The 112271-nt window shown below is 63.4% G+C and carries 107 protein-coding genes, 5 tRNA genes and 2 pseudogenes (2 of these 114 running past the window's edge); 62 read left to right on the top strand and 52 right to left on the bottom strand.

All coding sequences use genetic code 11. The annotated features are described in order from the left end of the window. The 6 genes from alaS to P5703_RS14275 form a co-directional block, all read left to right on the top strand. On the top strand, positions 1-529 hold the end of the coding sequence (alaS, locus tag P5703_RS14300) for an alanine--tRNA ligase (RefSeq protein WP_049326326.1). The gene continues 2096 nt to the left of window position 1, outside the view; 529 of the gene's 2625 nt are visible here — the last part of the coding sequence; its start codon lies off the left edge, out of view; the stop codon is at positions 527-529. Between the two features lie 79 nt (positions 530-608). Beyond that, positions 609-1847: an aspartate kinase gene (locus P5703_RS14295; RefSeq protein WP_013982211.1), complete on the top strand. Its 1239-nt coding sequence runs from the start codon at positions 609-611 to the stop codon at positions 1845-1847. Between the two features lie 180 nt (positions 1848-2027). Continuing rightward, positions 2028-2213 carry a carbon storage regulator CsrA gene (gene csrA / locus P5703_RS14290; protein ID WP_003283978.1) on the top strand — a complete coding sequence of 62 codons (186 nt, stop codon included), beginning with the start codon at positions 2028-2030 and terminating at the stop codon, positions 2211-2213. A gap of 62 nt (positions 2214-2275) precedes the next feature. Then, positions 2276-2366, top strand: a tRNA-Ser gene (locus P5703_RS14285). Between the two features lie 110 nt (positions 2367-2476). Beyond that, a tRNA-Arg gene (locus P5703_RS14280) sits at positions 2477-2553 on the top strand. Between the two features lie 69 nt (positions 2554-2622). Further along, positions 2623-2699, top strand: a tRNA-Arg gene (locus P5703_RS14275). Between the two features lie 49 nt (positions 2700-2748). Here the strand turns inward: P5703_RS14275 and P5703_RS14270 are convergent. Then, positions 2749-3231 (bottom strand): DUF4124 domain-containing protein, encoded by a 483-nt coding sequence (locus P5703_RS14270; protein WP_013982212.1) that lies wholly within the window; start codon positions 3229-3231, stop codon positions 2749-2751. Positions 3232-3560: 329 nt separating this feature from the next. On the opposite strand from P5703_RS14270, the gene mgtE reads away from it, so the two are divergent. From mgtE to P5703_RS14250, 4 genes are all read left to right on the top strand, one after another. Continuing rightward, positions 3561-5003, top strand: a complete 1443-nt coding sequence (mgtE, locus tag P5703_RS14265; RefSeq protein ID WP_013982213.1) for a magnesium transporter — start codon at positions 3561-3563, stop codon at positions 5001-5003. A gap of 140 nt (positions 5004-5143) precedes the next feature. Further along, positions 5144-5386 carry an OadG family protein gene (locus P5703_RS14260; protein WP_013982214.1) on the top strand — a complete coding sequence of 81 codons (243 nt, stop codon included), beginning with the start codon at positions 5144-5146 and terminating at the stop codon, positions 5384-5386. 22 nt (positions 5387-5408) lie between these two features. After that, positions 5409-7199: a sodium-extruding oxaloacetate decarboxylase subunit alpha gene (gene oadA, locus P5703_RS14255; protein WP_125849810.1), complete on the top strand. Its 1791-nt coding sequence runs from the start codon at positions 5409-5411 to the stop codon at positions 7197-7199. A gap of 10 nt (positions 7200-7209) precedes the next feature. After that, positions 7210-8346: a sodium ion-translocating decarboxylase subunit beta gene (locus P5703_RS14250; protein WP_014596192.1), complete on the top strand. Its 1137-nt coding sequence runs from the start codon at positions 7210-7212 to the stop codon at positions 8344-8346. 315 nt (positions 8347-8661) lie between these two features. Here the strand turns inward: P5703_RS14250 and P5703_RS14245 are convergent, their stop codons facing one another. From P5703_RS14245 to P5703_RS14230, 4 genes are all read right to left on the bottom strand, one after another. Beyond that, positions 8662-8985: an Arc family DNA-binding protein gene (locus tag P5703_RS14245; protein ID WP_013982217.1), complete on the bottom strand. Its 324-nt coding sequence runs from the start codon at positions 8983-8985 to the stop codon at positions 8662-8664. A gap of 212 nt (positions 8986-9197) precedes the next feature. Then, complete coding sequence (locus P5703_RS14240) at positions 9198-9383, bottom strand: PA3371 family protein (RefSeq protein WP_013982219.1); 186 nt, start codon at positions 9381-9383, stop codon at positions 9198-9200. 42 nt (positions 9384-9425) lie between these two features. Next, positions 9426-9638 (bottom strand): hypothetical protein, encoded by a 213-nt coding sequence (locus P5703_RS14235; protein ID WP_014596195.1) that lies wholly within the window; start codon positions 9636-9638, stop codon positions 9426-9428. Between the two features lie 17 nt (positions 9639-9655). After that, on the bottom strand, positions 9656-9802 hold the full coding sequence (locus tag P5703_RS14230) for a hypothetical protein (RefSeq protein ID WP_161566248.1): 147 nt from the start codon (positions 9800-9802) through the stop codon (positions 9656-9658). Positions 9803-9915: 113 nt separating this feature from the next. Here P5703_RS14230 and P5703_RS14225 point away from each other — a divergent pair. Continuing rightward, positions 9916-9992 (top strand) — tRNA-Arg (locus tag P5703_RS14225). Between the two features lie 98 nt (positions 9993-10090). On the opposite strand, the gene P5703_RS14220 is transcribed toward P5703_RS14225, so the two are convergent. The 4 genes from P5703_RS14220 to flgA form a co-directional block, all read right to left on the bottom strand. After that, positions 10091-10834: a flagellar brake protein gene (locus tag P5703_RS14220; RefSeq protein ID WP_111481710.1), complete on the bottom strand. Its 744-nt coding sequence runs from the start codon at positions 10832-10834 to the stop codon at positions 10091-10093. 62 nt (positions 10835-10896) lie between these two features. Then, positions 10897-11367 carry a flagella synthesis protein FlgN gene (locus P5703_RS14215; RefSeq protein ID WP_041771675.1) on the bottom strand — a complete coding sequence of 157 codons (471 nt, stop codon included), beginning with the start codon at positions 11365-11367 and terminating at the stop codon, positions 10897-10899. Between the two features lie 39 nt (positions 11368-11406). After that, entirely contained in the window at positions 11407-11736 is a 330-nt protein-coding gene (flgM, locus tag P5703_RS14210) for a flagellar biosynthesis anti-sigma factor FlgM (protein WP_014596198.1), read from the bottom strand. A 107-nt stretch (positions 11737-11843) separates the two neighbouring features. Next, on the bottom strand, positions 11844-12584 hold the full coding sequence (flgA, locus tag P5703_RS14205; protein WP_111481711.1) for a flagellar basal body P-ring formation chaperone FlgA: 741 nt from the start codon (positions 12582-12584) through the stop codon (positions 11844-11846). An 86-nt stretch (positions 12585-12670) separates the two neighbouring features. On the opposite strand from flgA, the gene P5703_RS14200 reads away from it, so the two are divergent. From P5703_RS14200 to P5703_RS14115, 18 genes are all read left to right on the top strand, one after another. Next, entirely contained in the window at positions 12671-13603 is a 933-nt protein-coding gene (locus P5703_RS14200) for a chemotaxis protein CheV (RefSeq protein WP_014596200.1), read from the top strand. Then, a complete protein-coding gene (gene cheR, locus P5703_RS14195; RefSeq protein WP_386416351.1) occupies positions 13593-14462 on the top strand; it encodes a protein-glutamate O-methyltransferase CheR in 870 nt (289 codons plus the stop codon). Before P5703_RS14200 ends, cheR begins: the two co-directional genes overlap by 11 nt. 193 nt (positions 14463-14655) lie before the next feature. After that, positions 14656-15060: a flagellar basal body rod protein FlgB gene (gene flgB / locus P5703_RS14190; RefSeq protein WP_013982228.1), complete on the top strand. Its 405-nt coding sequence runs from the start codon at positions 14656-14658 to the stop codon at positions 15058-15060. 11 nt (positions 15061-15071) lie between these two features. Beyond that, positions 15072-15515, top strand: a complete 444-nt coding sequence (gene flgC, locus P5703_RS14185; RefSeq protein WP_013982229.1) for a flagellar basal body rod protein FlgC — start codon at positions 15072-15074, stop codon at positions 15513-15515. Positions 15516-15534: 19 nt separating this feature from the next. Then, the gene (gene flgD, locus P5703_RS14180) at positions 15535-16218 is read left to right on the top strand and encodes a flagellar hook assembly protein FlgD (protein WP_017244651.1); all 684 of its coding nucleotides are present in this window, start codon (positions 15535-15537) and stop codon (positions 16216-16218) included. A gap of 30 nt (positions 16219-16248) precedes the next feature. Further along, positions 16249-17844, top strand: coding sequence for a flagellar hook protein FlgE (locus P5703_RS14175; protein ID WP_279641690.1), 1596 nt, complete (start codon positions 16249-16251; stop codon positions 17842-17844). 197 nt (positions 17845-18041) lie between these two features. After that, a complete protein-coding gene (gene flgF, locus P5703_RS14170; RefSeq protein ID WP_279641689.1) occupies positions 18042-18782 on the top strand; it encodes a flagellar basal-body rod protein FlgF in 741 nt (246 codons plus the stop codon). Between the two features lie 35 nt (positions 18783-18817). Beyond that, entirely contained in the window at positions 18818-19603 is a 786-nt protein-coding gene (flgG, locus tag P5703_RS14165; RefSeq protein ID WP_014596204.1) for a flagellar basal-body rod protein FlgG, read from the top strand. Between the two features lie 81 nt (positions 19604-19684). Further along, positions 19685-20380: a flagellar basal body L-ring protein FlgH gene (gene flgH, locus P5703_RS14160; RefSeq protein WP_013982234.1), complete on the top strand. Its 696-nt coding sequence runs from the start codon at positions 19685-19687 to the stop codon at positions 20378-20380. Positions 20381-20394: 14 nt separating this feature from the next. Continuing rightward, a complete protein-coding gene (locus tag P5703_RS14155; protein ID WP_256518920.1) occupies positions 20395-21495 on the top strand; it encodes a flagellar basal body P-ring protein FlgI in 1101 nt (366 codons plus the stop codon). Between the two features lie 11 nt (positions 21496-21506). Beyond that, positions 21507-22682 carry a flagellar assembly peptidoglycan hydrolase FlgJ gene (flgJ, locus tag P5703_RS14150; RefSeq protein WP_256518921.1) on the top strand — a complete coding sequence of 392 codons (1176 nt, stop codon included), beginning with the start codon at positions 21507-21509 and terminating at the stop codon, positions 22680-22682. Between the two features lie 3 nt (positions 22683-22685). After that, complete coding sequence (gene flgK, locus P5703_RS14145; RefSeq protein ID WP_285587575.1) at positions 22686-24722, top strand: flagellar hook-associated protein FlgK; 2037 nt, start codon at positions 22686-22688, stop codon at positions 24720-24722. A 12-nt stretch (positions 24723-24734) separates the two neighbouring features. Continuing rightward, a complete protein-coding gene (flgL, locus tag P5703_RS14140; protein ID WP_285587573.1) occupies positions 24735-26048 on the top strand; it encodes a flagellar hook-associated protein FlgL in 1314 nt (437 codons plus the stop codon). A gap of 121 nt (positions 26049-26169) precedes the next feature. After that, a complete protein-coding gene (locus tag P5703_RS14135; RefSeq protein ID WP_014596208.1) occupies positions 26170-26487 on the top strand; it encodes a ComEA family DNA-binding protein in 318 nt (105 codons plus the stop codon). Between the two features lie 376 nt (positions 26488-26863). Further along, positions 26864-27304, top strand: coding sequence for a YkvA family protein (locus P5703_RS14130; RefSeq protein WP_279639612.1), 441 nt, complete (start codon positions 26864-26866; stop codon positions 27302-27304). Positions 27305-27471: 167 nt separating this feature from the next. Continuing rightward, complete coding sequence (locus P5703_RS14125) at positions 27472-27798, top strand: helix-turn-helix transcriptional regulator (protein ID WP_013982241.1); 327 nt, start codon at positions 27472-27474, stop codon at positions 27796-27798. Further along, positions 27795-28163 carry a hypothetical protein gene (locus P5703_RS14120; protein ID WP_013982242.1) on the top strand — a complete coding sequence of 123 codons (369 nt, stop codon included), beginning with the start codon at positions 27795-27797 and terminating at the stop codon, positions 28161-28163. Before P5703_RS14125 ends, P5703_RS14120 begins: the two co-directional genes overlap by 4 nt. After that, positions 28163-28630, top strand: a complete 468-nt coding sequence (locus P5703_RS14115) for a tetratricopeptide repeat protein (protein ID WP_014596209.1) — start codon at positions 28163-28165, stop codon at positions 28628-28630. Before P5703_RS14120 ends, P5703_RS14115 begins: the two co-directional genes overlap by 1 nt. Here the strand turns inward: P5703_RS14115 and P5703_RS14110 are convergent. After that, entirely contained in the window at positions 28597-30390 is a 1794-nt protein-coding gene (locus P5703_RS14110; protein ID WP_017244645.1) for a bifunctional diguanylate cyclase/phosphodiesterase, read from the bottom strand. The genes P5703_RS14115 and P5703_RS14110 overlap by 34 nt on opposite strands. 98 nt (positions 30391-30488) lie before the next feature. After that, complete coding sequence (locus P5703_RS14105; protein WP_285587558.1) at positions 30489-32573, bottom strand: carboxy terminal-processing peptidase; 2085 nt, start codon at positions 32571-32573, stop codon at positions 30489-30491. 176 nt (positions 32574-32749) lie between these two features. Here P5703_RS14105 and P5703_RS14100 point away from each other — a divergent pair, with 176 nt between their 5' ends. After that, a complete protein-coding gene (locus P5703_RS14100) occupies positions 32750-33712 on the top strand; it encodes an NAD(P)H-quinone oxidoreductase (protein WP_014596212.1) in 963 nt (320 codons plus the stop codon). Between the two features lie 46 nt (positions 33713-33758). On the opposite strand, the gene P5703_RS14095 is transcribed toward P5703_RS14100, so the two are convergent. The 6 genes from P5703_RS14095 to minC form a co-directional block, all read right to left on the bottom strand. After that, positions 33759-35048, bottom strand: coding sequence for a M18 family aminopeptidase (locus tag P5703_RS14095; RefSeq protein WP_014596213.1), 1290 nt, complete (start codon positions 35046-35048; stop codon positions 33759-33761). A gap of 67 nt (positions 35049-35115) precedes the next feature. After that, entirely contained in the window at positions 35116-35685 is a 570-nt protein-coding gene (locus P5703_RS14090) for a class I SAM-dependent methyltransferase (RefSeq protein WP_285587553.1), read from the bottom strand. Further along, positions 35685-36320, bottom strand: a complete 636-nt coding sequence (locus tag P5703_RS14085; RefSeq protein WP_014596215.1) for an RluA family pseudouridine synthase — start codon at positions 36318-36320, stop codon at positions 35685-35687. Before P5703_RS14085 ends, P5703_RS14090 begins: the two co-directional genes overlap by 1 nt. 60 nt (positions 36321-36380) lie before the next feature. Next, positions 36381-36638, bottom strand: a complete 258-nt coding sequence (gene minE, locus P5703_RS14080) for a cell division topological specificity factor MinE (protein WP_003301267.1) — start codon at positions 36636-36638, stop codon at positions 36381-36383. Next, on the bottom strand, positions 36635-37450 hold the full coding sequence (gene minD / locus P5703_RS14075) for a septum site-determining protein MinD (RefSeq protein ID WP_013982251.1): 816 nt from the start codon (positions 37448-37450) through the stop codon (positions 36635-36637). Before minD ends, minE begins: the two co-directional genes overlap by 4 nt. 97 nt (positions 37451-37547) lie before the next feature. Further along, positions 37548-38273 (bottom strand): septum site-determining protein MinC, encoded by a 726-nt coding sequence (gene minC, locus P5703_RS14070; protein WP_020307340.1) that lies wholly within the window; start codon positions 38271-38273, stop codon positions 37548-37550. Between the two features lie 158 nt (positions 38274-38431). Here minC and P5703_RS14065 point away from each other — a divergent pair, with 158 nt between their 5' ends. Then, entirely contained in the window at positions 38432-39379 is a 948-nt protein-coding gene (locus P5703_RS14065) for a lipid A biosynthesis lauroyl acyltransferase (protein WP_020307341.1), read from the top strand. A 122-nt stretch (positions 39380-39501) separates the two neighbouring features. Here the strand turns inward: P5703_RS14065 and P5703_RS14060 are convergent, their stop codons facing one another. The 4 genes from P5703_RS14060 to P5703_RS14045 form a co-directional block, all read right to left on the bottom strand. Further along, the gene (locus P5703_RS14060; protein WP_172883151.1) at positions 39502-40344 is read right to left on the bottom strand and encodes a pirin family protein; all 843 of its coding nucleotides are present in this window, start codon (positions 40342-40344) and stop codon (positions 39502-39504) included. Between the two features lie 93 nt (positions 40345-40437). After that, complete coding sequence (locus tag P5703_RS14055; RefSeq protein ID WP_014596219.1) at positions 40438-41193, bottom strand: MlaA family lipoprotein; 756 nt, start codon at positions 41191-41193, stop codon at positions 40438-40440. A 4-nt stretch (positions 41194-41197) separates the two neighbouring features. Next, complete coding sequence (gene mlaY, locus P5703_RS14050; protein ID WP_014596220.1) at positions 41198-42490, bottom strand: lipid asymmetry maintenance lipase MlaY; 1293 nt, start codon at positions 42488-42490, stop codon at positions 41198-41200. A gap of 219 nt (positions 42491-42709) precedes the next feature. Next, positions 42710-42931: a DUF2061 domain-containing protein gene (locus P5703_RS14045; RefSeq protein ID WP_013982257.1), complete on the bottom strand. Its 222-nt coding sequence runs from the start codon at positions 42929-42931 to the stop codon at positions 42710-42712. Between the two features lie 279 nt (positions 42932-43210). Between P5703_RS14045 and P5703_RS14040 the strand changes: the two genes are divergently transcribed. From P5703_RS14040 to P5703_RS14020, 5 genes are all read left to right on the top strand, one after another. Beyond that, positions 43211-43525: a DUF485 domain-containing protein gene (locus P5703_RS14040; protein ID WP_014596222.1), complete on the top strand. Its 315-nt coding sequence runs from the start codon at positions 43211-43213 to the stop codon at positions 43523-43525. After that, positions 43525-45180 (top strand): cation acetate symporter, encoded by a 1656-nt coding sequence (locus P5703_RS14035; RefSeq protein WP_014596223.1) that lies wholly within the window; start codon positions 43525-43527, stop codon positions 45178-45180. The genes P5703_RS14040 and P5703_RS14035 overlap by 1 nt, the downstream gene beginning before the upstream one ends. 237 nt (positions 45181-45417) lie before the next feature. After that, positions 45418-46227 (top strand): SDR family oxidoreductase, encoded by an 810-nt coding sequence (locus P5703_RS14030; protein WP_014596225.1) that lies wholly within the window; start codon positions 45418-45420, stop codon positions 46225-46227. 131 nt (positions 46228-46358) lie between these two features. Beyond that, entirely contained in the window at positions 46359-47489 is a 1131-nt protein-coding gene (locus P5703_RS14025; protein ID WP_020307348.1) for an MFS transporter, read from the top strand. 112 nt (positions 47490-47601) lie between these two features. Then, complete coding sequence (locus tag P5703_RS14020; RefSeq protein ID WP_013982262.1) at positions 47602-48030, top strand: hypothetical protein; 429 nt, start codon at positions 47602-47604, stop codon at positions 48028-48030. A 12-nt stretch (positions 48031-48042) separates the two neighbouring features. On the opposite strand, the gene P5703_RS14015 is transcribed toward P5703_RS14020, so the two are convergent. From P5703_RS14015 to P5703_RS13995, 5 genes are all read right to left on the bottom strand, one after another. Then, the gene (locus P5703_RS14015) at positions 48043-48270 is read right to left on the bottom strand and encodes a YheU family protein (RefSeq protein WP_014596227.1); all 228 of its coding nucleotides are present in this window, start codon (positions 48268-48270) and stop codon (positions 48043-48045) included. A gap of 31 nt (positions 48271-48301) precedes the next feature. Continuing rightward, a complete protein-coding gene (locus tag P5703_RS14010) occupies positions 48302-51046 on the bottom strand; it encodes a hybrid sensor histidine kinase/response regulator (RefSeq protein ID WP_234492624.1) in 2745 nt (914 codons plus the stop codon). A 196-nt stretch (positions 51047-51242) separates the two neighbouring features. Then, entirely contained in the window at positions 51243-52448 is a 1206-nt protein-coding gene (locus tag P5703_RS14005) for an osmoprotectant NAGGN system M42 family peptidase (protein ID WP_011912610.1), read from the bottom strand. Between the two features lie 125 nt (positions 52449-52573). Next, positions 52574-54313 carry an N-acetylglutaminylglutamine synthetase gene (gene ngg, locus P5703_RS14000; RefSeq protein ID WP_279641681.1) on the bottom strand — a complete coding sequence of 580 codons (1740 nt, stop codon included), beginning with the start codon at positions 54311-54313 and terminating at the stop codon, positions 52574-52576. A gap of 137 nt (positions 54314-54450) precedes the next feature. Further along, positions 54451-56223, bottom strand: coding sequence for an N-acetylglutaminylglutamine amidotransferase (locus P5703_RS13995; protein WP_011912612.1), 1773 nt, complete (start codon positions 56221-56223; stop codon positions 54451-54453). Between the two features lie 176 nt (positions 56224-56399). Here P5703_RS13995 and P5703_RS13990 point away from each other — a divergent pair, with 176 nt between their 5' ends. Beyond that, positions 56400-56873 (top strand): MarR family winged helix-turn-helix transcriptional regulator, encoded by a 474-nt coding sequence (locus P5703_RS13990; RefSeq protein ID WP_014596231.1) that lies wholly within the window; start codon positions 56400-56402, stop codon positions 56871-56873. Positions 56874-56879: 6 nt separating this feature from the next. Here P5703_RS13990 and P5703_RS13985 read toward each other — a convergent pair whose 3' ends face one another. Genes P5703_RS13985 through egtB form a run of 3 tightly spaced genes read right to left on the bottom strand, consistent with a single transcriptional unit; the run spans position 56880 to position 60907 of the window. Next, the gene (locus tag P5703_RS13985) at positions 56880-58649 is read right to left on the bottom strand and encodes a S8/S53 family peptidase (protein WP_125866483.1); all 1770 of its coding nucleotides are present in this window, start codon (positions 58647-58649) and stop codon (positions 56880-56882) included. Between the two features lie 3 nt (positions 58650-58652). After that, on the bottom strand, positions 58653-59615 hold the full coding sequence (gene egtD / locus P5703_RS13980; protein WP_279641680.1) for an L-histidine N(alpha)-methyltransferase: 963 nt from the start codon (positions 59613-59615) through the stop codon (positions 58653-58655). Between the two features lie 2 nt (positions 59616-59617). After that, the gene (gene egtB, locus P5703_RS13975; RefSeq protein ID WP_279641679.1) at positions 59618-60907 is read right to left on the bottom strand and encodes an ergothioneine biosynthesis protein EgtB; all 1290 of its coding nucleotides are present in this window, start codon (positions 60905-60907) and stop codon (positions 59618-59620) included. A 153-nt stretch (positions 60908-61060) separates the two neighbouring features. On the opposite strand from egtB, the gene P5703_RS13970 reads away from it, so the two are divergent. After that, a complete protein-coding gene (locus P5703_RS13970) occupies positions 61061-61876 on the top strand; it encodes an OBAP family protein (RefSeq protein ID WP_279641678.1) in 816 nt (271 codons plus the stop codon). Between the two features lie 9 nt (positions 61877-61885). Here the strand turns inward: P5703_RS13970 and P5703_RS13965 are convergent, their stop codons facing one another. Together P5703_RS13965 and P5703_RS13960 are read right to left on the bottom strand one after the other, a co-directional pair. Next, the gene (locus P5703_RS13965) at positions 61886-62581 is read right to left on the bottom strand and encodes an SDR family oxidoreductase (RefSeq protein WP_014596235.1); all 696 of its coding nucleotides are present in this window, start codon (positions 62579-62581) and stop codon (positions 61886-61888) included. Positions 62582-62590: 9 nt separating this feature from the next. Continuing rightward, positions 62591-62896: a hypothetical protein gene (locus tag P5703_RS13960; RefSeq protein ID WP_125875587.1), complete on the bottom strand. Its 306-nt coding sequence runs from the start codon at positions 62894-62896 to the stop codon at positions 62591-62593. 117 nt (positions 62897-63013) lie between these two features. On the opposite strand from P5703_RS13960, the gene P5703_RS13955 reads away from it, so the two are divergent. Continuing rightward, positions 63014-67333 (top strand): DEAD/DEAH box helicase, encoded by a 4320-nt coding sequence (locus P5703_RS13955; protein ID WP_285587528.1) that lies wholly within the window; start codon positions 63014-63016, stop codon positions 67331-67333. Positions 67334-67343: 10 nt separating this feature from the next. Here P5703_RS13955 and P5703_RS13950 read toward each other — a convergent pair whose 3' ends face one another. Continuing rightward, complete coding sequence (locus tag P5703_RS13950; protein ID WP_011912621.1) at positions 67344-68207, bottom strand: DUF6279 family lipoprotein; 864 nt, start codon at positions 68205-68207, stop codon at positions 67344-67346. A 178-nt stretch (positions 68208-68385) separates the two neighbouring features. Here P5703_RS13950 and P5703_RS13945 point away from each other — a divergent pair, with 178 nt between their 5' ends. Then, positions 68386-68574, top strand: coding sequence for a hypothetical protein (locus tag P5703_RS13945; protein WP_013982273.1), 189 nt, complete (start codon positions 68386-68388; stop codon positions 68572-68574). A gap of 23 nt (positions 68575-68597) precedes the next feature. Here the strand turns inward: P5703_RS13945 and P5703_RS13940 are convergent, their stop codons facing one another. The 5 genes from P5703_RS13940 to P5703_RS13920 form a co-directional block, all read right to left on the bottom strand. After that, positions 68598-69149: a hypothetical protein gene (locus tag P5703_RS13940; protein WP_125459693.1), complete on the bottom strand. Its 552-nt coding sequence runs from the start codon at positions 69147-69149 to the stop codon at positions 68598-68600. A gap of 78 nt (positions 69150-69227) precedes the next feature. Next, positions 69228-69998 carry a PAAT family amino acid ABC transporter substrate-binding protein gene (locus tag P5703_RS13935; RefSeq protein WP_200631120.1) on the bottom strand — a complete coding sequence of 257 codons (771 nt, stop codon included), beginning with the start codon at positions 69996-69998 and terminating at the stop codon, positions 69228-69230. Positions 69999-70116: 118 nt separating this feature from the next. Further along, entirely contained in the window at positions 70117-70842 is a 726-nt protein-coding gene (locus tag P5703_RS13930; RefSeq protein WP_011912624.1) for an RNA pseudouridine synthase, read from the bottom strand. An 84-nt stretch (positions 70843-70926) separates the two neighbouring features. Beyond that, positions 70927-71106, bottom strand: coding sequence for a PFL_1563 family small protein (locus P5703_RS13925; protein ID WP_013982276.1), 180 nt, complete (start codon positions 71104-71106; stop codon positions 70927-70929). A 48-nt stretch (positions 71107-71154) separates the two neighbouring features. Continuing rightward, the gene (locus P5703_RS13920) at positions 71155-71295 is read right to left on the bottom strand and encodes a hypothetical protein (RefSeq protein ID WP_155416511.1); all 141 of its coding nucleotides are present in this window, start codon (positions 71293-71295) and stop codon (positions 71155-71157) included. Between P5703_RS13920 and P5703_RS13915 the strand changes: the two genes are divergently transcribed. The 3 genes from P5703_RS13915 to P5703_RS13905 all read left to right on the top strand — a co-directional run bounded on the left by P5703_RS13915 (position 71284) and on the right by P5703_RS13905 (position 75789). Further along, the gene (locus P5703_RS13915; protein WP_285587510.1) at positions 71284-72432 is read left to right on the top strand and encodes a PQQ-dependent sugar dehydrogenase; all 1149 of its coding nucleotides are present in this window, start codon (positions 71284-71286) and stop codon (positions 72430-72432) included. The genes P5703_RS13920 and P5703_RS13915 overlap by 12 nt on opposite strands. 155 nt (positions 72433-72587) lie before the next feature. Then, complete coding sequence (locus P5703_RS13910) at positions 72588-74921, top strand: glucose/quinate/shikimate family membrane-bound PQQ-dependent dehydrogenase (protein WP_213918774.1); 2334 nt, start codon at positions 72588-72590, stop codon at positions 74919-74921. 31 nt (positions 74922-74952) lie between these two features. Then, entirely contained in the window at positions 74953-75789 is an 837-nt protein-coding gene (locus P5703_RS13905; RefSeq protein WP_013982281.1) for a CvfB family protein, read from the top strand. 13 nt (positions 75790-75802) lie between these two features. Here the strand turns inward: P5703_RS13905 and P5703_RS13900 are convergent, their stop codons facing one another. Both P5703_RS13900 and P5703_RS13895 read right to left on the bottom strand, forming a co-directional pair. Beyond that, positions 75803-76381, bottom strand: a complete 579-nt coding sequence (locus P5703_RS13900) for a DUF488 domain-containing protein (RefSeq protein ID WP_013982282.1) — start codon at positions 76379-76381, stop codon at positions 75803-75805. A gap of 4 nt (positions 76382-76385) precedes the next feature. Beyond that, positions 76386-76598, bottom strand: coding sequence for a hypervirulence associated TUDOR domain-containing protein (locus tag P5703_RS13895; RefSeq protein ID WP_013982283.1), 213 nt, complete (start codon positions 76596-76598; stop codon positions 76386-76388). A gap of 533 nt (positions 76599-77131) precedes the next feature. Between P5703_RS13895 and P5703_RS13890 the strand changes: the two genes are divergently transcribed. The 5 genes from P5703_RS13890 (at position 77132) to P5703_RS13870 (ending at position 81766) form a co-directional block, all read left to right on the top strand. Further along, entirely contained in the window at positions 77132-79210 is a 2079-nt protein-coding gene (locus P5703_RS13890) for a glycoside hydrolase family 5 protein (protein ID WP_125912221.1), read from the top strand. A gap of 446 nt (positions 79211-79656) precedes the next feature. Then, positions 79657-80427: a hypothetical protein gene (locus P5703_RS13885; RefSeq protein WP_048328769.1), complete on the top strand. Its 771-nt coding sequence runs from the start codon at positions 79657-79659 to the stop codon at positions 80425-80427. Then, complete coding sequence (locus P5703_RS13880) at positions 80424-80852, top strand: phage holin family protein (protein WP_011912633.1); 429 nt, start codon at positions 80424-80426, stop codon at positions 80850-80852. The genes P5703_RS13885 and P5703_RS13880 overlap by 4 nt, the downstream gene beginning before the upstream one ends. Further along, complete coding sequence (locus P5703_RS13875) at positions 80849-81607, top strand: DUF3618 domain-containing protein (protein ID WP_011912634.1); 759 nt, start codon at positions 80849-80851, stop codon at positions 81605-81607. The genes P5703_RS13880 and P5703_RS13875 overlap by 4 nt, the downstream gene beginning before the upstream one ends. A gap of 83 nt (positions 81608-81690) precedes the next feature. Next, positions 81691-81766: transfer RNA gene (locus tag P5703_RS13870), tRNA-Thr, on the top strand. A 67-nt stretch (positions 81767-81833) separates the two neighbouring features. Here P5703_RS13870 and P5703_RS13865 read toward each other — a convergent pair. Then, positions 81834-83327, bottom strand: coding sequence for an MFS transporter (locus P5703_RS13865; RefSeq protein WP_352230427.1), 1494 nt, complete (start codon positions 83325-83327; stop codon positions 81834-81836). A gap of 84 nt (positions 83328-83411) precedes the next feature. Here P5703_RS13865 and P5703_RS13860 point away from each other — a divergent pair, with 84 nt between their 5' ends. Continuing rightward, positions 83412-83957, top strand: a complete 546-nt coding sequence (locus tag P5703_RS13860) for a TetR/AcrR family transcriptional regulator (protein WP_197861316.1) — start codon at positions 83412-83414, stop codon at positions 83955-83957. A 3-nt stretch (positions 83958-83960) separates the two neighbouring features. Here the strand turns inward: P5703_RS13860 and P5703_RS13855 are convergent, their stop codons facing one another. Continuing rightward, a complete protein-coding gene (locus tag P5703_RS13855) occupies positions 83961-84839 on the bottom strand; it encodes a helix-turn-helix domain-containing protein (RefSeq protein ID WP_125883691.1) in 879 nt (292 codons plus the stop codon). A gap of 162 nt (positions 84840-85001) precedes the next feature. On the opposite strand from P5703_RS13855, the gene pobA reads away from it, so the two are divergent. Next, positions 85002-86186: a 4-hydroxybenzoate 3-monooxygenase gene (pobA, locus tag P5703_RS13850; protein ID WP_125853795.1), complete on the top strand. Its 1185-nt coding sequence runs from the start codon at positions 85002-85004 to the stop codon at positions 86184-86186. A 41-nt stretch (positions 86187-86227) separates the two neighbouring features. Here the strand turns inward: pobA and P5703_RS13845 are convergent. From P5703_RS13845 to P5703_RS24055, 4 genes and pseudogenes are all read right to left on the bottom strand, one after another. Further along, a pseudogene (locus tag P5703_RS13845) lies at positions 86228-88366 on the bottom strand (TonB-dependent siderophore receptor). A gap of 188 nt (positions 88367-88554) precedes the next feature. Continuing rightward, positions 88555-90105 carry a sensor domain-containing diguanylate cyclase gene (locus tag P5703_RS13840; protein WP_285587479.1) on the bottom strand — a complete coding sequence of 517 codons (1551 nt, stop codon included), beginning with the start codon at positions 90103-90105 and terminating at the stop codon, positions 88555-88557. Between the two features lie 382 nt (positions 90106-90487). Next, positions 90488-91462: a lipid A deacylase LpxR family protein gene (locus P5703_RS13835; RefSeq protein WP_014596263.1), complete on the bottom strand. Its 975-nt coding sequence runs from the start codon at positions 91460-91462 to the stop codon at positions 90488-90490. A 47-nt stretch (positions 91463-91509) separates the two neighbouring features. Beyond that, positions 91510-92067 (bottom strand): hypothetical protein, encoded by a 558-nt coding sequence (locus tag P5703_RS24055; RefSeq protein WP_413787553.1) that lies wholly within the window; start codon positions 92065-92067, stop codon positions 91510-91512. A 212-nt stretch (positions 92068-92279) separates the two neighbouring features. Here P5703_RS24055 and P5703_RS13820 point away from each other — a divergent pair, with 212 nt between their 5' ends. From P5703_RS13820 to P5703_RS13800, 5 genes and pseudogenes are all read left to right on the top strand, one after another. Further along, positions 92280-93155 (top strand): YihY/virulence factor BrkB family protein, encoded by an 876-nt coding sequence (locus tag P5703_RS13820; protein WP_014596275.1) that lies wholly within the window; start codon positions 92280-92282, stop codon positions 93153-93155. A 156-nt stretch (positions 93156-93311) separates the two neighbouring features. After that, positions 93312-94427, top strand: a complete 1116-nt coding sequence (gene gpgS / locus P5703_RS13815; RefSeq protein ID WP_013982295.1) for an N-acetylglucosaminyl phosphatidylglycerol synthase — start codon at positions 93312-93314, stop codon at positions 94425-94427. Beyond that, positions 94420-95181: pseudogene (gene gpgD / locus P5703_RS13810) on the top strand (N-acetylglucosaminyl phosphatidylglycerol deacetylase). The gene gpgS and the pseudogene gpgD overlap by 8 nt, the downstream one beginning before the upstream one ends. Further along, positions 95178-96170, top strand: coding sequence for a glucosaminyl phosphatidylglycerol flippase (gene gpgF, locus P5703_RS13805; protein WP_061373157.1), 993 nt, complete (start codon positions 95178-95180; stop codon positions 96168-96170). The pseudogene gpgD and the gene gpgF overlap by 4 nt, the downstream one beginning before the upstream one ends. Before the next feature lie 87 nt (positions 96171-96257). Next, positions 96258-96449, top strand: a complete 192-nt coding sequence (locus P5703_RS13800) for a CsbD family protein (RefSeq protein WP_013982298.1) — start codon at positions 96258-96260, stop codon at positions 96447-96449. Positions 96450-96515: 66 nt separating this feature from the next. On the opposite strand, the gene fdxA is transcribed toward P5703_RS13800, so the two are convergent. Together fdxA and mutS are read right to left on the bottom strand one after the other, a co-directional pair. Further along, positions 96516-96839 carry a ferredoxin FdxA gene (fdxA, locus tag P5703_RS13795; protein WP_003285709.1) on the bottom strand — a complete coding sequence of 108 codons (324 nt, stop codon included), beginning with the start codon at positions 96837-96839 and terminating at the stop codon, positions 96516-96518. A gap of 121 nt (positions 96840-96960) precedes the next feature. After that, positions 96961-99540, bottom strand: a complete 2580-nt coding sequence (gene mutS / locus P5703_RS13790) for a DNA mismatch repair protein MutS (RefSeq protein WP_014596278.1) — start codon at positions 99538-99540, stop codon at positions 96961-96963. A 467-nt stretch (positions 99541-100007) separates the two neighbouring features. Here mutS and P5703_RS13785 point away from each other — a divergent pair, with 467 nt between their 5' ends. The 4 genes from P5703_RS13785 (at position 100008) to recX (ending at position 103327) form a co-directional block, all read left to right on the top strand. Beyond that, complete coding sequence (locus P5703_RS13785; RefSeq protein ID WP_172882460.1) at positions 100008-101120, top strand: acyltransferase family protein; 1113 nt, start codon at positions 100008-100010, stop codon at positions 101118-101120. 106 nt (positions 101121-101226) lie between these two features. Beyond that, entirely contained in the window at positions 101227-101724 is a 498-nt protein-coding gene (locus tag P5703_RS13780) for a CinA family protein (protein WP_265659930.1), read from the top strand. An 83-nt stretch (positions 101725-101807) separates the two neighbouring features. Next, complete coding sequence (gene recA / locus P5703_RS13775) at positions 101808-102854, top strand: recombinase RecA (RefSeq protein WP_014596281.1); 1047 nt, start codon at positions 101808-101810, stop codon at positions 102852-102854. 5 nt (positions 102855-102859) lie between these two features. Next, complete coding sequence (recX, locus tag P5703_RS13770) at positions 102860-103327, top strand: recombination regulator RecX (RefSeq protein ID WP_013982303.1); 468 nt, start codon at positions 102860-102862, stop codon at positions 103325-103327. Between the two features lie 76 nt (positions 103328-103403). On the opposite strand, the gene P5703_RS13765 is transcribed toward recX, so the two are convergent. Then, positions 103404-104495, bottom strand: a complete 1092-nt coding sequence (locus P5703_RS13765; protein WP_279641664.1) for an LOG family protein — start codon at positions 104493-104495, stop codon at positions 103404-103406. Between the two features lie 112 nt (positions 104496-104607). Continuing rightward, positions 104608-106017, bottom strand: coding sequence for an MBL fold metallo-hydrolase RNA specificity domain-containing protein (locus P5703_RS13760; RefSeq protein WP_014596282.1), 1410 nt, complete (start codon positions 106015-106017; stop codon positions 104608-104610). Between the two features lie 132 nt (positions 106018-106149). On the opposite strand from P5703_RS13760, the gene P5703_RS13755 reads away from it, so the two are divergent. Beyond that, positions 106150-108567: a phosphoketolase family protein gene (locus P5703_RS13755; RefSeq protein ID WP_061373160.1), complete on the top strand. Its 2418-nt coding sequence runs from the start codon at positions 106150-106152 to the stop codon at positions 108565-108567. Positions 108568-108621: 54 nt separating this feature from the next. Here the strand turns inward: P5703_RS13755 and P5703_RS13750 are convergent, their stop codons facing one another. Beyond that, positions 108622-109017, bottom strand: a complete 396-nt coding sequence (locus tag P5703_RS13750; RefSeq protein WP_019407135.1) for a quorum-sensing-regulated virulence factor family protein — start codon at positions 109015-109017, stop codon at positions 108622-108624. 125 nt (positions 109018-109142) lie between these two features. Here P5703_RS13750 and P5703_RS13745 point away from each other — a divergent pair, with 125 nt between their 5' ends. After that, entirely contained in the window at positions 109143-109862 is a 720-nt protein-coding gene (locus tag P5703_RS13745; RefSeq protein ID WP_045158481.1) for a tRNA-uridine aminocarboxypropyltransferase, read from the top strand. 4 nt (positions 109863-109866) lie between these two features. On the opposite strand, the gene P5703_RS13740 is transcribed toward P5703_RS13745, so the two are convergent. Next, positions 109867-110778: a DMT family transporter gene (locus tag P5703_RS13740; RefSeq protein ID WP_011912678.1), complete on the bottom strand. Its 912-nt coding sequence runs from the start codon at positions 110776-110778 to the stop codon at positions 109867-109869. A 244-nt stretch (positions 110779-111022) separates the two neighbouring features. Here P5703_RS13740 and erdR point away from each other — a divergent pair, with 244 nt between their 5' ends. Next, positions 111023-111673, top strand: coding sequence for a response regulator transcription factor ErdR (erdR, locus tag P5703_RS13735; protein WP_125919072.1), 651 nt, complete (start codon positions 111023-111025; stop codon positions 111671-111673). 18 nt (positions 111674-111691) lie between these two features. Here the strand turns inward: erdR and P5703_RS13730 are convergent, their stop codons facing one another. Next, a protein-coding gene (locus P5703_RS13730; RefSeq protein WP_013982310.1) for a LysR family transcriptional regulator crosses the window boundary here: on the bottom strand, positions 111692-112271 show its 3' portion. The gene runs 347 nt beyond the window's last position; the window shows 580 of its 927 coding nt (coding positions 348-927); the start codon falls outside the window, past its right edge — the gene reads right to left on this strand; it ends in the stop codon at positions 111692-111694.

Genomic DNA, 112271 nt, shown 5'->3' with positions numbered 1-112271 from the left:
CGCACCGGCGCTGGCCTACCTCAATGACGCCGAGGAACAGCTGAAGGAGGCGGCCAGCCTGGTCAAGGGCAGCCGCGAGAATCTGTTGGACAAGCTCGGTGGCCTCCTGGAGCGCAACCGTCAGCTGGAAAAGGAGCTCGAGCAGCTCAAGGCCAAGGCCGCCAGCGCTGCAGGTAATGACCTGGCGGCATCGGCGGTTGAGGTGAACGGCATCCGCGTGCTGGCGGCGCGTCAGGATGGGCTCGACGGCAAGGCGTTGCTGGCGCTGGTCGACCAGCTGAAGAACAAATTGGGCAGTGCGGTCATTCTGCTTGGCGGGGTTCAGGACGATAAGGTCGTCCTGGTTGCCGGCGTGACGCAGGACCTGACCTCGCGCCTGAAGGCCGGGGATCTGATGAGGCAGGCCGCTGCCGCGGTAGGTGGCAAGGGCGGTGGTCGCCCGGATATGGCCCAGGGCGGCGGTACCGATGCCGCCAAGCTGGACGAGGCGTTGGCCTTGGCCCTGCCGTTTGCTCAGCAGGCACTTTGATTAAGTTGCCGGAGGCGCCTCCGGCATCTGCAGGTTGTTTGTTTAATGAATGCCCTTTGCGGGCTCTAGGCGGCTAACAATGGCTTTGATCGTACAGAAGTTTGGGGGCACCTCGGTCGGCACCGTCGAGCGAATCGAGCAGGTGGCCGAAAAGGTCAAGAAATTCCGCGACGGTGGCGATGACATTGTCGTGGTCGTCTCGGCAATGAGCGGCGAAACCAACCGTCTGATCGATCTGGCCAAGCAGATCAGCGAGCAGCCGGTTCCGCGCGAGCTGGACGTCATGGTGTCCACGGGCGAGCAGGTGACGATCGCCCTGCTGGCCATGGCGCTGATCAAGCGCGGCGTTCCGGCGGTGTCCTACACTGGCAATCAGGTCCGTATCCTCACCGATAGCGCCCACACGAAGGCGCGCATCCTGCAGATCGATGCGCAGCGCATCCAGCGCGACATCAAGGCGGGGCGTGTCGTCGTTGTGGCTGGCTTCCAGGGTGTGGACGAGAAGGGCAACATCACCACGCTGGGGCGCGGTGGCTCCGACACCACCGGCGTGGCGTTGGCGGCAGCGTTGAAGGCCGATGAATGTCAGATCTACACCGATGTGGATGGCGTCTATACCACCGACCCGCGCGTCGTTGCCAAGGCCCAGCGTCTGGACAAGATCACCTTCGAGGAAATGCTGGAAATGGCCAGCCTTGGCTCCAAGGTGCTGCAAATCCGCGCGGTTGAGTTCGCCGGCAAGTACAGTGTCCCGCTGCGTGTACTGCACAGCTTTCAGGAGGGTCCGGGTACCCTCATTACCCTTGATGAAGAGGAATCCATGGAACAGCCCATCATTTCCGGCATCGCCTTCAATCGTGACGAGGCCAAGCTGACCATCCGTGGGGTGCCGGACACGCCCGGCGTAGCGTTCAAGATTCTCGGGCCGATCAGCGCCGCGAATGTGGAAGTGGACATGATCGTGCAGAACGTCGCGCACGATAACACCACCGATTTCACGTTCACCGTGCACCGCAACGACTACAACAACGCGCTTCAGGTGCTGCAAGGGATTGCCGCCGAGATGGGCGCCCGGGAAGTCATTGGTGACACCAACATCGCCAAGGTGTCTATCGTCGGTGTCGGTATGCGTTCGCACGCGGGCGTCGCCAGCCGGATGTTCGAGGCGCTGGCCAAGGAAAACATCAATATCCAGATGATTTCGACGTCCGAAATCAAAGTTTCGGTTGTCATTGAAGAGAAGTATCTGGAACTTGCAGTACGTGCGTTGCACACCGCATTTGAGTTGGATGCGCCGGCTGGCAATACTGCGGAGTGATTCGCAGAAGGCGCGCTAGTCCGCGCCTTCTGTCGTATTGGGCCGTGCTAAAAGGAACTTTAGGCTCCCGAGCGCGGGTCAATACCTGGTGAAAGGCTCTAGCTTCATGTTTTACGGGACATTTTCCGTATTTATCTTTGCAGACTGTTTACTGAACTGAATCCGTTTAAGGAGAAAGGAATGCTGATTCTGACTCGCCGGGTAGGAGAAACCCTGATGGTGGGTGACGATGTGACTGTCACTGTGTTGGGTGTGAAAGGAAACCAGGTACGTATCGGCGTCAATGCGCCCAAGGAGGTGGCGGTGCATCGCGAGGAGATTTACCAGCGGATCCAGAAAGAGAAGGATCAGGAACCAAGCCACTAATTTTTCTGTAATTTTTGGCTTTGCAAACGGGGTAAAGATGGGTATGATGCGCCCCGTGTTGCGGAGAGGTGGCCGAGTGGCCGAAGGCGCTCCCCTGCTAAGGGAGTACACCTCAAAAGGGTGTCGGGGGTTCGAATCCCCCCTTCTCCGCCATTTTGCGTTCTAGGGTTTTTGATTCTTGCGTCAGCCTGCTTTCAGATGGAAAGCGCCACGGCAAAGTGCTTGACCATCATTGTTTACTCCCTATAATGCGCACGCTCAGCGCACTCATAGCTCAGCTGGATAGAGTACTCGGCTACGAACCGAGCGGTCGGAGGTTCGAATCCTCCTGAGTGCGCCACATTCGAATGACTAGCATCTTGCGAGTCGCTCGGGCAACCAGCAGTGATCTGGTTTATCAAGCACTTACGCACTCATAGCTCAGCTGGATAGAGTACTCGGCTACGAACCGAGCGGTCGGAGGTTCGAATCCTCCTGAGTGCGCCAATCAAGAGAAGGGCCTGCAGCGATGCAGGCCCTTTTTCGTTTTGGCGAGCTAGCGCTTGCCCAGCACGCAGCCGTGTTCATCGAAGCTGACCGTGCGCACCTGCCCCTTGCCGTCCCGAAAGCGCAGGCGGTCTCTGCCGTTGGTGCTTGTGGTGCTTTCCGGTCGGCCTAGCGCGCTTTCCACGTCGCTGCGTGTCATCCCCGCACGAATGCTCTTGCTGATGATCGCGCTGCGCCGCTCGCTGCCGGTCACCCTGTTGCCGCACCCGTCGTCTTTTTCGGCAACTACCGCCACGTCGTTGCCGACCTTGCGTCCGTGATTCGTACTGCTGGCGGTCGTGGCCATGCGCACGGTCTCGTCGGAGCTGGGCTTCGGGTTGACCGCCTGTTGTCGCTCGCTGCTCTGGTCCGTGGGGCAGCCCTGCTGACTGAAAGTGACGTGCCCCGCGGTATCGACGCAGCGAAACACGCTTGCGGAAAACGCCGGATTCGCCAGCAAAAGCAGGCCAGTGCAGATCACCCACATTTTCATTGTCGTCCTCCTTGACTGAACAAGCGCCTTGCAGGCTACTCAATAAAAGCTGTCCGTACATCCGTGTCTCATTGCGCCGTGAAGGCGTCGACAGAAAAGTCGCGGTCCATGCTGCTGACGTGTCTGTGTGCAAGTTGCCCGAAAGGGCTGTACTTGAGCACGTCCGGCGCGCCGCGGCGATGGTATGATTGCCGCATCTGCCCCTATGGGTCTGTGGAACAACCTTTCCTTATGGACTTACCCAGTAGCCATTCAAGTTTCCCGCTTGCCAATCACGTGAAGATTGATTGATTCCCCCGGCGCGCTCCCGGCCGGGGGTGGAGTGCGCCATGACAGAAGTAGAAGCAAAAAAGCCACAAGAGACCTTGCAGGACCGCCTGGCGCAGGTGGTCGAACTGCTGCAACGCCATCGCCTCGGTGAGGATGGCGAATACCGGCAGGACAATCTGCAGGTCGAGCCCGCCGAGAATTATGATCAGGGGCAGATCCTTGCCGAGCTGCAACGCAAGCTCGACGAGCTGCACCCTGCGGACGTCGCCCACATCCTGGAAGCATTGCCGCTCGAAGAGCGCCTGACCGTCTGGCAGCTGGTCAAGGCCGAGCGCGATGGCGACATTCTGCTAGAGGTCTCCGATGCGGTGCGGGAGACGCTGATCGCCGACATGGACGATCACGAACTGCTCGCCGCGGCCAAGGAGATGGACGCCGACGAGCTGGCCGACCTGGCCCCTGAACTGCCCCGTGATGTCGTTCATGAGCTGATGGAGAGCCTGGACGCCCAGCAGCGCGAGCGTGTGCGCTCGGCTTTGTCATACGAGGAGGATCAGGTTGGCGCGCTGATGGACTTCGAGATGGTGACCATCCGCGAAGATGTCAGCCTGGAAGTCGTGCTGCGCTACCTACGGCGGCTCAAGGAGCTGCCCGGCCACACCGACAAGCTGTTCGTGGTCGATTACGACGGTGTGCTCAAGGGGGTGCTGCCGATCAAGCGGCTCCTGGTCAACGATCCGGACAAGCAGGTCGCCGAGGTAATGGCCAGCGACCCGGTCACCTTCCATCCTGACGAAGACGCCTACGAGGCGGCTCAGGCGTTCGAGCGCTACGACCTGGTTTCGACACCGGTCGTCGACAAGGGAGGCAAGCTGATCGGGCGCCTGACCATCGACGAGATGGTCGACCTGATCCGCGAGGAGAGCGAAAGCGAAGTCCTCAACATGGCCGGTCTGCGCGAGGAGGAAGATATCTTCGCTTCGGTCTGGAAGTCCGTGCGCAACCGTTGGGCCTGGCTGGCGGTCAACCTGGTCACTGCATTCGTCGCTTCGCGAGTGATCGGCCTGTTCGATGGCTCGATCGAGAAGCTGGTGGCGCTGGCTGCGCTGATGCCAATTGTCGCAGGCATCGGCGGCAACTCCGGCAACCAGACGATCACCATGATCGTACGCGCCATGGCGCTGGATCAGGTGGGCACTGGGAACACCGTGCGCCTGTTGCGCAAGGAGGTCGGGGTCGGTCTGGTCAATGGTCTGGTGTGGGGTGGCGTGATAGGCGCCGTGGCCTGGTGGCTTTACGGTAGCTGGTCTCTGGGCGTCGTGATGACAGCTGCGATGACCTTGAATCTGCTGCTCGCGGCGCTGATGGGCGTGCTGATTCCGATGACGCTGGCGCGACTGGGGCGCGATCCGGCGATGGGGGCCAGCGTGATGATCACGGCCATGACCGACAGTGGCGGTTTCTTCATTTTCCTCGGATTGGCGACAATTTTTCTGCTGTAGCGGCGCTTTTCGCGTCGTGTTGGGGTTTGCCTTGTTTCGTTGTTTCGGGCTAAGGTTCGGCCGTTTCGCGTGTCGCGGAACGTGTCCGAACTAACGCAGCGAATAACAAGCAGCTTGAGCTGCTGACAAGGGAACTCCCGATGACCCCCAGCCAACTCCTGCTCGAAGGCGTCGAACTCATGCTATTCGGCATCGGTTTCGTCTTCGCATTCCTCGTTCTGTTGATCCTTTGCATTCGCCTGATGTCGTATCTGACCGGTCGCTTCGTAAGTGCTCCGGCGCCTCAGGCTGCGCCTGCACCGCATGCCGGTGCTGAAACAGACGCGGACATTCTTGCAGCCATCCAGGCCGCGATTCATCAACACCGCGCGCGCCGCGGTTGACTCTGGAAAGGGAGTTCCTTCCATGACAGTTGCTAAAAAGCCGCTTGGTATCACCGATGTGGTGCTGCGTGATGCCCATCAGTCCATTCTGGCCACCCGCGTCCGGCTAGAGGACATGTTGCCGATAGCCGCCAAGCTCGATCAGGTCGGGTTCTGGTCGGTTGAGAGCTGGGGTGGAGCAACGTTCGATGCCTGTATCCGCTACCTCGGCGAGGATCCGTGGGAGCGCATCCGTGAGTTGAAGAAAGCCATGCCCAACACGCGCCAGCAAATGCTGTTGCGTGGGCAGAACCTGCTGGGCTATCGCCACTATGCCGACGATGTGGTGGAGAAGTTTGTCGAGCGCGCTGCGGTCAACGGCGTCGACGTGTTCCGCGTGTTCGATGCGATGAACGATCCACGTAATCTGAAAACGGCACTGCGTGCGGTGAAGCAGCACGGCAAGCACGCCCAGGGCACCATTTCCTACACCACCAGCCCGGTGCACACCCTGGAGATGTGGGTCGATCTGGCGAAGCAGATCGAAGATATGGGCGCCGACTCCGTGGCGATCAAGGACATGGCCGGCATCCTCACCCCCTATACGGCGTTCGAACTGGTCTCGCGCCTGAAGGCCAGCCTGGCCATCCCGATCCATATGCAGTGCCACGCCACTGCCGGCTTGTCCTCGGTGGCTATTCTCAAGGCGGTGGAAGCCGGTATCGACAATGTCGACACTGCCATCTCCTCGCTGTCAATGACTTATGGTCATTCGCCGACCGAGTCGGTGGTGGCCATGTTCCAAGGTACCGAGCGCGACACCGGGCTGGACCTGGAGCTGCTGGAAGAGATTGCCGCCTACTTTCGAGAGGTGCGCAAGAAATACGCGAAGTTCGAGGGCAACCTCAAAGGCGTCGATTCGCGCATCCTGGTCGCCCAGGTGCCGGGCGGCATGCTCACCAACATGGAAAGCCAGCTCAAGGAGCAGGGCGCCCAGGACAAGTTCGATCAGGTGCTGGCTGAGATTCCGCGCGTGCGCGAGGATCTGGGCTTCATCCCGCTGGTAACCCCGACCTCGCAGATCGTTGGCACCCAGGCGGTGATCAACGTGCTCACCGGTGAGCGCTACAAGTCCATCACCAAGGAAACTGCCGGTGTACTCAAGGGCGAGTACGGCGCAGCGCCTGCTCCTTTCAACGCCGAATTGCAGGCACGCGTGCTCGACGGCGCAGAGGTCATCACTTGCCGTCCCGCCGATCTTTTGCAGCCGGAGATGCAGCGTTTGACGGCCGAGCTCGAAGGGTTGGCCCGCGAGAAAAACATCAAGCTGGCCGAGGATGCCATCGATGATGTCCTGACCTATGCATTGTTCCCGCAGATTGGTCTTAAGTTCCTCGAGAATCGCGGCAATCCCTCGGCGTTCGAGCCGGCACCCACCGGCAGCGAGCTGCCGGCGCGCGAGCCGGGCAAGCCCGAGGTGTACACCGTCGAGGTCAATGGCAAGTCGTTCGTCGTGCAGGTCAACGAGGGGGGTGACATCGAAGGCATCAAGCCGCTCGGTGCGGATCCTGCGACCAGCGCCGCCAGTGCCGGTTCGACTGCAGCAGCCGTTCCGTCTGGTGGCGAGCCGCAGGCAGCACCGCTGGCCGGCAACATATTCAAGGTATTGGTGCAGCCTGGGCAGCTCGTTCAGGAGGGTGACCTGGTGGTGATTCTCGAGGCCATGAAAATGGAAACCGAGATCCGTGCGTTCAAGGCCGGTACCGTTGCCTCGGTCAACGTCAAGGTTGGCGACGCGGTTTCGGTCGGCGACAGCTTGTTGAGCATCGCTTAAGGGGAGTCGCATGGATAAGTTGCTCAAGCTGTGGCAGGGAACCGGTCTTTATCACCTCGAGCCCGGGCAGGCGCTGATGATCCTCGTCTGCCTGGGGCTGATCTATTTGGCGATCCGCAAGGGTTTTGAGCCGCTGTTGCTGATTCCGATCGGTTTCGGCGGCATCCTGGCGAACATCCCGGTGGCGAACATGGGTGAGGGAGCTGGCATCCTGCACCTGTTCTATGAGGTCGGCCTGCCGACCAGCGTGTTTCCGTTGCTGATCTTCATGGGTGTCGGAGCAATGACCGATTTCGGTCCGATGCTGGCCAATCCGAAGACGCTGTTGCTCGGGGCGGCAGCCCAGTTCGGTATCTTCGCCACCCTGCTCGGTGCGCTGGCGCTGACTGCGCTGGGAATCCCGGGAATGGAGTTCACGCTGCGTGAGGCGGCCTCCATCGCGATCATCGGCGGTGCGGACGGCCCGACGTCGATCTTCGTGACCTCCAAGCTTGCGCCTGAACTGTTGGGGCCGATTGCCGTGGCGGCTTATTCCTACATGGCGCTGGTTCCGCTGATACAACCTCCGATCATGCGTGCGCTGACCACCAAGGAAGAGCGTGCCATCGTCATGATGCAGCTGCGCCATGTCAGCCAGGCGGAGAAAATCGTTTTTCCGTTGGTCCTCTGCATTCTGGTTGGCTTGTTGCTGCCGGATGCGGCGCCCCTGGTGGGCATGTTCGCTTTCGGCAACCTGCTGCGCGAATGCGGCGTTGTGGATCGTCTGGCCGATACGTCGCGCAACGCGCTGATCAATATCGTCACCATTGCGCTGGGCCTGACGGTGGGTTCGAAGCTGTCGTCCGAAGCGTTTCTGCAAATGAAGACGCTGGGGATTCTGGTCTTGGGGATGGTGGCCTTCTGTGGCGGTACGGCGGCGGGCATTTTCATGGCCAAGGTGATGAATCGCTTCAGCCAGAACAAAATCAACCCGCTCATCGGTTCCGCCGGTGTTTCGGCCGTGCCGATGGCGGCGCGCGTTTCGAATAAGGTTGGTCTGGAGGCTAATCCGCAGAACTTCCTGTTGATGCATGCCATGGGGCCAAACGTGGCGGGCGTCATTGGCTCTGCGGTAGCCGCAGGCGTGCTCCTCAACTTCGTCGGCTAGCGCCGCATGTCCTGTGTTCCTCAGGCGGCCTCTTTCTGAGGTGCGTCTGAGGTGACCTTGTTCACCTCTTTCCCTTCCGATCAAGCAGTCGAATGGTCAGTGTCCGCCCGATGCGCGGTCGCTGATGGCGGCTCCTGCGTCAGTGCTTTTTCATCGGGCATTGCCATCATGCAAGCGGTGGCTTCGTGCCAAGCGGCTTGGTTGGCTGGGGAGGCAGGCAGATAGAAGGGGTGCGGCGGGGGGAGGGGAGGGTGCTGGCCAGGTGAGGCCGTGGATGCATGGACAGGGGCCTGTCACGCCCCTGTCCAGTTGCTGTCAGTCTTCCTTGGCGAGCTCGGTATCCTGAGCGATCAGCGCGATCAAGGCATTCTGCTGTCGGTGAGCCAGCTGACGGAAACGCTGGAGCAGCTCTCGTTCATGCAGTGACAGCTCAGGACTGTCCAAACGCATGCTCAGATCGTCGTCCAGAGCGCCTTCCTGCAGCAGGCTTTGCTCCAAGCGGGCGATGATTTCCGAGTTCATGCTGCGGTGATGATTACGCGCTACCTCAGCTATGCGTTCGCGCATGCCATCGGGAAGCCGAACCACGAATTTGTCAGCCGTGCGGCTGGAATAAACTGCCTGTTTCATAGGGCGCATAATTAACCGGTTAGTCAGGTGGGCGTGCTGGCGTATTGCCGGGGTAGTCACCGGTCTGACAACCACCAGTACTCGCTGTTCCGTCGACCAAGGGAAAAAATAGAAGACGGCTTCATGGCGCCAATTGTACGACGAATCGGTGATTAGTAAAGTGGTTGTGCTATCAAAGTGCCTTTACTGTGATGCAGTCCATTTTCCACAGCGGGGATGAATCAACGCAGTACCGGATCGAACTTTATTTTGCGCCCAATCATCAGGGCTATCAGGAACAGCGTCCCAAAGACTCCGATGCCCGCCTTGCAAGCGGCAGCTAGCGCGCCCGGCTCCTGTATTTCTGCGAATGCGCCATACACACAGGCCGCGGTGAGCAGTAGGCAAGTCAATGCGAACTTGGACATGAATATCTCCTTTGCGGAACGATCCGCTCAAAATCCAATCCCTTAAAAGACCCAGCGTTGCGGCTGAGCCAATGTGCTGCCCTGGGTGGCGCTCAGGGTCGTGATCTGGGCCTTTTCAGCGAACTGCACGCGCTGAGTGGAAACTTGCGGGGTGGGCTCGTATTGATGCGCTTGCGGTTCGGCTGCTGGCATTTGCATCGCCGCCAGCGCGGCCAGTGCGAATCCAGTACTCAGGAGGGAAACCGGCTTGATCATGAGCGTCATCCTTCGCGTCACATTTGATTGCCTTTCATATTGCACGCGCTGTGCCAAGCCTGAATTGCTTTTAAGTCCTTTAAAATCAATGGCTTAGGTTGGAATGTGTCAGAGGCGAGCTTGCGCTTTGCACGGATGCACGCCGCGACCAATGCAATTTGCATGATGACAAATCCCGGCCGAGACAGGGTTCCGAAGGTGGCGGGTGAGCAGCGTTGGCCCCACGAACGACATGACAAAGCGCATCTGGCTCGCTAACATGCCGGCCGCGCAATCAGTCCCAGTAGCTCAATTGGATAGAGCATCCCCCTCCTAAGGGGAAGGTTGTGAGTTCGAACCTCGCCTGGGACGCCATCAAAGCCTGCATGACGAGGCAAAGCCGCAGCGGGCGGCTCGCCAGCTGGCAAGCGCTGCAGGGCTAGTTGGTGGGGTAGCTAGGGTGCGGTAGATGATTAGCCGAATGGCGAGTTGGTATTGTCGCGGCGTGCATCGCGCTGTAGCTGGTAGACCAATCGTTCGATCTGCCGTTGGGTCAATCCGCTAAGGCGGTGGAAGCGCAGCCCGCACATGGTCATATCCAGCTTTTCATCGACCACCAGGTGGCGGAGTTCGACTTCCGTCTGAATGGTTCCGATCGGGAGCTTGGCGGCCAGTTCATAAACCTGGCCTGTCTGCAGATTACCCTGATTGCCTTTGATGCTCAGTTTACAGCCCGTTGCGGAGATATCGAGCAGGCGGCCTTCCAATGCATTTCGTACCGCTGCGCCGCCTAGCTGGGCGGTGACGGCAAGCTCCTTCAGCTGCGCGCGATAAGCGTTGCGGCGCTGATGATAGGTCAGTTCGGCAGGGGTAGGGATCCAGTAGCAACGTGCCCCATCTATTTCTCCAAGATGCACGTCTTGCTGGCTTGTCCAGAAGATGCGCGCGCCTTCGTAGAAGCCTTCGACATGAACGGCTTCGCCCTGCAGGAGCAGTCTCTCGCCATCGTTGGGGATAAGCTCGTCGAGGGCGATCCAGCCGGTTTCGCGGTTCATCTCGACCAGATAACTCTGGTATCGCTGGCTGCGCTCGTGGAAGCGCAGTGTCAGGGGAATATTGTTATCCAGCAGGGGACGCAGATTGGCGTAGATCTCTAGCGGTGCCGTCAGTACCTTGGGCGGTTGCGGGCCCTCGTCACCAAAAAATAAGTTAGACACGGTCCGGTGTTCTCCGGCGCATTGTTATCACCATCGCGTGGCGTCCTTGTAGCGGTCTATCGTCAGGCTTGGCTGAGAGGTCGTTGCTGCTTGCTCTTGGACGCTCCGCCTCGATTGTCATACAGGTCGGGAGTATCGTCCTTGCCCTGGAGTATGTGCAGCATGCTACCCAAGGCGCTCTGGTTGGCGCGTATCAGCCGGCCATTGCGCTCGTTGGCGCTACGGCAGCTTTCCAGTTCGGCTTCGAGCGTGCGGGCTTGTTCGAGAATGGTCTCGCCGCTCGGTGAGCCACTGACTGCGGCCTGCAGGCCATTGCGATCAGGTGTCAGTTGTTGTCCGGTCAGCCACTGACTGCGCTGGGCGCCATGCTGGCCGAGCAGTGCCAGCAAAGGCTGCTTTTTTGTCAGGATCGCTTCAAGCCCAGCAAGATCACGGTTGCCCAGAGCAGCAAACTCCTCATCGATAAGCTCAAGGAGTTGGTGTGCAATGCCGATATCTTCGGTTAGCTGCTCAAGCAGGGCTGTTTCGTGCATTTCGGTCTCTGGGCTTGGTCGCGTTAGTCGGGCTCAGGCTCAGCGTTGCGTCTCGAACGCCAGCAGCTTGGCTGCTACGCGCTGGTTGTCGACTTTATAAGAGCCGTCTGCAATCGCTGCTTTCAGTTTTTCTACGCGCTCTTGGTCTACAGCGGGTTGATCAGCCAATTTGTCGGCCGCTTGCTGCAGGCGTTGAGCTTCAGGGCTCAGTTGAACGGTGTCGCTGGCATTGCCGCTGACGGTGTTGGTTTTCGTTGCCTCGCTTGCCGGCCCTTGCTGCGGGTTGGCTGCGCGTTCGCTACCTTGCACACCGTTGCGCCCGCTGGGGGCATTCAGTGGGCTGTTGGGCCGATTGAAGTCGATGACCATGATGCAAACCTCGAAGGAATCAGGACGCTTGCCATGTGTTCGGCAACAGTGATGGAAACTTTAGCGTTTTTTTCCTGGGTACACATCGGAAAACTGTTGAATCCCGGTTACATCGCGACCTCCACCTGGCCGGGGCCGGTTACTCTGGCCTTGATCGTGCGGCCCGAACGCTGATTCTTGACAGGAATCTGCTTGCCCGGAGCGCCATCAGCCATTGCCTCGCCGGGCATGCGTACGCTGATCGAACCCGTCTTGGCCGTGATGACGACCTGATCCCCCTTGCGGACAACCTTGGCCATCTCCAGCTGATTGGGTGTGATCACCTGATCGGGTTGCACGGGGCGGGTAAGCTTGTTGCCCAGGGCCTCGTCCATTCGGGTCAGATAGCCTTGATTGAGCGCGGACACATCCCGCTCGGCGAGGCTGACATCCGCTTGGCTCAGCACGGTGTCGCGTAGAAGGGATCTGTTTGCGACGATCACCTCGCGATACAGGCGCACCTGCGCCGGTACGAAAACCGACCACGGGCTGCTGCCTTCGCAACTTACCCTTACCGTGACACGTCCAACGGGAGCGGTGGTTCCGCCAAGGCTGGCGGCGAGCGGCTGATCGCAAGGGTTGAGGCGCAGCCTAGGGTCCAATCGATTGACGCTGATCTCATGCCGGGCGGTGATTGCGCTGCGGATCAAATACTCGCCAACCGTGCGCTCAAGAAACTGCTCGGTCACGTCGATAAGCTGTTCAGGATGTGACATGGTTGACGCGTGGGCGAGTGAGCCCGTCGCGCAAAGTAGTAGTAGCAGCGCAATCCGGCACAGCGCCAGATCGGCGCGTCGGAAAATGGTCATAAGGACGTTCATATCCCAACCTAAGCAAGGGGCGTGCCGCGTCTGAATCGTTCGGCCCCGTAATCTGCAAGCAGAGAGGAACTGGCATGGCCGGTGTATTGGATTCGGTTAACCAGCGTACCCAATTGGTGGGACAGAACCGTCTGGAGCTGTTGCTGTTTCGCCTCGATGGCGAGCAGCTCTATGGCATCAACGTTTTCAAGGTGCGGGAAGTGCTGCAGTGCCCGCGCCTGACGATCATGCCCAAGTGTGGTCGAGTGGTTCGTGGTGTGGCCAGCATCCGCGGTAGCACGCTGCCGATCCTGGATCTTTCGCTAGCGACCGGTAAGTCGGCGCTGATGAATCTTGAAAATTCGTTCGCAGTAATCACCGAATACAACAACAGGACGCTGGGTTTTCTGGTGAGTTCTGTCGAGCGGATCGTCAATCTGAACTGGGAGGCCATTCTGCCTCCTCCGCGCGGTGCTGGGCGCGATCATTACCTGACCGCTGTGACGCACATCGACAACAAGCTGGTGGAAATCATCGACGTCGAGAAGGTGCTGGCGGAAGTTGCACCTACCTCGGAAGAGGTTTCGCCGGAAGTGGTGGACGACGATACTCGCGCCAAGGCGCTGTCGTGTCGCGTCCTGGTTGTGGATGACTCGTCGGTGGCGCGCAAGCAGATTACCCGCTGCTTGGAGAACATTGGTATCGAGGTCGTCAAGCTCAACGATGGCCGCGAGGCACTCAATTATCTGAAGCGGATGGCCGACGAGGGCAAGAATCCGGCGGAAGAGTTTCTGATGATGATTTCCGATATTGAAATGCCGGAAATGGATGGCTATACCCTGACTACCGAGGTGCGACACGATCCGCGCATGCATGCAATGCATATACTCCTGCATACTTCCCTTTCCGGTGTGTTCAACCAGAACATGGTGAAGCGAGCGGGGGCGGATGATTTCCTCGCCAAGTTCCAGCCTGATGATCTTGCTGCTCGGGTGGCCGAGCGGATCAGGCAGGCGGATGCAAACTGAGGCTAGCTCCTCTCATGATGGTGAGGCTTTATTGGTGTCAGTCGATCTGGATTTCGAGCAGTTCCGGGTATTTCTTGAAAAGACATGCGGCATCCTGCTGGGCAGCAACAAGCAGTATCTGGTATCCAGCCGCCTGAACAAGCTGATGGAACAGCAGGGCATCAAGACGCTTGGTGATCTGGTCAGAAAGATTCAGGCGCAGCCACGCAGCGGTTTGCGCGAAGCGGTTGTCGACGCGATGACGACCAACGAAACGCTGTGGTTCCGTGATACCTATCCGTTCGAGGTGCTGAAGAGCCGCGTGCTGCCAGAGATGCTCAAGGCCGGTTCCGGGCAGCGTCTGCGTATCTGGTCGGCAGCCTGCTCGTCCGGGCAGGAGCCTTATTCGCTGTCCATGGCGATCGACGAGTACGAGCGCAGCAATCCGAGTCAGCCAAAGACGGGCATCCAGATCGTCGCAACGGAGCTGTCCGGGGCAATGCTGGCAGCGTCCAAAGCGGCGGAGTACGACAGCCTGGCGATTGCCCGTGGGTTGTCCTCGGATCGCCTGCAGCGCTACTTCGATGTCAAGGCGCCGGGTCGGTGGGCGGTCAAGCCCGCCATCCGATCGCGAGTCGAGTTCAGGGTGCAGAACCTGCTGGATAGCTATGCGGCACTGGGCAAGTTCGACATCGTGTTCTGTCGCAACGTGCTGATCTATTTCTCCGCCGATGTGAAGAAGGACATCCTCAAGCGTATTCACGCGACGTTGCGACCAGGTGGCTATCTCTTCCTTGGCGCGTCCGAAGCGCTCAATGGTCTTCCCGAGCTGTACCAGATGATTCAGTGCAGCCCAGGCATCATCTACAAGGCCAAGTGAGCCTCACTTGGCGGCAGAAAACCGTCATGCAAGGTGGCGGTCTGCGGCAATAAAGCGGTAACGGCTTGCCGCTTTTGACGCGACCGGCGATACCGCCAGGTTGAAAGTCCTTGAAAATCAGCGATTTGTCTTTGATGGCATGAGCTTTGCTGGAGTTTGCGCAAGCAGACTTGTATCCGGCAGAGGGCCAGACATGAGCATTAGTTTCGACAAGGCACTTGGCATCCACGAAAAGGCGCTGGGCTTTCGCTCCCAGCGTGCAGAGGTGCTGGCCAACAACATCGCCAACGCCGATACCCCCAACTACAAGGCCCGTGATCTGGATTTCAGCAGCGTGCTCGCCGAGCAATCTGCTCGTAGCCAGGGCGGCTTCGGCGTCGCCCGGACCAGTGAAAGGCACATTGCCGCCGAGGGGCTGGAGATCGCTGATGCCTCGCTGCGCTTTCGCACGCCGGCGCATCCGTCCCTCGATCAGAACACCGTCGATCTGCAGATCGAGCAATCCAACTACGCGAAGAACGCTGTGGACTTCCAGGCGAGCTTCACCCTGCTCAATAGCAAGTTCAAAGGGCTGATGAGCGCCCTGCGCGGCGAATAAAGGAGTGTCTCATGTCTCTTAGCAGCGTTTTCAACATTGCCGGCAGCGGCATGAGTGCCCAGAGCACTCGGCTGAACACCATTTCCAGCAACATCGCCAACGCCGAGACCGTTTCGTCAAGCGTCGATCAGACCTACCGGGCGCGTCATCCGGTATTCGCTACGGTCTTCCAACAGGCCAACGGTCAGCCCGACCAGTCGCTGTTCGCCGGTCAGGACCAGGCCGGGGTTGGTGTTCAGGTGCTGGGTGTAGTCGAGGACCAGAGCGAGCTGCAGGCCCGCTACGAGCCCAATCATCCGGCTGCCGACGAGGCCGGTTACGTCTATTACCCGAACGTCAACGTGGTGGAAGAGATGGCCGACATGATTTCGGCCAGTCGTGCCTTCCAGACCAACGCCGAGCTGATGAACACGGCCAAGACCATGTTGCAGAAAGTGCTGACGCTGGGTCAGTGATAGTTACGAGAGCGCAATTATGAGCACTACGAACGGCGTCGGTGGAACCGGCTCGATACTGGATCAGTACCAGTTCGGCGAAAAGCGCGAAGCCAAGGGTAACGACCTCGGCAAGAACGAGTTTCTTGAGTTGCTGGTGGCCCAGTTGAACAACCAGAACCCGCTGGAGCCGCAGGAAAACGGCGAGTTCATCGGTCAGCTGGCGCAGTTCAGCACCGTGGAAGGCGTCGAGAAGCTCAACTCGAGCATGCAGACGATCCTGTCCGGCTACCAATCGTCCCAGGCGCTGCAGGCCTCGTCGCTGGTAGGGCGCAAGGTCATCGTGCCGACTGACAAGGCAGTTGTCGATACCAGCGAAACCTTCAAGGCGAGCCTGGTATTGCCGACCTCCAGCAGCAACGTCTTCGTGAATATCTACGACAGCACGGGTGCTTCGGTCGCGCGCGTGAACATGGGCCAGCAGCAAGCCGGCAACGTGTCCTTCATGTGGGATGGCAAAGATGCCAGTGGCAATGTCTTGCCGCCTGGTACCTATCGCTTCGAGGCGCAGGCTACCTATCAGGGCGAAACCAAAGGGCTTTACACCTTGCTGCCGGCGAACGTCGACAGCGTCACGCTTGGGCAGAACGGCGGGGAGCTGATGCTCAACCTTGCCGGTATCGGCAGCATCGGCCTCTCCCAGGTCCAGATCATCGGACAATAACCGCCGGCACCTCGGCAAAGGAGTAATTCCATGTCCTTCAATATCGGTCTGAGCGGCCTGCGTGCCGCGAGCAAGGACCTCAACGTTACTGGTAACAACATCGCCAACGCCGGCACCGTGGGCTTCAAGCAATCGCGCGCGGAGTTTTCCGACGTCTACGCGGCGTCCGTCCTCGGCACGGGCAAGAACCCGCAGGGCAGCGGCGTGCTGATGTCCAACATTTCCCAGCAGTTCAACCAGGGCAACATCAACTACACGCAGAATGCGCTGGACCTGGCGATCAACGGCAACGGCTTCTTCCAGGTCAGCAACAACGGGGCGGTGAGCTATACCCGCGCCGGTTACTTCGGCACCGACCGCGAAGGCTTCCTGGTCGACAACTTCGGCTACAAGCTGCAGGGCTTCCCGGTGGATGGCAACGGCAACCTGCAGAACGGTGTGGTGGGTGATCTTCAGATCCAGACCACCAACCAGGAGCCGAAGGCGACCAGCCAGATCAATACCGCGTTCAACCTGAACTCCACGCTGAAGTCGCCGGTTACCTGGCAGACGACTTATGACGGAATTGTCGACGAGGCTTACCAGGCGGCCTACACCCCCGCGTACGACACTGAGCTGGCAACCCGCACGGCCGAATACTACGCGAACGAAGGCATCGATCCTGCCACGGCAATAGCTGAAGAGATCGCAGCTGCCCAGGCCTATGCCGCGCCTCTCGCGCAGGCGGTCGGCACGACGGCCGGTAACGCGGCAGCGGCATTGCCAGCCACGGTAACTGCGGCGCGTGAGGCAGCCGATGCCACTTTCAACCCGACCGATCCGACCACCTACAACAACTCCACCTCGGTGAGCGTTTATGACTCGCAGGGCAACGCTCACGTCCTGACGCAGTATTTCGTCAAGACCGGAGCCAACAGCTGGGACATGAAGGTGCTGATCGACGGTCGCAACCCGGCCAACCCTGGCCAGGAACCGCCGCAGCCCTATGTCATGGGCCTGACGTTCAACTCGTCCGGCGCCCTGACCGGTATCGCGAACCCCGAGTCCGGTCCCTTCTCGGTCGGACCTGACCTCAAGGTCACCCTGAACAGCGCCAGTGCGACCAATCCGAACGGCTGGGTGCCGGCGATTTCCGATGGAGGCACGCCTGCGACCTGGTCGGCCAATGGCGCGCTGGCCAACCCGGACGGGATTGTGTTCGATTTCTCCAAATCATCCCAGTTCGCCAGTTCCTTCGCGGTCAACAGCGTGGCCCAGGATGGTTACACCACTGGCGAGCTGGCGAGCCTGGAAATCGACGATAGTGGTGTAGTCTTCGCGCGTTACACCAACGGTCAGTCCAAGGTGCAGGGTCAGATCATCCTCGCCAACTTCGCCAACGTGCAGGGGTTGACCCCGGTGGGCAAGACGCAGTGGGTGCAATCCTTCGAGTCGGGCGAGCCGGTGGTCGGCACGCCGGGTTCCGGCACCCTGGGCGCGCTGCAGGCTGGCGCGCTGGAGGATTCCAACGTCGAACTGTCGGACCAGCTGGTCAACCTGATCGTTGCCCAACGCAACTATCAGGCCAACGCCAAGACCATCGAAACCGAAAGCGCGATCACCCAGACCATCATCAACCTGCGCTGAGCATGAGCGGCAATGCGCGTTGCCGCTGACGGCAGTATTCCGCCGCTCTCTTGAAAGAAGGCCCGTCAGGGCCTTCTTCTTTTCCAGGAAACCGTTTCATTTCAGTGCCTTGGACTCCAGCTGGGCCTGTGGCACGCGCCTTGCATTTTCGTCATCAACAGAATCGCAAGTGTCAAACTCGCGTCTCGGAGAAGTCGATGGACAAGATGCTCTACGTGGCCATGACCGGTGCCAGCCAGAACGCGCGGGCCCAGCAGGCTCATGCCAACAATCTGGCGAACATTTCCACTACCGGTTTTCGCCGTGACTTCGAGCAGGCCCGCGCGATGCAGGTTTTCGGCGACAGCCATCCGGCGCGCGTCTATGCGATGTCGGAGCGTCCGGGCACAGATTTTACTCCGGGGACCTTGCAGGAGACCGGTCGGGATCTGGATGTGGCCGTCGAAGGGCAGGGCTGGATCGCCGTGCAGGCTCCGGATGGGAGCGAGGCTTATGTCCGTACCGGCAGCCTGAATATTGACGTGCTGGGCATGTTGCGCACCGCCGATGGCATGCCGGTGATGGGCAATGGCGGGCCGATCGCCATTCCGCCCGAGGAAAAGGTGGATGTCGGCCATGACGGCACCATCAGCATCCGCGCCTTGGGTGAGGATCCGAACATCGTGGTTACCGTGGACCGCATCAAGCTGGTCAATCCCGATCCGCAACAGCTGGAAAAGGGAACCGATGGCCTGATCCGACTCAAGAGTGGCCAGCCGGTAGAGGCGGACGGGAACGTACGGGTCGTGTCGGGCTTTCTCGAAACGAGCAACGTGAACGCGGTTTCCGAAATGACTTCCATCCTGGCGCTGTCCCGCCAGTTCGAACTGCACGTAAAGATGATGCGCACCGCCGAAGATGATGCGGCTGCCATGGCGCGCGTACTGCAACTCAGCTAATAGCGTAGCGCCGGCGGCGCACGAGGAGAAAGCTCATGCTTCCAGCACTTTGGGTCAGCAAGACGGGTCTGTCCGCTCAGGACATGAACCTGACGACCATTTCCAACAACCTGGCCAACGTTTCCACGACCGGCTTCAAGCGCGACCGTGCCGAGTTCCAGGATCTGCTCTATCAAATCCGTCGTCAGCCCGGCGGCCAGTCCAGCCAGGACAGCGAACTGCCGTCCGGCCTGCAGCTGGGTACCGGTGTACGCATCACCGGTACGCAGAAAATCTTCACCACCGGCAGCCTGCAAACCACTGAGCAGCCGCTGGACATGGCCATCAATGGGCGTGGTTTCTTCCAGGTGCTGCTGCCCGATGGCACCGTGTCCTACACCCGAGACGGTAGTTTCCATCTGAGTTCCGATGGCCAGCTGGTGACCTCCAATGGCTATGCGCTGGAGCCCGCCATCGTTGTTCCGCCGGAAACCCAGACCTTCACCGTTGGTGAGGACGGCACCGTCTCGGTGACCACCGTGGGCAATCCGCAGCCGCAGATCATCGGCAACATCCAGACCGCCGACTTCATCAACCCGGCCGGTCTGCAAGCCATGGGCAGCAACCTGTTCCTCGAGACCGCTGCCAGCGGCGCGCCGCAGGTCAGCACGCCGGGGCTCAATGGTCTGGGCACCGTGCTGCAGAACACCCTGGAAAACTCCAACGTCAGCGTCGTTGAGGAGCTGGTGAACATGATCACCACTCAGCGCGCCTACGAGATGAATTCCAAGGTCATTTCCACCGCGGACCAGATGCTGTCGTTCGTGACGCAGCAGCTCTGATCGCGGGTTTGCCGTTGTTTGCGGGTAGGCACCACGTCCCCCCGCTGTAGTTTCGATGGCCTGTCATGGCTTGAGGTGTTTATGAGCCGTTTGTTGATTGTTGTTTCGATGTCTTCTGCCCTGGCGCTGGTCGGATGTGTTGCTCCTGCGCCGAAACCGAACGATCCGTACTACGCGCCGGTGCTGCCACGCACGCCGTTGCCGGCTGCGCAGAACAATGGCGCGATCTACCAGGCGGGCTTTGAAACCAACCTCTACGACGACCGCAAGGCTCATCGGGTTGGTGACATCATCACCATTACCCTCAACGAGCGGACCCAGGCCAGCAAGAACGCGACGTCGAAACTCTCGAAGGACAGCAGCGCGAACATAGGTCTCGGCTCGCTGTTTGGCGGCGCGGTGTCCATGGCCAACCCTCTGACCGGCAACTCGATGAACCTGGGAGCCGAGTACGAGGCGTCGCGCGACACCTCCGGCTCTGGCCAGGCAGGGCAGAGCAACAGCCTGTCCGGCTCCATTACTGTTACCGTTTCCGAAGTGCTGCCTAACGGCATCCTTGCCGTGCGCGGCGAGAAGTGGATGACGCTCAATACCGGTGACGAACTGGTGCGTATCGCAGGTCTGGTTCGCGCGGACGATATCTCCACCGACAACACCGTGCCGTCCACCCGTATTGCCGATGCGCGCATCACCTACTCGGGCACCGGCGCCTTTGCCGATGCCAGCCAGCCGGGCTGGCTCGACCGTTTCTTCATGAGCCCGATGTGGCCCTTCTGACCGGAGCTGATGCCATGTGGAAAAAACTGCTTCTACTCGCGGGTTCACTCATGCTCTGCAGCGCTGCTCAGGCCGAGCGGCTGAAGGATGTCGCGACCATTCACGGTGTGCGCAGCAACCAGCTGATCGGCTATGGCCTGGTCGTTGGCCTGAATGGCAGCGGTGACCAAACCACCCAAACGCCGTTCACCGTGCAAACCTTCAACAACATGCTGGCGCAGTTCGGCATCAAGGTGCCGGCCGGCGGCAATATCCAGTTGAAGAACGTCGCCGCGGTGTCGATTCATGCCGAGCTGCCACCCTTCGCCAAGCCGGGGCAGACCATCGACATCACCGTATCGTCCATCGGTAATGCCAAGAGTCTGCGCGGCGGCAGCCTGCTGATGGCGCCCCTGAAGGGGATCGATGGCAACGTCTATGCCGTTGCTCAGGGCAACCTGGTTGTCGGCGGCTTTGACGCCAGTGGCGCCGATGGATCGCGCATTACCGTCAATTCGCCGTCGGCTGGACGCATCCCCGGTGGTGCCACGGTCGAGCGACCGGTGCCGAGTGGCTTCAATCAGGGCAATACGCTCACGCTGAACCTCAATCGCCCGGATTTCACCACGGCGAAGAACATCGTCGATCAGATCAATGACCTGCTCGGCCCGGGCGTGGCTCAGGCGCTGGATGGCGGTTCGATCAGCGTAACTGCGCCGCTGGATCCGAGTCAGCGGGTAGATTACCTGTCGATTCTGGAGAACCTCGAGGTCGAGGTCGGCCAGGCGGTGGCCAAGGTCATCATCAACTCGCGTACCGGCACCATCGTCATTGGCCAGAACGTGCGGGTTCAGCCTGCCGCCGTCACCCATGGCAGTCTGACCGTGACCATCACCGAGGAGCCGCAGGTCAGCCAGCCGGAACCCTTCTCGGACGGGCAGACAGTGGTCGTGCCCAACTCGAAGGTCAAAGCCGAGCAGGAAGCCAAGCCGATGTTCAAGTTCGGCCCGGGCACCACGCTGGATGAAATCGTCCGGGCGGTGAATCAGGTGGGCGCTGCGCCCAGCGACCTGATGGCCATTCTCGAAGCGTTGAAGCAGGCCGGCGCGCTGCAAGCCGATCTGATCGTGATCTAAGGATTAGCGACATGGAAAACCGACTCGGCAGCGGGGCACGCGGTCTCGATAGCGGCAGCTATACCGACCTCAATCGTCTCAGCCAGCTCAAGGTCGGCAAAGACCGCGATGGCGAGGAGAACGTGCGCAAGGTTGCGCAGGAATTCGAGTCGTTGTTCCTCAACGAGATGCTCAAGTCGATGCGCTCGGCTACCGAGGTGCTGGCCAAGGACAACCCGCTGAACAGCCAGGCGACCAAGCAGTACCAGGACATGTACGACCAGCAACTGTCGGTCAGCCTCTCGAAGGAGGGCGGCGGCATCGGGCTTGCTGACGTACTCGTGCGCCAGCTGAGCAAGCAGACCGAGACGGTGACCCGCAACAACCCGTTCGCTCAGGTCGCACGAACCGAGGGCGCGGCCTGGCCGAGCAAGCCGGCGGCGGCTGCGGTCGAGTCCGGCCGGGATGACTCGCGCCTGCTCAATCAGCGTCGACTGGCTCTGCCGGGCAAGGCGAGCGATCGCCAGCTGGCCAACGTATCGGCTACCGCGCCGACGACAACCGGCGAAGGCGCGCAGCCGCTGGTCAATGTCGACTGGAAGCCCGCCACGGCGTTCGTTCCGCCGAAAGACCGGCCATTGACGGTCAATGGCGTGGAGAAGAGCGCGCCCAATTCACCGAGCAAGACGCGCTTCAGTTCTTCCGAAGAGTTCATTACGACCATGTTGCCGATGGCCGAGAAGGCAGCCGAGCGCCTGGGTATCGAACCGCGATTTCTGGTAGCACAAGCCGCGCTGGAAACCGGCTGGGGCAAGTCCATGATCCGCCAGGCCGATGGCAGCAACAGCCACAACCTGTTCGGCATCAAGGCAACTGGCTGGAAAGGCGCCTCTGCCACCGTAATGACCACCGAGTACGTCAACGGCAAGGCAACCCGCGAGAAGGCGGGGTTCCGCGCGTACGACTCGTTCGAGCAGAGCTTCGATGATTTTGTCAGCCTGCTGGAGAACAACGACCGCTATCGGACCGCTATCCAGGTCGCGAGCAACACGGGTGATTCGGAGCGTTTCGTCAAGGAACTGCAGAAAGCCGGCTACGCCACCGATCCCCAGTACGCCCGCAAGATCACCCAGATCGCGCGCAAGATGCAGACCTATCAGACCGTTGCCGACGCGAATTCGGTGCCCGCGATGCGGACCAGAGGCTAAATCATGGCTGACCTATTGAGCATTGGCCTTTCCGGCCTGGCCGCCAGCAAGACCCAGCTGTCCATCACCGGCCACAACATCACCAACGTCAACACGCCTGGCTATAGCCGGCAGGACGCAACCCAGGCTACCCGCTCGCCGCAGTTCAGTGGCGCCGGCTATATCGGCTCGGGGACCACACTGGTGGAAGTTCGCCGCAGCTATAGCGAATTCCTCACCAGCCAGCTGCGTAGTAGTACATCGTTGAGCGCGGATGTGGAGGCCTACAAGAGCCAGATCAATCAGCTCGATTCATTGCTGGCAGGCACAACCACCGGCATCACGCCCTCGCTGCAGAAGTTCTTCTCGGCCCTGCAAACTGCTGCCGAGGACCCGGCGAATATCCCTGCACGTCAGTTGGTTCTGGCTGAAGCAGAGGGTCTGGCGCGGCGTTTCAACACGGTCTATGACCGGCTCTCCGAGCAGAACAATTTCACCAACAAGCAGATGTCCGCTGTCACCGATCAGGTAAACCGGCTGGCAGGCAGCATTGGCAGCCTGAACGAAGCGATCGCCATCGCCGCGGCAAATGGTAAGCAGCCCAACGATCTGCTCGACGCTCGTGACGAGGCGGTTCGCCAGTTGTCGGGCTACATCGGCGTGACTGTCGTTCCGCAAGACGACAAGAGCTTCAACATCTTCATCGGCAGCGGCCAGCCGCTGGTTGTCGGCAGCACGGTGGCGCGTCTCGAAGTCGTGCCAGGGCAGGGTGACCCCAACCGGCATGAAGTGCAGTTCATCAGCGGCGGCTCGCGGCAGGGCATCACGTCGCAGATCACCGGCGGCGAGCTGGGCGGGCTGATTCGCTATCGCGAGGAAGTGCTGGATTCCACCATGAACTCCCTGGGCCGCCTGGCACTCGCCGTGAGCGACCAGGTCAATACGCAGCTGGGGCAGGGGCTGGATCTCAAGGGACAGGTCGGTTCGGCACTGTTTGGTAACTACAACGACCCGGCGCTGGCCAGGTTGCGTGTCAATGCGTTTGCTGGCAACAGCAATGCACAACCGGTCCTGAACATCACCAATACCAGTCAGCTCAGCACCAGCGACTACCTGATGGAGTATGACGGTAGCAGCTACAAGATACGGCGGCTGAGCGATAACCAGCTGATGACGGCTACGGAGAATCCGGCGGGTACTTTGTCGATCACTGACATGAATGGCCGCGATCAGGGCTTTCAGATCGTGCTGGGCAATCCGCCGCCGGCGCCTGGCGACAAGTTCAGCCTGCAGCCGACCCGGCGTGGCGCTTCTGATATCAAGGCGACGCTGGATCAGGCCGACCAGCTGGCCTTCGCCGCGCCGGTGAGATCGGGAGCGGAGCTTAAGAACGCAGGCACCGGGATAGTTGGCCAGCCAGACCTGCTGTCGGGACCTTCGCCAATCAGCTTTGCAGCGCTGCAGGGTTTATTTGGTAGCGCAGGGACCACGGTCACGTTCACAGATCCAAACACCGTCACGATTACCGGTGGTTCGGCGCAGTTCCGGAGCGTTAACGACAATACTACGCCACCGACAATTACTTTTTCACCGACTGCAACCGTCACGCCAGGGCAGCGGAATTCGTTGATCATTGAAGGCGCCGGTTACCAGTTTGAGTTTTCGCTGAGCGGCACACCTAAGGATGGCGACAAATTTACGATGGGTTTCAACCAGAGCGGCGTCTCCGACAACCGCAACGCCTTGAAGTTGGTCGACCTGCAAACAAAGCAGACCGTCGGCGTGACCCCAGGTATGGCTGGCTCGGGCTTCAGCTTCACCGACGGCTACGGCGAACTGGTCGAGCGTGTCGGCACCTTGACCGCCCAGTCGCGAATGGACAGCGAAGCGACTGGCGCGATTCTCAAGCAGGCCACTGATAACCGCGATTCGCTATCGGCTGTAAACCTGGATGAGGAAGCGGCAAACCTGATCAAGTTCGAGCAGTACTACAACGCCTCGGCCCAGATCATTCAAGTTGCCCGCTCCTTGTTCGATACGTTGATCAGCTCCTTCAGGTAACAGGCCCGACCTATGCGCATTTCTACCGTGCAAGCATTCAATAACGGCGTCGCCGGACTGCAGCGCAACTACGCCAACGCGACCCGTACCCAGGAACAGATCAGTACCGGCAACCGCATCCTGACACCAGCAGATGACCCGGTAGCGTCGGTGCGCCTGCTGCAGCTGGACCAGCAGCAGAACGTGCTGAGTCAATACAATGCCAACCTGACCGCGGCGAAGAACAGCCTGACCCAGGAAGAAGTCACTCTCAACTCGGTCAATACCGTGTTGCAGCGTGTACGTGAGCTTGCCGTACAGGCGGGCAACGGTGGTCTGAGCGCCGAGGATCGGAAATCCATCGCTGCCGAACTGCGCGAGCGCGAAGATGAACTGCTGTCCTTGATGAACACACGCAACGCTCGCGGCGAGTACCTCTTTTCGGGCTTTCAGGGCAAGACACAGCCATTCGTGCGAGATGGTGCCGGCAGCTATAGCTACCAGGGCGACGAGGGGCAGCGGAAGCTGCAGATCGCTAGTTCGCTCAATATCCCCATCAGTGACAACGGTAAGTCAATTTTCCAGAACATCACTAATGCCGGGCGTTTAACAACCGCTCCAGTGTTTAACGCGAGCGCGCCAGTGACGAGCACCCTAGTTGTCTCTGCGCCGCTAGTAAGTGATGAGGTGGCTTTTTCAGGAGCCGAACCGTTTCCGCCAGAGGGCATTGAGCTCGAATTCCAAGCTGACGGAAAGTACGTAATTTATCGCTTGCCCAGGGCACTTGATCCTGCTGACGACGTTGTTTTAAAAGATGATTTGTCGATGGATAACGATCCCAAGAAAAGCGATAAATTGGTTTTTCGCGGCGTTACGGTACACCTTGACGGGACTCCGGCTGAAGGAGACAGGGTTGCGATAGTACCTGGCAGCATTTCAGGCCTTGATACGGACGGAAGTGTTCTTCGCGACCCCAACGCGACGGTGCAGAGCAAACAAGGCATTCTCGACACCATCGCAAACCTTCGTTCCGCACTCGAGAACCCTGGCTCCAACGGGAACGGCGTCCGTGACGCCGTCGCGGTAGCCCTGACCAATCTCGACCACGGCATGGTCAGCGTCGATGCTGCTCGCGGTAACATCGGTGCTCGCCTCAATGTGATCGAAACGACTCAGACCGACAACGAAGATGTCGCGTTGGTGAACAAGGCTGTCCAAGCCGAGCTGCGTGAGCTGGATTACGCCGAGGCCCTGTCCAGGCTGTCGTTTCAGACCATTCTCCTCGAGGCGGCTCAGCAGAGCTACGTCAAGATCAGCGGCCTGAACCTGTTCAACGCGATGCGCTGAGAGGTTTGACGAGGTTCGCAAAAAAACGACCTCGTTTTGACATCGGTGGGTAGGCGGCTAGATTGGCTGACGCGGAGCAGGATGTCCCGCAGAACTCCCCAATCGCATAAGGAGCATGCTCATGCGCAACGCTTTTATTGCCGCAGCGGCTTTTGCCGTACTTTCCAGCTTTTCGTTCGGCAGCTACGCCGCCAGCCAAGCCCAACCGACTCCGACCGCCCCGGCGGCAGCCGTGGCGCAAGCGCCAGTGAACCTCAATACCGCCGACGCCGCTACGCTTACTCGCGAGCTGAAAGGCATCGGTGCAACCAAGGCCAAGGCCATCATCGACTACCGGGAAGAGCATGGACCGTTCAGTTCGGTCGATGAGCTGCTCGAGGTAAAAGGGATCGGCTCGGCCACTCTGGAAAAATTGCGGAGTCAACTCAGCGTTCAGTGATTGAAAGACCGGGCCGTTCGCAATGGGCGGCCCCGTCGTGGCTTGATCGGCTGCCCAGATAGTCGCCCGCCTGCCACACCGAACACCCTGTGCAATGGCCAGTCAAAGAGCTTGAAAGGCATTGACATTCCGCGGTTATGCACATTCGAAATAGCCCCATTCATTCTGCTCCCTCATTTGTACATTGCTTTTGTGGCATTTTGTAAATCATTGATTTAAAAGGGAATCATGAGCTGAGTAAAAAAACACCGATCTGTTCGCCACCCCCGTGGCACGGGCGTTAGCGGCGGTCATCCAGAAACTGTTCACAAGGTTATCCACAGGTTCGGTGGATAACGTAGCCGAGGTCACGGATGGCGCTGGCTGGAGGTGTCTGATGAAAGCTCCCTGGAATTTGCTGCGCTATTTGCCGCTGGCGCGGCGTCTGATCAAGCACGGAAGAATCCCCGCTCTGCTTCTCGCCGTGGCCCGCAAGTCATCATCCAAGCGTGGGCTGATAAAGGGGCTTCGCGAGGACCTGTCGCTGCTACAGGCGCTGTGTGTTGCCTGGTGGCGCGGCGAGTATCGGGCCATCAGCCCCAACGCGCTGGTAGCGGTGGTCGCCGGCCTGCTCTATTTCCTCTCACCATTGGATGCGATTCCCGATTGGATTCCCGGGCTGGGATTTGTGGACGATCTCGCTGTTCTGGGCTGGGTGATGCGTAAGTGGTCGGCTGAACTGGATGCGTTCAGAGCCTGGAAGCAGACGCAGACGGCCGAGCGCCAGGCCGCCCTGAAAGAGCTCCCGCAACTTGACGAGCCCCGGGCTGGCGGATGATCAGGCCGATGCAGCGGCTATGGGGGTACGCCCGTTGGTCGGCAGCATTCGGACATTTGCGGCGTCGATCCCGATTCGCTTTTGCCTCCTGCAGGCAGGTGGCTTCAACGAGCCGCGAGGGCTGTTAAGATTCCGCCTCTGATCGAGAAGCCAGGGGAAATAGACGGATGAACGTACAGGTCATCATGCGTGACGGCTCGCCGGAATACGCCGTACTGCCATGGGACGAGTACCAGGCTCTGCTTGCCGCCGTAGGCGCACCATCTTCCTCGGCTACGGTTTCCAGCCCGGACACGCAGCGGCTATCGGCGCTTACCGAATTGTCTTCGCTTCGTGAGGGCAAGGGACTCAGCCAGGACACGCTGGCGCGCTCGGTCGGGATCAGTCCCGCCTATCTCGCACTGATCGAGGCGGGCGAGCGGGTTCCCGATGCGGCCATTCGCCGGGCACTGGCCCGCGCATTAGAGATCGATGGCTGGGAGGGCGACGCTTGACGTCGGTATCCATCAGCCGCCAGCACTGGCAGGCATTGCTCGGCGAACTGGATGATGCGCGGCGGCAGCGGCACCTGGTGACCTACCGAGCGCTAATCGAGCGCCTTCAGCTGCCCACGCCGGCGATGCAAACCCTGACCGCGGCACTGGAATACCTGGCCGCTCTGGACGCCCGCTCGGAGCGCCCATTGCGTAGTGCGCTGGTCATCAGCCAGGGCGCCAGCCGTCTGCCGCGAACCGGTTTCTTCGAATGCGCCGCCCGGCTCGGACGGTTCTCCGGTCCGGTCGATGGCGCCGCAGCCGCATCGTGGCATGCCGGCGAGGTGGCTCGGGTGTTCGAATTCGACTATCCGGAGGATGTCTGATGTTGGGAAGGCTGCGTGCCAGGCTCGGGTACTTCACAGCGCGCAAACTGATGAAGTCGCATCGTGCGGTCCAGCAACCGAAACTCTGGCGCTGGATGGAGGGGCAGTTCGCGCGCATGGCGGCACAAGGCGATGTCGAGGCCCAGTGTTTCTACGGGCATATCCTCTATTTTCGTGGCCTTGGTCATGGCGCCAAGCGTGAAGGGGTTCGCCTGCTGCGGCTCGCGGCAACGGCCGGTGATGTGAAGGCCGCGTACCAGATGGGTGTCATCAGCCTGAGCGAGGATGCCTCCCACGGCCCTGATGGCAGCGAAGCGGCGCGATGGTGGGCTCAGGCCGCCGAAGCGGGGCACCCGCTGGCGGCAGTTCGCCTCGAGCAGCTCTATCGGGCCGGGGGGCATGGTCTGGCTGCCGACACTCGTCAGGCCGACCGCTACAAGGAGAAGGCAGCACAGCTCGGATTGTGAGCATCCTTCGACGTACTGTCCGCATCCAGGACATGCACGCTCGGGCCGAACGTCTGCTTGGCTTGCCGTTTGGCCTCCGATGCCAGGGCGGCAAGCCTTCCAGCGTCCAGCCGGTCGGTGTGTTCCGGTCGTACATCGACGATCCCAATCGACAGCGACAGGAGGGCAAAGCGCTGCTCCCGCCCGTCTCGGTTGGCAGAGACGAAACCTCCCGATTCCAGGTGCTCGCGTTGGTAGAAGGTTCTGCTGCGGCGTAGAAACTCATGTTGCAGCTGATCGATTCGCTGCAGACCGTCCTGTCCACCCAGAACCAGCATGAAGTCATCGCCACCTATATGGCCGACAAAGTCCACCCGCGGATCGACCCGTTCGTTCAGGCATTGCGCCAGGCACAGCAGGACCTCGTCACCCTTGGCATAGCCGTAGAGGTCGTTGAAGGGTTTGAAGTTGTCGATATCCACATAGCAGACCAGCGCCTGGCGCCGTTGCAGCAGCAGGCGCGTCAGGCATTGCTGGATAGGCACGTTGCCAGGTAACAAGGTGAGCGGGTTGGCATGACGCGCCTGCTGGATTTTCAGTTCGGTTATCAGCCTCAGCACATCGATGACCCGACCGAGGCCGTGATAGCGCCCAGCCTGTGTGATGACAAAATCCTCCTCGATGCGCTGGCGGGCTCGGCTGGTCAGCAGTCGGCTTACCTGCTGCAGTGACTGGTCGAGCTCAACGGCAAGGAAGTCCGTGCTCATCAGGCGGCTCAGGGGTTTGCGCGCCAGCAGGTCGGTGGCGTACGGCTTGAGCAGCGCCTCCGAGATGAGATTGCGGTGGATGACGCCAACGGGTCTGGCATCGGTATCGAGAACCGCAATCGAGTTCAGGTTGGGCTGCAGGCGAAACGCTTCCAGCATCTCCGCAACCGGGCGATCGGCCGACATGGCCGGTTGCTGGATGAGCAGGGCGCTGAGGTTGCCGGTTTCCTCGCCGAAGGCCGTCTGCACTTCCGACTGGGGCAGCACTTCGTCGATATTCTGAGGCGGCAGCTCCATCGGACGTCCGAGCAGGTAGCCCTGAACCAGGTCGATGCCCATGCTGGCGAGCACGACCAGCTCCTCCTGCAGTTCGATGCCTTCGGCGATAACCTGGGCTCGTGAAGCGCGGGCGATCTTCAGGATCGATTCGACGAACTCGCGCTTCACCGGGTCGAGATGGATGCCGTCTATGAAGTAGCGGTCGATCTTCACATAGTCGGGACGCAGCTCCGACCACAGACGCAGGCTCGAATAGCCGGCGCCGAGATCATCCAGGGCGATGCTGAAACCCATCGAGCGGTAATGGTGAAGCGCTTTGTCGAGCAGCTCGAGGTCATCTGCCGGGGCCTGTTCGGTAAGTTCGATGACGACCTCATCGGCGGAGATGCCATAGGCCTGGAGCAGCTCGAGCGTCCGCCCGGGCTTGTGCGTGGCATCGAGCAGGGTCTCTGGCGAGGCGTTGAGGAATAGTTTGCCGCGTAGCGCGCCCTGACTGTATCGCCGGCACGCCGTTTCGCGACAGGTCATTTCCAGCTCGTTGAGGCGGCCGGCATGACGGGCCGTGGTAAGCAGGTTGATCGGCGAGTGCAGGGGGCTGTTGGACGGTCCGCGACTGAGCGCTTCGTAACCGAGTATTCGTCGCTCGGAGAGCGACACGATGGGTTGGAACAGGGTGGTGATGTCGCCGTGAGCAAGGATCTGTCCCAGCGTGCTCAACTGCTCGGTGACTGTCATGGGAGGACTCTGGGCTGAAAGAAAAGGGGCCGCATTGCGGCCCCTTCATTTCACGTCACCGTGATGTCAGTTTGATGACATCGCGGGTTGCGCGCCCTTCAGTGCTTGGCCATTGCCGAGCTGAGGCCGAGATAGTCCAGCAGGATGCGACCGCTTTCGGACAGGTAGGCATCGTCCTCTGGTTTCGGTTTGTCCACCTCCTGATGCGGCGTGGTTTCGTCGTCCTTCTCCAGCTTGGCCAGCGGCTGTTCACCCTTCGCCAGCCGCAGCGCGTTTTCCAGCGCTAGCTGACGCTTCTCGATATCCGCCTGCTGAGCACGGCGTTTCTCTTCGTTGAGGCTGACGGTGGTTTCGTGCATCAGCTCCTGGGCGAGCGCCAGGCGGTCGCGGGTGAAGACGAAGTCCGGGTTCTCGCCGGTGCGCGCCTCATGGCGAGCCTTGAGTTCGGCCAGGAAGGGTTTGAAGGGGTTCATGTCGGGATTGATCGCAGCGCGGATGCTGTCCCACGGCAGCGCTTCGGGCAGGGCGCTTTCGCCAATCTCCTTGGTGTCGACATCGGCCGGGTAAGCGATGTCCGGAATCACGCCCTGGTGCTGTGTGCTCTGCCCGGAAACGCGGTAGAACTTGGCCAGGGTCAGCTTCAGCTCGCCATGGTTGAGGGGTTGGATGGTCTGCACGGTACCCTTGCCAAAGGTCTGGCCGCCAAGGATGAGCGCGCGATGATAGTCCTGCATGGCGCCGGCGAAGATTTCCGAGGCGGAGGCCGACAGCCTGTTCACCAGCACCGCCAGCGGGCCTTTGTAGAATGCGCCGGTCTGCTCGTCGGCCAGCACGTCGACACGGCCGTCGCTGTTGCGCACCAGCACCGTCGGGCCCTGGTCGATGAACAGGCCGGTGAGTTCGGTGGCTTCCTGCAGCGAGCCGCCGCCGTTGTTGCGCAAGTCGATGACTACGCCGTCGACCTTTTCCGCTTCCAGTTCGGATAGCAGCTTCTTCACATCGCGGGTGGTGCTCTTGTAGTTCTGGTCGCCGGCACGCAGGGCCTTGAAGTCGAGGTAGAACGCCGGAATCTCGATCACGCCAAGCTTGAAGTTCTGGCCCTGATGCGCGAGGTTCAGCACCGACTTCTTGGCGGCCTGCTCCTCGAGCTTGACCGCCTCACGGGTGATGGCCACCACCTTGCTGCTCTGGTCGTTCGGTGCATTGCTCGCCGGGATGACTTCGAGGCGGACCACCGAGCCCTTTGGACCGCGGATGAGCTTGACCACCTCATCCAGGCGCCAGCCGATCACGTCGACCATTTCGTCGTTGGCCTGGCCGACGCCGATGATCTTGTCGGCCGGTGCCAGCTGCTTGCTCTTTTCTGCCGGGCCGGCCGGCACCAGGCGTACGATCTTGACGTGCTCGTTGTCGCTCTGCAGCACCGCGCCGATACCTTCCAGCGACAGGCTCATGTTGATGTCGAAGTTCTCGGCATTGTCCGGCGAGAGGTACTGGGTGTGCGGATCGTAGGACTGGGCGAACGCATTGATGTAGGTCTGGAACACGTCTTCGCCGCGAGTCTGGTTGAGGCGCGCCAGCTGGTTCTTGTAGCGTTTGGTCAGCAGCTCCTCGATGGCCTTGGGCTCCTTGCCTGCAATCTTCAGGCGCAGGACCTCGTCCTTGACGCGCTTGCGCCAGAGGTCGTCGAGCTCGGCCATGTCCTTGGCCCAGGCGGCTTTCTCGCGGTCGACCAGCAGCTCTTCATCGACGGTGAAATCGAAGCTGTCGACGCCCTTGCCGAGCAGGCCCAGAGCAAAGTTGAGGCGGTTCTGCAGCCGCTCGAGGTGCCGCTTGTAGATGGCGAAGCCGGGTTCGAGGTTGCCGCCTTTGAGGAAATCATCGAACTGGTTGCGCCACTTGCCGAATTCTTCGATGTCGGATGCCAGGAAGTAGCTGCGCGCAGGGTCGAGCATCTTGATATAGCTGTCGAAGATCTTCGCCGAACGCGCGTCGTTCAGCGGCGGCTTGTTGTAGTGATGGCGCTTGAGCAGCTCGACGACGTTGAGGCTGGCGATCACCTGATCACGATCGGGTTGCAGGTAGTCCCAGTTCTCCGGCGTGCTGACCGCTTTGGCCATCGCCAGGGATGCGTGAAGGCCGAACAGGACGGCGAGAACGGTGCAGGTCAGCGTACGTTTCATGGCTTGGGGGCGACGTAAGGCAAGGGAATAACGCATATTAGGCCATCTAAAGTAGGCGCCGGTTCGGTTTTTCCGTCCGGCGGTGGAAAGCACGAGCCCGATGGTACAGGGTGGTCAGAAGAGGCCAGCGAGCGATCAGTTGGGTGGACATAGATAAGAACCACTATGGAGGCAGCATGAAGGCATTGCAAGGTATCGAGGGGCATCTGGAGTGGGCCGAGCGGCCCGCTCCCGCATGTGGCGAAGGGGAGGTCCGCATCCAGGTGGCGGCCGCTGGGCTGAACCGGGCGGATCTGCTGCAGCGCGCCGGCCATTACCCGCCGCCCGCAGGCGTGACCGACATCCTTGGCCTGGAGTGTGCCGGCGTGATCGCCGAGGTGAACGGACGCAGCCGCTGGAAGGTGGGCGACCGCGTCTGCACCTTGTTGGCCGGAGGCGGCATGGCCGAGGAAGTGGTGGTCGATGCCCGCCACGTGCTGCCGGTGCCGGAAGGCATGTCGCTGCACGAAGCGGCTGCGATTCCCGAGGTATACGCCACCGCCTGGCTCAATCTCTACCGCCTCGGCGCGTTGCTGGCCGGCGACAAGGTGCTGCTGCATGCCGGTGCCAGCGGTGTCGGCTCGGCGGCCATCCAGTTGTGCAAGGCGTTCGGCAATCCCTGCTGGGTCAGCGTCGGCTCGGCCGAGCGTCTGGCTTATTGCGAGTCACTGGGCGCACAGGGTGGTGTGCTGCGTGGCGACTCGCTGGAAGCGCTGCGTGACTTCGGGCCGTTCGACATGATCCTCGATCCGGTCGGCGCCAAGTACGCCGCGCTCAATCTGCAGCTGCTGGCGATGGACGGTCGCTGGGTGATGATCGGCCTGATGGGCGGCCGCAAGGCCGAGATGGACCTGGCGGGGCTGCTGGCCAAGCGTATCCAGTTGATCGGCTCCACCCTGCGCAGCCGCGACGCCGACTACAAGGCCGGCCTGCTGGCAGAGATGGAGGAGAAGGTCTGGCCGCTGTTCACCCAGGGCAAGCTGTCGCCGCGGCTGGAGCGCACCTTCGCCATCGGCGATGTCGAGGCCGCGTTCGAGGCTCTGGCCAGCAATACCGTGTCCGGCAAGCTGGCCCTGGTGATCGACAGCTCGCTGTCCTGACGGGCCTCCGGCAGGCTCGCGGCGATCGCGGGCCGGCCGGGACAGCTCAGGGCAGCTGGTTGCTCGCGTAGAAGGCGGTCAGCACCTTGACCAGATGGGCCAGGTCCTGGCTGCCGGCCAGCTCGCGAATCGAATGCATGGCGAAGGTCGGCAGGCCGATGTCGACGGTGCGCACGCCCAGCTGGCTGGCGGTGATCGGGCCGATCGTCGAGCCACAGCCCATGTCGCTACGAGTGACGAAGCTCTGCACCGGCACCTCGTTTTCCAGACAGAGATGGCGGAAGAAGCCGGCGGTTTCGCTGCTGGTGGCATAGCGCTGGTTGTTGTTCACCTTGATCACCGGGCCGGCGTTGAGCTTCGGACCGTGGTTGCCGTCGTGCTTGTCCGCATAGTTCGGGTGAACGGCGTGGGCGTTGTCCGCGGAGATCAGCAGCGAATGGCTGACCGCACGCTGGAAGTCGTCTTCGTCCGGCAGCAGGCGACGCAGTACCTGCTCCAGGAACGGGCCGTCCGCGCCGCACATGGAGGTAGAGCCGACTTCCTCGTGGTCGGTGCAGACCAGCACGCAGGTATGTTCGCGCTCGGCAGCGAGCAGGGCCTGCAAGCCGGCAAAGCACGACAGCAGGTTGTCCAGCCGAGCCCCTGCGATGAAATCTCCATGCAGGCCGATGACCGCGGCGCTCTGGGTGTCGTAGAAACTCAGTTCGAAATCCAGCACCACATCGGCGACCAGCCCATGCTCACGGCCGAGCTGATCGGCGAGCAGTGCACGGAAGTCCGGGCTTTCCTGGCTGGCAATCTGCGCGAGGATCGGCGGTAGTTCGTTCTGCGCGTTGATCGCCCAACCCTGATTGGCTTCCCGGTTGAGGTGAATCGCAAGGTTGGGGATCGTTGCGATCGGCAGCTTGAAATCGATCAGCTGGCTCTCGATGCGACCATCCCGGCTGTAGGTCACCCGTCCGGCCAGGGACAGATCGCGGTCGAACCAGGGGGCCAGCAGGGCGCCGCCGTAGACTTCGACTCCTACTTGCCAGAACCCCTGGCGCTGCAGTTCCGGCTGTGGCTTCACACGCAGACAGGGGCTGTCGGTGTGGGCTCCGACCAGACGCAGGCCGTGCTCGACCAGCGATTTGCTGCCCAGCTGAAACGCCACGATGGCCGAATCGTTACGGGTGACGTAGTAGCGTCCACCAGGTTCGGTGTGCCAGACCTCGCGCTCATCCAGCGCACGGTAGCCGGCCGCCTGCAGTGCCTGGGCGAGATTCTGGGTGGCATGGAACGGGGTGGGCGATGCCTGCAGGTACTCGATCAGGCCTTGGTTGAGAGCTTTGCGCATTTCGGACTCCGGACTGCAAGGTCACGAAGTCTATCCCATCGCATGGCATGGCTGCATTCCCACGGCCTCAACTGCGCCGAGCGATGGCCTCGAACAGATGCCAGTGCTTGTCCTGGCCGGTCGCCGTCTTGCCGTCGAACTCGATCTCGTTGAGCTCCAGCAGCTCCCAGTCTTCGAACAACTCCAGAAGCTGCTCATAACGATGACAGGTGAGGTTGCGCCCCGCCCAGCTGTCACGAAGCCCGAAAAAGTGACCGCTGAACAGGCCACCCCTGCGCAGGCACTCCATGATGCGCGTCCAGAGACTCGTGAATGCCTCCGGTTTGCAGAACGGTAAAGCGAAACTGGCATTAACCAGCTCGACGGTGGGAAGGGGAGCACCACTCTCGAATGGCTCGCAGAGCGTGGTGAGCTTATGCACACCGGTGTCCACCTGTGCCCGCAGCGCATCGAGCGCGGGGCTGGACTGATCGAGTGCGACCACGCTCCAGCCATCGCGCAGCAGCGCCAGGCTGTCGCGACCTGCGCCGCAGCCCAGGTCAAGCGCGGTTCCGGGAGGCGCTTTCCAGAGGTTGAGCGCCTTGCGCAGGCTGGGGTGTTCGGGGGCGCCGCGGGTCGCCTGAAGAAATCGCTCCATCAGAATGGCGCGGGACACTCGAAGCGCAGGCGCTCGCCTGTCTGCGGATGAGTCAGGGTAAGCATACTGGCGTGCAGGCACAGCCGCTCATGCGCGTGCAGCGCCTGTTCATGCGCGTAAAGCCGGTCGCCGAGCAACGGGTGACCGATCGACAGCATGTGCACCCGCAGTTGATGAGAGCGCCCGGTGATGGGGGTCAGTTCGACGCGGCTGTAGTCGCCGCAGCGTTCGAGTACGCGCCAGAAGGTCAGCGCATGCTTGCCCAGTTCGTGATCGACCACATGCCGTGGCTTGGTCGGCGGGTCGTAACGCAGCGGCAGGTCGATGCTGCCACTGTCCTGCTCCGGCTGGCCCCAGCACAGCGCGGTATAGGCCTTTTCCGTTTCGCGGTCATGAAACTGACGGGACAGCTCGCGGTGCGTATCGGCGTCGCGGGCGAGCACGATGAGCCCCGAGGTCTCCCAGTCCAGGCGGTGCACGATGCGGGCTTCGGGGTAGCCGTTCTCCTGCAGGCGGGTCACCAGACAGTCACGATTGTCTTCGGCCCGTCCTGGCACGGAGAGCAGCAGGGTCGGCTTGTTGATCACCAGCAGGGCGGCGTCCTGGTGAATGATCTGGATGTTGCTAAGAGGCATTGTTCTTCCCACAAACGAAGACGGCGACCCGTGGGCCGCCGCTTCTGCACGCCGTGCCGCTCAGCGATCCGGCAGGGTGATGTTCAGTTCGAGAATCGAGCAGCTGCCCTGATCCTCGAGGGCGACCTGAACCTGATCGCTGTCGATGTTGACGTACTTGCGGATCACCTCGACCAGCTCCTTCTGCAATGCCGGCAGGTAGTCCGGCTCGGTGCGCTGGCCGCGTTCGTGGGCGACGATGATCTGCAGGCGTTCCTTGGCAATGGCGGCCGGTGTTTCCTTCTTCTTGCGTTCACGGAAGAAGTCGAAGAGGTTCATTCGCGGCCTCCGAAAAGTCGTTGCAGGAAGCCAGGCTTCTTGACGTCGAGAAAGCGGTGCGCCACTTCCTTGCCCAGCAGGCGATCCACCGCGTCGCTGTAGGCCTGACCGGCGTCGCTCTGGTCATCGAGGATCACCGGGATGCCCTGGTTGGACGCCTTGAGCACAGCCTGCGACTCGGGGATCACGCCCAGCAGGCGGATGGAGAGGATTTCCTCGACGTCTTCGACGCCGAGCATTTCGCCCTTGGTGACGCGCTCAGGGTTGTAGCGGGTCAGTAGTAGGTGTTCCTTGATCGGCTCTTCGCCGTTTTCGGCGCGACGCGACTTGCTGGCCAGCAGGCCGAGCATGCGGTCGGAGTCGCGTACCGAGGAGACTTCCGGGTTGGTCACGACGATGGCTTCGTCGGCGAAGTACATGGCCAGATGCGCACCTTTCTCGATGCCCGCCGGGGAATCGCAGATGACGTATTCGAAGTTCTTGCCCAGCTCGTCGATCACCTTGCCGACGCCTTCCTGGGTGAGGGCGTCCTTGTCGCGCGTCTGGCTGGCAGCCAGCACGTAGAGGTTCTCCAGACGCTTGTCCTTGATCAGGGACTGGGTCAGGGTGGCATCGCCATTGATGACGTTGACGAAGTCGTAAACCACCCGGCGTTCGCAGCCCATGATCAAGTCGAGGTTCCGCAGACCGACATCGAAGTCGACGATGACAGTCTTGTGGCCGCGCAGAGCGAGGCCGGTACCGATGGCGGCGCTGGTGGTGGTTTTACCAACGCCACCTTTGCCGGAAGTGACTACGATGATCTTGGCCAAGGTGATTCACCCTAAAAATTGAAAAAATCGGGACCTTCCGCCCGGTTTTGGCGTCAGGATTGCCCGTTTGGTCCTTGAAAATTCGCGGCAGTATCCGTTAAAGGCGGGTGATGTTCAACACGTCGCCGGAGAGGCTGATGCGTACCGCTTCAGCCCAGAGAGGATCGCGTCGCAGGTCCTCGGCGACCTTGTATTGGCCGGCGATGGAGACCATTTCCGCTGCGAGCTGCTGGCAGAAGATCCGCGCCGAAGTATCGCCCTTGATGCCAGCCAGGGCGCGACCGCGAAGCGGACCGTAGACATGGATGTTGCCATCGGCGAGAAGTTCCGCACCGGGGCTTACCGGCGCCAGCACAATGAGGTCGCCGCCCTGTGCGTAGATCTGCTGGCCGCCGCGGATGGGCGTGGTGACCACGCGGGTCGGGCGGTAGACCAGTTCGGCAGGCTTGGCCGGAGCCTTCGATGCCAGGTCGACCTGGCGCTCGCGAGCCCCCGAAGGCGGCAGCACCGGTAGATCCAGCACCGCCGCTGCTTCGATATGCGCCGGCTCGCTGGCGCGCAGGGCCAGAGTGCGCAACCGATGCTTGCGGCAGAGTGCGACCAATGCCTTGATGTCGATTTCCCGCGCCGCCTCGGGCAATTTGTCCAGCGCCAGGACCAGCGGCGTATTGTTGAAGAAGTCCGGGGCTTGCTCGACCTTGGCCGCGAGCTGTTCGTCGAGACGTTCGATGTCGTTGCTGGCCAGCTCCAGCACGGTGATGGCGAGCATGCTGCCCTTGAGCTGGAAGGCTGGGGACTGGTCGGGGAGGTCGGCTTGGCTCATGGTCTGCCTGCTGCGGTAAATGGCGAGGACTTATAACGAGGTGTGCCGCTGCCTGCAACCCGCCGCGTGTGTCCTGGGCGATCGCTGGTGCGCCGAGGCTCGGTCAACCACGGCTTTTGCCGCTAGAATGCGTCGCTTCATCGGTTGTCGAGCTATTCATGGACCGTCCTCAGTTTCGTGCGTACTTCCTGCATCCGCGCTTCTGGCCGCTGTGGCTGGGGCTTGGACTGCTCTGGCTGCTGGTGCAGTTGCCGTATCCGCTCTTGCTGCAACTGGGCCGTGGGCTCGGTGCGTTGATGTTCCGATTCGCCGGTTCCCGGCGCTACATCGCGCGACGCAACCTGGAGCTGTGCTTTCCCGAACTCAGCCAGTCGCAGCGTGAACGTCTGTTGCGCGAGAACTTCGCGTCCACCGGCATTGCTTTCTTCGAAATGGCGATGAGCTGGTGGTGGCCGCAGGCGCGCCTGCAGCGGCTGGCAAAGATCGAGGGACTGGAGCATCTGCAGCAGGCCCAGGCGGCCGGGCAGGGGGTGATCCTGATGGCGCTGCATTTCACCACGCTGGAAATCGGCGCCGCATTGCTCGGTCAGCGCCACACCATCGATGGCATGTACCGCGAGCACAAGAATCCGCTGTTCGACTATGTACAGCGCCGCGGACGCGAGCGGCACAACCGCGACGCCACCGCCATCGAGCGGGAAGACGTGCGGGCCATGCTCAAGGTTCTGCGTGCCGGCCGCGCCATCTGGTACGCGCCGGATCAGGACTATGGCCGCAAGCAGAGTCTGTTCGTACCGCTGTTCGGTATCCAGGCCGCCACGGTGACCGCCACCACCAAGTTCGCTCGGCTAGGCAGGGCCAAGGTCGTACCGTTCACGCAGGAGCGCCTGGCGGATGGTTCGGGTTATCGGCTGGTGATCCATCCGCCGCTGGAGGATTTCCCTGGCGAGAGCGAGGAGGCCGATTGTCTGCGCATCAATCAGTGGGTCGAGGAGGCCGTCAGCGCCCTGCCTGAGCAGTATCTCTGGGCGCACCGGCGCTTTAAGACCCGGCCGGACGGCGAGCCGGGGCTGTACAAGAAAAAGAAGAAGCGCAAGGCGGTGTAATGCGCTTTCCTGCCCGTGCAGCGTGGCGGCGTGTGGTGCGCTAACGCCACCCCATAGGTGACGGCCGGCTACATCCCGGGCGGCATCCCGGTGGTTCCGGCCATCCAGTCGACCCAGCCGAATCAGGCCAGCGTTCCATCGCGGAAATCCCGCAGCGCCTGCTCGATCTCCTCCCGGCTGTTCATCACGAAGGGGCCGTACTGCACGATGGGCTCGCCCAGGGGGCGCCCGGCCAACAGCAGCAGGCGGGTTCCCGACTCGCTGTGCAACCGCACCTCACCATGTTCGGACAGGCGCACCAGCTGGCCTTTGCCCAGCGTGTGTTCGCCAAGGCGCAGCGCACCCTCGTAGACATAAAGCAGCAGCCGATGGCCTTCCGGCACCTGCGGGCTGATGCCGCTACCGGCCGGCAGATGCAGATCGAAAAGCTGCGGCTCGGTATCCGGACGCTGCACGACGCCCGGCTGCTCGATGCCGTCGACCTTCAGCGTGCCGGCGATGACTTTCGCCTGTACCCCGCCTGGCAGCGTCAGCTGTGGAATTTCCGCCGGTGCGAAGTCACGGTAGCCCGGCTCGCCGAGCTTGGCGTAGGCGGGCAGGTTCAGCCACAGCTGGAAGCCGCGCATGAGGCCTTGCTCCTGCTCCGGCATCTCGCTGTGGATCACGCCGCGCGCTGCGGTCATCCACTGCACGCCGCCACTTTCCAGCCGCCCGACATTGCCCATGTGATCCTCGTGACGCATGCGCCCCTCGAGCATGTAGGTGATGGTTTCGAAGCCGCGGTGCGGATGTGGTGGAAAGCCGGCGATGTACTCGTCGGGATCGTTGGAGCCGAACTCGTCGAGCATCAGGAACGGATCGAAGCGTTCCGGCGCGGCGCCACCAAATACGCGGGTAAGACTGACGCCGGCGCCGTCGGAAGTGGCGCGGCCGGTGGTGATGGAAAGGATTTCACGCTGGGACATGTCGAATGCCTCTGGTCTGGAATGACACCAGAATAATCGTGCGGCTTCGATCAATGGTTGCGCATTATCGCTCTATCCAATCGACTGCTTGGATCATTCCTTCACCATGAGGTCCCTCGCACGGCTGTAGACATAGCGCACCTTCTCGTACTCGAACGGCGAGTTCAGCTGGCCGTAACGGAAGCTGGTGACGTGGCGGGCGTTGATGGCGCGCAATGCGGTCAGGCTCAGCTCGCCACCGGTGGTCTCGGAGTACTGGAGGAAGTCGACCTGTCGCTCGACGGCGAAATCGGTGACGCGGCCGGTGGCATCGCGCAGGTTGGAGGGGCCGAGAGCCGGAATGATCAGGTAGGGCCCCTGGGGAACGCCCCAATATCCGAGCGTCTGGCCAAAGTCTTCGCTCTGGCGCACCAGACCCATGCGTGTGGCCGGGTCCCAGAGTCCGCCCACGCCCAGAATGCTGTTGAACAGGAAGCGGGCGGTGGCATTCGCCGCACGCTGTCCCTTGAGCTGCGCGACGCTGTTGAACAGCGTCGGAATCTCCCCGAGGTTGGCGAAGAAGTTGCTCACACCGGTGCGCACCGGTTGCGGCGTGACATAGCGATAGCCTCGCACCACCGGCAGCATCACCCATTGATCGAGCCGGTAGTTGAAGTGGTAGATGCGCCGGTTGACCGATTCGAACGGGTCGTAGACATCCAGCGCCTGAAAGGTGGCGCGCTCGAACTCACGTTGATCCAGCCCCGGATTGAACTCCAGGTTGCGTAACGGATGGGTGAAGCCATCCTCGTCGACCGCCGGTGTGTCGGCGAAGGCCAGGCCGCTGAGCAGCAGCAGCGGCAACAGCATTCCTTTAGCCACGGAAGAACTCCAGCATATGTTGGGCGTTGACGCGGTAGGTGAGGTTGCCGCAGTGGCCGCCGCGCGGATAGAGCGTCAGGCGATCGCCGAAGGTGCGGCGTAGAAAGCCGATGTCACCGGCACCGAGGATCACGTCGTCGGCGTTGTGCATGACCGCGATCTTCGGGCTCTGGCGCAGATAATCCTCGAGGGCATAGAGGCTGACCTGCTGGATCAGCTGCGGCAGGCTGCCGCCGTCGTACTGCGCCCGCCACATGGGAATCAGCTGCTCGGTGATGTAGCAGTCGAAGTCGCAGAGCAGGGCGCGCTTGAAGAACGGCTCCAGGCGTGTGCCCTCGTTGATCGGATAGTCCTGCGGCACGATCAGTCCGCGACGGTTGATCAGGTCCGAGGTGAAGTTGATGTCGGCGGCGGAAAAACGGAACACCGAGCCGATCAGCATGGCCATCTGCTCGTCGCTGAGCTTCAGCGCCGACTGCTGGAAGTCGTAGAGCATCGCCTCGTCGAGGTCGATGTAGCCGCGCTGCCGGTAGTAGCGGGTGAGCTTTTCCAGCACCACCTCATAGAAGGTGGTGTGGTTGTCGATGCCGTCGACGCGGGTCTGCACCAATTTGTCCAGGTTGCCGACCGAGGTGTAGAGGTTCACCGGCGGGTTGAGCAGCAGCACGCGCTTGAAATTGAAGCTGCCGCGGGTTTCGTCCAGCTGGCTGACGAACGCGGCGTTCAGCGCGCCGAGGCTGTAGCCGGTGAGGTGGAACTCGGTGACAGGCAGCTTGTGATGCCTGGCGCGAATGGCCTGCATGACCCGATAGAGATCCTTGGCATCGTCGGCACTGATGCCAGGTGTGGCATAGCGCGAGGCAGCGGACATGAAGTCGTAGCTGGTGGGCGAAGACAGCTGCACCACGTGGTAGCCGGCGCCGTAGAACAGCCGCTTGAGTGCCTCGGTCTTGCCCGCCGAGTAATGCGCACCGGTGCCGGAAATGATGAAGATCAGCGGCGCCGGCCCGCGCTGGCGTGCCAGGCGATAGCGCAGCTGTTTGACCGGCCAGAAGTTGTCCGGCAGGGTGAATTCGCGCTCCGGCCGCAGACGCAGGCTGTAGTCAGCCTGGTCGATGGCGTCGTCGCTGGGTACCTCGGCGCGCAATGCGCTCGGCGTGCCGGCGATGGTCGCTTCGAAAGGATTGGCCAGGGGGTAGCCATACTCCTCGATGCTGAGATCAGCCGCGTGCAGCGGCGTAACGATCAGGGCGAGCAGGGCGGTCAGGCGCAACAACAGCTGCATGGTGTATCTCCGTTGACAGGCCATCGCGGCCTGTAGCGAGGCGGCAACGGATTTCTCGTGCCGCCTGTCCCATCAGAACTGCATTGGCAGCGCAGTGCAAGCCAACATCTCTATGGCAGCGGCGCGGGGAATTCGATCCCTGCGCGGGGATGGAAATGCCGACGGCTCGACAGTTGCTGTCGAGCCCCGATGGCAAGCAGTACCCGTGCGGGGCAGGCGTCAGGCCTGGTGGTGCAGCCAGGCATGCTTAGGAATCGCTGCGCTGCGTCTACTGCGTTCGAATCGCTGCCAGACCTTCTCGTGGAAGTAGAAACCTACCGAATTGCACAACGGCTCGATGGCGGCGACCAGTCCGCCGATGGCGATGCTGCCGGTCAGCGCGTAGGTCACCGAAAAGGCAATGCAGAAGTGCATCAGGGTGAACGTCACGGTCTTGAGCATGGCCTGTCTCCTTGTGCAGTCGAGAATCGTTCTCGCGACAAGGAGAGTCTGGTCGAGGTCGAGCAATGTCTGAAATCAACGTTCTGCATGTGCGACATAGCGCCACACTATTTGTGTTTGGAATTGTTGCGAAGCGCCGATTCATGCGGCTCGAGGGCTCTATGTCGGGCCTTTTCGCAAGACGCATTCAGACCAAAGTCGGGTGGTGTTCGCTTCGGCCGGGCCTAAAGTGGCCGCCCTGCCTCCATCAGGGGGCAGCGACCGTGGAGACAGATTCCAATGCACAATGAAAATGTTTACCGGCAGATCTATGCCAATCCGCGTTTCCAGGAGCTGGTGGCCAAGCGCGGGCGTTTCGCCTGGATGCTGTCGGCCGTCATGCTCGGCGCCTACCTCGCGTTCATCCTGCTGATCGCCTTCGAGCCGAAGATCCTCGGCATCCCGCTTGCCGCCGATACCGTCACCACCTGGGGCATTCCGGTGGGCGTGGGCGTGATCTTCATGGCTTTCATCCTGACCGGTGTCTATGTGCAGCGTGCCAACGGTGAGTTCGATCGCATCAACCAGGAAATCCTCAACGAGGCACAGAAATAATGATCCTGCGTTTCCTGATGACTGCCCTGCTGTTGGCAGTCTCGCCCGCGCTGCTCGCCGATGCCATTACCGGCGAAGTTCAGAAGCAGGCCACCAATTACACCGCCATCATCATGTTCGTGGTGTTCATCGTGTTCACCATGGGCATCACCAAGTGGGCGGCCAAGCGCAACACCTCGACCGCTGACTACTACACTGCCGGCGGCAGCATCACCGGCTTCCAGAATGGTCTGGCGATTGCCGGCGACTTCATGTCGGCGGCGTCCTTCCTGGGCATTTCCGCGCTGGTCTACACCAGCGGCTATGACGGCCTGATCTACTCCATCGGCTTCCTCGTCGGTTGGCCGATCATCCTGTTCCTGATGGCTGAACGCCTGCGCAACCTGGGCAAGTTCACCTTCTCCGACGTGGCGTCCTATCGCCTCGGCCAGACGCAGATCCGTCTGCTCTCGGCATTCGGCTCGCTGATCGTGGTGGCCTTCTACCTGATCGCGCAGATGGTCGGTGCCGGCAAGCTGATCCAGCTGCTGTTCGGCCTGGACTACTACGTGGCTGTGGTGCTGGTCGGTGTGCTGATGGTCATGTATGTGCTGTTCGGCGGCATGCTGGCGACCACCTGGGTGCAGATCATCAAGGCGGTCCTGCTGCTGTCGGGCGCCAGCTTCATGGCCATCATGGTGATGAAGACCGTCGGCTTCGATTTCGGCAGCCTGTTCGCCGAAGCGGTGAAGATCCACGAGAAAGGCGCTCAGATCATGAGCCCGGGCGGTCTGGTTTCCGACCCGATCTCGGCGATTTCCCTGGGCCTGGCACTGATGTTCGGTACCGCCGGCCTGCCGCACATCCTGATGCGCTTCTTCACCGTGTCCGACGCCAAGGAAGCGCGCAAGAGCGTGTTCTACGCCACCGGCTTCATCGGCTACTTCTACATCCTGACCTTCATCATCGGCTTCGGCGCGATCCTGCTGGTCAGCACCAACCCGGACTTCAAGGACGTGACCGGTGCCATCGTCGGCGGCACCAACATGGTCGCCATCCACCTGGCCAGCGCCGTGGGCGGCAACCTGTTCCTCGGCTTCATCTCCGCGGTCGCCTTCGCCACCATCCTCGCGGTAGTGGCCGGCCTGACCCTGGCCGGTGCCTCGGCGGTTTCCCATGACCTCTATGCCTGCGTGATCAAGCAGGGCAAGGCGCGGGAAGAGGACGAGATGCGTGTGACCAAGCTGACCACCCTGACCCTGGGCGTGGTGGCGATTCTGCTAGGCATCATCTTCGAGAAGCAGAACATCGCCTTCATGGTCGGCCTGGCGTTCTCCATCGCCGCCAGCTGCAACTTCCCCGTGCTGTTCCTTTCCATGTACTGGAAGGGGCTGAGCACGCGCGGTGCGCTGTTCGGCGGCGCGCTGGGCCTGATCACCGCGCTGGTGCTGACCATCATCAGCCCCACCGTGTGGGTCGACGTATTCGGCTATGCCGAGGCGATCTTCCCCTACAAGTACCCGGCGCTGTTCTCCATGGTCGCCGCCTTCGTCGGTATCTGGTTCTTCTCGGTTACCGACAAGTCCAAGCGGGCAGGGGAGGAGCGCGAGCGCTTCTTCGCCCAGTTCGTCCGCTCGCAGACCGGTCTGGGTGCAACCGGCGCCGTCGCTCACTAAGGCGATCAGCGGCAAGCGAAAGGGCAGCCCACGGGCTGCCCTTTTTCATTGGTGGCGCGCAAATCACCGGCCAGCACCGCGCCCATGTTGCCGCCATATTGCCTGCCGGGGACCGGGCGGTCAGCCCCATTGGCCAAGGGTTTGCCAGGGGCATTCATCAATCTGATGGATGCCGGTACGGCTCCGGGCATTCGCTAGACTCGCTGCCACTACCCGAACAACAAAGGCAGCACAACAATGCACAATCGCATGATGATCACCGGCGCCGGTTCCGGACTCGGACGGGAAATCGCCCTGCGCTGGGCGCGCGAGGGCTGGCAACTGGCGCTTTCCGACGTCAATGAGGCCGGGCTGGCGGAAACCCTGAAAATGGTTCGCGAGGCGGGCGGCGATGGCTTCACCATGCGCTGCGACGTGCGTGACTACAGCCAGCTGATCGCCTTCGCCCAGGCCTGCGAAGAGAAGCTCGGCGGCATCGATGTCGTGGTCAACAACGCCGGCGTGGCATCGGGCGGTTTCTTCGACGAGCTGTCGCTGGAAGACTGGGATTGGCAGATCGCGATCAACCTGATGGGGGTGGTCAAGGGCTGCAAGGCGTTTCTGCCGCTGGTTCAGAAGAGCAAGGGCAAGATCATCAACATCGCCTCCATGGCGGCGCTGATGCAGGCGCCCGGCATGAGCAACTACAACGTGGCCAAGGCCGGTGTGGTGGCGCTCTCCGAGAGCCTGATGGTCGAGCTGCGCCAGGCCGAAGTGGGTGTGCACGTGGTCTGTCCGTCGTTCTTCCAGACCAACCTGCTGGATTCCTTCCGCGGGCCGACGCCGAACGTGAAGGCGCAGATCGGCAAGCTGCTGGAGTCATCGCCGATCACCGCGGCGGACATCGCCGACTACATCCACCAGCAGGTCGCCAAGGGCGAGTTCATGATCCTGCCGCACGAGGAGGGGCGCATGGCCTGGAAGGTCAAGCAGCAGAATCCTCAGGCGATCTATGACGAGATGGCGCTGCTCGCCGAAAAGAAGCGGGCCAAGAGCAAGGCCGTCTGAATCCGGCCGGCCGCTGCCTTCAAGCGGCCGGTGCGGTTGCCTCCGGGGAGGCTGGGGAGTAGGGTTGCCTGTCCGGTTTCTTGCCGTAACCCTATGGATCGCTTGTGAATTTCCCTTCCCGCGGACTGTTGATGCTGGCCCTGGTGCTGGCAGCGATCAACCTGCGTCCTGGTATCACGTCCTTCGCCCCGCTGATCGAACGCATCGCCGAAGAGCTTGCCCTGTCCCGTGGCCTGATCAGCCTGACCACAGCCTTGCCGGTATTGCTGATGGGCCTGCTGGCGCCGTTGGCACCGCGGCTGGCGGTGCGCTTCGGTCTGGAGCGCAGCATCGCCCTGTGTCTTGGTCTGATCGCCGCGGCGCTGGTGCTGCGCCTGTTCGGCCACAATGCCGTGCTGCTGATCGTCACCGCCGGCCTGGTCGGTGCCGGCATCGCCGTTGCCGGGCCGTTGTTGTCCGGTTTCATCAAACGTTACTTTCTCGAACGCATGGGCAAGGTCGCCGCCTGGTACTCGCTGAGCATGGCGGTGGGCGGGACCCTCGGCGTCGTGCTGACGGCGCCGGCCACCGAAGCGTTGGGCCAGCAGTGGAATGCCGGCCTGGCGGTCTGGGCGCTGCCAGCGGTGATGGCGCTGTTGATCTGGTTGCGGCTGCCCAATCAGCCGGAGGCCGCCAGTGAAAGCGGTGCGGGCTTGCCCTGGAATGAGCCGCGGGCCTGGCTGTTGAGCATCTACTTTGCGCTGCAGGCCGGGCTGTTCTACGCGCTGGCCACTTGGCTGGTGGCGCGTTATCACGAGGTGGGCTACAGCCTGCTGCAGAGCAATGCGTTCTTCAGTGGCTTCATGCTGATCGGCCTGCCGAGCGCCTTCGCCATGCCCTGGCTGGCGCAGCGCCTGGGCAACCGTCATCGCATCATGGCGACCTGCGGAGTGCTGGCGACCCTGTGCCTGGCGCTGATCGCGCTGCGACCCGGCTGGCAGCCGCTGGTGGTCTGCATGCTGCTGGGTGTTGCGCTCAATGGCACCTTTTCCCTGGCGCTGATTTCGCCGATGTACGAAGCCGGCACGCCGCTGGCCGTCAGCCGACTCACCGCGATGATGCTCTGCACGGGTTACTGCCTGGCCTGCCTGACACCGGTGCTGGCCGGACTCGGTCGCGATCTGGCCGGGGACTATCGCATGCCATTCCTGGTGCTGACCGGCATGGCGGCGTGCATGTCACTGCTGGCGATGCGGCTGCGGCCACGACATGTCGATCGCTGAGCGGTCTGGCTGTGGCCTGCGTCACCGCTTGCCATGCCGCGGATGACCGGCTCGCCGTGCTGTGCTAGAAAGCTCGCCGTCCACGTCCCAACCTAGCGCGCCGGAGTTCTGCTTGGAGTCTGAATCCATCGTTTATGGCTGCATCCGCGATTGGCCATCCGCCGACCTCGAGCAGTGCCGCCAGCGCCGGGCGAACAATCTGGCCGCCGTGCAGGCGTTGCCGCAGGGTGAGGCCTGGCCGTTCATCGGCCGCGAGATGTTTTCCTTCTGCCGTGACGAGGATCTGGGCCTGTATCAGACCCAGGTGATCCACTTCGGCGCTAGTTACCGCGCCGTCGAGTACGAGTGGGCGCTGTGGGTGCAGCGCTTCGAGGCGCTGCTCAAACAGCTGTACTGGACCAGCGCCGTGGTGCACCTGGAGACCGAGCTCAACGGCACCCATACCTTTCGCTGGGAAACCGACTCGGGTAGCCACAGCCCGCAGCAGAGCGACCTACGCATGCGCTGCGCCTGGGAGCGGGAAAGCGGGTTGTTCGGCTGACCCCGGTGCGGCTCAGTCCAGCCACTCCCTGGGCACGTCGCGCTTGAGCGCGAGCTGGCACTGCTGACTGTCCGCATCGAAGACGATCACGGCTTGGCCTTTGTCCAGGGCGCGGCGTACCCGCGCGACCCGGGTTTCCAGTGGCGTTTCGTCGCCATTGTCGGTGCCGTCACGAGTGACGAAATCCTCGATGAGGCGGGTCAGGGTGTCCGGTTCGAGCTGGTCGTGGGGTATGAGCATGGGGCTTCTTCGGTAAGACGGAGGGGCGATGCTAGGTCGCGCCGCCCTGCAGGTAGCTGTCCAGGCAAGCATACAGCTGCCGGCTCTCCAGCGGCTTACCGATGAACTCGTCCATCCCGGCGTCGAGGCCACGCTGGCGGTGCTCGGCCAGCACATGGGCGGTCACCGCGATGATGGGCACGGCCTGCAGCTGCTGTTCCGCTTCCAGTTCACGGATCTGGCGGCTGGCCTCGAAACCGTCCAGCTCGGGCATTTCGCAATCCATCAGGATCAGCTGAACGGCGTGCGGATCGCGGCGGTAGAGATCCACGGCCTGGCGGCCGTTGTCGGCGAGCTGCACGGCGTAGCCGCGTTTCTTCAGCAGGCCGCGCACCACCATCTGGTTCACCGGATTGTCTTCGGCGACGAGGATGCAGGGTTCGCCCTGCGGCTGCGCCGGTGAGGGGGAACCGCGCTCGCCGGCGGTTGCCGGTTCCTGGGCGTAGAGCATTTGCAATGCCTCGCGCAGCGGCGCGCTCTGCAGCGGCAGCGCCAGACTGACCAGACGCAGCCCCGGCGTGACGGGTGGCGGCTCGTGAATCGGCGAATAGAGCATCAGCACGCGCTGATTGCTCTCCAGATGCGGGCGCAGACGTTCCAGCCACTGGCTCGGACTGCCCGGCCAGGGCGCCAGCAGTACCAGCAATGGCGGGGCGGTGAAGTCGGCAAGGTAATCCGGCAGGCGCTCCGGGTCCTGACAACGCTCGGTACGCATGCCCCAGCGACGCAGCAGATGGCTGAGTGCCTCCAGCCCCTGGGCGTCCTGCGAGGCGAGCAGCGCCGGCCGGCCCGCCAGCAGCTGGTTCAGCGGGTCTTCCACGTCGCTGGCGGCATGCAAAGGAATCTCGAAGCAGAAACGGCTGCCACGGCCCGGTGCGCTCTGCACCTCGATATGGCCGTTCATCATTTCCACCAGCTCTTTGCTGATGGCCAGGCCCAGCCCGCTGCCGCCATAGCGGCGCGTGGTGCTGGAGTCGCCCTGGGAGAAGGATTCGAACAGCTGAGCCAGAACCTCCTGGCGCATGCCGATGCCGCTGTCGCTGACGCAGAACACCAGGCGCCGCGAGCCGTCCTGAGTCTGCCGGCTGGACACTTCCAGCAGCACATGGCCGTGTTCGGTGAACTTCAGCGCATTGCTCAGCAGGTTCATCAGAATCTGCTTGAGGCGGGTGGGATCGCCGCGGATGCGTCGCGGGACGCCGGGCTCCAGGCCGACGTGCAGGCTCAGCTGCTTTTCCAGCGCCTGGGCGGTGAACAGGCGAATGGTCTCGGAGATGAGGATTTCCAGGTCGAAGTCGATGTCTTCGAGGCTCAGCTTGCCGGAGCCGATGCGGGCATAGTCGAGAATGTCGTTGATGACTGCCATCAGCGAATTGCCGGAGCTGGAGATGGTATCCAGGTAGAACTGCTGGCTGCGATCCAGCGGCGTTTCGCGCAGCAGCTGCAGCATGCCGAGCACGCCGTTGAGCGGTGTACGGATCTCGTGGCTCATCTTGGCGAGGAAGCGGCTCTTGGCCTCGTTCTCGCTGGCGGCCCGTTCGGCAGCCTCGCGGGAGCGGTAGCCCTCTTCCTTGAGCAGGTTGATACGGTCGGCAAGTCCGATGGACAGGGTGATCAGCTCGAAGGCGACGCTGGCTTTCACCACGGCCGCCCCGTATAGCCCCAACAGCTCGATGCCGAGGGAGCCGGCGGTGACCAATATGAAGGATGCCAGCAGCACGCCCCAGGCCAGGGTGTAGTAGACGCCGTAGCGCACGCCTCGGCGCCAGACGAAGGCGCCCGCCAGCAGCAGCCCGGCCGACACGATGATCACCGTGATGCTCGCCAGGATGCTCCAGCTCTGCACGTCCAGCACGAGGCCGGAAATCATGCTGCCGAACGCGGCCAGCAGGGTGCAGCGCAGGAGCAGGTCGAGTCGCGGGAACAGTTCGCGGGTATGCAGGAAGTGCCGGCTGAACTGGATGGCGATCAGGCAATGGCTGAACATCAGCACGTAGATGCCCTGAGCGACCCAGCCGCCATCGTCGGCCAGCCACTTGACCAGGAAACCGTCGAAGGACAGGGCGAACAGGCCGACGTTGAGGGTATAGACCAGGTACCAGAAATAGGCCGGCTCACGCAGCGAGGCGAAGAGGAACAGGTTGTAGCAGAACATCGCGAACAGCACGCCGTAGAAGGCGCCGCTGAGCCCGTTCAGCTCCTCGTGCTGGGACGCGCTGGCATTGTAGGTGCTGAAGTACAGCGGCACGTAGAGCGTGCTGGTGGTCTTGATGCGCAGCAGCAGGGTGGTTTCGCCGGGCGGCAGGTTCACCGGAAACCAGAAATTGCTGACCTTCACCGGGCGCTCGGCAAATGGGTGGAGGTCTCCGGTCAACTGCTGGCTCAGACTGCCATCGGGGTATCGCAGGAACAGCTCGATATGGTCGAGCAGCGGGTAGTTGATCTCGATGAAGCCGCTCAGCGGCTCGGCGAGACGGTTGGACAGACCGGCGCGCAGCCACCAAGTCGAACTGTTCTTGCCTTCGTTGACGTGGCCACCCTCGACGGCACGAAAGCGCTCGGGCGGTAGTGCCAGGACCTCATCGACGTCCAGACGGCCGGTGCGGTCTTCCAGGTAGAAGGTGCCATTGCCGAGGGACTGGCGCGTATCGATCGAGTCGAGCACCACAGGCGTGAATGCCCAGGCTTGAAGCGACAGGCAAAACAGCAGCAGAGCCAGGCATAAACGCGGCAACATTTTTCGATCCGGCAGGTGCGCCCGTTGGGCAGGGCGACACAGATTAGTAGAGCGGTGTGACGGTACCGATTCCTTCGGGCTCTACATGGCGCCTTCAGAGTGCCGCACGTCCTTGTCCGGACAACTTTGCCGAGTTACGCGCCGAGCGGCAAGCCTCGCCTGCGGCAAAGCAGGCGGCTTGTCACGCAATCGGATTTCAGCTGTTGCGCTCCTGCGGATTGGAATGGCGGCCGATCAGGGTATCCACCGGTGGCACGCGGGTATCGTTTTCCATCTGCGCATCGTGCTCCAGCTGATGGCTGAAGCGCTCCAGAGAGTCCTTCGCGTGCTGGGCATCGCTCGCGAATACCGGCTGGCTGAGCATGTAGCCGCAGAGCAGCCGGCTCATGGCGGCGAGGCTGTCGATGTGGGTGCGCTCGTACCCATGGGTGGCGTCGCAGCCGAAGGCCAGCAACGCGGTACGGATATCGTGCCCGGCCTCCACGGCCGATTGCGCATCGCTGTGGTAGTAGCGGAACAGGTCGCGGCGTACCGGAATCTCGTGCTCGGTTGCGAGCTTGAGCAAATGGCGCGACAGGTGGAAGTCATAGGGACCGCCGGAATCCTGCATCGCCACGGTGACCGCATGCTCGCTTGAGGCCTGGCCCTTGGCGGCGGGGGCGATGTCGATGCCGACGAACTCGCTGACATCCCAGGGCAGGGCGCCGGCGGCACCGGAGCCGGTTTCCTCGGTGATGGTGAACAGCGGATGCACGTCGATCGGCGGCTCGCGGCCGCTTTCCACGATGGCCTTGAGCGCGGCCAGCAAAGCCGCGACGCCGGCCTTGTCGTCCAGGTGGCGAGCACTGATGTAGCCGCTCTCGGTGAACTCGGGCATGGGATCGAAGGCGACGAAATCACCAACGTTGACCCCCAGGGCACAGGTCTCGTTGCGGCTGTAGGTGTAGGCGTCCAGGCGCAGTTCGACGTGGTCCCAGCTGACCGGAGCCTCGTCCACCGCGGTGTTGAAAGCGTGCCCGGAGGCCAGCAGCGGCAAGACGCTGCCGCGGATCACCCCGGTATCGGTGAAAACGCTGACGCGACTGCCCTCGGCGAAGCGGCTCGACCAGCAACCCACCGGCGCCAGGCCCAGGCGGCCGGTATCGTGAATCTCGCGGACGATGGCGCCGATGGTGTCCAAATGAGCGGCGACCGCGCGGTCCGGGCTGTAACGGCGACCCTTGAGCGTGGCGCGGATGGTGCCGCGGCGGGTCAGCTCGAAGGGGATACCCAGTTCGGTCAGTCGCTCGGCGACGTAGCGCACGATGGTGTCAGTGAAGCCGGTGGGGCTGGGGATGGCGAGCATCTCCAGCAGCACCCGTTGCATGTAGTTGAGATCGGGCTCGGGTAGTTGTGCGGTCATGGAAACCTCCCGTTGACGGCGGCCTTGCAGCCACCCGATGAAATGAATGGAGACAGCGTGATGGGCACCCGTGGGCTGCCCCTCGATGGATGGCCTGCGCCCGGCCGAGGCCGGGCGGGTGGCGATCAGCCAGCGACGCTGAGCGGAAAGAGCAGGTCGATGAAGCGCTCGGCGGTCGGCTGCGGCTCGTGATTGGCCAGGCCGACGCGCTCGTTGGCTTCGATGAAGACGTACTCCGGCTGGTCCGGCGCCGGCACCAGCAGGTCGAGGCCGACCACCGGGATGTCCAGCGCGCGGGCGGCACGCACAGCGGCATCGATCAGCACCGGGTGCAGCTGGGCGGTGACGTCCTCCAGCGTGCCGCCGGTGTGCAGGTTGGCGGTGCGCCGCACGGACAGGCGCTTGCCCTCGGGCAGTACGCTGTCGAAATCGAAACCGGCGTCACGCAGGCAGCGCTGGGTTTCCTCGTCCAGCGGGATCTGGCTCTCCCCACCGGTAGCGGCCTGGCGCCGCCGGCTCTGCTTCTCGATCAGCGCGCCGATGCGGGTGCGGCCGTCACCGATGACTTCGGCGGGGCGGCGGACGGCTGCCGCAACCACCTCGTAGCCGATGACCACGATGCGCAGGTCCAGGCCCGGATGGTAGCTCTCCAGCAGCACCCGGCTGTCGTACTGGCGGGCACGCTGGATCGCTTCCTCCATCTCGGCACCGTCACGCAGGTCCACCGCCACGCCCATGCCCTGCTCGCCATCCACCGGCTTGACCACCACGCTGCCATGTGCGGCGAGAAAGGCGGCGTTTTCCTCCGCCGTGCCAGCCAGCCGCTGCGCCGGCAGGCAGATCCCGGCGTGGGACAGGGTGCGGTGGGTCAGGCGCTTGTCCTGGCAGAGCGTCATGCTCACGGCCGAGGTGAGATCGGACAGCGACTCCCGGCAACGCACCCGCCGACCACCCTGGGTCAGGGTGAACAGTCCGGCCTCGGCATCGTTGACCTCGATCTCGATTCCGCGCCGGCGGGCCTCGTCGACGATGATCTTGGCATAGGGGTTGAGCTTTGCTTCCGGGCCCGGGCCGAGAAACAGCGGTTGGTTGAAGCTGTTCTTGCGTTTGACGGTGAAGGTCTGCAGATCGCGGAAACCCAGCTTGGCGTACAGCGCCTTGGCCTGCTGGTTGTCGTGCAGCACCGACAGATCGAGATAGGCCAGGCCGCGGCCCATGTAATGTTCGATCAGGTGACGCACCAGCGCCTCGCCGACGCCCGGTCGCGGGCAGCTCGGTGAAACCGCCAGGCACCAGAGGCTGGAGCCGTTTTCCGGATCGTTGAAGGCGCGGTGGTGGTCGATGCCCATCACGCTGCCGATGATCTGCCCGGAGGTGTCGTCCTCGGCCAGCCAGTACACCGGCCCGCCTTGCTCGCGTGGCGTGCAGCGCTCCGGGTCGACCGGCATCATGCCGCGCGACTGATAGAGGCCGTTGATCGCATGCCAGTCCGCCTCGCTCTGGGCGCGGCGCACGCAGAAGCCGCGAAATGGTTTCTGTGACGGGCGGTAGTCGCTGAACCAGATGCGCAGAGTGTCGGAGGGATCGAGGAAAAGCTGCTGTGGGGCGTAGGACAGGACCTGATGGGGCGCCGCCACGTACAACGCGATATCGCGTTCGCCGGCCTGCTCGTTGAGCAGCTCGGCGGCAAGCTGCGCGGGATCCGAATAGGTGTGGCCGACGAGGATGCGCCCCCAGCCGCAGTGCAGGACCACCGGCCCACAGGGTTCTTCCTGACCATCCTCCGCGAAGCGTGCCTGCAACCGCTGGTAGGTCGGGGCCTGGCCGCGCAGCAGGCGCTGACCGTAGGCTTGGGACTTCTGCATGGTACGTTCCTTGATGCTAAGTCACGAACCGGCCAGCGGCGGGGCGAAACGGTCGCCCCCGGGGCGCGTGCCAGCCGCAGCCGTTCGTGAGCGGGTTATTGGGGCCGTCTAGCCATGGCGCGACCTCATCGATGCCCCTAGAGGCCTTGTTCGCTCAACCATAGGTTGACCGCCGCCAGCTGCCAGAGTTTGGAACCGCGCAGCGGGGTAAGCTGGCCATCCGGATCGGCGAGCAGCTTCTCCAGCATCTGCGGGTTGTACAGCCCGCGCTCCTGGCTGGGGTCGAGCAACATCTCGCGCACCCAGTTCAGCGTGGCACCCTGCAGGTGCTTGAGGCCCGGCACCGGGAAGTAGCCCTTGGGCCGGTCGATCACCGCGGCGGGGATCACCTGGCGTGCGGCTTCCTTGAGTACGTACTTGCCGCCTTCGGGCAGCTTGAACTTCGCCGGAATCCGCGCCGACAGTTCGGCCACGCGGTAATCGAGGAACGGCGTGCGCGCCTCCAGGCCCCAGGCCATGGTCATGTTGTCCACGCGCTTGACCGGGTCATCCACCAGCATCACGGTGCTGTCGATGCGCAGCGCCTTGTCCACCGCGGCCTCGGCACCCGGCTGGGCGAAGTGGCGGCGCACGAAATCACCGGAGAAATCGCCCTGCACCCATTGCTGCTGCATGGTCTGGGCATATTCCTCGTAGCTGCGGTCGCGGAACGCGGCGAGGTAGGCCGCCACCGGGTCCTCGGCACCATCGACCAGCGGATACCAGTGGTAACCGGCGAACAGCTCGTCCGCACCCTGGCCGCTCTGCACCACTTTGCAGTGCTTGGCCACTTCCCGCGAGAGCAGGTAGAAGGCGATGCAGTCGTGGCTGACCATCGGCTCGCTCATGGCCTGGAAGGCTGCCGGCAGCTGCTCGAGGATTTCCTTTTCCTGGATGCGCAGCTGGTGATGGCGGGTGTTGTAGTGCTTGGCGATGATGTCCGAGTACTTGAACTCGTCGCCGCGCTCGCCGCCGGCGTCTTCGAAGCCGATGGAAAAGGTCAGCAGGTTGTCGTCGACACCCGCCTCGCGCAGCAGACCCACCAGCAGGCTGGAGTCGACGCCGCCGGACAGCAGCACGCCGACGTCCACCGCAGCACGCTGACGGATCGCCACCGCTTCGCGCATGGTATCCAGGGTCAGACGCTTCCAGTCTTCGAAGCTGTAATCGCGCTCGTCTTCGCGGGCACCGAACTGCAGCTCCCACCAGCGCTCGGTGGTGGTCGTGCCATCGGCGTCGACACGCATCCAGCTGGCCGGGGGTAGCTTCTCGATGCCGGCAATCAGGGTGTCCGGTGCCGGGACCACGGCATGGAAACTCATGTAATGGTTCAGCGCCACTGGGTTCAGCACACCGGCGATGTCGCCGCCCTTGAGCAGGGCCGGCAGCGAGGAGGCGAAGCGCAGGCGCTGGTCGGTGCGTGACAGGTACAGCGGCTTGACGCCGAGGCGATCACGGGCGATGAACAGCTGCTGGCGGTCCCGCTCCCAGATAGCGAAGGCGAACATGCCATTAAGGCGTGGCAGCAATGCCTCGCCCCAGGCGTGGTAGCCCTTGAGCAGCACCTCGGTATCGCCTTCGGAGAAGAAGCGATAGCCGAGGTTTTCCAGCTCTGCGCGCAGTTCGGGGTAGTTGTAGATGGCGCCATTGAAGACCATCGACAGGCCGAGAGCCGAATCGATCATCGGCTGGCCGGACGCCTCACACAGATCCATGATCTTCAGGCGTCGATGGCCGAGGGCCAGCGGCCCCTGGCTGTGGAAACCGCACGCGTCCGGGCCGCGTGCCGTCAGGTGTTGGGTGATGCGTTCAACCGCGGCCAGATCGGCGGGGCGGTTATCGAAACGAAGTTCTCCAGCTATGCCACACATAAGGTCCTTACCGGTTTTGCCGTTGGGGAGTGTGACTGACCCGTCATCGCCTAAGTTCAGCTTTTCGGACCAGCGCAGCGGCGCTGGATCGGCGTGTGGCCGGGTCAGTCATCTTTTTACACCAAAGCAAAAAAATGCTTTGATGTCAAAGTGAGTGGGTCAATAAAAGCGTGATTATGGCTGAGCAAACAGTTTCAAATGAAATCAATGCGCTGGAGGTTCAGGCCTTCGAACTGCCGCTGTTCCAGGCCATGCGCCGGCTGCAGCAGGATGCCGAAGTGCATGCCAAGCGTCTGGCGCGTTACGGCGGCCTGAGCCCGGTGCAGCTGATGATCCTGCAGGTGCTGGCCGGTGAAGGCCAGATGACCGCCAGCGCCCTGAGCCGGCGTGTGAGCCTGACCGCCGCGACGCTGTCCGGTCAGCTCGATCGACTCGAGGAACGCGGGTTGCTGCAACGTCAGCGCGACGACCAGGACCGCCGCCGCCAATGGCTGCTGCTCAGCGACAGCGGCCGGGAATTGCTGCAGGACGCTCCGGCGTTGCTGCCGCCGGAATTCCGCACACGTTTCGCCGCGCTGCCGCCGTGGGAGCGCCACGCGCTGACGGCGGCCTTGCTGCGTGCCGCCGAGCTTTGTGGCGATATGGAGTGACGTGGCCTAGCGCGTGTTCTCCAGGCTCTTGACCGTCAGTTCCAGGGCCTTGCGCATGTCGAGCCGAGCCGAGCGGCCGACATCGTTGTCATCCAGCCGATAGCCGCGCTCGGACGGCAGGATCGGCGCGGTAAGGTCGTCCGCCTCGGCCGGTTCGAAGTCCGAGTCGCGGCCGATGGTCATGGCGCTGCGGCGCAACAGTTCACGCACCTGATCGGGTTCGAGCTCGGGATTGACCGACAGCATGGCCGCCACCGCGCCGGCCACCAGCGGTGTGGCGTAGGAAGTGCCGCAGTGCACGTCGCCGCGCTGCTCTGGATCGAGCGTGGCGGCGCGCGTACAGGCTGCGGCAGTGATGTCCACACGCATGTCGACATTGGATGACTTGCGCTTGCGCACATAGTCCGGGTGTTCCACCGAAACATCTTTCTTGTCGTTGCGCTCGTGGCCGCCGACCACCAGCAGCTGCTCGGTGATGAAGGACGACGGCAGGCGATAATCGTCGCGCCCGGAGTGCGCCGACCCGTTGCCCGCGGAGTTGATCACCAGCACGTCGGGATGTTCGCGGCGCAGCCAGAGGAAGAATTCTTCCAGCAGCTCCTCGTAGCCGCTCATGGCGATGCCCGAGCGCAGCAGCGAATCCACCGGTTCACCTTCCACGTCCACCGTGCCGATGCGATGGATGCCCCAGCTCCAGTTGAGAATCCGCGCGCCGTCTTCGACCAGATTCACCGAGGCCGCTACATTGGCGGTGATGCCGGCGTCCGAGTTGCGCTCGACGATCACCTCGAAGCCCGGGCCGGTGCCGTCCAGGGAGGCGAGAAAGCCCTGGTCTCGGGCGTCACTGGCGTGAGCGGCGAGGATGCCGGCCACGCTGCTGCCGTGGTTGTCCGGCTTGTCGGCGTCGCGGGCATAGAGGCAGGTGCGCTGCTGGCGCGGATCGCAGGGCTGGAGGTATTCGGCGAAGTGCGGGGCGTCGAAGTCCACCGCGCGTTCGATGATGCCAATGCGTACCGGCGCGCGGTCGGCGGCGCGCTGGTCATCCGGGATGCGCTCGCGGTAATAGTCGACAGCATCGAGAAAGCGGTTGGCCGCCCATTCGCGATTCTGCCGGCGCGGCCGTTCCTGTTTGTCCTGTTCGTCGCTTTCCGCGGCGGATTCCTCGATCACCACGGCATCTACGCCGACCTCGCTGCCAAGGCGCAGCACCATGGCATCGCGCTCGGTCAGGTCTTTCACCGGCAGGCGCAACTGGTAGGTATTGAGCGGCGGGATGGCACCGACTACCTCGGCGCCGTACTTTTCGGACAGCTGGCGGGCCTTCTCCAGACCTTCGTGGTCTTCCTCGATGATCAGGCTGACCAGATCGACATAGGTGGTGAGGTCATCCATGTTGCGCGCCACCTCGTCGGGCTTGGCGGCGAGTACCTGGCTGCGACCTGCCGAGAGCCAGACCGGATTGCTGCGCTTGCCGTCGTGCTCGATCCACAGCGGGCCGCTGCGGACCTGGTCGGCGGGCAGGGTCAGACGCAGCTGATTGCCGTCGCGGCTGATCTGCTCGGCGGGCAGCGCCTCGCCGCTCAGCTTCAGCTGCACGTCGGCACGGGGCAGGCCTCGGGCATTCAGGCACCAGCTAAGCGCGTTCTCGGCGAACAGATCGCCGCACCGCGTGAGCTGGGCGATGCGCAGTTCCTCACTGGCAGCCACCGGGCCGGTGGCCATGGCCCCGAACATGGCGAGGCCGAGGGCGAACGAAGCAGGTAATCGACACGTCATGGGTCAGCGCCGTTGCAGGTAGTTGACGCTGAACAGCCCGCGCGGATCGGTCCACTGGCCGCGGCAGTCGAAGCCGGCGGAGTCGGCCAGGGCGGCAAAGGAGTCCAGCGTGTACTTGTAGGAGTTTTCCGTATGCAGGCTCTCGCCGGCATCGAAGTGAAAACGTCGGCCCTCGATGGTCACATCCTGCGCCTCGGGGCTGATGAGGTGCATCTCGATGCGCGATTCGCCCTCGTTGAAGAACGCCCGATGGACAAAGCGCGACGGGTCGATGTCACTGTCCAGCTCGTTGCGGATGCGCTGCAACAGGTTGAGGTTGAACGCGGCGGTGACATGGGCGCGGTCGTTGTAGGCCGCTTCCAGCACCGCCCGATCCTTGACCAGGTCGACGCCGATCAGCAGCCCGCCGCCGGCCGGGAGCACGTCGTGCAAACGCTGCAGGAAGGCCCTGGCCTCGGCGGGGGTGAAGTTGCCGATGCTCGAGCCGGGGAAGAACACCAGCGGGTGCTCGCTGGAGAAGTCGTCCGGCAGGTTCAGTTCATGGGAAAAGTCGGTACAGGCGGCATGCACCTCCAGCCAGGGATAGTCCGCCGCCAGCCGTTGGGTGCTGCTGAGCAGGAAGTCCTCGGAGATGTCGATGCCCAGGTAGCTGGTCGGGTGCAGCGCCTCCAGCAGTAGGCGGACCTTGCGGCTGGCGCCGCTGCCCAGCTCGATCAGGTCGCTGTGAGGGCCGGCGATGTCGAGGATGTCGTTGGCCGCCTCGGCAAGAATTTGTTCCTCGGTGCGGGTGATGTAGTACTCCGGCTGCCGACATATCTGCTCGAACAACTCGGATCCGCGCCGATCATAGAAGAACTTCGGTGACGCCCACTTCGGCGTGGCGGCGAATCCGGCCAGGGTCTCGTCGCGCAACGAGGCCTCATGCGGCTGCTGCAGCTGGTCGTGAAAATGAATCGCCAGGGCCATGCTCAGAGTCCTCGTGCCAGGCGCAGCCCGGCGAACTGCCAGCGCATCGCCGGCTGGAAGAAGTTGCGGTAGGTGACCCGCACGTGGGATTCCGGCGTGGCGCAACAGCCTCCGCGCAGCACCATCTGGCCGGACATGAATTTGCCGTTGTATTCACCGAGGCTGCCTTCCAGCGGGCGGAAGCCGGGGTAGGGCAGGTAGGCGCTGGCTGTCCATTCCCAGACATCGCCGAACAGCTGCAGCGGGCCGTCGTGGCCGGTGGGCGCGGCGACCGGTTGCAGGTAGTCGCTCTCGAGAAAGTTGCCACGTAGCGGCTGGTCGGCCGCCGCCATCTCCCACTCGGCCTCGCTCGGCAGGCGTGCGCCGGCCCAGCGTGCATAGGCATCAGCCTCGTAGTAGCTGACGTGGCAGACCGGTGCTTCCAGGTCCAGCGTGCGCAGCCCGCCCAAGGTCATTTCATGCCAGGCTTCGTCTTCTCGCAGCCAGTACAGCGGTGCGTTCCAGCCGGCCTGCTGGATCAGGTCCCAGCCGTCGGAAAGCCACAGCTCCGGCCGGGCGTAGCCGCCGTCAGCGATGAACGACAGGTACTCGCCATTGGTTACCAGCCGCTCGGCAAGCTGGAAATCCTCGACGAACTGGCGATGCCGCGGTGTTTCGCAATCGAAGGCGAAATCACTGCCGGCATGGCCGATATGCTGCACCCCACCGGCGTAGTCATACCAGCGGGGGCGCGCCGGGCGGCTCGGCAACGGGCTGGCCAGGTCGTCGCGATAGACCGGATGCAGCGGGTTCTGCCCCAGGATGTGCTTGATGTCCATCAGCAGCAGTTCCTGATGTTGTTGCTCGTGCTGCAAGCCCAGCCCGACCCGCCGGACGATCTCGGCGGCCTGCTCGCGAGGCGGGTTGGCTAGCAGCTCGCCGATTGCCTGGTCCACCTGCTCGCGGTAGCGATAGACCTCCTTCACCCCGGGGCGGGAAAGCATGCCGCGTCGTGCCCTGGGGAACGGCACGCCGTGGGTCTGGTAGTAGGAATTGAACAGAAAGTCGTAGGCCTTGTTCTGGCATCGATAGCCCGGCAGGTAGGGCAACAGTACGAATGTCTCGAAGAACCAGGTGACATGAGCCAGGTGCCATTTCGGCGGGCTGACCTCCGGCGTGCTCTGGATCACGTAGTCCTCGATCTGCAGAGGCGCGCAGATCGCCTCGCTGGTCGCGCGTACCTGCCGATAGCGCTGCAGCAACTGATCGAGCTCGGCCAATGCCGGATGCGGCTGTTGTGCCAGGTTGCCCATGGCTGTCCCCCCTAGGTGCTTGCGCGACCGAAACGGCCTCCCATAGCGACACGGGGCACAGGGCAAAAGTTTCTGCCGGGCGGGTAGGCCGTGGTGAAGAAATGCATCGTGCACGTGGTCACTCCCTCTATGAGCAAAGCAGGAGATCGAACGATGCGAAAGTCACTGGTCCTTTGTAGCGCGGCCGTTCTGGGGGCCTGCGGGCAGCACGACACCGCACCCTACACCGAGGCGGCGGGCGCGCCGAAAAGTACCGAGACCCGTGCGCTGGAGGCCGGCGCCCGATTGCTGCAGGGCCAGGCGCCGCTGAACGCGGTCAGCGCCTATCTCAACGGCTTCCATTTCTACAACGGCGACATGAACGGGCAGATGGAGGCGCATCACTATGTCACCCGCCTCAACGAGGAGGTGATGCAGGCGCTGATCTATGACGGCAACGGCCGCGACGCCAAGCTGATGGGCGTGGAATACATCATCAGCGCACGCCTGTTCGAAACGCTGCCGGAAGAGGAAAAGAAGCTCTGGCACAGCCACGACTATGAGGTGAAGTCCGGCACCCTGGTTGCGCCCGGCCTGCCTGAGGTGGCGGAGCGGCAGCTGATGGAGCAGGTGGTCAGCACCTACGGCAAGACCTGGCATACCTGGCACACCGATCGCGACAAGGAGCTGCCCTACGGTATTCCGGCGCTGATGATGGGCTTTACCGCCGACGGCCAGCTCGACCCGGCGCTGGAAATGGCCCGTGACGAGCGCCTGGGTGTGGATACCCAGGCCAGGCGCCGTGACCGCGAATCGATCGTGCAACCCGAGGTCGACCCGGCTGCCAATGCCTGGGAGAAGGGCGAGGTCATCCAGTTGCAGCGGGTGCGTGGCGCGGGTGAACACCGGCATGGCGATACGGCCGGACCGGCGGAGATCAACGAGTCGGGCCGCCTGCGGCAACAGCAGCAGCGCAGCGACCCGCACTGAGCGCCGCGCCTATTGCTTGTCCTGCAGGGGCGGTGTCGGGCGGATCAGGATTTCGTTGACATCCACATGGGCCGGTTGCGACAGCGCATAGACCACCGCACGGCCGATGTCCTCCGGTTGCAGGGCATAGGCCGGCGGCTCGTCGAACAGTGGCGTATCGACCATGCCCGGCTCGATCAGCGTGACCCGTACACCGCTGCCGCGCAGCTCCTCGCGCACGCTCAGGCCCATGCCGGTCACCGCCCATTTGCTGGCGCTGTACATCGAACCGGGAATGACGAAGCGCCCTGCCGCCGAGCCGGTGAGCAGCAGATGGCCGCGGCTGGCCTTGAGCGCGGCGAGTGTGCAGCGCAGCGTCAGCCCGACGCCGTAGACGTTGGTCAGCAGCATCTCCTTCCATACCGCCGGGTCGGCCGCGCTGAAGCCGCCTTCGCTGCCCGGTATGCCGGCGTTGGCGTAGACCGCATCGAGCTGGCCGAAGCGCTCCAGCACCTGCTGCACCATTGCCTGCTGTTCGGCGTAGTCGGTGACGTCGCAGCGGATGGCGATGGCGCGCTGCGGACCGATTTCATCAACCAGCCGCTGCAGCTTGTCCGCCGAGCGCGCGGCAAGTGCCAGGCGATAGCCGGCCTTGGCGGCCTGGCGCGCGGTGGCCGCACCGATCCCGGACGAGGCGCCGGTGATCAACAGAACGGGATCGCTCATGCCGCCTCCTCAGTAGTTCGGAGTGGTTTCCGGAATGGCGCTGGCGTCGGTGATGAAGGGCATCGTCCAGGGCTCCAGGGTGCAGCCCTTGTCGATCAGCTCCTGGCGGGTCTGCTCGATGACCTGGGCCATGCGCAGCGGGTCGGCGTAGTCGCGCACCTGCGCCACCCGGACGAGTTCTTCGCCGCTGCCGTTCATCACGGTGAAACCGAAGCTGTCGTCTTCGGGGTTGGCGCTGGTCACGCAGCCACAGGGCAAAAAGGCTTCCGAGGCCAGTTGCATCGCGTCGTCCAGGCTCAGGGGCGTTGTGGTCATGATCGTCTCCGTTGCGTTGCCGTTGTCTGGAGTTGACCGCCATATGCCGGTGCCGTTTCCCCACAGCCGACCGGCTGTCGCTTGTGCTATGGCAGGCGCGGCACCATATTCATCGGCATGAGCATGCCTGCCCCCGATCCGCTGTGCCGCTTCCATCCCGCCGTGGCGGGCTGGTTTTCCCGCAGCTTTCCCGCCCCGACACCGGCTCAGGCAGCAGCCTGGCCGTTGGTACGCGCCGGTCGCTCGACCCTGGTCGCCGCGCCGACCGGTTCGGGCAAGACGCTGACCGCCTTTCTCGCCGCCATCGACGCGCTGGTGCAGCAGGGCCTGACCGAGAGCGGGCTGGTCGACGGCACCCAGGTGCTCTACGTGTCGCCGCTCAAGGCGCTGTCCAACGATATCCATATCAACCTCGAGCAACCGCTGGCCGGCATCGGCGCCGAGCTGCAACGGCTCGGCCTGCCGCCGGTGGACATTCGCACCGCTGTGCGCACCGGCGACACGCCGCAGGCCGAGCGCAACGCGATGCGCAAGCGGGTGCCGCATATCCTGGTCACCACGCCGGAATCGCTCTACGTGCTGCTCGGCTCCGAGTCCGGGCGGCAGATGCTGCGCGATGTGCGCAGCGTGATCGTCGACGAGATCCACGCCATCGCCGGCAACAAGCGCGGCAGCCACCTGGCGTTGTCGCTGGAGCGGCTGGAGGCGCTCTGCGAACGACCGCTGGTGCGCGTCGGGTTGTCCGCCACACAGAAGCCCATAGACGCGGTTGCGCGCTTTCTGGTCGGAACCGAGCGCCCTTGCGAGATCGTCGATATCGGCCATGGCCGCGCCCGCGACCTGGCGCTGGAAGTCCCGCCGGTGCCGCTGGAAGCGGTAATGAGCAACGATGCCTGGGCGCTGGTCTACGACCGTCTGGCCGCGCTGGCCGGCGAGCATCGGACCACCCTGGTGTTCGTCAACACGCGCCGCATGGCCGAGCGCACCACCCGCCATCTGGCCGAACGGCTGGGCGGCGCGGTGGTGGCGGCGCACCACGGTAGCCTGGCGCGCGAGCAGCGGCTGACGGCCGAGCAGAAGCTCAAACGCGGCGAACTGCGGGTGCTGGTGGCCACCGCCTCGCTGGAACTGGGCATCGACATCGGCGACGTGGAACTGGTCTGCCAGCTCGGCTCGCCGCGCTCGATCGCCGCCTTCCTGCAACGAGTAGGGCGCGCCGGCCACCAAGTGGCGGGCGTATCCAAGGGGCGCCTGTTTCCCAGCTCGCGTGATGACCTGATCGAATGCGCCGCGCTGCTCGATGCCGTACGCCGCGGCGAACTGGACACGCTGAGAATTCCCCCGGCCCCGCTGGACGTGCTGGCCCAGCAGATCGTCGCCGAGGTATCCAGCCGTGAATGGCAGGAGGACGCGCTGCTGGCGCTGCTGCGCCGGGCGATGCCCTATGCGGTGCTGGATGACGACACTTATCAGGCGCTGCTGAGGATGCTCGCCGAAGGCTATACCACTCGCCATGGCGCGCGCGGCGCCTATCTGCATCGCGACCTGGCGACCCGCAGCCTGCGCGGCCGCCGCGGCGGGCGGCTGACCGCGCTGACCTCCGGCGGCACCATCGCCGACAACTCCGACTACGCCGTGCTGCTGGAGCCGCAGGGGCTGAACATCGGCACGGTGAACGAGGATTTCGCCGTGGAGAGCCTGGCCGGGGACGTGTTCCAGCTCGGCAACACCTCCTACCGCATCCTCAAGATCGAGGCGGGGCGGGTGCGCGTGGAGGACGCCCAGGGCATGCCGCCAAGCATCCCGTTCTGGCTCGGCGAAGCGCCAGGGCGCAGCGACGAGCTGTCCTCCGCGGTCGCCCGCCTGCGCGGGGAAATCGACCAGCGCCTGGCCAGCGCCGAGTCGCAAGCGGCCGAACGCCTGCAGCCGGTGATCGATTGGCTCGCCGGTACCCCGGGCATCCCACGCGAAGCCGCGCAGCAGATCGTCGAATACCTGGCCCGAGCGCGGGCGGCGCTGGGCGCGTTGCCGACCCAGCGGCGGCTGATCATGGAGCGCTTCTTCGATGAGTCCGGCGGCACCCAGCTGGTGATCCACTCGCCCTATGGCAGCCGCATCAACCGCGCCTGGGGCCTGGCGCTGCGCAAGCGTTTCTGCCGCACCTTCAACTTCGAGCTGCAGGCGGCAGCCACCGAGGACGCGATCATCCTCTCGCTGTCGACCAGTCACAGCTTCGCGCTGGATGAGGTCTGGCGCTACCTGCATTCGGCCAGTGCCGAACAGGTGTTGATCCAGGCGCTGCTCGACGCGCCGCTGTTCGGCGTGCGCTGGCGCTGGATCGCCACTACCGCGCTGGCCCTGCCGCGCATGGCCGGCGGGCGCAAGGTGGCGCCGCAGCTGCAGCGGATGAAAAGCGAAGACCTGCTGGCCACGGTGTTCCCCGATCAGGTGGCCTGCTTGGAGAACATCGTGGGTGAACGGGAGATTCCCGACCACCCGCTGGTGCGCCAGACCCTCGACGACTGCCTGCACGAGGCCATGGACAGCGAGGGTTGGCTGTCGCTGCTGCGGCGCATGGAGAGGGGAGAAGTCGAGCTGCTGACACGTGACCTGCCGGCGCCGTCGCCACTGGCCATGGAAATCCTCGGCGCGCGCCCCTACGCCTTTCTCGACGACGCCCCGTTGGAAGAGCGACGCACCCAGGCGGTGCTCGCCCGTCGCTGGAGCGATCCGGAATCGGCCGACGACCTTGGCGCGCTGGACCCCGAGGCGATAGCGGCGGTGGGGGCGGAGGCCTGGCCGGAGGCGCGCAACAGCGACGAGCTGCACGAGGCGCTGACGGCGCTGGGCTGCATCGCCGAGGCCGAGGCGGCGGGGCAGCCGCACTGGCTGCAATGGCTCGCCGAGCTGGCCCGCGCGGGGCGGGCGACACGCCTGCAGGTGGCTCACGACCGCGCGCTCTGGACCCCGCTGGAGCGCCTGGCCTGGCTGCGTTCGATCTATCCGCAGGCGGCCTGCGAGCCGCGTCTGCCATTGCCGGCCGGCTATGACCAGCTGCTCGACGAAGAGGAGGCGCTGGTGGAACTGATCCGCGCCCGTCTGAGCGGTTTCGCGCCGCTGCCGGTGCCGCTGATCGCTAGACCGCTGGCCCTGCCGGCCTCGGCGGTGGCGCTGGCGCTGACCCGTCTGGAGGCCCAGGGCTATGTGTTGCGCGGGCGCTTCAGCCCGGGAGCGAGCGAGGACGAGTGGTGCGAGCGGCACCTGCTGGCGCGTATCCATCGCTACACGGTCAAGCGCCTACGCCGCGAGATCGAGCCGGTGGAGCTTGCCGACTGCATGCGCTTTCTCGCCGACTGGCAGCATCTGTCGGCGGGCACCCGCATGCAGGGGCGCGAGGCGCTGGGCACACTGGTCGAGCAGCTGGAAGGCTTCCAGGCGGCCGCGACGGCCTGGGAAAGCGACTTGCTGCCGGCCCGTCTGAAGGATTACGGCAGCACCTGGCTGGATGAGCTGTGCCGCTCCGGTCGCATTGTCTGGACGCGGCTGTCCGGGCGTCTCAAGGCCAGCGGCGGGCCGGTACGTGGCACGCCTATCGTACTGTTGCCGAGGCGCCAGCTCGGTGCCTGGCATGCATTGGCCAGCGACGCGCCCGCGCCGGAACTGTCATCGCGGGCGCAGCGCGTGTTCGATTGCCTGCAGACCCATGGCGCGCTGTTCTTCGACGAACTTCAGCACGATGCCCATCTGCTGCGCAGCGAACTGGAGGACGCCCTGGGCGAACTGGTGGCGGTCGGGCTGGTGAACGCCGACAGCTTCGCCGGCCTGCGTGCGCTGCTGACGCCGGCCAGCAAGCGTTCGCGCACGGCGCGGCGAACCCGCGGAGGCGCCTTTATCGGCGGTATGGCCGACGCGGGGCGCTGGGCGCTGGTGCGCAAACCTGCCGAGGCCGAGGAAACGACCGGCCGCTCCGGCTTTTCGGCTGAGGCGCTGGAGCATATTGCCCGCGTGCTGCTGCGCCGTTACGGCGTGGTGTTCTGGCGACTGCTGGCGCGCGAGGCGGACTGGCTGCCGCCCTGGCGCGAGCTGTTGCGGGTCTACCACCGGCTGGAAGCGCGTGGCGAGATCCGCGGCGGGCGTTTCGTCGCAGGCGTGGCGGGCGAGCAGTTCGCCCTGCCGGAAGCGCTGGCGCTGTTGCGTGAGGTGCGCAAGCGGCCGTTGGCGGGCGAGCTGCTGGCGGTCTCGGCGGTCGATCCGCTGAATCAGTTGGGGACGCTGTTGCCGGGCAGCAAGGTGCCGGCGCTGCCGGGCAACCGCATCCTCTACCGCGATGGCGTGCCGCTGGCGGCGCTGGTGGCGGGCAAGCCGCAGTGGTTGCTCGACCTCGACGAGCCGGCGCAGCGTGAGGCCCTGCGCCGGCTGACCTCGACGGGGCGCTGAGGCCCGGTCGTCAGCCGGCCTGGGCCAGGCACTTCAGACTGCCGAAGTCGCTTTGCAGCTGCGTCAGCCGTCCGCTCAGATGGGCGCGCTGGCCGTCGTCGGCCAGGCGATGGAGGTCGGCCACCAGTTCCAGACCGGCCTGTTCTGCGCGTTGCAGCGCCGCGCGGTCATCTTCGTTCAGCAGCGCTTCGCGATCCTGCAAGAGCCGGGCGATACGCTTATCGAAATCGGCGCCGTGGCGCTGCTCGACGGCGGCCAGCAGCATCGCCTGCCATTGCTCGCGGTTGCGCAGCCAGCGGCTGTTCTGCTCGCTCAGGGTGTGCGCCCAGCGCAGCACGCGCTGGCGCTGCTGCGCGTTCAGCGGGCCGAACCAGTACTGCAGGCGCTCCTGCATGCGCTCGGCGCGTTCGCGGATCTGCTGCTCCAGGGGCGGCTCGAGGTACTTCTCCCGGTGTTCACGGCGGTTCTCGTCCAGCGCCTTGCGCAGTTCCTCGACTTGCGCGTCGTTCAATGCCCGCAGCAGATCGGTGGCGGTCGGGGTGACCTCCACCGCGATGCTGTGCATGGCGTCGCGTACGCCGCGGTAGTGTGGCTCCAGATCGCTCGGCTCGAGTTGGCCGTCGGCACTGCTTCGCTCCAGCCGGTCAAGCCTGGCAAGGAGTTCCGGCAACTGCGTGCTGCAGTGCCAGGCCAAGTGTTCGCGCAGCCGTTGGCGCAGTTCGCGCTGCTGGGTGCGGTCCAGGTCCAGGTAATCATTGAGTGTCCAGGGAATCAGCGTGTCGAGATTGCGGTAGACCAGGGTTGCGCGGCTGCAGCCGACCAGCAGGAAGGTGCAAAGCAACATCAGCAGAAACAGGCGGCTGGTGGAGCGCATCGTCTTTCCTCAGCGGGCGGCACCTGTGTGTGTAGAGCCCAGCTGCCGCCAAGGGTTCTGGCTCGGTCCGTTTCGTCGATCGGGACGAGCAAAGCGTGCCGGCTTGTGGTCTGCATTGCATGGGGCCGGCTCCGCGGCGCGGACGGCCGTCTTGTCTCAGTAGCAATGGAGAAACGCCATGACCTCGCAGATCAAGCACCTCAGCGGCGAAGACGTACCCAAAGCCTGGCGCCCGACCTGGGCCGTATGCTGGGTGGTGGAACTGAACGGCACCATCGTTGGCGGCCCTTACGCCACCGAAGCGGAAGCGCGCGCGGTCGCCGACGGCGAAGAGGAACCGCGGATTTCGCAGACCCCTGCGCCCTGATCGCTCCTCGCCAGCCCGCGATGCTAGCGTGCCTGCTCCAGGCAGTGTTGCGGGCATGGTGCCTGGTACGGCACAGAGGGTGGCGGTGGCGCAACCAGCTGATCGACCAGTTCCAGCGATTTGTCGAACGATGGGTAGCCGCTGCGCGCGACGTCCAGTTCGCCGTAGGCCTGTCGATAGCCCTCGGCCCTGATCGGGTCCGCCTGCTCGATCAGATAGGGCTCCTGGTAGATCTTGTAGAGCAGCGCCACCGCGTGCGGATGGCCCTTGCGCTTGGCCTTCTCCAGCAATTGCAGCACTTCGGAGGGCTCCGGGCCCTGACGGATCAGCAGCAGTGCCTGGTAGAACTCGGTCTCACCGCGCCGATCCAGCCGCGCGCTGCGATCGAGCAGGGCCTGGGCCAGTTCGTAGCTGTCTTCATCACCGACCGATATCAGAATCTTGGCCTGCATCAGATCGTTCTGGTACAGCAGACGCTCGGCGCGACAGCCGCCGTCGTCCCAGGCGCGATCGCAGGATTGGCTGGCGCAACCGCCGAGAGTCAACAGCAGGCCGAAGAGCAATGCCTTTTTCATGGCTGAATTGGTACTCCGTTCTCTTTTCGCCAGTATGGGGCGTGCCTGCTTCGATTCGCCAGTGCGGCTTACGTTCGCTTAGAAATTGGGGCAGGGCGCGTTCATCTGTTGCAGGCCATAGCGTCGCAGCAACGTCTGCCAGCGGGCACTGTGCGGCAGGTCGGCGACAAGCTGCTGGATGTACTGCGTGGTCGCGGCGGGCAGGCTGGCAGTCATGAGCACGTGGCGGTCGAACACGTACAGGGGGCTCGGTGAAACGTGCAGCTGCGCTTCTGGCACCTCGGTCAGGCTGTAGAACAGGCGTGACGAGCGGGGGATGAGGGCGACATTGATGCGCCCTGAGAGCAGCTTGTTCAGATTCTGCAGGTCCGTATGCACGTCTTCGCGGCGGATCAGCCCCTTGTCGATATCCGCCTGCAGCGTGCGATAGCGATGCCCGAGGATTCCGCCCAGGCGCAGGCCGTGCAGCGAGCGCGGGCCGTCATAGTCGACCGGAGCCGCCCGCCGCGAGACGAAATCCTGAATGTCGCAGAGCAGCGGTCGCGTCCAGCTGGCCCGAGCGGTTAACCGTTCGGGAAAGAACTCCGGTGTGGCCCATAAAAGAATGCCCGGTTCGTTGGCGGCGAGCCGGGCATCGAGTCGCTTTCGCGGCAGCTGCGTCAGGCGGAATTCGTAACGACCCTGGTTGGTCGGGTGCTCGTTGAGCAGCTGTACCAGGGTTTCGGACAGGCCGGGGCTCTGGCCGGAGGCGAACGGCGGAGAAGGTTGATAGGCCCAGACAGTGACAGGCTCGGCCGCCTGGGTATGCAGCGATAGAAGAATCAGCAACAAGAGCAGCAGTTTCTGCATCGCGGTCCTGTCTTGGAGGGTGGGTCGTCGTGGCGAATTGCCCCGGCCCAGCGCTCAAGACTGATTCAGCGCGGCGGGCAAGGCAAGCGCGCTCCGCCGACTGGTGCAGGCGGCAGCGTCAGAAACGCTCGTGTTCGCCGAGAAAGCGCCAGTGCCCCACCGGCAGCTTGGCCATCGACAGTCGGCCGATGCGTATGCGCTTGCTGGCGACGACGCGCAGGCCGATGGCCTCGCAGAGCATGCGAACCTCGCCTGGTGCGGGTTCCTTGACCACCACGCGCAGGCGGTTTTCGCTCTGCCAGCTGACCTTGGCCTTGGGCAGGATCCTGCCACGATGCCCGATTCCCTTGGCCAGCAGCGCCAGGCCACCTTCTTCGGCTTCGCCGCTGACCTCGACGACGTACTCCTGCTCGAGTTTGTTGCGCGTGTCGCCGAGCAGGCGGATCACTTCACGCTGCTGGCTGAGCACACTCAGGCCGCTAGCATCGGCATCCAGGGGCAGCAGCAAGGTATGGCGCAGCAGGTGACGCTGCAGTGGTTCGGTGCGGGACGGATCATCGGCCCAGTGCTCGCTGGCCTGCAGCGCACGGCGGGGGCCATCGTTATCGCTGTCGATCGGGAGTTCGGCTGGCTTGTGCAGCAGCAGCGTCACCGGGGCGATTTCCTTCGCCGTGGCGCCGGGCTGCAGTTCGATACGTTGCTGCGGACCTACCTTGAGGAAGGGCGCTTCGACCAGCTCGCCGTCGACAGTGACCCAGCCGCCCTCGATGTACAGCTCGGCCTCGCGCCGGGAACAGCCGAATTGCTCGGCGACGCGTTTGGCAAGGCGCACGGGATCGGTCATGGGATGCTCGGAGAAATCAGGAAGGAGGTGGAACGCGGCGAGCCTGTACAGAGCGGCTCGCCGAAAGCGGTTCGTGTCAGCGCATCACTTCTTGCTGATGGTGATCTGCCGGGACGGGCCCTGGGTCTGGCCACTCACGCCGTTGGGGATGGTCTGGATCTCGCCGCCGGCCTTGAGGAACGCGGCCATCTGCTCTGCCAGGGACTGGCTGGTTTCGGTCGCGGGTTCGGGTTTGCGCTTGGCGCTGGTGGTCTTGGTGGCCATGGATCGCTTTTCCTTCAATCAGTCGAACCGGGCATTATACAGATTTGATCAAATTTTGTTCAGCTTTTTACGGTCGGTCATTTCTTGAAGCGTTTTCGCAACCACCGAGCCGACGCTCTGGTCTTCAATGAAGCGGCGTATCTGGGAATCACAACGCCCCATCACCGGAGGACCTTCATGCTGCGTCAAGCCATTCGCACCACGCTCTGCGGTTTCTTCATTGCCGCTTCGTTCCAGGTTGCCGCTGAAACGCAACGCTTTCCTAGCGAGGCGGGGCAGATAACCGTCAAGGAGATCGCCGCGGGGCTGGAGAACCCGTGGGGGCTGGCCTTTCTTCCGGATGGCGAGCACATGCTGGTGACCGAGCGGCCCGGTCGGCTGCGGCTGGTGGGGCTCGATGGCAGCCGATCGGAACCGCTGGCTGGCGTGCCGGACGTATTCGCCCGCGCGCAGGGTGGCCTGCTCGATGTCCGGCTGTCGCCGGCGTTCGAGCAGGACCGCCTGGTCTATCTGAGCTACGCCGAGGTTGGCGAGGACGGCAAGGCCGGGACGGCCGTCGGCCGCGGCCGGCTCAGTGATGATCGATCCCGGCTGGAAAACTTCGAGGTGATCTTCCGCCAGCTGCCCAAGCTGTCCAGCGGCATTCATTTCGGCTCGCGGCTGGTCTTCGATGGCAACGGCCATCTGTTCGTGGCGCTGGGCGAGAACAACCAGCGCTCCACCTCGCAGGACCTCGACAAGCATCAGGGCAAGGTGGTGCGCATCGGCCTGGATGGCAGCGTGCCCGACGACAATCCCTTCGTGGGGCGCGACGGCGTGCGTCCGGAAATCTGGTCCTACGGCCACCGCAATCAGCAGGGGGCCGCGCTCAATCCCTGGAGCGGCGTGCTCTGGACGCACGAACATGGCCCGCGTGGTGGCGACGAGATCAACATCCCTCAGGCCGGCAAGAACTATGGCTGGCCGCTGGCGACCCATGGCATCAACTACAGCATGCTGCCGATCCCGGAGGCCCAGGGCAAAACCGTGAAGGGCACCGAGCCGCCTCATCACGTCTGGGACAAATCCCCGGGTATCAGCGGCATGGCGTTCTACGATGCCGAGCGTTTCCCGGCCTGGCAGCGCAGCCTGTTCATCGGCGCCCTGGTGGACCTGTCGCTGATCCGGCTGCAGCTGGATGGCGATCGGATCGTCGGCGAGGAGCGTCTGCTCAAGGACCTGAATGCGCGTATCCGTGACGTGCGTGTGGGGCCGGACGGCTTCCTTTACCTGCTCACCGATGCCGCTGACGGCAAGCTGCTGCAGGTAGGGCTGGACAGCAACTAATCGCCGGGGCAGCGGCGGGCAGGCGGCCTGCTCCGCCGCACTGCCGTTTCCATGGAGCATTCCCGCTCATCGCCTGTCCCATTCCAGTGATGGCCGTCTGTGCCGGTCATCTGGAATGTGTGCAGGTCGAATAACAAGAGCGAGGAGTTGGCGCCGTGGCAGTAGTCATCAGCGGATTGTTCTGCATCATCGTCGGGCTGGCGCTTGGCGTCGGCGGTGCAAAGGTCATCAGCCTCGGCGGAACCTGGTACTTCGCCATCCTGGCGGCCGGCTTTCTGCTGGCCGGTGTCCTGCTGCTGATGCGCCGCCGCACGGCGCTGTGGGTGTATGCCCTGCTCATGCTCGGTGCGCTCGGCTGGGCGTTGTACGAAGTCGGCCTGGACTGGTGGCAACTGGCGCCACGCGGCAGCATCATCGCGCCGCTCGGCCTGTGGCTGCTCACACCATGGATCGCGCGTCGCCTGGGCTGGCAGCATTTCGGCTTCCGTGCCTGGGGTGGTGCAGCGCTTCCGCTGATGCTGGCGGTGTTGCTCTGGGGTGTGGCGGCCATCTATGCGGTGGGGCGCGACAGCCATGACATCAAAGGCATGCTGCCGCCGCCATTGGCCGAGGCGCCTGCCGTCGACGACAGCGTGCCGGAGGGCGACTGGCATGCCTACGGGCGTACCCAGCATGGCCAGCGCTATTCGCCGTTGGCGCAGATCACTCCGCAGAACGTCGAGCGCCTGGAGCCGGTCTGGCACTACCAGACCGGCGATCTGCGCGGTCCGGACGACCCGGACGAGACCACCTACGAGGTCACTCCGCTGAAGGTCGACGACAGCCTCTACCTGTGCACGCCGCACAACCTGGTGATCGCCCTGGATGCCGAGACCGGCGAAGAGCGCTGGCGCTTCGATCCCAAGGTGCCGCATTCGGTCAACCGCCAGCACCTGACCTGTCGCGGGCTTTCCTATCATGCCGCTCCCGCCTCCAGCCAGGCGCAGAGCTGTCGCCAGCGGCTGTTCATGCCCACTGCCGACGCCCGGTTGATCGCGCTGGATGCCAGAACCGGCGAGATATGCCCCGGCTTCGGCGACAACGGCGAAGTGGACCTGTGGGCCAACATGCCCCACGTAAAAGAGGGTTTCTACTACTCGACCTCTCCGCCGGTGGTCGCGCGCGACCGGGTGATCATCGGCGGTGCGGTGAACGACAACGTGCGCGCCAACGAGCCGTCCGGGGTCATCCGCGCCTATGACGTCTATACCGGCAAGCTGCTGTGGAACTGGGACCCGGGCAACCCCGACGAGACCGCGCCCATCGCTGCCGGGCAGACCTACAGCGCCAGCAGCCCGAACAGCTGGAGCATTTCCAGCGCGGACGAGACGCTGGGGCTGGTCTACATTCCGCTCGGCAACCAGGTGCCGGATCAGTGGGGCGGGCGGCGCAGCGAGAACAGCGAGCGTTTTTCCTCCTCCATCGTGGCGCTCGACCTGGATAGCGGCCAGCTGCGCTGGGTTTTCCAGACCGTGCGGCACGACCTCTGGGACATGGACGTGCCGGCACAGCCTAGCCTGATCGACATCCAGACGGAGGAGGGGCCGGTGCCGGCGCTGGTGGCGCCGACCAAGCAGGGCGACATCTATGTGCTGGACCGCCGCACCGGCGAGCCGATCCTGCCGGTGCGGGAGGTGCCCGCGCCACAAGGTGCGGCCGAAGGCGACTGGGTCGCCAGGACGCAACCTGCGTCGGCACTGTCCTACGAACCGCCGAAGCTGCAGGGCAAGGACCTCTGGGGTGCCACGCTGATCGACCAGATGATGTGCCATATCCAGTTCCATTCGCTGCGCTACGAGGGACGCTACACGCCACCCTCCACTCAGGGCACGCTGGTTCATCCGGGTAACTTCGGCGTCTTCAACTGGGGTGGGGTGGCGGTCGATCCGGTACGCCAGATGGTATTCAGCACACCGGCGTACCTGGCCTTCACTTCGCGGCTGATCCCGCGTGAGGACGACGAGACGACCTATGTCTCGGACAAGGAGCCGTTTCTCAACGAGAACTTCGGCTCGCCATTCGCGGTGGAACTGGAGGCCTTCGTATCGCCGATCGGCTTGCCGTGCACCGCGCCGCCGTGGGGCTATGTGGCGGGCGCCGACCTGCGCACCGGCAAGACCCACTGGCTGCGCAAGAACGGCACCGTGCGTGATCGCTCGCCGATTCCGCTGCCGTTCAAGATGGGAGTACCGAGCCTGGGCGGGCCGATGGTCACCGCCGGTGGCGTGGCGTTTCTCAGCGGCACGCTGGACTACTATCTGCGTGCGTACGACGTCAGTACCGGTCGCGAGCTGTGGAAGGCGCGCCTGCCGGCTGGCGGCCAGGCGACGCCGATGACCTACCAGAGCCGTTCCGGGCGGCAGATGGTGGTGGTGGTCGCCGGCGGGCATGGCTCGCTGGGCACCAAGGCAGGGGATTCAGTCATCGCTTATGCCTTGCCGCGCCGCTAGAATCGCCGCCTTCATCACTGGGACACCCGCCATGGCCGCCATCGGACGTTACAACAGCCTGCAGATCGTCAAGCACACCGGTTTCGGCCTCTACCTCGACGGCGGGCCGGATGGCGAGATTCTGCTGCCCAACCGCTACATCCCCAAGGATGTGCCGACCGAGGTGGACGACTGGCTGAACGTGTTCGTCTACCTCGACAGCGAGGACAAGCTGATCGCGACCACGGAGAAGCCCAGGGTGCAGGTCGGCGAGTTCGCCAGTCTCAAGGTGGCGGAAATCAACCGCGTCGGGCTTTTCCTCGACTGGGGGCTGCCCAAGGATCTGCTACTGCCGCACTCGGAGGAGAAGCGGCCGCTGCAAGTCGGCGACTACTGTGTGGTCTACGTGTACATTGACCAGCGCACCCGTCGCATCACCGCCACCGCACGGCTGGATCGCCATCTGGACAAGACGCCGGCGCGCTACCGAGTGGGCGACGCGGTGGACCTGCTGATCGTCGAACCGACCGATCTCGGCTACAAGGCGATCATCAACGGCCAGCACTGGGGGTTGATCCACAAGAACGAGGTGTTCAAGTTCCTGCGCGGCGGCATGCGTGAGCGGGGTTACATCCGCGAGCTGCGCGCCGACGGCAAGATCAGCCTGAGCCTGCAGCCGATCGGCAGCGAGGCGACCGATGCTCTGCAGGCGCTGATCCTCCAGCAACTGGAGGAAAACCAGGGCGTACTGGCCGTGAGCGACAAGAGCCCGGCCGAAGAGATCGCGCGGCGGTTCGGTGTCAGCAAGGGCAACTTCAAGAAGGCCATCGGCGGGCTCTACAAGCAGGGTCGCATCGTCATCCACCCGGACCGCATCGAGCGCCCCTGATGCGCGTCATGGGCTAAAGATCCAGGTCGATCTGGCTGCCAGCTTCCTTCCTCAGCGGCACGCCCTTGCCTGCGGCATAGCTCAGCTGGCCGTCGACCAGCCGTGCCGGGGCAGTGAAAGGGTGGGCGGCGGGCGGCTTCTCGTCCTGGATGTGCAGCACCTCGATACCTCGGGTCTTCAGCACATCCGATACCAGTGAACGGTGGCAGCGCCACCAGAGCACCTCGGCGCACATCATCGCGGTGCGTTGCCGGCCCGCCATTTCCAGCAAACGGTTGAGCCCGCGGTTGAATTCGTCGCTCTGCAAATGATCGGCGTAGCCGCGAAAGGAGCTGTTGCGCCAGGCCAGGTTGGGCGAATCCGCAAGCGGCCGTCGGCGACCACCAAGCTCCTCGAACCAGGCATAGCCGATACCCGCTTCACCCAATGCACCCCGCAGCGCCTCGCTGCCGAACTGTGGCAGCCGCCGCGAACCGGGGAAGCGGCGCACGTCGGCGATGGCTTCGATGCCGTGCAACTGCAGCAGCTCGACAAAGGCCTCCAGCGAGCGGTTCGAATGGCCAATGGTCCAGACGGTCAGCGTGTCAGTCATGCAATCAGTCCAGCTTGGTCAGCGCCGACTCTTTATGCATCGCCACGTGATCGGTCTTGTCGCTCTTGATCTCGTACTGCGGTGCTTCGGGGCTGGCACGCCGGGTCCGGCCCATGAACTCGGTGTCGGCCGTGTGCACCCGAGTGATGCGACCGCGGACTCGTCCCGCTTCCGAGTTCCAGCTCACGTGATCGCCGACCTTGAACTTATGGCTCATCGCTAACCTCCGCCTGCGTCTGTTGATCCTCTTGTTGGACCTCGAAAGCGCGCCGACGGTTGCCCGAGCGTCACCCTTATATAGGGATTAATCCCTGCCGTTTCGCGCAATTATCCGGTGCCGTTCGTCGGGACAAAATCATAGGATTTAATGCTGTTTGAAAGTTGGCGAATTCAAAAAACCGTCGCAAGCGGAACGACAAATTCCTCTAGCAAGGGGGCTAAGCGTCATATCAAATCGATATCTGTACCCATTTATATAATGGCAACATAATATCGGTGACAGATATATGGCGGCTTATTGGCGATCTTTTTCCGCCACAAAGATTTCCATTATTTTTTCGAACCTATTATAAAGCCGCCACGCAAGACGATTTACCGGTTTGTTCAGGGGGTGGACGGCGGGAAATTTCTTGTAGAACGGTTCGTTTGTTGTGACACCGCGGTTCCTTCCAGTATCGCCCCACGACTTATCGACCTCCCGTCACTTTTCGAAGGCTGGGCCTTTGAAGTAGTAAGTTCCGGAGAGACTCAATGTCCACCAACCTGTTTACCGGTGCCCGTAAGGCACTCGTCGCTTCCATCGCCATGGCTGCCCTCATGGGTGGCGTAACCGTAGCAACTGTTCCTTACGCTGCTGCAGCTACCGCTGTCGCTGCAGCCACCGTTTCCACCAAGGTCAACGCCTTTACCAATACCGACTGGCTTAATGGTGTCTGGCGCACTGGCGCAGGCTTCTCCATTCCGGCCACGGCTGCCAACCAGGCGGCTTTCAAGGCGGGCGCCTCGGTTCGCCTGGCTGATGGCCAAGTGCGCACCATCAGCCGCGCGCAGGTCGTCGGCAGCAACATGAGTGTGTTCCTTGATGGCGCCAAGCTCGATGGCAACAAGGTGGGTGCACCGCAGTCGGTTGCAACCGTGGCTGCCGCAACTTCGGCTCCCGCTACCGCGGCGCCTGCAGTAACCGCGCCGTCGACGGCGACTGCTTTCTCCACCAGCATTAATGCCTTTACCAACACCGATTGGCTCAATGGTGTCTGGCGCAAGTCGCCGGGCTTCTCCATTCCGGCCAACGATGGCAATAAGGCCAACTTCAAAGTCGGTGCTTCGGTAAAACTGGCCGATGGCCAGGTTCGCAAGATTACCCAGGCACAAGTCGTCGGTAGCAACATGAGCGTCTTCCTCGAAGGCGCCGCGGTTAACGGAAGTGTAGTGGGCGCGCCCAACAAGCTGACCCTCGCCGGTACTACCGCAACTGCTCCGGCACCGACCGCACCTTCGTCTTCGGTCGTTGCCACCAGCAACCTGAACAGCTTCACCAACAATGAGTGGCTGAACGGTGTGTTCCGTGCGTCCGCCGGGTTCTCCATCCAGGCAACCAGCGCCAACGTCGCCGCTTTCAAGACCGGTGCATCGGTAAAACTGGCTGACGGCCTGGTGCGCAAGGTTCTGCGTACCCAGGTGGTCGGCAGCAACCTGAGCGTGTTCCTGGAAGGCGCGGCCATCAACGGCGCTGCCGTCGGTTATCCGAAGACGGTCTCCGTGGTCAGCACCTCCGCCACGCCTTCGGCTCCCTCGGTCACCACGCCGCCTGCTGCTGTGGCGCCGGCCCCGAGCCCAGTGCCGTCAGCGCCGAGCACCACCAATGGCAAACCGCTGCTGGTTGGCGTCAACCTGTCCGGTGCAGGCTTCGGCCCGTCGGTGGTTCCCGGTACACACGGCACCAACTACACATACCCGGCCGAGTCGTACTACAAGAAGTACGCCGACCTCGGCATGCCGCTGGTACGCCTGCCGTTCCTCTGGGAGCGTATCCAGCCCAAGCTGAACACGCCGCTGAATGCCACAGAACTTGCGCGCCTGAAGCAGTCGCTGGATTTCGCGCAGAAGCACAACGTCAAGGTGATCCTCGACCTGCACAACTACTACCGATATTTCAACAAGCTGATCGGCTCGAACGAAGTACCCATCAGCTCATTCGCGGCGGTGTGGAAGCAGATTGCGCAGGAAGTGGTCAACCACCCGGCGGTGGAAGGTTACGGGCTGATGAACGAGCCACATTCGACCAATGGGCTCTGGCCGCAGGCCGCCCTGGCTGCTGCTCAGGCGATCCGCACCGTGGATTCCAAGCGCTGGATCTACGTGGCCGGTGACCGCTGGTCCAGTGCCTTCCACTGGCCGCACTACAACACTCAGCTGATCAGCAACCCGTGGATGCGCGATCCGAAGAACAACCTGGTGTACGAAGCACACATGTACATCGACAAGGATTTCTCCGGTAACTACTTCGACAAGAACGAAAAGTTCGACCCGATGATCGGTGTCAATCGCGTCAAGCCGTTCGTCGACTGGCTGAAGCAGAACAAGCTGCGTGGCTACATCGGTGAGCACGGTATTCCGGACTTCTCGCCGTCCGCCCTGGTGGCCACTGACAACCTGCTGTCTTACCTGCGTCAGAACTGCATCCCCAGCACTTACTGGGCAGCAGGTCCCTGGTGGGGCGAGTACGCACTGTCGCTGGACGTGACCAGTGGCAAGCACCGCCCGCAGCTGCCGATTCTGCAGAAGCACGCCAAGACCGCGCACAGCTGCACCAGCATCGGTCCGCTGTAAGGACTTCACCCCTCAAGCAAGAACGGGCCTTCGAGCCCGTTTTTGCGTTTCAGCGCCCAGCCTGTCTGCTACAGCTCGTCGGCTCGCTCGAGACAGCCCGGCGCCGGCTACCTTCGACCATTCAGTCACAAACGTGCCGTCACGTGCCGTTTCGCTTGTTTTCGTACGCCGATCCGTAGCCCAGTCGCGATGCCGCCTGCAGGCGCATCGTGGGCAGAGCGCCAGCAAACCAGCGCTGTCCGGCTCGCTCGTCCACTACCGGCGCCGCCGCGATAGCCCGCCAGCGAACGCCGGAACCGTCTGGCCCGAGCCACGGAACTCGAAAAATGGGGTCCGGTCACCATTTATGTGCGCACTTACATTGCACGGCCGCGGCGATCCGCATCGCTGTGCTTCAACGGACCGTGGTCATCCGGCCAATCCATAACCCTATAAAGGTGGACAAAATGACGACACCCGATGAAGAAATCACAGGTTACGGCGGCCAAGCCGGCACCGGCACGCCGCAGAAGGCCGCCTCCAGCGGACAGTCGAGCAGTTCGTCGTCCGGCAATGGCGCGGCCCCGATGAGTGGCTCCGGGGTCAGCCAGGGTGCGACCAGCGAGGACATCAAGGCCAAGGCAGCCGAAGCCGGCGAACAGCTGAAAAATCAGGGCAAGGCACAGCTGGACAGCTATCGCGGCACCGCTGCCGACGAACTGGAAAAGGTCGCGCAAAGCGCCAAGGCTGCCGCCGCAGAGCTGGAAAATCAGGACAGCACCGGCTTGTCCCACTACGTGTCCGACATTGCTCAGAGCATGGTCGACCTGGCCGACAACCTGCGCGGCAAGAGCGTCGACGAGCTGGTCGGCGAGGTGAACCGCCTGGCGCGCAACAATCCGGGCCTGTTCATTGCCGGCAGCGTCGCCCTCGGCTTCGGCCTGACCCGCTTTGCGCGGGCTTCGAGTAATCGCACCCACACGACGGCACGCGAGCCCACCACCGATTACGGCCATTCCGATGCTGCTCGACCGCATCCCACTTCGCCACTGGGCGTTCCGGCTGACGTAACAGCTGAAACCCTGCCGAGCCAGGCCGAACTCGATTCGCGCATTTCCAGCGGCGCATCGGGCGGTACGTTCGGCAGCGTCAGCAATGCGGGCATGACCTCGACGCCGGGCAGCACCAACGGCATCGGCGCCAACGGCAGAGGCACAAACGGAGGGCTGAATCGATGAACGAGCAACGTAACCTGAACACGCCTTACGAACCGGCGGCGAACCCCGAGCACGACACTTCCGTGGGTGGCCTGTTGCGGCAGCTGACGCGTGAAGTGCCGTCACTGTTCACCAAGGAGCTGGCTCTGGCCAAGGCCGAGCTGAGCGAATCCATCCGTGCCACCAAAGCCGGCGCCGCGAGCGTGGCCACCGGTGGTGCCGTGTTGCTGGCTGGCTTCATCGTGCTGCTGATGTCGGCCGTGTACTTCCTCGGAACGATGATGGAGCTGTGGCTCGCTGCGCTGATCGTCGGCGTGGTCGTGGTGGTGGTAGGCCTGATCATGGTCTCGGCGGGCAAGAAGAAATTCGAAGCTTCTTCGTTGAAGCCTGACCGCACCATCCATTCTCTGCAGAAGGACAAAGAAATCGTCAGGGGGCACGCATGAGTACGCACAATCAGATAGATCTGGAAGCGCAGAAAGACCCGAGCACGCTCGAACGCGAGATCGATCAGCAGCGTGCCGAGATCGGCAACATCGTCCACGCTCTGGAGAGCAAATTGTCGCCGGGGCAGATGATCGACACCGCACTGGGCTACGCCAAAGGTGGTGGCGGTGAGTTCCTGCACAATCTCAGCGATACGGTGAAGGCTAACCCCGTGCCCACCTTGCTTACCGGCATCGGATTGGTCTGGCTGATGGCCGGGCAGAATCGTCGCCCGGATTACAGTGCCCACGCTTCCAGCGGCCCGTCGATGACCGACAAGCTCGCGGCCAAGGCCTCTGGCCTGAAGCAGCAGGGCACCGGCATTAAGGACAAGGCGGCTCAGATGAGTCATGACGCCTCCAGTAGTCTGGGCAGCGCCCGCCATCGGGTCAGCGACTCCAGCCGTCAGGCGGCGGAAAGCCTGAAGCACACCGCCGATCGCGCTCGTGGTGGTTTCAGCCAGTTGCTCAACGAGCAGCCGCTGGCCCTTGGCGCCATGGGTATTGCCCTGGGTGCTCTGCTGGCTGCTACCGTTCCACCGACCCGTCGTGAAGACGAACTGATGGGTCAGAAGAGCGACGAGCTGACCGGCAAGCTCAAGCACAAGGCCCGTGAAGGCTACGAAATGGCCAGTGCCGAAGGTGAGCATCTGGCCAGCCAGGTAAAGCACGACCTGGAGCGCGATCACGGCCAACCGGCCTCACGGCCGCACTGACGGAGCGCCGGCGGGTTGCCGTTTGCGAGGCGCGCGGTGGGCTTGAGTCCGATCGCATAACCTTCGATAATCCGCCGCCTGGCGCCGGTGTAGCTCAGTAGGTAGAGCAGCGCATTCGTAATGCGAAGGTCGCAGGTTCGACTCCTGTCTCCGGCACCACAGAACTCAAAGCCCGCAGCGATGCGGGCTTTTTTCGTTTATGGGCGCTGTTGGCGTGGCGGCTGGGCTACCGAGCTCTTCGCGTGGTCAGGGCGATGCCGAGTGCGGCCATTATCAGCAGGGTGGCGACCAGGATCATGACCGTCACGAATGCGCTGTCGAACGCACTTTGTGCCACGCTGATGAGCTGAGCAGCGACGCTGTCGGGCAGGGACTCGGCGGCGATCAGCGCGCCGTCGAGGCTGTCGTGGGCCAGTGCCGGGGCGTCCACACTGGCAGGGGCAGCGAAGGCGCTGGTGTAAACCGCCGACATCACGCTGCCCAGCACGGCGATGCCGAATGCGCCGCCGAGTTCGTACGAAACCTCCTCGATCGAAGCGGCCATGCCGGCGCGGTCTGGCGGAGCATGCAGCAGCATGGCGCTGGAGGCGGCCGTCATTGCCGCACCGACGCCGAAACCGAGCAGGGCGAACGAGACCAGCTGAATCCAGTACGCGGCGCTGTAGCCCAGCAGGTAGAGCAGGGCTCCGGCTGCGGCGAGGCCCAGTGATGCACTGAGAATGCGTTCGGCGCCCAGGCGCGGCAGTGCCAGCCCCGCCAGCGGGCCGGCAATGAAGGCGCCGAGGGGGATTGGCAGGATGGTCAGACCCGCCTGCAGGGGCGACAGGCCTACCATCAGTTGCAGACGCTGGCTGACCACCAGTTCCATACCCATCAGTGCAGCGGAAGCGATGAGCGCGGTGGCCACACCGGCAGAAAAACTGCGGTCGCGGAACAGGGTGAAGTCGATCATGGGAGTCGTCGCTCGCCTCTGACGTCGCAGGAACGCCAGGCTGCAGATCACTGCCGCGATTGCCGCCACACCGGCTTGCAGGAGCGAGAAGTCGGCCTTGCCGGCTTCCTTGATGGCCAGCGTCAGGCCGACCAGGACGCCCATGATCCACAGCGAGGCGAGCAGGTCGAACGGCCGCTCGGGATTGCCGGGCCTGGTTGGCACCCAGCGCAAGGCGAGAACCAAAGCGAGCAGGACGATGGGCACATTGATGATGAACACCGAGCCCCACCAGAAGTGTTCGAGCAGCACACCGCCGACCACCGGCCCGAAGGCTGCACCACCGGAGGCGATCGCCGCCCAGATGCCGAACGCCAGGGCGCGCTCGCGATCATCGTCGAAAACATGACGGATGATCGCCAGGGTCGCCGGCATCATCATTGCCGCCCCAACCGCGAGCGCGACGCGTGCCGCGATCAACAGCGCTGGGCTGGGCGAGAAGGCGGCGCCGAGGGAGGCCAGGCCGAACACCACCAGCCCGGCGACGAACATCCGCTTGTGGCCGAAGCGGTCACCCAGCGCTCCCATGCCCGGCAGCAGGCCGGCAACGGTGAGAGCGTAGGCGTTGACGATCCACAGTTTTTCGTTGGCCGTGGCACGCAGCTCGTAGGTCAGACTGGGCAGGGCGAGGTAGATTACCGTCATGTCGATGACGATCAGCAGCAGCGCGCTGGACAGGATGCCCAGCACCAGCCAGCGAAGAGGCGATTTCACGAGTCGATCCTTCAGGTTGCGGGTGGCAGCGCGATTGGCCGGAGCATAGTTGTTCCGGCAGAATATAAATACATACGTATTGAATTAAAAGGGGCGTCGGTGGGCAGAAAGAAGACGATCGATCGCGAAGCGTTGCTGGATGTGGCCGAGGGCATCGTCAATCGGCAGGGCGCTGCCGCGCTGACCATTGACGCAGTCGCCAAGGCGGCGGGCATTACCAAGGGCGGCGTGCAGTACAGCTTCGGCAGCAAGGACGACCTGATCAATGCCATGTTCGAGCGTTGGGGCAAGGGCTATACGGAACAGTTCCAGCGCATCGCCGGAGACGATCCCGACCCGCTGGCGGCCGTGCGTGCCCATGTCGAGGCGACCCGCGCCTCGGATTCGGACGCCGATGCCAAGGCTGCGAGCCTGATGGCGGCGTTGCTGCAGACGCCCGAGCACCTGGCTTCGACCCGCGCCTGGTATCAGGCGCGCCTGGCCGGCCTCGATACGTCCAGCGAGGCGGGCCGGCGGGCGCGGCTGGCCTTCTTTGCCACGGAAGGAATCTTCACGCTGCGCTTCTTTCGCCTGATGGAGATCAGCGAAGAGGAGTGGCGCGACGTGCTTGGTGACATCGCCGCGCTGGTGCGCGCCGACAGCTGATGCTCAAGCGCCGCTGGGGTGCTGGCGGAAGTCATTCGGCGATCGCCCGGTCATTCGCTTGAAGAATCGGGAAAAGTACGCAGGCTCGGAAAATCCAAGTTGATCCGAGATCTGGCTGATGGTCATGGCCGTGTAGATCAGCTCCCGCTTGGCCTCCAGCAACAATCGCTGGTGCAACAACCCCAGGGCGGTGTGACCGGCGAAGCGTCGGGCCAGCGTGTTGAGGTAGGCCGGGCTGATGTCGAGCTGCATGGCATAGGCTTCTACCGAGCGCTGCTGGCGGAAGTCTTGCTCCACCAGGCGTGTGAAACGTGCCAGCAGTTCCTGTCCGCGACTCGGCCGTTGCTCCCGACGCACCAGCATCTGCCGGGCCACCCATACGGCGAGTACCCCCACCAGCGACTGCAGCAACAGCTCCCGGGCCGGTGCGGCGTTGCGGTATTCACGGTCGATCGCCTCGAACAGGGTGTTCAGATAGCGCCGATCGGCACCCGCCAGATGCAAGGCCGCGCTGCGCAACGCGTCCTGCTGGCCATCCAGCGCGGTCTCCAGCTGCCTCAGCAGCGGGCTGGCCAGTGTCAGCACATAGCCTTCTACACGCTCGGAAAAGCGAAAACCATGCACGCACAGCGGCGGCACCACCTGGATCGCCGCCTGCTCGATCCGCGTGTGCTCCCCCTCGATCTCCACCTCAGCCAAACCGCGACGGATATAAAGCAGCTGAGTCAGGTCTGCATGGCGATGCGCGCCGATCTCCCAATCGTGCAGGCGACTGCGCGCGGCGATGGACTCGCAGTGCAGCAGGTCGGGCGTCGGCCAGTCGGCGCCGTCTCCATAGAGCTTGAATACGGGAATCGTCGTATGGGCGTCGCGGGGCTTCATCGCCAGTGTTCCTGCTGTGCGCTAATCGAACCGAGTTTATGAAAGTCCAATACCCGCACGGCTTCGTCCATTACCGCCGGGTTATCGCGGGTACACCATTGGAGCGTCTCGACAGGGTGCGGCAAGCGGTCGAGCTCGACAATAACAAGTGAGGACCGAGCCATGAAAACAGGTGTGGCCATCATCGGTGCCGGCCCGTCTGGCCTGCTGCTGGGGCAGTTGCTGCACAACGCTGGCATCCCCAACGTCATCATCGAAAGGCAGACGCCCGAGTACGTACTCGGGCGCATCCGCGCCGGGGTACTGGAGCAGGGCATGGTCAATCTGCTGCGTGAGGCGGGGGTGGCCGAGCGCATGGACCGAGAGGGGCAGATTCACGAAGGTGTCGAACTGGCTTTCGGCGAGCGGCGGGTTCGGGTCGATCTGAAGGCGCTGACCGGCGGCGACACCGTGATGGTCTACGGCCAGACCGAAGTCACCCGCGACCTGATGGATGCCCGCAAGGCCAGCGCCGCGCCGATTTTCTATGGCGTACCGGATGTGCAGCTGCACGACCTGAAAGGCGAGGTGCCTTGGGTCAGCTTCACGCTGAATGGCGAGACCGTGCGCCTTGACTGCGACCACATTGCCGGGTGTGACGGCTTCCACGGGGTGTCACGCAGGAGCATTCCGGCAGGTGCACTGACCGAGTTCGAGCGCATCTACCCGTTCGGCTGGCTGGGGCTGCTCAGCGACACACCCCCGGTGGCCGAAGAGCTGATCTACGCCAGCCATGAGCGGGGTTTCGCGCTGTGCAGCATGCGCTCGGCCACCCGCTCGCGCTATTACCTGCAGGTGGGGCTGGAGGAGAAAGTCGAGGACTGGAGCGACCAGCGCTTCTGGGACGAACTCAGGCGGCGCCTGCCGGAGGACGTCGCGGCACGCCTGATCACCGGCCCCTCGCTGGAAAAGAGTATCGCGCCGCTGCGCAGCTTCGTGGTGGAACCGATGCAGTACGGCCACCTGTTTCTGGTCGGCGACGCGGCCCATATCGTCCCGCCGACGGGCGCCAAAGGGCTCAATCTGGCTGCCAGCGATGTCAGCACGCTGTACCGCATCCTGCTCAAGGTGTATCGAGAGGGGCGTGTCGACCTGCTGGAGCGTTATTCGCCGATCTGTCTGCGGCGCATCTGGAAGGCCGAGCGCTTCTCCTGGTGGATGACCGGCCTGCTGCATCGCTTCCCGGATACCGATGCCTTCGCCCGGCGTATTCAGGCGAGCGAGCAGGATTACTTCACCAGCACGCCGGCGGCGCTGACGACCATTGCGGAAAACTATGTGGGGCTGCCCTATGAGGCGGTGCAATAGCGCGAGCGGGAGCGCAGCCAGGGTGGCTGCGCCCGCGGAGATCAGAGGCTGATCGAGATGCCGGCCTGCAGGGTGCGGGGCTCGCCCGGATAGGCCCAGGCGTTCCAGGCGCGTTCCTCGTAGTGCTTGTCGAACACGTTGTTCAGGTTCAGGTTCAGCCGCACGTTTTCGGTAAGCGGGTAATAGGCCAGCAGATCGACCAGGCCGTAGCCGTCCATGTCGAAGGTGTTGTTGCTGGTCTGCCCCTGGCGATCGCTGACGTACTTGAGCCCGACACCGAGGCCGAGGCCGGCCAGGGGGCCGCCGGCGAACTCGTAGGTATCCAGCAGGTTGAAGCTGTGGCGTGGCACGTTACCCAGGCGAGACCCGGACGGCATGCTGGCGCTGGTGCTTTTGGTGACTTCGGCGTCGACATAGGCATAGCCGCCGATCACACGCCACTGCGGGGTGATGTTGCCGGCCAGGTTGATATCGAAGCCGCGGCTGCGTACTTCGCCGGCGGCGACGCTGCGGGTGCTGTCCAGCGGATCGTTGGTCAGCACGTTCTCCTTGACGATATGAAACATCGCCGCGGTCAGGCTCAGGTCACGGTCGGCCATGTCGTACTTGATGCCGACCTCGTGAGCGACGCCTTTTTCCGGGTCGAAGGAATTACCCAGGCGGTCGGCGCCGCGGTTGGGCTTGAACGAGCGCGAGGTGTTGGCGAACACCGCCAGCTCATCGGTGAGGTCGTAGATCAGGCCGAAGCGCGGGGTGACGGCGTTATGCGCCTGGTCCCAGTTCCCGTTGGGGTTGAGCTTGTCGTTATAGCTCTGCTCGAAACGCTCGATGCGCGCACCCAGTTGCGCCTTCAGGCGTTCGGTCAGGGCGATCTGGTCCTGGAGGAAGAAGGCGTAGGACTCCAGATTCTCGCTGTCGTGGGTGGTGGTGCGGGTCAGCGCCGGCAGTGGCTGGCCGTGTACCGGGTTCTAGATATCTATGGGGTAGGCCCCAGCACCGGGCGAGCGGATGATCAGCGAGTTGTAGTTGAACTTGTCGTACTCCACACCCACCAGCAGGGTATGGGCGAAGCCGGCGAGGTCGAAGTTGCCTTCGGCGTTGGCCTGGGCATTGACGTCGTTCCAGTTCAGCCAGCGTTCGTTGTAGTTGCGTCCGACCAAGCTGGTACCCGGCGACAGACCCATCGCATAGCTGTTGCTGTTGTTCTCCACGGCGCCGCCGTAGATCTCGCCATCGAGATACTGCACGCCGCCACGCAGCGTCCAGCTCTCATTGAGCAGATGCTCGATACGCAGCTGGGTGGTGGCGTTCTCGTTGGTCAGCTTGCCGGCAGCCTTTTCACCGAGGAAGCGGTCGCGCGGAAGCTTGCCCTGCTGGTTGGCGTAGCGGGTGACCCCGCGGTCGAGCGGGTGGCGATTATGCAGGTAGTCGCCTTCGAGGGTGATGGCGGTGGCTTCGTTGAGCTGCCAGCGCAGCACGGGAGCGACGTTGTAGCGCTCGCTCTCGACGTCGTCGCGGAAGCTGTCGCCACCTTCGGCTACCAGGTTCAGGCGGTAGGTGAAGTCGGCCTGCTCGTCCAGCGCACCAGTGGTGTCCAGAGTGCCGCGACGCAAGCCTTCGCTGTTGACCTGGCTGCCCAGCACGGTGCGGCGCTCGGCCTGCGGCTGCTTGCTGACGATGTTGAAGGTGCCGCCCGGGTCGCTGCGGCCGTAGAGCATGGCGGCCGGGCCGCGCAGCACTTCGATGCGTTCGATGGTGCTAGCGTCGGGCATGTTCGGGTAGCCACGGTTGACGGCGAAACCGTTGCGATAGAACTCCTGGCTGTTGAAGCCGCGAATCAGGAATTCGGTCAGGCCCTGCCCGCCGAAGTTGTTGCCGCGCTCCACGCCGCCGGCGTAGTCGAGCGCATCTTCCAGGCGCACCGCGCCGATGTCCTGTACCACCTGCGCCGGCACCACGCTGATCGATTGCGGCGTGTCATGAATGGCGGTGTCGGTCCGTGTCGCGCTGGCCGAGCGGGTGGCGCGATAGCCTTGTACTGGCCCGTCGGCGCGTTCGGCAGATGCGGTGACCTGCATTTCCTCGAGCGCCAGCGGCGTCGAGGGGGCGTCGTTGGCGTAGGCGGCGAGAGGGCTGGTGAGGGTCGGAACCGCAAGCATCGAGACGATAAGGCGCCGCATCGGAAGCTCCTTGAAGGGGAGCGAGGGCGCGCACCTAATATCAATAACAACTATTATCAAACAGGATATGTTCTCATCTTCATGCGACGAAACCGCTGCGAGGCAACAGATGGCGTGCACCGCTCCGTGCACGCTCCGCACGCGAAGTGTCAGCGTTGCGTCAGGACCGTCGGGGGCTGCCTGAATCGCTACGCGGCGGCGACCACAGCGCGGTCTCGGCCGGCTCGTTTCGCCTGGTAGAGCGCGGCGTCCGCGGCCTTGAAGGTGGCATCGGCGTTCGGGTAGTCGCCGCTAAAGGCAATGCCGACTGAGGCGGTAACCGTCGTTCCGGTCGGGCTTGTGGTTTGCCGCAGCCGTGTCAGCAGGCGTTCGGCGGCAACGCTGGCACCCGTGGCATCGGTCTCGGGTAGCAGCATCAGGAACTCCTCGCCACCCATACGACAGAGCACATCGGTGGGGCGCGAACATTCACGCATCTCCGCCGCCAGGAAGCGCAGCACTTCGTCACCGACATCGTGGCCGTGCTGGTCGTTGACCTGCTTGAAATGATCGATGTCCAGCGCCAGCGCCGCATAGCCCTGATCGAGCAGTTCGAACTGCTTGAGGGCCAGCTCCAGGCCGCGACGGTTGCGCAGGCCGGTCAGCGGGTCGGTCATGGAGGCTGCCTCCAGTGCGCCCATCTTCTGTTGCAGCAGCGACACGCCGGTCAGCATCGCCACCTTCAGGCGGGCTACTTCGAAGTACCAGGAGTTGACGGTAGAGATGCGCTGCGCGGCCTCTGGCGCACCCCAGTGCTCGGCGGTATCGGCCAGCGCGCGGATTGGTGAGGAGATGAGTTTGGACAGCCACCAGAACACGGCGAGGGAAAGGATGGCGAACGGCACCGCGTTGAGCAGCGTTGCGCGTGCCAGCTGGGTGAGCTTGGCGGTAATGGCGGCCGTGGGACGCTGGGCGATGATGCCCCAGCCGGTGCTCTGGATGGGGGCGTAGCCCGCCAGCATGTCCACGCCACGGGTATTGATCACCCGCTGGCTGCCTTCCTGGCCTTGCAGCACCTGCTGTACGACAGGATTGCTCGATACATTCTGCCCGACCCGCTCGCCGTCTTCGTGGAACACCAGGTTGCCCTGGGTATCGACGACGTACAGGTAGGAGCCGTCGCGGTAGTAATGGACGCCCAGCAGGCCATGCAGTGCGTTGCGTTCACGCAGGAACAGCGAGGCGCTGATGAAGCCTCGATAGCTGCCGTCGGCGCCAAAGATCGGATGGGATATCGCGATCAGGTAGATGCCGTCCGTGGCGGTGTACGGGTCGGTAATCAGCGGGGCGCGTTCGGTCAGCGCGCGGGTCGCACCGACGCTGTTGACCTTCATTCCCACTTTCAAGCTGCTTCCCGGCGAGGCGGAGAGAATCTCCCCGGCGGCGCTGACGATGATGGCTCGACTGAACTGATCGCTCTTGAGCTTGAGCCGCTTCGTCTCGCTATCGCAGGCCTCGGGATCGTCGAAGCGGGTCGACAGCGTTTCGGCTGCGAACGCCAGTTCACGGCGGCTGTTCACGAAGAACTGATCGGTCGTGTCGGCCAGTTTGCGGGCATAAGCGCGGTTGGCCTCCAGTGTCTGATCGAACAGCTGGTCGCGCTGGGAACTGTAGCCAGCGAAGAAGCTGTTGGCGAAGGTCAGCAGGCCTGCTACCAGTGCCAGCAGCAGCGTGAGTTTCTGTAGATCCAGCCGGGACATGAAGCTTCCATTCCGGGTCGTGCTTGGCGTCGTCGCCAATGAAGGGTTTGGTAAGACTTCGTGCCGAGAGGAAGCCACTGGCCAGCAATGATACATGACTGCTGCGTCTGACACGGGTCGGCCAGCCAGCTGGCGTCGCTGCATGCGCATGCGCATGGGCTCGGCGCCAGCGGGCTAGATGTGCTGGAGCAGCTGCGCCGTCGGACGTCCTGCGTCAGCGCTGGTGACGAGCAGGTCGCATCGGCGGCTCAGCCCCGGCACCGACGGCTATCCGCTCAAGCCATTCAACCTGTGCGAACTGAGCGTTCGCATCGAGGCGGTGTTGCGACGGGAGACTTGCGAATGCGCGACGCAAACGGCACCGACGCCCGTCGGTGAGTCATCAGAGCGCAGTGGACAGGGTGATCGAGCCGAACTGGTCATGCTCCTTCTGCCCCTGGAATTCGCGACTGCGCCAGACGCTGGCGAACGCCAGCTGCCAGCGACTCCAGGTCAGCGCCACGCCGAGCTTGGCGTCGCCGACCCATTCGCGGCGGTCCACCGAGTGGCTGTCCTCGAAGGTGTTGCCGTCCAGCAGCATGTTGTGGGCCATATAGCGACCCTCGAGATCGGCAAAGCCGTACCAGGCGAAGTCGCCGCCCGGGCGGAAGAACTGGCTGCCGCTCTGGGCCGGCGTGACCGCCGGGATGCTGAAGCTGCGTTGCAGGTTCTGGCCCAGGCGCAAACCGAGCCCGGCCGAGCCATAGCGGTAGAGGTTGCCGAGGGCGAAGCCGAGGCTGGGGCCGTATTCCAGCTCAAGCCCGGCGAAGCGTTGCTGCAGCCACCAGCGATGCTGATAGCCCAGATTGACGAAGGCTTCGTTCTCCAACTGATTGTCCCAGCCGTTGGGCTCGTCACTGCTGGTGACCTTGTGTACGGCGCGTTGCAGCCGCTTGCCGCCGGCGGCAGGACCGACCATGCCGACATCCAGATGCAGCCCCTGGGCCGCGCGCCAGCCATCGTGCTGAGTATCGGAGAACATCGACATCCCGGCGAACAGCAGGCCGGCATAGGGGCGGTCGTTCTCGATCAGACTTTCGGTTTCGATCTCCTTCGGCGTGTAGATCTGATGACCGAAGCGGTAGGCGACGTTGTCGAGGTTGCTCCCCGACCAGCCCGGCAACAGGTCGGCGAAGCGTCGGGTCCAGTTCTGGTCATCCGGCGCGAAGCCCCAGATGACTTCCACGCCGTTGGTGTAATGACCATCGCTGCCAGTGGCAATGATGTCGTTTTCAACCTTGACGGAGAGGATGTCGGCGTGGCCAAGGGCGGGCACGAGCGATGCGGCGAGCAGGCACAGCAAAGAACGAGCATGCATGATCTGACTCCTGGCTTACGTTCTTGTTTGTATGTTCTCTCGGACCATCATCGCTTTCTGCGGTTCGCTTGTCGATCAGCGCGCGTCGTTTTCGCCGTTTCTGGCCAGTCCCGCTCTGCTGACCATCTCCTGCCTGGCTTCGCGCAGTTGCTCGGCCAGCGCCATGGAAAAGTCCTGCACGGCGGACCAGCGCAGGTGGATCGCATCGACGAAGGCGGCCGGTGGGGCAACCCATTCGCGATCGGCGTTCCAGTACTGTGCTCCGGCATGCCGAGCCGGCACGCATCGAGATGGCGCAGGCGACCGAGGCACCGACGATTAGCTTCAGGAGCGAGCTGCTGCGTGTTCGACCACCGAATGTGTGCCGGTCCGCTCAGCGGACGCTGCTCAACCCTGCGCTGCTGCGCGCGCTGGACGCTTCTCGACGCGGCGGCAGGTGGCTCGACCTTGCGCTGCAGGTGTCGCACGGTGCGCTTGAGGCGCTGCACCTTGTCTTCCAGCTGGAAGACCTTGCGATTGTTGTAGAACATGCCCAGCACGAACCCCACCGAAGTGAAGACCAGGCCATAGATGAGTGCGGCTTCATAGAGATAGCTGGAAAACATCCTGTCATCCTCTGCGGGTTATGGCTCTCGCTCGTCGAGCGAATCAACCCGGAATGGGCTGATGCCAATCTGCCCTTATGTGACCGAGCGCACATTGAAAACGTTCCCGCTGATGGCTACTCCCTTTGGCCCCCAGGCATCGCAGCGAACTCTCCGGCAGTGCGGTCGTCCCATTTTTAGACCGCAACACTTCACTGACCGGGGAATCTTCAATGGCCATGCTGGACACCCGCGGCGTCGGGGCTTTTACCTTGCTCAAGCGCACTCTCAAGGAATTCAGCAGCGACGACATGTCGACCTACGCCTCGGCGCTGGCCTATCGGGGGCTGTTCGCAATGTTCCCGTTCCTGGTCTTTCTCATCGCCTTGCTGGGCTTTCTCGACCTGCAGAATTTTTTCGACTGGCTGCGCATGCAAGCGGAGCTGGCGCTGCCGCCGGTGGCAATGGAGCAGATCAATCCGGTCATCGACCAGTTGCAGGAACAGCAGGCCGGCTTGCTGTCGTTCGGTATTCTGGTGGCGTTGTGGACGGCATCCATCGGCTTTCGCTCGCTGATGAATGCGCTTAACAGGGCTTACGACGTGGAAGAGGGCAGACCCACCTGGAAGCTGATCATTCTGGCGCTGGCCTACACGGCCGGTGTCGCTGTGCTGCTGCTGTTCACCGCGGGGCTGATGGTCATCGGCCCCCAGGCCATGGAATGGCTGGCCGGGCAGGTGGGCATGCGCGAGCTGGTGGTGGTGCTCTGGACCTGGCTGCGCTGGCCGGTGATCGTGCTGATGCTGATGCTGGTGGTCGCGCTGCTCTACTACGTGGCGCCGGACGTGGAGCAGGAGTTCCGTTTCATTACACCCGGCTCGGTGCTGGCCGTGCTGGTGTGGATTCTGGCTTCGGTCGCCTTTGGCGTCTATGTGCAGAACTTCGCCGACTACAACGCGACCTACGGCAGCATCGGCGCGATCATCGTGCTGCTGCTATACCTCTACATATCGGCCGCGGTTCTGCTGTTCGGCGCCGAGCTCAACGCAGTCATCGAGCACGCCTCGGTGGAGGGCAAGGATCCGGGCGACAAGCAGATGGATGGCTGAGCCGCCGTCCGGCGCTCCGCTGCGAACGACCCTTCTACGTGACGGTCATTTATTTCATTACAGAATTATTCCGCAGGGATTGCGGAGCGGGCCGTCGAAGCGTCGGCCTGTCCGGCGAAGACCGGGTTCTGCAACGGGACCGAACGGAGAAGTACCTTGCATATCGCGGACATGACCATGTTCTACGCACCTGCCAGCGGTGGCGTGCGCACCTACCTAGAGGCCAAGCATCGCCGGTTGCAGCTTTACTCGGGCGTGCGTCACAGCATCCTGGTACCGGGCGGTGATTACAGCCACAACGACGGGCTTTACCAGGTTCCAGCGCCCATCCTGCCGTTTGGCAAGGGCTACCGTTTTCCCATTAGGCGTGCGCCCTGGCGCAACCTGCTGCGCTCACTGCGCCCGGATCTGATCGAGGTGGGCGACCCCTACATGACGGCCTGGGCCGCGCTGGACGCCGGGCGCCGGCTTAATGTGCCGGTGATTGGCTTCTACCATTCCGACCTGCCGCTGCTGGTCAGCAATCGTATCGGCAGCTGGTTGGGCACCAATCTCAATGGCTACGTGTCGCGCCTGTATGGCAGTTTCGATCGTGTGCTGGCGCCCAGCGAGGTGATGGCGGACAAGCTGATCCATCTCGGGGTGAAGAATGTGTTCGTGCAGCCGTTGGGCGTCGACCTGGACACCTTCTGCCCCCAGCGTCGCGACCCGGAGGTGCGCCGGGAGCTAGGCCTGGCGGACGACACGCGGCTGATGATCTTCGCCGGGCGCGGCTCGCGGGAGAAGAACCTGCATATCCTGCTGGAGACTGCGCGCCAGCTGGGCAAACCGTATCACTTACTGCTGGTCGGCTCGAGCATGCCGCAACGGGTGCCGGACAATGTCACGGTGATCGATCGCTTCTGCCCAGCCAGTGAGGTGGCGCGCTTCATGGCCAGCAGCGATGTGCTGCTGCACGCTGGCAATCAGGAAACCTTCGGCCTGGTGGCGCTGGAAGCCATGGCGTGCGGTATCCCGGTAGTCGCGGCGCGGGCGGGTGCATTGCCAGAACTGGTGCCGTTCTACAGCGGGCGCCTGTGTCGGCCGCTGGATGCCAGGGCGATGGCGCATACCGTACGCGAGCTGTTCGAAGATGATCCGCGCCTGCTCGGGCAACAGGCCCGCCAGCATGTCGAGGCGCACCATGCCTGGGATGCGGTGGTAGCCGGCCTGCTCGCGCATTACCACGCCGTACTGGGCACGGCAGAGCTGCCGGTGGCGGTACATGGCTGAGCGCGCCCTGACCCTGGTGTTGCACGACGTCGCGGCAGAAACCTGGCCCGACTACCGTCCCTTCGTCGAGGCTGTGGATGCCATCGGTGGGGTGCCGATCACCTGGCTGGTAGTACCGGATTTCCATCGGCGCAACCCCCTCGACCAGCAGCCGGAGTTTCGCCGCGTGCTGGATGCGCGCGTGCAGCGCGGCGACTAACTGGTGTTGCACGGTTGCTACCATGCCGACCTCGAACCTGCTCCGAAAACGCCGCGGGACTGGTTCATGCGTCGGGTATACACCCATGAAGGCGAGTTCTACGGGCTGGACGAAAACGCCGCTGGCGAACGCCTGCGGCATGGGATGGCACTTTTCCAGCGCTATCAATGGCCATTGCATGGTTTCGTTGCTCCCGCCTGGTTGATGAGCGAGGGCACCCGGCGCGTGCTGGCCGGCAGCGGCTTGGTCTATACCAGCGACTCCCGGCATTTCTATCTGTTGCCCGCGTTCACGCCCATTGCCGCGCCCGGCCTGGTCTGGAGTGCCCGTAGCGCCTGGCGGCGCGGTGCGTCCTGGCTGGTCAGCGAGCGGCAGCTGCGGCGCAGCCAGGCGGCGCCATTGCTGCGCCTCGGCCTGCATCCCGTGGATATGCGTCACGAGTTTTCCCGTCGCTACTGGCTCGATGTGCTGATGCGGCTATTGCATCAGGGGCGCCGACCGATGACGAAGATCGCTTGGCTGGACCGCTACCGCTCCACGAGCACCGCCGCATGAATCGACGCTGGTGGCTGTTGGGTGGCGCGCTGCTCGCAGCGGCCATGGTGCCGCTGTTGCTCGGCGGTACCGGCCTGTTCGAGCGGCTGCGCCATTTCCCTGGCAGCCTGTTGGTCACAATGCTCGCCATGGTGCTGGTCGGCTGGAATCTCAATGCGCTGCGCCTGCGCCTACTGCTGGGGCGGCGCAAGCTGGGCCAGCGGCGTGCCTTCGGAATCGTGGTGGCGACCGAGTTCGCCATCTGTGCGACGCCTGGCGGTGCCGGCGGCCCGCTGACCTTGATGGCGCTGCTGATGCGCCAGGGCGTCGCGCCGGCCAAAGGCACCGCGACCTACGCCGTCGAGCAGCTGAGCGATCTGCTGTTCTTCGCCTGTGCCCTGGTCGGCGTGCTGATCTATGCGCTGACTCATGCCCTGAGCACGCATATCGCCAGCCTGCTGGGCTTCAGTGTGGCCTTGCTGATCGGGGTGATGCTGCTGCTGGCGCTGCTTGGACGCTTCCACCGCCAGGTCTTTCTGCTCAACGGCTGGCTGGTGACGCGGCTCGGCATGAAGGAAACGCGCAAGCGGCGGTGGGCGCGCAAGGTGCTGGGCTTTCGCAACGCGCTGGTGGACTGCTTCCGTCTGCCACGGCGAATCCTGCTTGCGGTTTTCGGGCTGACCACGCTGCACTGGCTGCTGCGCTTCAGCGTGCTCTACCTGACCCTCCAGGGGTTGGGAAGCGAACTGGCCTGGGCCTGGACCTTCCTCGTGCAACTGCTCGCGCTCACCGCCGGCCAGGTCAGCCTGCTGCCCGGCGGGGCCGGCAGTGCCGAGCTGGCCTCGGCGGCGCTGCTGACGCCCATGGTGGGCAAGTCGACCACGGCCGCGGCGATCCTGATCTGGCGGTTCGTGACCTATTACTTCTACCTGATCGTCGGCGCACCGGTATTCCTGCAGCTGGCCGGGCGGCCGCTGTTGCGCCGGCTGATGCCGTCGCGGCATGCCTGAGCGGCTCTAGCCCGATGGCCGGGAGAAACTAACGCTTCGCTCGGGCGGTCCACCCTATGTCATCAATGAAGAAGCGAGGATCACGCCATGAGCAGTACCGAAGACAAGGTCAAGGGCAACACCAACGAAGCCGTAGGCAAGATCAAGCAGGGTGTGGGCGAAGCGACCGACAACCAGCGTCTGAAAGGCGAGGGCCAGCGTCAGGAAGTCAAGGGCGAGGCTCAGCAGGTCAAGGGTGATGTCAAAGACACCCTGAAAAAGGGCATCGACAAGGCCTGAACGGCTTGCCCCACAAATGAAAATGCCCGCATCGAGCGGGCATTTTTTTTGAGCGGTGGTGCGCGATCAGCGCTCCAGGTACTGCAGCTTGTCCTTCACGCCGTCCCACTCTTCGGCATCGGCCAGCGCATCCTTCTTCTCGGTGATGTTCGGCCAGACTTCCGCCAGATCCGCGTTCAGCTCGATGAACTCCTGCTGGTCTTCCGGTACCTCGTCCTCGGAGAAGATCGCCTGAGCCGGGCACTCGGGCTCACAGAGGGCGCAGTCGATGCACTCGTCCGGGTGAATCACCAGAAAGTTCGGGCCTTCGTAGAAGCAGTCCACCGGGCAGACTTCCACGCAATCGGTGTATTTGCACTTGATGCAGTTGTCGGTGACGACGAAGGTCATGTCTAGCTATCTCCTCAGGCGTGTCAGGTAGGCGTTACGGTGACGCCCCTGCGAGTAGGCGGCACAGGCAAATGCCGCTTATCAAAAAAATGCGCGCGATTCTAGCAGCTTTCGCGGCGTATCAAATGCGTGATTTCAAGCTGTATAGCAGCTCCAGCGCCTGGCGCGGCGTTACATCATCGGGATTGATCCGCCCCAATTCCTCGAGCACCGGATGCGGCAGGCTGGCGAACAGGTCGCTCTGCATGGGCGGCGCTGGCTGGCCGGGTGCCATTCTCGGCGCTTCGTGGGGCAGGCTGGTGGTTTCCAGGCGCGACAGATGGTCGCGTGCACGCTGGATGACTTCGCCCGGCACGCCTGCCAGTTGCGCCACCGCCAGGCCGTAACTCTGGCTCGCCGGACCGGGTAGCACGTGGTGCAGGAAGACGATGCGCTCGTTGTGCTCGGTGGCAGAGAGGTGCACATTGGCCACCACCGGCTCGCTTTCCGGTAGCACGGTCAGTTCGAAGTAGTGGGTGGCAAACAGCGTGAAGGCGCGCAGCCGAGCCAGCTGTTCGGCGGCGGCCCAGGCCAGCGACAGGCCATCGAAGGTGCTGGTACCGCGGCCCACTTCGTCCATCAGGACGAGGCTGCGGTCGCTGGCGTTGTGCAGGATGTTGGCGGTTTCGCTCATTTCCACCATGAAGGTGGAGCGCCCGCCGGCGAGGTCGTCCGACGAGCCGATGCGGGTGAAGATACGGTCCACCAGCGAGAGCTCGCAGGCAGCCGCCGGGACGAAGCTGCCGATCTGCGCCAGCAGCACGATCAGCGCGGTCTGGCGCATGTAGGTGGACTTACCGCCCATGTTCGGCCCGGTGATGACCAGCATGCGGGTGGCGTCGTCGAGGGCGAGATCGTTGGCGACGAAAGGCGTCTCCAATACCTGCTCCACCACGGGGTGACGGCCCTGCTCGATGCGCAGGCAGGGTTGCTCGACGAAGCGCGGGCGGTTCAGATCGAGATTCAGCGCCCGCTCGGCGAGGTTGCTCAGCACGTCCAGTTCGGCCAGTGCGGCGGCACTTTCCTGTAGCGGTGCCAGGTGGCCGATGAGCATTTCCAGCAGCTCGTCATACAGCAGCTTCTCGCGGGCCAGGGCACGGCTCTTGGCCGATAGCGCCTTGTCCTCGAACTCTTTGAGTTCCGGGGTGATGAAGCGCTCGGCGCCCTTGAGCGTCTGCCGGCGGATGTAGTCGGCCGGCGCCGATTCGGCCTGCTTGCTCGGCAGCTCGATGAAGTAGCCGTGCACGCGGTTGTAGCCGACCTTGAGGTTGGCCAGCCCGGTGCGCGCTTTCTCGCGGGTCTCCAGATCCATCAGGTACTGGCCGGCGTTCTCGGAGAGCGACTGCAGTTCGTCCAGCTCGGCGTCGTAGCCGGTCTTGAGCACACCGCCGTCGCGGATCACCGCGGGCGGATTGTCGATGATGGCGCGCGCCAGCAGGTCGGCCAGTTCCGGGTAGGTGCCGATGCTTTTCGCCAGTCCGAGCAGATGCGGGGCCACCAGATCCTGCATGCCGGCCTGCAGCTGCGGTAACGCAGCGAGCGCGTCGCGCAGGCGCGCCAGGTCGCGCGGACGGGCATTGCGCAGGCCGATACGGGCGAGGATGCGTTCCAGGTCACCGATGTCCTTGAGCTGCGGCTGCAGCTGTTCGAAGCGGTAGTGCTCGAGCAGGCAGGTGATCGAGTCCTGGCGTGCTTCGAGGATTTCGCGGTTGCGCAGCGGGCGATTCAGCCAGCGGGTCAGCAGGCGCGAGCCCATGGCGGTCTGGCAGCGGTCCATGACCGATTGCAGTGTGTTCTCGCGGCCACCGGCCAGGTTGACGTCCAGCTCCAGGTTGCGCCGGCTGGCACCGTCGAGGATCACCGTGTCATCGAGGCGCTCGTGGCGCAGGCTGCGCAGGTGGGGCAGGGCGGTGCGCTGGGTTTCCTTGGCGTAGGCGAGCAGGCAGCCGGCGGCGCCGATGGCCAGGGTCAGGTTCTCGCAGCCGAAGCCCTTGAGGTCCTGAGTGGAGAATTGCTGGCAGAGGCTCTTGAAGGCCGAGTCGCGATCGAAATCCCAGGGCGCGCGACGGCGCACACCGCGGCGTTTCTCCAGCGGCAGGCCCTGCGGCCAATCGTCGGGGATCAGCAGCTCGGCCGGGCTCAAACGCTCCAGTTCGGCGAGCAGGGTCTCCCAGCCCTTGAGTTCCTGCACGCTGAAACGGCCGCTGGCGATATCCAGCACCGACAGGCCGAACAGCTTCTCGTCGCCGACTACCGCCGCCAGCAGGTTGTCGCGGCGCTCGTCGAGCAGCGCTTCGTCGCTCACCGTGCCCGGCGTGATGATGCGTACCACCTGGCGTTCCACCGGCCCCTTGCTGGTGGCCGGGTCGCCGATCTGCTCGCAGATCACCACCGATTCGCCGAGCTTGACCAGGCGCGCCAGGTAGCCCTCGGCGGAGTGGAACGGAATGCCGGCCATGGGTATCGCCGTGCCCGCCGACTGACCGCGCGCAGTCAGGGTGATGTCGAGCAGCGCGGCGGCTTTCTTGGCGTCGTCGTAGAACAGCTCATAGAAGTCGCCCATGCGGTAGAACATCAGCTGGTCCGGATGCTCACGCTTGAGCTTCCAGTACTGTTGCATCATGGGCGTATGGGCGGAGAGATCGGCGTTGGACTTGGTCATCGGCGTGGGTGTGGTTCGTTGAGGGCGCAGGCATTGGCAGCGGGTCAGCTGCCGAACGGAAACGAGGGCGCAGCTGAAAACCGGCAAGGTTAACACGCAGCCGTGGCAGTCAGCAGGTTGCTCGCCTGTCCATCGCGCCTCGCGGGCGCCGGCATGTCATCTGTCGGGCGGCCGCCGGAATGCGTTGACAAGCGAACCGGCACTGTCTGATAACTCAGCCCCGTCGGATGGCTGCAGTGCGCTGTTGCGCAGCCTGCGTTCTGCCGTTCGATTCCTTCCGATCTCGCATCTACCCAGGCGCCCAGTGCCTGTCGCGGTAGCCTGCCTGATCGCTGCTCCCGTCTCGCCATCGTCCCGGCTGCCGTCGATCCGCTGCGGCGGCGAGCGCTTGCGTGTGCACTCTCGCGTCAGTTTCTGCAGTAACTCTGGCGACATTTATCCCTCTCCGGCCAAAGTGAGCAGCAGACATGTCCCGACTAATCGGTCTCGATGCCCTGCGCGGCGTAGCGGCATTGTGCGTCGCCTATTCCCATCTGATTGCAAAAATGAAGCGTGACGGCCAGCTCGACGAGATGGGCGCCCAGTTGTTTCTTGTCAGCAAGGCTGTACTGGATGTTGGCAAGGTCAGCGTACTGGTGCTGTTCGCGCTGAGCGGCTATTTCGTCATGGCCGCGTTGTACAAGAGCCGCGGCCGATACGAGCGGCCAATCACGGCGTTCGCCTATCAGCGCTTCTTCCGGCTCTTTCCGCTGTACTGGCTGTCGCTGATCCTCGGGGTGATGTTTCCCTGGGATGATCCGGCAAAGGCGTTCAGCCTTGCGGTCATCGCCATCAACGCGACGATGCTGCAGGGGTTCGTCTTCGTCGAGAACGTCATCGGCCTGTATTGGACGTTGCAGATCGAGATCACCTTCTACGTGCTCTGCATCCTGCTGTTCGCGCTGCGCCTGGGGGGCTCGGTACGGCGAGATCTGTTCTTTCTGCTGGCGCAATACGTTTTCACGCTGCTGCTCGCCGCCATGCGCTACAAGCTCCAGTTGAAGCTGCCGGTGGCCTTGCCGCTGATGCTCAGCGTGTGTTTCCTCGGCGCGCTATGGCGGGCGTCCGATAACGGCCGATGTCCCGTAACCGGGCGTTACGCACGTATCGCGGTGGTGGCGTTCTATCTGTTCCTGCTACCGATCTGCGTGCTCGCCTATTCGCGCGATACCGGATTCGGCGAGACCTGGTATCGCTACTTCATCAGTTACAGCGTGGCCCTCGCCGTGTTCCTTGGTGCGAGTCGCATCGCCGGTATCCGGCTGCGCTGGCTCGCGCCGCTCGGTGGGATCGGCTACATCGTCTTCCTGGCCCATCCGTCGGTGTTTGCCCTCGCCGAGCGGCTGGGCTTCGGCGCGGGCGATCTGGCGCTGCCGGGACCGTTGTACATTGCGCTGATGCTGGCGGTGCTGACCTGCTTTGCATTCTTCGTCAAGCGCACGCTGGCCGATCCGATCCAGCGCTATGGCGACGCCGTGGTGAGGCGTCGCGGCCGACGTCTGCGTGAAGACGCTGCCATCGGGATTCGCCAGGACGCCTGAGCCGTTCGGCCGTTCACACCATTCGCCCGATGGCAGGGGGGACGGGCTGAACTCGACAGCGGGCTGGTGTAGGGTAACTGCCACTTTGCATGTTGCCGGGGTGTCGATGAATCTCACTGAATTGGCCGCACGATTGGGCGAGGCGCTGCATCGGTTGGGCGCGCAGGTCACTACCGCGGAATCCTGCACCGGCGGCGGCATCGCCGAGGCCATCACCCGCATAGCCGGCAGCTCGGCCTGGTTCGAGGCGGGCTACGTCACCTATTCCAACGCGCAGAAAACCCGCCAGCTAGGCGTGCCGGCGGCGCTGTTCGATCAGGTCGGCGCCGTAAGCCGCGAAGTGGTGCAGGCGATGGTGCGAGGCGCTCAGCAGAACAGCGAGGCGCGCTTCGCCGTGGCCGTCAGCGGCGTCGCAGGGCCGGGCGGCGGCTCGCCGGAAAAGCCGGTGGGGACAGTCTGGATCGCCTGGGCCGATGGGTCTGATCTGCATACCGAACGCTACCTGTTCAGCGGCGATCGCCAGGCCGTGCGCGAGCAGACCGTCGCTGCCGCCCTGTGCGGCCTGCTCGCGCTGACCGTCGGAGAAAAACCGGTTCGGGGCTAGGCGAGCTAAATAGCCTATGTTCTAATACTGTCTACTTATACAGTTGTTGTGGCCTCCGGCCCTCTTGATCAAGTGAGGATTCGATGGACGAGAACAAGAAGCGCGCCTTGGCTGCAGCCCTGGGCCAGATTGAAAAGCAGTTCGGCAAGGGTGCAGTGATGCGCATGGGCGATCACGATCGCCAGGCGATTCCGGCCATCTCCACCGGCTCGCTGGGTCTGGACATCGCGCTGGGCATTGGCGGCCTGCCGAAGGGCCGGATCGTCGAGATCTACGGTCCGGAATCGTCCGGTAAGACCACTCTGACGCTGTCGGTGATTGCCGAAGCGCAGAAGATGGGCGCCACCTGTGCCTTCGTCGACGCCGAGCACGCGCTCGACCCGGACTACGCCGGCAAACTGGGCGTGAATGTCGATGACCTGCTGGTTTCGCAGCCGGATACCGGCGAACAGGCTCTGGAAATCACCGACATGCTGGTGCGCTCCAACGCGGTCGACGTGATCATCGTCGACTCCGTGGCCGCGCTGGTGCCCAAGGCCGAGATCGAAGGCGAGATGGGCGATGCCCACGTCGGCCTGCAGGCCCGTCTGATGTCCCAGGCGCTGCGCAAGATCACCGGCAACATCAAGAACGCCAACTGCCTGGTCATCTTCATCAACCAGATCCGCATGAAGATCGGCGTGATGTTCGGCAGCCCGGAAACCACCACCGGTGGTAACGCGCTGAAGTTCTACGCCTCGGTTCGTCTGGATATCCGTCGTACTGGCGCGGTGAAGGAAGGCGACGAGGTGGTCGGCAGCGAAACCCGCGTCAAGGTGGTGAAGAACAAGGTGGCCCCGCCGTTCCGTCAGGCCGAGTTCCAGATCCTCTACGGCAAGGGCATCTACCGCAACGGCGAGATCATCGACCTCGGCGTGCAGCAGGGGCTGGTGGAGAAGTCTGGCGCCTGGTACGCCTACAAAGGCAACAAGATCGGCCAGGGCAAGGCCAACGCCGCCAAGTTCCTGGAAGACAACCCGGAAATCGGTCGCGAAATCGAACAGCAGATCCGCGACAAGCTGCTGGTGGTTTCCGGTGGTAGCAGCAAGGCGAACGTGGTCAGCGAAGACCTGGTCGACGCCGATCTCTGATCCCCATGGCCGCCGTGCTCGATAACCCCGTCGCGGTGCGGCGGGCAGCCATGGACCTGCTGGCTCGCCGTGAACATGGTCGTGTCGAGCTGGCCCGCAAGTTGCGCCAGCGTGGCGCCCCGCCTGATCTGATCGAACAGGCTCTGGATCGCCTCTGCGAACAGGGCCTGCTGTCGGAATCCCGTTACCTCGAAAGTTTCGTCAGAAGCCGAGCCAACGCCGGCTATGGGCCGTTGCGCATCCGTGAAGAGCTTGCGCAGCGCGGATTGCCACGCGCGGATATCGAGCAGGCGCTGCGCGACAGTGGCTTCGACTGGAGCGAGCAGCTGCGAGAGCTGTGGCAACGCAAGTTCGCCGGAAGCCTGCCGGCGGATGCGCGGGAGCGCGCCAAGCAGGGGCGCTTTCTCAGCTATCGCGGCTATCCGCTGGAGTTGATCAGCCGCCTGTTGCGAGGCAATGGTTCGGCTGATTGATTGCTAGGTTTGAGCGCAGGCATGCCTGATCCGGTTTCGCAGTTCGACAGAGCTGAGCCGTGGCGCTGGCGCGCCCTCAGTCCTCGTTGTCCAGCGGCCGCACCCAGTTGGCCGGTTCGTTGACGTAATCGGTGAGCTCGCGCAATCGACCATGGTTGCGGCCGTTGAATACGAAGCTCAAACGCGGCAGGCGCTGCAGCTCCGGTTCGTCCAGTTCAGACTCACAGCAGTTCTGCTGTTCGAACGAGCCTGTCAGGCACAGGTCGACGAATTCCTCGTTCAGGTATTCCATGGCCTGTTCGTTGAGCTTGTGGTTCAGGCGCAGAACGAAGCGATCCTTCAACCAGCGGCTGGAGTGGAAGTTGCGGTAGAAGTTGGCGATCTCCTTCGCCGCCTCGTTGGCATCATCCACCAGGCGCATCAGACGCATATCGCTGGGCAGGATGTAGCGATTCTCTTCCAGCTGGCCGCGCATGAAGCGCAGTGCATCCTTCCAGTAAGTGCCACCGGGTTCGTCGAGCAGCACGACGGGCACCAGTGGGCTCTTGCCGGTCTGGATCAGTGTCAGCACTTCGAGTGCCTCGTCCAGGGTGCCGAACCCGCCAGGGCAGAGCACCAGGGCATCCGCCTCCTTGATGAAGAACAGCTTGCGGACGAAGAAGAAGTGGAACGAGAGCAGGTTTTCGGTACCGCCAACCGTCGGGTTGGGGTGCTGCTCGAACGGCAGGGTGATGTTCAGGCCCAGGCTGTTGTCGCGACCGGCCCCTTCGTGGGCGGCCGCCATGATGCCGCCACCGGCACCGGTGATGACCATGAAGTTGTAGTGCGCAAGCGTGGCGCCCAGCTGACGCGCCAGGGCGTACAACGGATGTTCGACCGGTGTGCGCGCGGAACCGAATACCGTGACCTTGCGCCGGCGCTTGAACTGATCGAGACGGCTGAATGCATGCTCCATCTCGCGCATGGTCTGCAGCAGGATCTTGGCGTCCCAGCGGCTGCGATCGGCCTGCGCCATGCGTGTGACGGTCACCAGCATTTCCCGGTACAGCGGCAGGTTGGGACTGTTGGCCGGAACGATCATGGCCGCCAGCTCATCGATCTTGCTTTCCAGTTCGGCGCCGCTGGTTTGGAAGTGTCGCGACAGGTAGTCATCCGGATCAAAGGACATACAACATCTCCATGTATGGGCGTCGCGTTCAGGCTATAGGCTGCGGCCGGTGGGCTCAAGCATTGGCGGCCGCTGGTGGCCCGGGCGCGGAGGCTCGGGCCAGCCGTCCCGCTCAGAGCGCGATGCGATCGCCGAGTTCCGGAATGCGGGCTTCCCAGCCAAGACGATCCCGGATGGCTTGTTGCAGGACCTGCATTTTTTCGGTTTCGCCGTGGACGAGGTAGAGCTCCGGCCGATTCTCGAAGTTGCTCACCCAGTCGATCAGCTGCGATTGGCCGGCGTGGGCCGAGAAACCGCCGAGGGTATGCACCTTGGCGTTCACCGCGATGCGCTGGTGCAGCAGCTTGACGCTGCCGGCGCCGTCGACGATCGCGCGGCCCAGAGTGCCTCTGGCCTGGAAACCCGGGATGACCAGGTGGCATTCCTCGCGCCAGAGGTTGTGTTTGAAGTGATGCAGGATGCGCCCGCCGGTGCACATTCCGCTGCCCGCGATAATGATCACGCCGCTCTTGAAGCGGTTGATCGCCATGGACTCTTCGGGTGTCGGCGTGGACTTGAGAATCGGCAGCCAGCGCTCGGCGTAGAGCTTGCCACTGGCGCCGCTCAAGGCCGGATCGATGCCGTTGAGGTCCAATTGGTCCTTGTAATGTGCGTAGATGGCATTGGCGCCGATGGCCATGGGGCTGTCGAGAAACACTGCCTGCTGCGGCAGTCGCCCTTCACGGTAGAAGCGGCCCAGGTAGTAGATCAGGTCCTGCGTGCGTCCAACGGCGAAGGAAGGCATCAGCACGTTGCCGCCGTCGCGGTGGGCCTGCTGCAGGATACCGGCCAGCTCTTCGATGGTGTCCTCGTGGCTGCGATGGTCGCGGTCGCCGTAGGTCGACTCCATCAGCACCACGTCGGCCTCCTTGAGCACCGTCGGGGCGGGCATCAGCGGTGAGCAGACATTGCCCAGATCACCCGAGAAGACCAGTCGCCGCGTCCTGCCATGGTCGTGTACATCCATCTGGACGATGGACGAGCCGAGGATATGTCCGGCGTTGTGGAAGGTCACCGCGACGCCCCGGGCAACCTCGAAGGTTTCGCCGTAGGGGTGAGGGGCGCGCTGCCCGAGGGTTCGCTCCGCATCGACGCGGGTGTACAGCGGCTGAACCATGGGCTTGCCGATGCGCGCGCGCCACTTGTTTTCCCACTCGGCGTCCTTCTCCTGGATCTGCGCCGAGTCCAGCAGCATCAGCTCCAGCAGCTCGGCTGTCGCCTCGGTGCAGTGCACCGGGCCGCGGTAGCCGAGGGCGACCAGCCGTGGCAGCAGCCCGCTGTGGTCGATATGGGCATGGGACAGGACCACGGCGTCCAGGCTCTTCGGATCGAAGGCGAAGGCGGCGCGGTTGTCGCTTTCCTCCTCCCGGCGGCCCTGATGCATGCCGCATTCGAGCAGAACCCTTGCGCCGTCGTGTGTCTCAATGAGGTAGCAGGAGCCGGTTACCTGTTGAATGGCACCGAGAAAACTGAGCAAAGCCATGTTGCCTTCCTGTTCGTACGATGATGTCCACTGTGCCCGCTCGGTTGCCACGACCACTTGATACATATCAGAGATAACCAAACGAGCCCTGCCTAGACTACAGCACATCCCGCTTACCAACGGAGTGAACCCATGAGTCAGCTACTGCCCAGCCTCGTCGAGCTGGATCAACACGCGCAAGCCGAACCGGAGTTCGCCACCTGGCGTGGCGGCTTCGGGCCGTTCGAGCACGCGCTGGAGACCCAGGCGGCGGTGTTCCGTCTGGCCCATCAGCTGGTACAGGCAGGACATCAGCCGGATCTGGCGAGCGTCTATCGACTGCTGCAGGCGGTCGATCGCGTTGCCAGCGCCGGCCTCTGGCTGGTGGTGCACATGACCTATGCGCAGCAGGTGCACCTGGACGGCACGCCGCTGGCGGCCGACGACTTCAAGACCAATCCCGAAGGCCATACCGGCGGCGCGCTGAACATGGTGCCTGCCTATGCCGGCTATCTGGCGCTCAATGCGTTGACCGGCCGTACCCGAGCCTGGCTGATGGGGCAGGGCCATTGCGTGGCTGCGGTCGACGCACTCAACCTGCTGACCGGCAATCTGCACCCCGAGCAGGCGCAGGCTTATGCTGGCGGCGAAGCGGGCATCAACCGCCTGCTGCAGGACTTCTACGGTTATCGCCAGGCCGCCGATGGCAGCCCACTGGCGCCGCTGGGCAGTCATGTCAATCCGCATACCGCCGGTGGGATTGCCGAAGGCGGTTATCTGGGCTTCGCCGAGCTTCAATATGCCCACATGCCGCTGCCCGGCGAGACGCTGGTGGCGTTCCTGTCCGATGGTGCGGCCGAAGAACAGCGCGGCAGCGACTGGATTCCGCGCTGGTGGCGGGCCGAGGATTGCGGTGTGGCGCTGCCAGTGATGATCGCCAACGGCCGGCGAATCGAGCAGCGAACGGCGTTGGGGACCGAGCAGGGCCTGGAGGATTTCCGCCAGCACCTGAGCCAATGCGGCTTCGATCCGATGCCGTTCGATGGGCGCGACCCGGCCGCATTCGTGGCAACCCTTTGGGAAATGGAGCTGCGCCTGGAGCGCCGTGTGGAGGAAAAGGCACGCGGCATCCTCAACTATCCATTGCCGATTCCCTACGGCATTGCCGAGACGGTCAAGGGCTTCGGCTTCTATGGCGCGGGCAGCAATGCCGCACACAACCTGCCGCTGCCAGGCAACCCTCGCCTAGACGAGGTGTCCCGCAACCTGTTCAACGAGCATACGGCGCGGCTTTTCGTGCCGCAGGGCGATCTTCAGGCGGCCCTCGAGCTGTTCGTGCGCAGCCGTCAGGGACGCCTGCTCGAACGCGACAATCCGCTGGCTCTGCGGCGCCCGCCGGCGCCGGTCATCCCGCAGCTCAAGTATCGTGACGATGCCTGCTCGCCGATGGCCGCGGTGGATCGCTTCTTCGTCGAGCTGACCGAGGCCAACCCTTCGCTGCGGCCACGGGTGGGCAACCCGGACGAGCTGGCGAGCAACCGGCTGGGTGGCGTGCTCAAGGCGCTCAAGCACCGTGTGATCGAGCCGGAGAGCGAACTGGAGGCGATCGACGGCGCCGTCATCACCGCGCTCAACGAAGAGGCCGTGGTCTCCGCCTGCCTGGCCAACCAGGGCGGGTTGAACCTCGTGGCCAGCTATGAGGCGTTCTGCGTGAAGATGCTCGGCGTGGTGCGCCAGAGCATCATCTTCTCCCGTCAGCAGAAGGAGATCGGCAGGCCGGCAGGCTGGCTGGGGTGGCCGCTGATCGCGACGTCGCATACCTGGGAGAACGGCAAGAATCAGCAGTCGCACCAGGACACCACCTTCTGCGAGGCGCTGCTCGGCGAAATGAACGACATGGTCCGCGTGCTTTTCCCGGCGGACCACAACAGTGCTCTGGCGCTGCTGCCTTCGATCTATCAGGCGCGTGGCGAACTGGCCTGCATGGTCATGCCCAAGCGCGACCGGCCGTGCTACTTCAATCGGCCACAGGCCGAGCAGCTGGCCCGCGATGGCGCCATCGTGGTCGAGGAGGTGCCGGGCAGTGAGGCATTGCTGCTGATCGCCAACGGCAGCTACCAGTTGGGCGAGATGCTCCGCGCCGCCAAGCGGCTTAAGGAGGCCGACTGCGCCTACCGGCTGGTCTATCTGCAGGAGCCGGGTCGCTTCCGTGGGCCGCGCGATCATTGGGAAGTCGAGGCACGGGCAAGCGAGGGGGTGGCGGAACGACTGTTCCCGGACTCGATGGAGATGCGTGTCTTGCTGACCCACATGCGCCCGGAAGTCGCGCGCGGCCACCTGTGGCCGATCCTGCCGGACGCTCGCAAGTGCTCGGCACTCGGCTATCGCAACCGTGGCGGCACGTTGGACGAGTTCGGCATGCAGTTCGCCAACCGCGCCAGCTGGGCCAATGTGCTGGCAGCCTGTGCGCGGTTGCGCAACGTGCCGCGTACCGCATTGCTCACTCGGGACGAAGCTGCCGCGGTGGCGGGCAAGGGTGATCCGCAGATCCTGCGGCACGACAAAGGCTGAGTTCGGCCCGGCGGGATGCGGCGTGTCCGCCGCTCCCGCCCATTTCTTGCAGCCTTACTTGCAGTCTGCGGCGGTGTAGCGCTCGCTGGCGATGGGCTTGTTGCTCTGGTATTCGCTGAAGTCGTAGCGCAGCACCGCGCCCTGGCTCATCAGCTTGCGCAGCCCCTCGTTGCCGCAGACGCTGACCGCGAGCTGGCTGCGCACGTCGGCGGGGTTGTCGCGCATCTGCGCTGCATGGCGTGGCTGCACACTGAGGTGGTTGACCAGCTGGTTGTTCTCTACGGTGTAACCCTGGTCGAGGATGTCTTCGTTGATCGCTCGAGGCGTGCCGACGTTGCTTTCGCGGGCTACCTGATCGAGCAACTGGCTCAGCTGCTGTTCTTGCAGCGAGGCGGCATGGGCAATGGGCAGGGCGAGGCTCAGGGCGAGCAGGGTGGTCAGACGATACATGGCGGTCTCCTTATGACTGCGCTAGTTCGACCGGCGGGCCGTGGCCCGGTTCATTCGTCCGCCATGCCGCCGCCCTGTTCGCGCTGGTAGACTGCCGCGCTCCGCCGTCAATCCCGAGTCGATCCATGCCCCATGCCGTAGCCCGTTTGCGCGACGAGCGCTTGGCGAAAAGCCTGAAGCCCTTCGTCGCGCGCGGCTCGCGAGCACCGCGCTGTCTGCGTTGCCGAGTACCGTTCAGCCATTGCCTGTGCCCTTGGCTGCCCAGGGTCGACAGCGAGTGCGGTGTGTGCCTGTTGATGCACGACATCGAACCGTTGAAGCCGAGCAATACGGGCTGGCTGATCGCCGATGTGGTGCCGGATACCTTCGCCTTTACCTGGCAGCGCACCGGGGTCGATCCGCGCTTGCTGGATCTGCTGGCCGATCCGCAATGGCAGCCGCTGGTGATCTTCCCCGGTGAATATGCGGCCCCGCAGCGGGTGGTCGAGCGAGTCGAGCGACAGCCAGACAAGCGGCCCCTGTTCATCCTGCTGGATGCAACATGGACCGAGGCGCGCAAGATGTTTCGCAAAAGCCCCTATCTGGACGGTTTGCCGGTGCTGAGCCTGCAGCCCGAAGCCTTGTCACGTTATCGGCTGCGGCGCTCGACCCGCAGCGATCATCTGTGCACCGCCGAGGTCGCTGCGCTCTGTCTGGAGCTGGCCGGGGATTCGGCTGCAGCCAACACACTGGACGCCTGGCTCGACGTGTTCACCGAACACTATCTGGGCGCCAAGCACCATCGCCAGCCGGATCTGCACAACGCTGCGCACCGGGCACTGCAGGTGCCTGACGGGGCGGAGTGAGGCCTCAGGCCTTGGCCGGGGCAGCGGTAGCCAGCGGTTCCGGTTTGCGCGGCCACAGCTGTGCGGCAAGCATCCCGATGAACATCAGTACACAGCCCATGTAGCCACGCAGGGTCAGGCTCTCCTCGAGGAACAGGGCGCCGGCGATTGCCGCAAAGACCGCTTCCAGCGACAGAATGATGGCCGCGTGGGAGGCGATCGCATGCTTCTGTGCGACGACCTGCAGGGTGTAGCCGACCGCTACCGCGAACAGTCCGCCATAGATGAGGGCCGGGCCGGCGAGCCAGATGCTGGCCGGATTGATGTCTTCGAAGATCAGCGCCAGCAACAGGCTCACCACCGCGCAGGTCGCGAATTGCAGGAAGGCCAGCCGGATGGCGTCATGACGGCTGACGAAGAAGCTCACCAGCAGCACGTGCACACCCCAGACGAAGGCGCCGGCCAGCTGAATCCAGTCGCCCGAGGCGACGGTGAAGTCCTCGCCGATGCTCAGCAATGCCATGCCGGCCACCGCGAGGAACGCACCGAGCCAGGTACCCAGACCGGTCTTGTGCCCGATGGCGAGCCCCAGCAACGGCACAACGATCACATAAAGGCCGGTAATGAAGCCTGAGTTGGTCACGCTCGTGAACAGCAGGCCGACCTGCTGCAGATTGATCCCCAGGGTGAGCGCCAGGCCCATGCTCAGGCCGCCCAGGATCAGGCCGCGCTGCAGGAAGGGCTCGTGCCGGGCCGCAGTGCGCCCCTGGTAGATCACCAGAGGAAGCAGCGCCAGGGCACCCAGGGCGAAGCGCAGACCGGTGAAAAGAAACGGGCCGATATTGTCCATGCCGATGCGCTGGGCCACGAAGGCGGTCCCCCAGATCATGGCGGTGATCAGCATCAGGAAGTCGGCGCGGAGGGCTTGGCTACGCATGTTTCGGCTCGTCAGGGAAAAGTCGCAGACTTTGCTACAAAGCGCCGCGCTTGACCACTTATTCATCGGTGGGCATGCTTGCGCCGCTTGATTTGTTGCAGCGGGCGGCCGATATTCGGTCTGTCAGTTGAAAATCTACATCGGACCACCCCCGGAGCGGTTTTACGGGGTCTTCTGCCGTCATCTTGTCGGCATCGGCTGCTCAAGCCGATGAAAAGCGCCAATAAAAATTACAGGTCTGCCAATGGCTGCTTACGAAATTATCATTGCCGATGATCACCCGCTTTTCCGCAGTGCGCTTCAGCAGGCGCTCACCATGGGGCTTGGTGAGAACGTACGTCTGGTGGAGGCGGCCAGCATCGCCGAACTGGAAGGCTTTCTGAGCCAGGGTGCCGACTGGGATCTGGTCCTGCTGGACCTGAACATGCCGGGGGCCTATGGCTTTTCCGGTCTGGTGCTGCTGAGGGGGCAGTATCCGCATCTGCCGGTGGTCATGATCTCGGCTCAGGAAGACGCGGCGGTCGTTGCGCGTTCGCGCGAGTTCGGTGCCAGCGGTTTCATCCCCAAGTCTAGTTCGCTCGAGACGATCCAGGAGGCCGTACGGGCCGTGCTGGAAGGGGACGTCTGGTGGCCGAGCAACATTCAGGACGAAGCGAATGTCAGTGAGGAAGCCAAGGCGGCCAGCGCCGGACTGGCCAGCCTCACTCCGCAGCAATTCCGCGTCCTGACGATGGTCTGCGATGGCCTGCTGAACAAGCAGATCGCCTATGAACTCAGCGTTTCCGAAGCGACCATCAAGGCCCATGTGACCGCCATCTTCCGCAAGCTCGGCGTGCGCACCAGAACCCAGGCGGCCTTGCTGCTGCAGCAGATGGGTTCCATTCCCACCAGTTGAACCGCTGCCGCCGGCGCTTCAGGCGATCGGCGGCAGCTGGATTTCATCGCTGCGGCGCACGCCAGAGGTCAGCGCCCGGCACTGTTCGACGAACTCCTGCATCGCCGCGGTCTGGTACTTGTGCGTATGCCAGATGAAATAGAACTGGCGTCGCAGATCCAGCTCCGGTGTCGACACCGGCACCAGGCTGCCGCGGCGGAACGCATCGCGTAGCGCCAGTCGCGAGATGCAGCCGATGCCAAGGCCCGATTCGACGGCACGCTTGATCGCCTCGGTGTGCTCCAGTTCCAGGCGCACGTTCAGCTTCCCCGGGCGGTGCCGCACGGCCTGCTCGAAGGTCATACGCGTTCCCGAGCCCTGCTCGCGCAGAATCCAGGCCTCGCCCGACAGTTCCGCGAGATCCACCGCATCGCGTCCTGCCAGCGGATGTTGCGGCGCGCAGAACACCACCAGCTCGTCCTCAATCCAGGGCTGCACTTCCAGATCGGGATGCTGGCAGTCACCCTCGATCAGACCAAGATCAAGTTCGTGCTGAGCGATCTGGTGCACGATATGCGCGGTGTTATGGACGTGCAGTTTGACCCGGCATTCCGGGTGA

The sequence above is a fragment of the Stutzerimonas sp. FeSN7 genome, assembly GCF_030263795.1.
Classification (GTDB): Bacteria; Pseudomonadota; Gammaproteobacteria; order Pseudomonadales; family Pseudomonadaceae; genus Stutzerimonas; species Stutzerimonas stutzeri.
The sequence above is the reverse complement of the archived record's forward strand: the minus strand, read 5'-3'. Positions and strand labels throughout refer to the sequence as shown.

Excerpts from the sequence above, each read along its gene's own strand:
- P5703_RS14295 (WP_013982211.1), top strand. The coding sequence starts at position 609 with ATGGCTTTGATCGTACAGAAGTTTGGGGGCACCTCGGTCGGCACCGTC.
- csrA (WP_003283978.1), top strand. The coding sequence starts at position 2,028 with ATGCTGATTCTGACTCGCCGGGTAGGAGAAACCCTGATGGTGGGTGAC.
- P5703_RS14270 (WP_013982212.1), bottom strand. The coding sequence starts at position 3,231 with ATGAAAATGTGGGTGATCTGCACTGGCCTGCTTTTGCTGGCGAATCCG.
- mgtE (WP_013982213.1), top strand. The coding sequence starts at position 3,561 with ATGACAGAAGTAGAAGCAAAAAAGCCACAAGAGACCTTGCAGGACCGC.
- P5703_RS14260 (WP_013982214.1), top strand. The coding sequence starts at position 5,144 with ATGACCCCCAGCCAACTCCTGCTCGAAGGCGTCGAACTCATGCTATTC.
- oadA (WP_125849810.1), top strand. The coding sequence starts at position 5,409 with ATGACAGTTGCTAAAAAGCCGCTTGGTATCACCGATGTGGTGCTGCGT.
- P5703_RS14250 (WP_014596192.1), top strand. The coding sequence starts at position 7,210 with ATGGATAAGTTGCTCAAGCTGTGGCAGGGAACCGGTCTTTATCACCTC.
- P5703_RS14245 (WP_013982217.1), bottom strand. The coding sequence starts at position 8,985 with ATGCGCCCTATGAAACAGGCAGTTTATTCCAGCCGCACGGCTGACAAA.
- P5703_RS14240 (WP_013982219.1), bottom strand. The coding sequence starts at position 9,383 with ATGTCCAAGTTCGCATTGACTTGCCTACTGCTCACCGCGGCCTGTGTG.
- P5703_RS14235 (WP_014596195.1), bottom strand. The coding sequence starts at position 9,638 with ATGATCAAGCCGGTTTCCCTCCTGAGTACTGGATTCGCACTGGCCGCG.
- P5703_RS14230 (WP_161566248.1), bottom strand. The coding sequence starts at position 9,802 with ATGCAAATTGCATTGGTCGCGGCGTGCATCCGTGCAAAGCGCAAGCTC.
- P5703_RS14215 (WP_041771675.1), bottom strand. The coding sequence starts at position 11,367 with ATGCACGAAACAGCCCTGCTTGAGCAGCTAACCGAAGATATCGGCATT.
- flgM (WP_014596198.1), bottom strand. The coding sequence starts at position 11,736 with ATGGTCATCGACTTCAATCGGCCCAACAGCCCACTGAATGCCCCCAGC.
- flgA (WP_111481711.1), bottom strand. The coding sequence starts at position 12,584 with ATGACCATTTTCCGACGCGCCGATCTGGCGCTGTGCCGGATTGCGCTG.
- P5703_RS14200 (WP_014596200.1), top strand. The coding sequence starts at position 12,671 with ATGGCCGGTGTATTGGATTCGGTTAACCAGCGTACCCAATTGGTGGGA.
- cheR (WP_386416351.1), top strand. The coding sequence starts at position 13,593 with ATGCAAACTGAGGCTAGCTCCTCTCATGATGGTGAGGCTTTATTGGTG.
- flgB (WP_013982228.1), top strand. The coding sequence starts at position 14,656 with ATGAGCATTAGTTTCGACAAGGCACTTGGCATCCACGAAAAGGCGCTG.
- flgC (WP_013982229.1), top strand. The coding sequence starts at position 15,072 with ATGTCTCTTAGCAGCGTTTTCAACATTGCCGGCAGCGGCATGAGTGCC.
- flgD (WP_017244651.1), top strand. The coding sequence starts at position 15,535 with ATGAGCACTACGAACGGCGTCGGTGGAACCGGCTCGATACTGGATCAG.
- P5703_RS14175 (WP_279641690.1), top strand. The coding sequence starts at position 16,249 with ATGTCCTTCAATATCGGTCTGAGCGGCCTGCGTGCCGCGAGCAAGGAC.
- flgF (WP_279641689.1), top strand. The coding sequence starts at position 18,042 with ATGGACAAGATGCTCTACGTGGCCATGACCGGTGCCAGCCAGAACGCG.
- flgG (WP_014596204.1), top strand. The coding sequence starts at position 18,818 with ATGCTTCCAGCACTTTGGGTCAGCAAGACGGGTCTGTCCGCTCAGGAC.
- flgH (WP_013982234.1), top strand. The coding sequence starts at position 19,685 with ATGAGCCGTTTGTTGATTGTTGTTTCGATGTCTTCTGCCCTGGCGCTG.
- P5703_RS14155 (WP_256518920.1), top strand. The coding sequence starts at position 20,395 with ATGTGGAAAAAACTGCTTCTACTCGCGGGTTCACTCATGCTCTGCAGC.
- flgJ (WP_256518921.1), top strand. The coding sequence starts at position 21,507 with ATGGAAAACCGACTCGGCAGCGGGGCACGCGGTCTCGATAGCGGCAGC.
- flgK (WP_285587575.1), top strand. The coding sequence starts at position 22,686 with ATGGCTGACCTATTGAGCATTGGCCTTTCCGGCCTGGCCGCCAGCAAG.
- flgL (WP_285587573.1), top strand. The coding sequence starts at position 24,735 with ATGCGCATTTCTACCGTGCAAGCATTCAATAACGGCGTCGCCGGACTG.
- P5703_RS14135 (WP_014596208.1), top strand. The coding sequence starts at position 26,170 with ATGCGCAACGCTTTTATTGCCGCAGCGGCTTTTGCCGTACTTTCCAGC.
- P5703_RS14130 (WP_279639612.1), top strand. The coding sequence starts at position 26,864 with ATGAAAGCTCCCTGGAATTTGCTGCGCTATTTGCCGCTGGCGCGGCGT.
- P5703_RS14125 (WP_013982241.1), top strand. The coding sequence starts at position 27,472 with ATGAACGTACAGGTCATCATGCGTGACGGCTCGCCGGAATACGCCGTA.
- P5703_RS14115 (WP_014596209.1), top strand. The coding sequence starts at position 28,163 with ATGTTGGGAAGGCTGCGTGCCAGGCTCGGGTACTTCACAGCGCGCAAA.
- P5703_RS14110 (WP_017244645.1), bottom strand. The coding sequence starts at position 30,390 with ATGACAGTCACCGAGCAGTTGAGCACGCTGGGACAGATCCTTGCTCAC.
- P5703_RS14105 (WP_285587558.1), bottom strand. The coding sequence starts at position 32,573 with ATGAAACGTACGCTGACCTGCACCGTTCTCGCCGTCCTGTTCGGCCTT.
- P5703_RS14100 (WP_014596212.1), top strand. The coding sequence starts at position 32,750 with ATGAAGGCATTGCAAGGTATCGAGGGGCATCTGGAGTGGGCCGAGCGG.
- P5703_RS14095 (WP_014596213.1), bottom strand. The coding sequence starts at position 35,048 with ATGCGCAAAGCTCTCAACCAAGGCCTGATCGAGTACCTGCAGGCATCG.
- P5703_RS14090 (WP_285587553.1), bottom strand. The coding sequence starts at position 35,685 with ATGGAGCGATTTCTTCAGGCGACCCGCGGCGCCCCCGAACACCCCAGC.
- P5703_RS14085 (WP_014596215.1), bottom strand. The coding sequence starts at position 36,320 with ATGCCTCTTAGCAACATCCAGATCATTCACCAGGACGCCGCCCTGCTG.
- minE (WP_003301267.1), bottom strand. The coding sequence starts at position 36,638 with ATGAACCTCTTCGACTTCTTCCGTGAACGCAAGAAGAAGGAAACACCG.
- minC (WP_020307340.1), bottom strand. The coding sequence starts at position 38,273 with ATGAGCCAAGCCGACCTCCCCGACCAGTCCCCAGCCTTCCAGCTCAAG.
- P5703_RS14065 (WP_020307341.1), top strand. The coding sequence starts at position 38,432 with ATGGACCGTCCTCAGTTTCGTGCGTACTTCCTGCATCCGCGCTTCTGG.
- P5703_RS14060 (WP_172883151.1), bottom strand. The coding sequence starts at position 40,344 with ATGTCCCAGCGTGAAATCCTTTCCATCACCACCGGCCGCGCCACTTCC.
- P5703_RS14055 (WP_014596219.1), bottom strand. The coding sequence starts at position 41,193 with ATGCTGTTGCCGCTGCTGCTGCTCAGCGGCCTGGCCTTCGCCGACACA.
- mlaY (WP_014596220.1), bottom strand. The coding sequence starts at position 42,490 with ATGCAGCTGTTGTTGCGCCTGACCGCCCTGCTCGCCCTGATCGTTACG.
- P5703_RS14045 (WP_013982257.1), bottom strand. The coding sequence starts at position 42,931 with ATGCTCAAGACCGTGACGTTCACCCTGATGCACTTCTGCATTGCCTTT.
- P5703_RS14040 (WP_014596222.1), top strand. The coding sequence starts at position 43,211 with ATGCACAATGAAAATGTTTACCGGCAGATCTATGCCAATCCGCGTTTC.
- P5703_RS14035 (WP_014596223.1), top strand. The coding sequence starts at position 43,525 with ATGATCCTGCGTTTCCTGATGACTGCCCTGCTGTTGGCAGTCTCGCCC.
- P5703_RS14030 (WP_014596225.1), top strand. The coding sequence starts at position 45,418 with ATGCACAATCGCATGATGATCACCGGCGCCGGTTCCGGACTCGGACGG.
- P5703_RS14025 (WP_020307348.1), top strand. The coding sequence starts at position 46,359 with ATGCTGGCCCTGGTGCTGGCAGCGATCAACCTGCGTCCTGGTATCACG.
- P5703_RS14015 (WP_014596227.1), bottom strand. The coding sequence starts at position 48,270 with ATGCTCATACCCCACGACCAGCTCGAACCGGACACCCTGACCCGCCTC.
- P5703_RS14010 (WP_234492624.1), bottom strand. The coding sequence starts at position 51,046 with ATGTTGCCGCGTTTATGCCTGGCTCTGCTGCTGTTTTGCCTGTCGCTT.
- P5703_RS14005 (WP_011912610.1), bottom strand. The coding sequence starts at position 52,448 with ATGACCGCACAACTACCCGAGCCCGATCTCAACTACATGCAACGGGTG.
- ngg (WP_279641681.1), bottom strand. The coding sequence starts at position 54,313 with ATGCAGAAGTCCCAAGCCTACGGTCAGCGCCTGCTGCGCGGCCAGGCC.
- P5703_RS13995 (WP_011912612.1), bottom strand. The coding sequence starts at position 56,223 with ATGTGTGGCATAGCTGGAGAACTTCGTTTCGATAACCGCCCCGCCGAT.
- P5703_RS13990 (WP_014596231.1), top strand. The coding sequence starts at position 56,400 with ATGGCTGAGCAAACAGTTTCAAATGAAATCAATGCGCTGGAGGTTCAG.
- P5703_RS13985 (WP_125866483.1), bottom strand. The coding sequence starts at position 58,649 with ATGACGTGTCGATTACCTGCTTCGTTCGCCCTCGGCCTCGCCATGTTC.
- egtD (WP_279641680.1), bottom strand. The coding sequence starts at position 59,615 with ATGGCCCTGGCGATTCATTTTCACGACCAGCTGCAGCAGCCGCATGAG.
- egtB (WP_279641679.1), bottom strand. The coding sequence starts at position 60,907 with ATGGGCAACCTGGCACAACAGCCGCATCCGGCATTGGCCGAGCTCGAT.
- P5703_RS13970 (WP_279641678.1), top strand. The coding sequence starts at position 61,061 with ATGCGAAAGTCACTGGTCCTTTGTAGCGCGGCCGTTCTGGGGGCCTGC.
- P5703_RS13965 (WP_014596235.1), bottom strand. The coding sequence starts at position 62,581 with ATGAGCGATCCCGTTCTGTTGATCACCGGCGCCTCGTCCGGGATCGGT.
- P5703_RS13960 (WP_125875587.1), bottom strand. The coding sequence starts at position 62,896 with ATGACCACAACGCCCCTGAGCCTGGACGACGCGATGCAACTGGCCTCG.
- P5703_RS13955 (WP_285587528.1), top strand. The coding sequence starts at position 63,014 with ATGAGCATGCCTGCCCCCGATCCGCTGTGCCGCTTCCATCCCGCCGTG.
- P5703_RS13950 (WP_011912621.1), bottom strand. The coding sequence starts at position 68,207 with ATGCGCTCCACCAGCCGCCTGTTTCTGCTGATGTTGCTTTGCACCTTC.
- P5703_RS13945 (WP_013982273.1), top strand. The coding sequence starts at position 68,386 with ATGACCTCGCAGATCAAGCACCTCAGCGGCGAAGACGTACCCAAAGCC.
- P5703_RS13940 (WP_125459693.1), bottom strand. The coding sequence starts at position 69,149 with ATGAAAAAGGCATTGCTCTTCGGCCTGCTGTTGACTCTCGGCGGTTGC.
- P5703_RS13935 (WP_200631120.1), bottom strand. The coding sequence starts at position 69,998 with ATGCAGAAACTGCTGCTCTTGTTGCTGATTCTTCTATCGCTGCATACC.
- P5703_RS13930 (WP_011912624.1), bottom strand. The coding sequence starts at position 70,842 with ATGACCGATCCCGTGCGCCTTGCCAAACGCGTCGCCGAGCAATTCGGC.
- P5703_RS13925 (WP_013982276.1), bottom strand. The coding sequence starts at position 71,106 with ATGGCCACCAAGACCACCAGCGCCAAGCGCAAACCCGAACCCGCGACC.
- P5703_RS13915 (WP_285587510.1), top strand. The coding sequence starts at position 71,284 with ATGCTGCGTCAAGCCATTCGCACCACGCTCTGCGGTTTCTTCATTGCC.
- P5703_RS13905 (WP_013982281.1), top strand. The coding sequence starts at position 74,953 with ATGGCCGCCATCGGACGTTACAACAGCCTGCAGATCGTCAAGCACACC.
- P5703_RS13900 (WP_013982282.1), bottom strand. The coding sequence starts at position 76,381 with ATGACTGACACGCTGACCGTCTGGACCATTGGCCATTCGAACCGCTCG.
- P5703_RS13895 (WP_013982283.1), bottom strand. The coding sequence starts at position 76,598 with ATGAGCCATAAGTTCAAGGTCGGCGATCACGTGAGCTGGAACTCGGAA.
- P5703_RS13890 (WP_125912221.1), top strand. The coding sequence starts at position 77,132 with ATGTCCACCAACCTGTTTACCGGTGCCCGTAAGGCACTCGTCGCTTCC.
- P5703_RS13885 (WP_048328769.1), top strand. The coding sequence starts at position 79,657 with ATGACGACACCCGATGAAGAAATCACAGGTTACGGCGGCCAAGCCGGC.
- P5703_RS13880 (WP_011912633.1), top strand. The coding sequence starts at position 80,424 with ATGAACGAGCAACGTAACCTGAACACGCCTTACGAACCGGCGGCGAAC.
- P5703_RS13875 (WP_011912634.1), top strand. The coding sequence starts at position 80,849 with ATGAGTACGCACAATCAGATAGATCTGGAAGCGCAGAAAGACCCGAGC.
- P5703_RS13855 (WP_125883691.1), bottom strand. The coding sequence starts at position 84,839 with ATGAAGCCCCGCGACGCCCATACGACGATTCCCGTATTCAAGCTCTAT.
- pobA (WP_125853795.1), top strand. The coding sequence starts at position 85,002 with ATGAAAACAGGTGTGGCCATCATCGGTGCCGGCCCGTCTGGCCTGCTG.
- P5703_RS13840 (WP_285587479.1), bottom strand. The coding sequence starts at position 90,105 with ATGTCCCGGCTGGATCTACAGAAACTCACGCTGCTGCTGGCACTGGTA.
- P5703_RS13835 (WP_014596263.1), bottom strand. The coding sequence starts at position 91,462 with ATGCATGCTCGTTCTTTGCTGTGCCTGCTCGCCGCATCGCTCGTGCCC.
- P5703_RS24055 (WP_413787553.1), bottom strand. The coding sequence starts at position 92,067 with ATGTTTTCCAGCTATCTCTATGAAGCCGCACTCATCTATGGCCTGGTC.
- P5703_RS13820 (WP_014596275.1), top strand. The coding sequence starts at position 92,280 with ATGGCCATGCTGGACACCCGCGGCGTCGGGGCTTTTACCTTGCTCAAG.
- gpgF (WP_061373157.1), top strand. The coding sequence starts at position 95,178 with ATGAATCGACGCTGGTGGCTGTTGGGTGGCGCGCTGCTCGCAGCGGCC.
- P5703_RS13800 (WP_013982298.1), top strand. The coding sequence starts at position 96,258 with ATGAGCAGTACCGAAGACAAGGTCAAGGGCAACACCAACGAAGCCGTA.
- fdxA (WP_003285709.1), bottom strand. The coding sequence starts at position 96,839 with ATGACCTTCGTCGTCACCGACAACTGCATCAAGTGCAAATACACCGAT.
- mutS (WP_014596278.1), bottom strand. The coding sequence starts at position 99,540 with ATGACCAAGTCCAACGCCGATCTCTCCGCCCATACGCCCATGATGCAA.
- P5703_RS13785 (WP_172882460.1), top strand. The coding sequence starts at position 100,008 with ATGTCCCGACTAATCGGTCTCGATGCCCTGCGCGGCGTAGCGGCATTG.
- P5703_RS13780 (WP_265659930.1), top strand. The coding sequence starts at position 101,227 with ATGAATCTCACTGAATTGGCCGCACGATTGGGCGAGGCGCTGCATCGG.
- recA (WP_014596281.1), top strand. The coding sequence starts at position 101,808 with ATGGACGAGAACAAGAAGCGCGCCTTGGCTGCAGCCCTGGGCCAGATT.
- recX (WP_013982303.1), top strand. The coding sequence starts at position 102,860 with ATGGCCGCCGTGCTCGATAACCCCGTCGCGGTGCGGCGGGCAGCCATG.
- P5703_RS13765 (WP_279641664.1), bottom strand. The coding sequence starts at position 104,495 with ATGTCCTTTGATCCGGATGACTACCTGTCGCGACACTTCCAAACCAGC.
- P5703_RS13760 (WP_014596282.1), bottom strand. The coding sequence starts at position 106,017 with ATGGCTTTGCTCAGTTTTCTCGGTGCCATTCAACAGGTAACCGGCTCC.
- P5703_RS13755 (WP_061373160.1), top strand. The coding sequence starts at position 106,150 with ATGAGTCAGCTACTGCCCAGCCTCGTCGAGCTGGATCAACACGCGCAA.
- P5703_RS13750 (WP_019407135.1), bottom strand. The coding sequence starts at position 109,017 with ATGTATCGTCTGACCACCCTGCTCGCCCTGAGCCTCGCCCTGCCCATT.
- P5703_RS13745 (WP_045158481.1), top strand. The coding sequence starts at position 109,143 with ATGCCCCATGCCGTAGCCCGTTTGCGCGACGAGCGCTTGGCGAAAAGC.
- P5703_RS13740 (WP_011912678.1), bottom strand. The coding sequence starts at position 110,778 with ATGCGTAGCCAAGCCCTCCGCGCCGACTTCCTGATGCTGATCACCGCC.
- erdR (WP_125919072.1), top strand. The coding sequence starts at position 111,023 with ATGGCTGCTTACGAAATTATCATTGCCGATGATCACCCGCTTTTCCGC.